Here is a 107246-nt window from a genome sequence, read left to right as displayed (position 1 = left end):
GTCCGCCGCTCGTCAGCGAATCAGCAAGCTGATCCCTGTTACCGCTCGACTTGCATGTGTTAGGCCTGCCGCCAGCGTTCAATCTGAGCCATGATCAAACTCTTCAATTAAAGTTTGATGCTCAATGTTTCTTTATTTCTAAAGAAAAGAACTTCGTAATGAATTACGTGTTCACTCGTTGAGACTTGGTATTCATTTTTCGTCTTGCGACGTTAAGAATCCAGTCCATCTGACGCGGCGTTCAGCCTGCTGTCGCGAGGTGGCGTATATTACGCTTTCCTCTTTCAGAGTCAACCCTTAATTTCAGGATTTTTCTCTTCCGACTCACCGTCGCTGTGTGATGTTGTTCACCAGCGCCGTGTCGATGGAGGCGCATTATAGGGAGCCGTCTGAGGATGGCAAGCGGAAATCTTAACTTTTTTACTGACCGCTTACCATTTAGCCATAACGCCGGTTTTTAACGCGATTTGATAGCCGCTGGCAGTTCTGCGAGGCTATTAATCACCCAGTCCGCCGCATTTTCCGCATCCGACGTGACTGGCTTGCCGCTGCGAACCAGAACCTTCGTTCCCACATCGGCCGCTTGCGCCGCCAGCATATCTTCCAGCTTGTCCCCTACCATATAAGAAGCAGCCATATCTATATGAAGGAAGTCGCGAGCGGAGATAAGCATACCTGGTTGTGGTTTACGACAGTCGCAGGCCTGACGAAACTCTTCCACTGCGCCTTCGGGATGATGCGGGCAATAATAGATGCCATCGAGATCGACGCCCCGGTCCGCCAGCGACCAGTCCATCCACTCAGTAAGCTGTTCGAATTGCGCTTCGGTGAAGATACCGCGCGCGATCCCCGACTGGTTCGTTACCAGCACCAGCGCAAAGCCCATCTCTTTAAGCTCGCGCATCGCATCAATTACGCCATCGATAAATTCAAAACGATCGATTTCATGCACGTAGCCGTGATCGACATTCAACGTGCCGTCGCGGTCAAGAAAAATAGCGGGTACAGATTTAGCCACCTGAAAAACTCCTGACATATATATTGCGCGTAGTATCGCATGTTTCCAGCAGGGAGAAAGCGCTCATCGCTCTATGCCCGATTGATTTAGACGTCTGGATGCCTTAACATCCATCCCGTCTACGGTCATCGCCCGTATCTGGCAGAACAAAATGCCACGGCTAACTCGTATAAGATAATAAATACCTAATGATCAAACTTTCGAATATCACCAAAGTGTTCCAGCAGGGAAACCGAACCATCCAGGCGCTGAATAATGTCAGCCTGCATGTGCCTGCCGGACAAATTTATGGCGTGATTGGCGCATCGGGCGCCGGTAAAAGCACGCTTATTCGCTGCGTTAACCTCCTTGAGCGGCCAACCCAGGGCTCCGTTCTGGTAGATGGACAGGATTTAACGGCGCTTTCTGAATCCGAACTCACCAAAGCGCGCCGCCAGATTGGCATGATCTTCCAGCACTTCAACCTGCTCTCTTCCCGCACCGTATTTGGCAACGTGGCGCTGCCGCTTGAGCTGAATAACACGCCGAAAGAAGAAGTTAAACGCCGCGTAAGCGAGCTGCTGGACCTGGTAGGATTGGGTGAAAAACATGACGCCTGGCCTGCAAACCTCTCCGGCGGGCAAAAGCAGCGTGTGGCGATTGCCCGTGCTCTGGCCAGCAACCCGAAAGTTTTACTGTGCGACGAAGCAACCAGCGCGCTCGATCCGGCCACGACGCGTTCCATCCTTGAATTGCTGAAAGACATTAACCGTCGCCTGGGTCTCACCATTCTCCTTATTACGCATGAGATGGACGTGGTGAAGCGCATCTGCGACTGCGTGGCGGTTATCAGCAACGGCGAACTGATTGAGCAGGACAGCGTAAGCGAAGTGTTTTCTCATCCGAAAACCCCGTTGGCGCAGCAGTTTATTCAGTCTACCCTGCATCTGGATATTCCGGACGATTACGCGCAGCGCCTGAACGCGCAGGCAAGCGGCAATACCGTTCCGCTGCTGCGCCTTGAATTTACCGGCCAGTCTGTCGATGCTCCGCTGCTTTCCGAAACCGCGCGCCGCTTTAATGTAAACAACAACATTATTAGCGCCCAGATGGATTACGCAGGCGGCGTGAAGTTCGGCATCATGCTGGCGGAAATGCACGGCACGGCGCAGGAAACGGAAGCGGCAATCGCTTATCTGCAAGAACATCATGTAAAAGTAGAGGTGCTGGGTTATGTCTGAAGCAATGATGTGGTTAATGCTGAAAGGCGTGTGGGAAACCCTGGCGATGACCTTTGTTTCCGGCTTCTTCGGTTTTGTGATCGGCCTGCCGGTTGGGGTGCTGCTGTATGTGACCCGCCCGGGCCAGATTATTGAAAACGGGAAGCTCTATCGCATTATCTCCGCGCTGGTGAATATCTTCCGCTCCATTCCTTTCATTATCTTGCTGGTATGGATGATTCCGTTCACCCGCGCCATTGTCGGCACCTCTATTGGTTTGCAGGCCGCTATCGTGCCGCTGACCGTAGGCGCGGCGCCGTTTATCGCCCGTATGGTGGAAAACGCGCTGCTGGAAATCCCTTCAGGCCTGATTGAAGCCTCCCGCGCAATGGGCGCCACGCCGATGCAGATAATCCGTAAGGTACTGCTGCCGGAAGCGCTTCCCGGACTGGTGAACGCAGCAACCATTACGCTGATTACGCTGGTCGGCTATTCCGCTATGGGCGGCGCGGTGGGCGCAGGCGGTCTGGGGCAGATTGGCTACCAGTATGGCTACATCGGTTATAACGCCACCGTGATGAACACAGTATTAGTATTGCTCGTGGTATTGGTGTATTTAATTCAATTCTCTGGCGATCGCATCGTCCGGGCTGTCACTCACAAGTAATGTCATACACAACATTAGATAAACTTTTCGAGTAAGGAATGGCTATGTCTTTCAAATTGAAAACCTTTGCAGCGGTCGGCGCCCTTATCGGCTCTCTGGCATTAGTGGGTTGCGGTCAGGAAGAAAAAGATCCGAATCATATTAAAGTCGGCGTGATTGTTGGCGCGGAACAGCAGGTTGCCGAAGTGGCGCAGAAAGTCGCTAAAGACAAATACGGTCTGGACGTTGAGCTGGTCACGTTTAACGACTACGTGCTGCCGAACGAAGCGCTGAGCAAAGGCGATATCGACGCTAACGCCTTCCAGCACAAGCCGTACCTGGATCAGCAGATTAAAGATCGCGGTTACAAGCTGGTTTCGGTTGGCAATACCTTCGTTTATCCAATCGCTGGCTATTCCAAAAAAATCAAATCGCTGGATGAACTGCAGCCGGGCTCGCAAATCGCGGTGCCTAACGATCCGACTAACCTTGGCCGCTCTCTGCTGCTGCTGCAGAAAGTGGGTCTTATCAAACTGAAAGACGGCGTAGGTCTGCTGCCGACCGTTCTGGACGTGACTGAAAACCCGAAAAACCTGAAGATTGTTGAACTGGAAGCACCGCAGCTGCCGCGCTCCCTGGACGATGCGCAGATCGCGCTGGCCGTGATTAACACCACCTACGCCAGCCAGATCAACCTGACCCCGGCGAAAGACGGTATCTTCGTTGAAGATAAAGATTCCCCGTATGTAAACATGATAGTGACCCGCGAAGACAACAAAGACGCGGAAAACGTGAAGAAGTTTGTTCAGGCTTATCAGTCTGACGAAGTTAACGAAGCGGCGAACAAAATCTTTAACGGCGGCGCTGTGAAAGGCTGGTAATGCTTCACACTTTGCCACATAAATAATGTAAGACGGGCCGCGGCCCGTCTTGTTATTTCTGCAAGCTCCTGATTCAATAAACTCTCATTGATGATTAATTGAGGAAATATTATGCGTGCTTTACCGATCTGTTTACTGGCCCTTATGCTCAGTGGCTGCTCTATGTTAAGCAGATCTCCCGTAGAACCCGTTAAAAGCACAGCAACCACCCCACCCGCTGAAGCGCCTCGCCAGAAAGTTTCTCATCCCGCTCCCGTAAGAATTTATAGCAATGCTGAAGATCTGGTGGGCAAGCCTTTCCGCGATCTCGGGGAAGTGAGCGGCGAATCCTGTCAGGCGACTAACCAGGACTCTCCGCCTAACATTCCGACCGCCCGCAAGCGCATGCAGATAAACGCCTCCAAAATGAAAGCAAACGCCGTACTGCTGCACAGCTGTGAGGTCACCAGCGGAACGCCGGGCTGCTACCGTCAGGCGATATGCGTGGGTTCTGCGCTGAACGTCTCGGCTAAATGAGTCAGTTCCATTTCGAACAGATAGGCGTTATCCGTTCACCCTATAAAGAAAAGTTCGCCGTCCCGCGCCAGCCAGGTCTTGTGAAAGCCGTTGGCGGCGAACTGCATCTCCTTGAGCCCTATAATCAGCCGGATGCGGTTCGTGGTCTGGAAGGGTTTAGCCATGTCTGGCTGCTGTTCGTTTTTCATCAGACAATGGAAGGCGGATGGCGGCCGACAGTGCGTCCGCCGCGCCTTGGCGGCAACGCCCGCATGGGGGTTTTCGCCACCCGCTCCACTTTTCGCCCTAACCCAATCGGTATGTCGCTGGTTGAGCTCAAGGAAATACGCTGCGAAAAAAATCAGGTTATTCTGCAGTTAGGTGGGCTTGATCTGGTAGACGGCACGCCTGTCGTGGATATTAAACCTTACCTGCCTTTCGCCGAAGCGTTGCCGCAAGCCCGGGCGGGTTATGCTCAGGAAGCGCCCGTCGCGGATATGCCGGTCTTTTTTACCGACGAGGTTCAGGCGAAGCTCGCGACGCTTGAGAAACATTACCCATCGCTTGGGCAATTTATTTGTGAAGTGCTGGCTCAGGATCCACGCCCGGCTTACCGTAAAGAGGAAGATCCGGGTAAAAGCTACGCCGTCTGGCTGCTCGATTTCAACGTGCGCTGGCGCGTGACCGAGCAAGGCTCTGAAGTGTTTGCCCTTGAGGCGCGCTAATTTGTTTTCCCTCTCTTTTGGCAATCCGGCCACGCTGGTAAACTAAACCACTTTTTTGCGCCAGGCCGTCCGGCCTGCTCCGATAGTTCAAATGGAACCGTAACAACATGCGTACTAGCCAATATCTGCTCTCCACTCTTAAGGAGACGCCTGCCGACGCCGAAGTGATCAGCCATCAGCTGATGCTGCGCGCCGGGATGATCCGCAAGCTGGCCTCCGGGTTATATACCTGGCTGCCGACCGGCCTGCGCGTCCTGAAAAAAGTCGAAAACATCGTGCGTGAAGAGATGAACAACGCCGGTGCCATTGAGGTGAGCATGCCGGTGGTGCAGCCAGCCGACCTGTGGCAGGAGAGCGGCCGCTGGGAACAGTACGGCCCGGAGTTGCTGCGTTTCGTCGATCGCGGCGACCGTCCGTTCGTGCTTGGCCCGACGCATGAAGAAGTCATTACCGATCTTATCCGTAACGAGCTGAGCTCCTACAAACAGCTGCCGCTCAACTTCTTCCAGATCCAGACTAAATTCCGCGACGAAGTGCGCCCGCGCTTTGGCGTAATGCGCTCGCGTGAATTCCTGATGAAGGACGCCTACTCTTTCCATACTTCTCAGGAATCCCTGCAGGAAACGTACGATGCCATGTACGCCGCCTACAGCAAAATCTTCAGCCGCATGGGGCTTGATTTCCGTGCGGTGCAGGCGGATACCGGCTCAATCGGCGGCAGCGCTTCCCATGAATTCCAGGTGCTGGCGCAGAGCGGCGAAGACGACGTTATCTTCTCCGACACTTCCGATTACGCTGCAAACATTGAGCTGGCCGAAGCCGTCGCGCCGAAAACCCCGCGCGCCGCCGCCACGCAGGAAATGCAGCTTATCGATACGCCGAATGCGAAAACCATCGCTGAGCTGGTTGAGCAGTTCAATCTGCCGGTAGAGAAGACCGTTAAGACGCTGCTGGTAAAAGCGGTAGAAGGGAGCGCTTATCCGCTGGTCGCGCTGCTGGTGCGCGGCGATCATGAACTCAACGAAGTGAAAGCCGAGAAGCTGCCGCAGGTGGCGAGCCCGCTGACTTTTGCAACCGAAGCGGAAATCCGCGCCGTTATTAATGCAGGCCCGGGTTCTCTCGGCCCGGTCAATATGCCAGTTCCGGTGGTTATCGACCGTTCTGTTGCGGTCATGAGCGATTTCGCGGCTGGCGCCAACATTGAAGGCAAACACTACTTCGGTATTAACTGGGATCGCGATGTGGCGACACCGGAAGTGGCCGATATCCGTAACGTTGTCGCAGGCGACCCAAGCCCGGACGGACAAGGCACGCTGCTTATCAAGCGCGGCATCGAAGTGGGCCACATTTTCCAGCTGGGCACCAAATACTCCGACGCGCTGAAGGCTTCCGTACAGGGCGAAGATGGCCGCAATCAGGTGCTGACTATGGGTTGCTACGGTATCGGCGTAACGCGTGTCGTGGCCGCGGCGATTGAACAGAACCATGACGATCGCGGTATCGTCTGGCCGGAGGCGATTGCGCCGTTCCAGGTCGCCATTCTGCCGATGAATATGCACAAATCTTTCCGCGTTCAGGAACTGGCGGAGAAACTCTACAATGAACTGCGCGCGCAGGGCATTGAGGTGCTGATGGACGATCGTAAAGAGCGCCCGGGCGTGATGTTTGCCGACATGGAGCTTATCGGCATTCCGCACACTGTTGTTATTGGCGATCGTAACCTCGACAACGACGATATCGAATACAAATACCGTCGCGATGGCGAGAAAAAGCTGATTAAAACAGGTGAAATTCTGGATTACCTGGTCAGCAACATCCGCAAGTAGTGCCGCTTTGTTATACTAACGCCCCGCTCTGTCGGGGCGTTTTTTTATCAACGACAAAGGATGGTCATATGCATTTCAGGCGCGGCGTATTGGGCGTTCTGGTTCTGTTAATCGTTGCGTTAACAGGTTGCGCTGTTGATATCGGCCAGGATCCTCTCGCTCCTTCCTCTACCAGAACAATTAGCGTACGGCAGTTCAGCTCCGCGCCCGGGCAGACGTTACGGGTTATCGACGAAACGCAACTGCGAACAGGCGATCTGCTTTTCTCATCTTCGATTGGGTTGACCTCGTTAGGGATTCGCTTTTTCAGCGCATCCGCAGTTAGTCATGTAGCGTTGTATACAGGAGAAGGCCATGTTGCTGAAGCCGTCGGCGCGGGCGTGCATATCATCACGTTAAAGGAGGCGATGGCGCATAGTGATAAACTCTTTGCGTTAAGAATGCCGGGGCTTACAGAGAAAGAAGCAAAACTTATCTCGCAATTTGCGACCGATAAAAGCGGTAGCCGCTATAACTTTTCCGGTATCGCTGGAATGGCGCCTTTTATGCTGACCAGCAAGCTTTGTTCACTCACACCTTTTTCATCCGACTTTCGCCATCAATGCCTGGCAACCCTGGCGAATGTGCAGCTCGCGCCGCCAGAGCGCCCTGCCAACAATCGCTACTTTTGTTCCGAATTTGTCACTGCCGCTTATGCTTATGCCGGTCATCCCTTGACCTCAGCCGCTTCCGGGTGGGTCAGTCCGGCGGATCTGCTCCATATGCGAGAAGGCGATGTAACGTCGCTAAAACCGCTACATCGCCTGCGCTATGTTGGTCATTTAAAAAAAGGAATTTATCTGTCCGCCCGCAGCTATTTTCAGTAAAGGCCTAATCCCGGCAATCTTTATCGCGTTCGAAACGGCTATGACTGTCCACCACCAGCGTCTTTTGCATCGTTCCGCTGTCGGGGTTGGGCTCAAGCGTAAAATGCGCCTGCGTTCTCAGCAATACGGCTTTCTGTTCGCCGTCCCGCGCCACGGCATAATCGCGCTCAAGCCGGGCGTTGCTGGACACGGCAAAGCGGCGTCCCGTCGCGCAGTCGGTAAAGGTTGCCGCATCCGCCATATAAAAATACATGCCCTTCATGGCGATGGGCGTCGTCGGCAGCGAGGCGTTTACTGGCGAAAGCGTGTAATTAAGCGTAGAGGAGATGCGTTTGCCTTCGCGGTCGAGCATTTCCAGCTGCTCGCCTTTCGCATGGAAGTAGCGCTTTTCACCGTCGCTGTCGGTCAGCACCAGCTTATCTGCGGTACGCGCCCAGGTCCCCCAGGAGGCGATAACCGTTGGCTCCCGCGCGCCCAGATAGCGCTCGTTCATAACCCACGTGCCGTCTTTTTCCAGAAAAAGCGACGTTTCGATGCCTTCGCAATCCGCACAGGGCAGAACGCCGCGCCAGCTTTGCTGCATGGGTTTAAGCTCTGCCGAAGAAGCAGGCTGAAGCGTCTGCACTTCAGCACGGTTATTACAGCCAAAAAGCGCCAGCATACTCAGCAGCGCCACGGCGGCGGGCACAATGCTCTTTTTCACCTGATTTCCTTATAGTCTGATGGTGAGTGGCTTCTACAGACCGCGAACTTTTCCACGCAGTGCCTTGGTCGCAGACCGCTGTGTTTTCGCCTCGCGGCGACGCACCTTTGACGCGCGCGTGGGTTTGGTAGCTTTTCGACTCTTTTGCGTAACGGTAAGTTCCCGAATTAACGCAATAAGCCGAGCGACCGCCTCTTCCCGATTCATCTCCTGGCTGCGGTGCGTTTGCGCTTTAATAATCACCACCCCTTCTTGCGTAATAAGATGGTGGCTCGCCGCCAGCAGTCGACGCTTATACTCTTCCGGTAAACTGGACGCGTTGATATCGAAGCGCAGATGAATCGCCGTTGAGGTTTTATTCACATGCTGCCCGCCCGCGCCCTGCGCCCGGATAGCGGTAATGGTTACCTCTTCATCAGGAATCGCGACGCTGCGGGAAATTTCAATCATGAAGCCTGCTGCCAGGGCGTTAGCTGGAGCTCCAGATTATGATGCTCGTCGGAAAGCCAGATAATCCCTTCCTGCAGCGTTGCCTGTAACGACATAGTCCGGTCCGCGAGTTTGCTCACCTTCGCCAGCTGTTCGTCATTGATGTACCAGATAGCGAGGTTTTTATACTGGCGCAGCTTGTCCTGGTTCTGTTGCCACCAGACCTGCGCCGCGCGGTCGTTATAAGTAAATAACACGACCTCGCTGGATTGATTGACCGCCTTACGCAGCTTGCGCTCATCGGGCAGTCCTAATTCCACCCAAAGCTCAATGCCCATGTGATCGTTACGCAGCCAGATTTCCGGCTCATCATCCGCGCACAATCCGCGGGTGAATTGGAGCCGCTCGTCGGCATGGATTATCCATGCCAGCAGACGCAGCATCATACGCTCCTGCGTTTCGGATGGATGACGCGCCAGCGTCAGGCTGGTTTCCAGAAATTGCTGACGGTCCAGATCCGCTACGTTAACCGCCGCTTTGTAAATCGTTGCTTTTAATGCCATCACGTCCCCCAGGTTATGCTGGACGCTATTGTAACGGAATAACGGCGGCCTGCCGTAGAATTCCCTGCCTGGGCCTCGTTATCCGTTAATATCGTTCAGATGACTATGGTATAGTCACCTTGCTAAACAGAGTTTATCTTCGTAGGCTTAGACTTGCATCCCACAACGAAGTCGGTAGTCAGGACTCTGACAGGAGGGCATGTGGATAGTTATTGTGCGTTAATACGCAAGCGCTATGCGGAAATCGCCAGCGGCGATCTGGGTTATATCCCCGATGCGCTGGGCTGCGTGTTAAAGGTTCTGAATGAAGTCGCCTCTAACGATGCGCTTTCAGAGTCGGTCAGGGAAAAGGCGGCTTATGCTGCCGCGAACTTACTGGTGAGCGATTATGTCAATGAATGATGCCTATCAACCCATCAACTGTGACGATTATGACAATCTCGAACTCGCCTGCCAGCATCACTTACTACTGACGCTGGAACTGAAGAGCGGAGAAATTTTTAAGGCGCAGGCCAACGACCTGGTTTCTCGTAAAAACGTCGAATATCTGATTGTCGATGAAGCCGGTGCCCCGCGCGAAGTTCGTCTCGATAAAATCGCCAGTTTCAGCCACCCAGAAATCGGCACCGTCGTGGTCAGCGAGTCCTGATCTCCTCAAAACAGCAAGGGCAGCCAGCGGGCTGCCCTTTTTTATGGTTTTTGACTGGCGTAATACGCTGCAAGATTGTCGATATCGCTGTCAGACAGGCCGCTGACGTAAGCCTTCATGATTTCCGCCTGTCCGCCGCTGCGCTCGCCTTTTTTATAAGCCTGCAGCGCATGAGCAAGGTACTCTGCATTCTGCCCGGCCAGGTTGGGGTAAAGCGGCACCGACACTTTTCCGGTCGCGCCGTGGCAGGCAACGCACATAACCGCTTTTTCTTCCCCTGCTTTCGCATCGCCCTTTGCCTGCGCCGACAGACTGCACAGCATTAACCCCGTCAGCATTGCCCATTTTTTCATTCGTCTTGCTCCTTTCGCCAGTCTATATGCCAGCCTGTTTGCGCCTGCGCCGCGCCCTCACGGGTGACAAAAATGCCAGGGGCGCAGATAAGTTGCTCACCATAAAAAATCAAAGGCGTAGTGTCGCGCCGCCAGGGGGGAACGCGCAACTCTTGCCAGAGTTTTTTCAGGCTACGTCCCCGTTCGCGACCGACAATATACAGAGTCCCACTGGCGCGAAAGCGCACCGTTACGCGTTCATCGGCCCCTGGTACGCGCACGCGCGTACCCGTGTCGCCCGTTGTCAGTTGGCCCAGCCCGTCCGGCAGCACAAGCGGTTGCCAGGGCTTTTCCCAACCAATGACGCGATCGCCCTGCCCTGGACGCATTGGCACCCACCAGAGCGCCTCCTGATAACGACGCACTTCATAGCGGCCAAACTGCAAACGCGGACAGGCATCTTCACGGCTTTGCGCCACCTCGTCCCACAGTCGTTGCAGCGCGGCGCGGGAAGGCATTTGAGCGCTGTGCGCGGCAAACCAGCGCCGCAGCAGGGCCCCGCGCCGGCTGTCGCTCACCGCGGCAAGCGGAGCAAGACGAAGCTCGCCCTGCTCTCCCGTTAAGGCGGCGAGCTCTTCGCCCAGCAGCTCATCCAGCAGTTGCTCCTGTTCGCCGCAAAGCTGCGCGCTGCGCGCTGCCGCTTCGGCAAAATGGGGCCAACGCGACGCCAGCAGCGGTAATACGCGCAACCGCAAAAAGTTACGGTCGTAGCTGTCGTCCTGATTACTCTCATCGTCAATCCACACCAGATGATGCGCCTGCGCATACCGCTCCAGCTGAGCGCGCGAGGTGTTAAGCAAAGGACGCAGAATAAACGTCCCGGCGAAAGCGAGTCTTTCCGGCATCGCCGCCAGCCCCGCCGGGCCGCTGCCGCGCTTGAGCGCCAGCAACAGCGTCTCGCACTGATCGTCCTGATGCTGCGCCGTTACCAGCGCCTCACCAGGCTGCAAAGCGTCAGCAAAAGCGGCGTAACGCGCCTTGCGCGCCTGCGCCTCCAGCCCGAGTCCTTCCTGCTCGAGCTGCACGCGACGAACCATAAGCGGTACGTTCAGGCCTTCGCAAACCCGCCTGCAATGCGCAACCCAGCTATCAGCATGCGGACTGATGCCGTGATGGATGTGAATGGCGCGCAGTGTCAGCGGCGACCCGGTTTCGCGCAAACGCACAAGCTCATGCAGCAGCACGGTGGAATCCAGGCCACCGCTGAACGCCACCAGCAAATGGCGAAAAGGATGCAAAGAAGTGAGTGAAAGAGTGGTCATAACGCAGCGAAAAATGAGGAGTATGCCCGGCACGTTACCGGGCATTGCAGGTTCGGGCAAGTCTTACTGCTGATAAAGCTCCAGCGGCAGACCGTCCGGGTCGTTGAAGAACGTAAAACGCTTGCCCGTCAGCTCATCAACGCGCACCGCTTCGCATTTCACGCCGCGGCTTTCCAGATGCGCGGCCGCCTGGTCGACATCCTCCACGCTAAATGCGAGATGGCGCAGGCCGCAGGCTTCGGGCCGGCTGGGGCGAGCGGGCGGGAACGGGAACGAGAAAAGCTCAATGACATACTGGCCGTTTAACGCCAGGTCGCCTTTCCAGGAATCCCGCGCTTCGCGGTACACTTCTGACAGCAGCGTAAAGCCGAGAATGTCGCAGTAAAAAGCCTTACTCTTTTCGTAATCCGTCGCGATGATGGCGATATGGTGAATCTGTTTTAAACCCAGCATGCTCTCTCCTTTTGCTTTTTCCGAACGTTAACCAGCCGTTAATAGCAAAACAAGGGGTTAGCTATTTTTTAGGACACGTACACGGTAAACGCCGTCGTCTCCCAGTTTCGCGCCGTGAATATCGGTCTCAAAACCAGGATAGTGTTTGCCGATGGAACAGAGCATGAGCAAGAAATCGAGCACGGCGCGGCTCTCCTGAGTGATCATCTCGCCTGGCATCACCAGCGGCACGCCGGGCGGGTACGGCAGGATCATATTAGCGGAAACCCGGTTGATGAGCTTTTCTATCTCCACCGTCTCCACGTTGCCTTTTACCTGCTGCTGGTACATTTCGTGAGGGGTGAGCTTCATTTCCGGCAATACGTCGAAAGCGCGCAGCATCAGGCTCGCCATATCATGCTGTTTAATAAGATCGTGAATGCCGCGCGCCAGCGTCTGGATACGCATGTTGCGATAAAAGTCCGGGTCCTCGGCGTAAAGGTCGGGCAGCATATTTTTCACCCGCAGGTTCAGGTCATAGGCGCGTTTAAACTCAGTCAGGCCGCGCAACAGGCTCATCGCCCGGGTTTTATCAATGCCGATGCTGAATAAAAAGAGCAGATTGTAAGGGCCGGTTTTCTCTACGACCACGCCGCGCTCGTCGAGAAATTTGGCCACCAGCGCAGCCGGGATCCCCTCTTCCGCCATGTTTCCCTGTTCGTCCATGCCCGGCGTAAGGATGGTGACTTTGACCGGGTCGAGATACATGTGGTCATCATCGGCATCGTTAAAACCGTGCCACGTCTCGCCCGGCGCGATGGGCCAGCAATCCGCTTCATTAATTTCTTCCGGCTGCCAGATATCGAAGAACCAGCTGTCTGATTCCTCCCGCAGCCGCTGCACCTCTTTACGGAAATGCAACGCACGCTCGACCGAACGGTTAATCAATCTTCTGCCCGGGTTGCCGCGCAGCATCGCCGCCGCGGTTTCGATGGATGCCACCAGCGGGTAGCTCGGCGACGTGGTGGTATGCATCATGTAGGCTTCGTTAAAGGTTTCTTCGTCGTAATCGCCTTTAATATGTATCAGCGAGGCCTGAGAAAACGCGGCCAACATTTTATGGGTGGACTGCGTTTCAAAGAAGACTTTGCCCGGAATACGCTCGCCGCTCATGCCGCTTTTGCCCTGATAAATAGGATGAAAGTGGGTATAGGGCACCCAGGCGGAATCGAAATGAATTGAGGGTACATCAAGCGTGCGCTTGATCCAGTTGGTGTTGTAAAGCAGCCCGTCGTAAGTGGAGTTAGTGATAACCGCATGCACCGGCCAGCTGGCATTTTTCGTCTGCCCGACTTTCTCTTCAATCGAAGCGCGGCTGAATTCATGTTTTGGAATACCGCCCAGAATGCCCAGCGCGTTGCGGGTCGGCTTCAGCCAGAGAGGCACGATGTCGCTCATCATCAACAGATGGGTTAACGACTTATGGCAGTTGCGATCAACCAGCATTGTGCTGCCGGCAGGCGCGGCATACATGCCGACAATTTTGTTCGACGTGGAGGTGCCGTTAGTCACCATATAGCTCTGCTCGGCGCCGAAGGTGCGGGCGATGTACTCCTCCGCCTCCAGATGCGGGCCGGTATGATCCAGCAGCGAGCCCAGTTCAGTGACGGAAATGGAGACATCCGCCTTCAGCGTATTGCCGCCGAAGAAATCATAAAACAGGCAACCTACCGGGCTTTTCTGATACGCCGTGCCCGCCATATGTCCGGGCGTACAGAAGGTGTATTTGCCTTCTTTTACATAGGTAAACAGCGCTTTGGTAAAAGGCGGCGTGATGTTGTCGAGATACTCATTGGTATATTGCCGGATGCGCGTGGCGATATCTTCCGCCGCGCCTAATGCGTATTCAAAAAACCACAGCGCCATGCGCATTTCGTTAACGCTGACATCGAGCGAGGAATGGGTGTTGATAAAGGCATAAAGCGGCAGGTATTCGTTGAGGCGATTGATTTCGCTACAGAGATCGAGACTGTATTCGTCCCAGTCAAAAATCACGCCGCAGATGCGCGGGTTATGCTCGATAAACTTCAGCAGATCGGTGCTGTTTTTCGGCCAGATAACCTGGAAACCCTGACGCTGAAGCGCATTCTGGAGCTCGTCAATCGGCTCGTCTTTATAAAATGCGCCGTGCGGCCCCATGATGGCGATGATGTTCACTGCTTACCTCCTGGCAAAAATGCATCTGGTAAGCATAGTTGTTAACGCCAGCGACGGGCGCTGGCGTTATGCGTTTACAGAGCAGTCCAGGCATCCTGCCACGCAAGACCTGCTCCCGGTTCGTAATAAGCCGGCGCGGTATTACACCAGCCGCCATACGGGAAAGGCTTACACTGATAGAGTTTGCCGTGGTTAATGACGATATCGCCGGAGTTCCATTTTTGTGAACTGCTCCATGCCGGATAATTTGTCGACCCACCGCCTGAAGGCGCTGAGGCTTTCGCCTTCACATTAAGCGTATAGGAGGCAGTGCTGCTTAACTGGCCATCATCCACCGTCAGGCTGATAACGTATTGTGCATCCTGCGCTTTTTCTGGCGCATCAAAAATAATTACGGATTTATCTTTGCCGCTGACCGTCTGCCCATCCTGCGACATCCATTTATAGGTGAGCGCATCGCCATTCTCATCGGTTGAGCTTTCCGCGCTAAGCGAAACTTTACTGCCCGCTTCCACTGCGCCAACAGGGCCTGCAATCATCGCCACAGGCGCGACGTTAAGCGAAGGCTCCGGTGAAGGTTGCGGCTCTGGCGAAGGTTGCGGCTCCGGTGAAGGCTGGGGTTCAGGAGAGGGTTGCGGCGTGGTATTTCCGCTGGCGTCGTCCACCACTTTAACGTTGAAGAAATGCTTCACGCAGTTTGCATAATCGCCCTCTTTAAAAGCGCTGAAAGGCGTCTGATAGCCCACCAGCTGGCAAGCGTAAGTTTGACCTGAAGGCGTTTGCGCGCTCCAGCCCCAATCCTGCTCCCAGTAAATGGGCAGCGCCCCGGCACCGCCGCTGTCGAACTGCTTCATCCCTTTACAGCCCAGCACTTCGTTAGCAGGGACGTTAACTTTCAGGTATTTAGCGAACTCTTTGTAATAGGCGATACGATTAAGCGACTGGGCGTTTTCCGTAGGGCCGCCGCACTCTACGCCGCCGTTAATAATCTGGATAGTGACGCCAAAACCCGGCACCAGACCGTTAGACTTGTCGTGATCGTTGGGCGTCCATGTGCCGTCAATAACGTGCATCATGCTGGGTTTGGGCGGCTGCGGGTAGACAAAGAAAAAGATAGCGCTGGCAAGGTTAAGCCACGTATCCGCCACCATTTCAGGCTTATCAAGCAATGTGCGCACCGTGCCGAACATCGCATCGGAAAAAGGACCGTAGTTGTAGTTATAAGAAAGCTGTTTAGCGCCTCGCCCAAAATAACTCACAAAGTCGCCATCTTTGTCCTTACCGCAGGGCCAGGTCTGCCCCTGCCAGACATCAGGATTGCACTCGCCGTTATAGCCCCCCTTTTGCCCCTCGGTCCAGCCCATTTCTCGCAGGTAAACCAGCGCCTGTCGCCACTCCTGTTCTGGACGCCAACTCTCATGTCCACCCGTTTCCTGAGCAAAGTGCGCAAACATTGTCGCTAACGATTTACGGCAAATCGCCTCGCTATTACGACCATCGCTATAGCTGCCGCAAACCGCCGGGAATTTACCGATTGCCTTCAAAAAATTGGTGTAGGTGTACTCCGGCGCACGAAGAGGGAAGAGATAGTCCCAGTCAGCGCTTTTGAGGATGCTTTCCACTCGCTTTACGTTGTTGGGATTACTGGCATTCCCTGGCGCGATGTTTTCCACGCTATCGTTATCCAGCGTCTGAATCGATGCTTTTACCGATTTCATTAGCGGGAAGCTGGTTAGCTCCTGTTCTTTCTTTTGTAAATCAGCGGAATTTACGGGGTAAGGTTCACTGCTGGCTTCCAGAAGCGCAGAAGAGGCGGGCGGGGTATGCAGAAAAAGGCCCGCCGCGACTGCGCCGAGTGCGGCTCGTTTCATGCTCATAGCGATTACTCCGAAAGGGTGAGGTGCTGAGAAAACAATTTCACCGTTCTGCGACAGACATCGCAGATAAATGGAGTCTAGTGAAGCGAAACGAGAACGCCTGCCGTCTCGTTGAGACCGATCACAAAATAAATAGATTAAAAAAGGCTGACAAAAGTCAGCCTTTAGAGAGAAATGGAAAAAGTCGGAGAATCAAGCGTAACCGTAGCTCATCAGACGCTGATAACGACGGTTAAGCAGGTCTTCTTTGCTCAGTACATCGAGATCCGCCAGATCTGCCAGCAATTGCGCCTTCAGCGATTGCGCCATCGCTTCCGGATTGCGGTGCGCGCCGCCGAGCGGTTCGCCAATCACGGAGTCAATGAGCTTCAGCTCTTTCAGACGCGGCGCGATAATGCCCATCGCTTCTGCAGCGAGCGGCGCTTTATCCGCGCTTTTCCACAGAATAGATGCACAGCCTTCCGGTGAAATAACGGAATAAGTGCTGTACTGCAGCATGTTGACTTTGTCACCCACGCCGATAGCCAGCGCGCCGCCGGAGCCGCCTTCGCCGATAACGGTGCAGATAACCGGCACTTTCAGGCGGGACATTTCACGCAGGTTGCGGGCGATGGCTTCAGACTGGCCACGCTCTTCCGCGCCCACGCCCGGATAGGCGCCCGGGGTATCGATGAAGGTAATAATCGGCATATTGAAACGCTCGGCCATCTCCATCAGGCGCAGCGCTTTACGGTAGCCTTCCGGCGCCGGCATACCAAAGTTGCGGCGAATTTTTTCTTTGGTTTCACGTCCTTTCTGGTGGCCGATTATCATCACCGGGCGGCCATCCAGACGCGCGATGCCGCCGACAATGGCTTTATCGTCGGCGTAAGCGCGGTCGCCCGCCAGTTCATCGAACTCATCAAACGCCAGACGAACATAATCAAGGGTATAAGGGCGCAGCGGATGACGCGCCAGTTGCGCAATCTGCCATGCGCCCAGATCGGCGAAAATCTTACGGGTGAGCTCTACGCTTTTTTCGCGCAGACGATGCACCTCTTCGTCGATGTTAATATCCAGTTTTTCATCCTGACGGCCTACAGCGGTCAGGGAATCGATTTTCGCTTCCAGCTCTGCAATCGGCTGTTCAAAATCAAGGAAATTCAGACTCATAATATTCCTGTATTAGTCAAACTCCAGTTCCACCTGCTCCGGGCCTGGCAGGCCTCGCGGCTACCGGCCCGGTGATTCAGAACCCGGGAAACGTGGATGCATACGCATCAGTCAAATTCCAGTTCCACCTGCTCCGAACCAATCAGGCCACGCAGATCGTTAAGTAAACGATCGCTTGGCGAGACACGCCACGTCGCGCCGAAACGCAACCGCGCACGGGCGTCCGCCCTCTGATAGTAGAGATGTACTGGAATTGTCCCCGAACGATGGGGTTCCAGAGACTGACGGAGACGGTTTAAAAGCTGGTCATCAATTTGCCTGTCCGTCAGCGAGATAGCAAGCCCGCGCGCATACTTTTCGCGGGCTTCGTCAATGTCCATGACTTCGCGGGCGGTCATTTTAAGCCCTCCGCTGAAGTCATCAAAGCTGACCTGTCCGCTAACGATCAGGATTCGGTCTTTCTCCAGCAACTGCTGGTATTTCTCCAGCGCGTCGGTGAATAACATCACCTCCAGACGCCCTGAACGGTCATCCAGCGTACAGATGCCGATACGATTGCCACGCTTGGTGACCATAACCCGCGCGGAAATCACAAGCCCCGCCGCCGTGGTCACTTTGCCACGTTCGGTCGGATGCATATCTTTAAGCCTCATGCCGCCGACATAACGCTCAATTTCTTTCAGATACTGGTTGATGGGGTGGCCGGTTAAGTACAGCCCCAGCGTTTCACGCTCGCCATCCAGCACCACCTGCTCCGGCCACGGCTGACAGCTGGCGTAGGATTGCTCTATCTGCTCCGGCTCTTCCGCCAGCACACCGAACATATCCGCCTGACCGATGGCTTCGGCTTTGGCATGCTGATCGGCGGCTTTCAGCGCGTCGCCCAGCGAATTCATTAGCGCCGCGCGGTGCGGCCCCAGACGATCGAACGCGCCGGACATAATCAGCTTCTCCAGCACGCGGCGGTTCAGCTTTTTGGTGTCCGTACGGGCGCAGAGGTCAAACAGCTCGCGGAAATAGCCGTCTTTGTTGCGCGCTTCAATAATCGCTTCAATCGGGCCTTCGCCTACGCCTTTAATGGCGCCGATGCCGTAAACGATTTCACCGTCGTCGTTCACGTGGAACTGGTAAAGCCCGGAGTTAATATCCGGCGGCAGGACTTTCAGCCCCATGCGCCAGCACTCGTCCACCAGACCGACAACCTTATCGGTGTTGTCCATGTCCGCAGTCATTACCGCCGCCATAAACTCTGCCGGATAGTGCGCCTTGAGCCACAGCGTCTGGTAAGAAACCAGCGCATAGGCTGCCGAGTGCGATTTGTTAAATCCGTAACCCGCGAATTTCTCAACGAGGTCAAAGATTTTCATCGCCAGCTCGCCGTCAACGCCGTTTTTCTTCGCGCCGTCTTCAAAGATAGAACGCTGCTTAGCCATCTCCTCAGGCTTTTTCTTACCCATCGCACGGCGCAGCATATCCGCGCCGCCCAGCGTATACCCCGAAAGCACCTGGGCTATCTGCATGACCTGTTCCTGATAAAGGATGATGCCGTAGGTCGGCTCCAGTACAGGTTTCAGGCTTTCATGCTGCCACTGAATATCAGGATAAGAGATAGCCTCACGCCCGTGCTTACGGTCGATAAAGTTATCCACCATGCCGGACTGCAGCGGGCCCGGACGGAAGAGCGCCACGAGCGCGATCATATCTTCGAAGCAGTCAGGCTGCAGGCGCTTAATCAGGTCTTTCATGCCGCGCGATTCAAGCTGGAACACCGCAGTGGTTTCCGAGCGCTGCAGCATGTCGAAGCTTTTTTTATCGTCCAGCGGAATGGCGGCGATATCGATGGGCTCAAGGCCCTGCTTCGCGCGGCGGGCGTTAATCATATCCAGCGCCCAGTTGATGATGGTAAGCGTACGCAGCCCGAGGAAGTCAAACTTCACCAGCCCCGCGTATTCCACATCGTTTTTATCAAACTGGGTAACCGGATGATGCCCCATTTCGTCGCAGTAAAGCGGCGCGAAATCGGTAATTTTAGTCGGCGCGATAACCACGCCGCCGGCGTGCTTACCAGCGTTACGCGTCACCCCTTCAAGCTTGCGCGCCATGTCGATGAGCGCTTTAACCTCTTCATCGGCATCATAAATCTCCTGCAGCTGCGGCTCCGCCTCGAACGCTTTGGCAAGCGTCATACCCGGATCGGGCGGAATAAGCTTGGAGATGCGGTCAACAAAGCCATACGGGTGGCCTAACACGCGGCCCACGTCGCGGATAACCGCTTTCGCCGCCATGGTGCCGAAGGTGATGATTTGCGATACCGCGTCGCGCCCGTACATATCCGCCACGTGTTCAATCACCTGGTCGCGCTTCTCCATGCAGAAGTCGACGTCAAAGTCAGGCATTGAGACACGTTCGGGGTTAAGGAAACGCTCAAACAGCAGGTCGAATTCCAGCGGATCGAGGTCGGTAATCTTTAGCGCGTAGGCCACAAGCGAGCCCGCACCGGAACCACGGCCTGGCCCTACCGGAATGCCGTTATCCTTCGACCACTGGATAAACTCCATAACGATAAGGAAGTAGCCCGGAAAGCCCATCTGGTTGATAACCTGAAGTTCAATGTCCAGGCGTTCATCATATTCCCGACGCTTCTCGGCGCGTACCGCCGGGTCGGGGAACAAAAATTCCAGTCGATCTTCCAAACCTTCCTTCGATTTCTTCACCAGAAAATCTTCGGTGGTCATATCACCGGTCGGGAACTGCGGCAGGAAGTATTCGCCAAGGCGCACGGTGACATTACAGCGACGGGCTATCTCTACGCTGTTTTCCAGTGCCTCCGGGATATCGGCGAAGAGCTCGCACATCTCCTCTTCTGTACGCATGTACTGCTGCGTGGAGTAGAAGCGCGGGCGTTTAGGGTCATCCAGCGTAAAGCCATCATGGATGGCGACGCGGATTTCATGCGCGTCGAAGTCAGAAGGGTCGATAAACCGTACGTCATTGGTAGCGACAACCGGCAATCCTTTCTCTTCCGCCAGCCGGACGGCGGCGTGCAGGTAGTTTTCTTCATCCGCACGCCCGGTGCGCACCAGCTCCAGGTAGTAACGATCGGCGAAATAGTGCTGATAGAACTCCACGCACTGATCCACCAGCGCGCCATTGCCGCGCAACAGGCTTTTGCCCACATCGCCCATTCTGCCGCCTGAGAGCAGGATCAAGCCCTCATTCAGCTCAGCCAGCCATCCGCGGTCGATCCACGGGCCAGCGGGGCCGTAACCACGCTGGTAGGCTCTTGAGATAAGCAGTGTCAGGTTCTGATAACCGGTATTGTTCGCGGCAAGGACAGTCAGGTGGGTGAATTCATCACCCAACAGCTCGCTCTGGACGTTAAAATCAGCGCCGATTATCGGTTTCATCCCTACGCCGTGCGCGCCGCCGTAAAACTTCACCAGCCCGCAAAGGTTAGTGAAGTCAGTTATGGCCAGCGCAGGCATGCCGAGCGCGGCCGCCTTTTTTACCAGCGGCCCCGTCTTTGCCAGTCCGTCGATCATGGAATAGTCACTGTGCACCCGCAGGTGCACAAAACGAGGTTCAGCCATCTCTGTTTCCGGTTCGTTGTATCAGTATGTCTTAAGACGCCAGACCCAGCGCGCGTTTAACCGGTGCGAAACTGCGCCGATGATGTATCGTCGCGCCATGCTCAGCCAGCCGTTCAAGATGGAAAGCGGTGGGATAGCCCTTATGTTGGGCGAAACCATATTGGGGAAAACTCAGATCCAGCTCGGCCATTTCGGCATCACGCGTAACCTTGGCAAGTATCGACGCGGCGCTGATTTCTGCAACCCGGCTGTCGCCTTTTACGACAGCCATCGCAGGAACGGGCAGTTTCGGGCAGCGGTTGCCGTCAATCAGCACATATTCTGGCGCAATAGCGAGCCCGGCCACAGCGCGCTGCATAGCGAGCATAGTGGCGTGCAGTATGTTCAGCTCGTCAATTTCATGCGGTTCGGCGCGGCCGATGCTCCAGGCCAACGCTTTTTCACGGATCTCATCAAAGAGCGCCAGGCGGCGCTTTTCAGACAGTTTTTTCGAATCGGCAAGGCCGATAATCGGGCGGGCAGGATCCAGGATCACCGCAGCGGTAACCACTGCGCCAACCAACGGGCCGCGCCCTACTTCATCCACACCCGCCACCAGTTGCGTATGCGGGTAGATAAATTCCATCATCGTGCAAGCTCCAGCACGGCCAGCGCTGCCTGCTCATCGGCATTACAGCGGATCTGCTCGTGCAGTTTTCGGAAAGTGTCGTGCATTTCGTGGCTCTGTTTGCCATCCGCCAGCAGCGGCTGCAGTGCGGCGGCAAGTTTCTGCGGCTCGCACTCTTCCTGCAGCAACTCTTTAACCAGCTCTCTTCCCGCCAGTAAGTTCGGCAGGGAGACAAATTCCGTTTTTACCAGCCGCTTAGCGAGCCAGAAAGTAAAGGGTTTCATGCGGTAGCCGACGACCATCGGGCATTTCGCCAGCATACACTCCAACGCCGCCGTACCGGAAGCCAGCAAAGCGGCGTCGCTGGCTATCATCGCTTCACGCGCATGACCGTCCAGCAGATGCGCAGGCAAGTCTGGCGCTACTTCCGCTTTAATACGCTCAAACTGCTCGCGACGTTTCGCGTTGACCAGCGGCACCACGACCTCAAGCTGCGGATAAACCTTACGCAACAGCTGGGCGGTTTTCAGGAAATCGGCGCTGAGCATTTCCACTTCCGCACTACGGCTGCCAGGCAGAAGCGCCAGACAGCGCGCGTCATGGGCGATGCCCAGCACGTCGCGCGCCGCGTTTTTATCCGGGTCGAGCGGCATAGCGTCCGCCATGGTATGACCGATAAAACGGCACGGTACGTCAAATTTATCGTAAAACGCTTTTTCGAAAGGCAGAAACGCCAGCACCAGATCGGTAGCTCTGCCGATTTTGAAAACGCGTTTTTGCCGCCAGGCCCAGACCGAGGGGCTGACGTAATGAATAGTGCGAATGCCCTGCTTTTTAAGATTGCCTTCGAGGGTGATATTAAAATCGGGCGCATCAATGCCGACAAAAACATCGGGCCTGAGCTCAGTAAAACGACGCGTCAGGTCAGCGCGAATATGCAGCAGACGACGTAGCCGCCCCAGCACTTCGACAACACCCATCACCGCCAGCTCTTCCATGTCGTACCAGGCTTCGCACCCTTCCGACTGCATGCGTGGGCCAGCCACGCCGACGAAACGGGCGTCTGGTATTTTTGCTTTCAAGGCGCGGATAAGACCCGCACCAAGAATATCGCCGGAGGTTTCTCCGGCGACCAGGGCAATCGTAAGTGGACGCGCTGCGCTCATTAACGAATTAAACCGCGAGTAGAACGCTCGAAGAAATCCGAAAAGGCTTTGACTTCGGGATGCTGCGCCGCCAGTTCGGCAATCTCCGGCTTCACTTCATCCAGCGTTTTACCGCTGCGATAAAGCAGCTTATAGGCGTTACGAATAGCGTGCAGCGCCTCTTTGCTAAAGCCACGGCGTTTCAGGCCTTCAAGGTTTACACCAAACGGCGTAGCATGGTTGCCCTGCGCGATAACATAAGGCGGTACGTCTTGCGCCACACCGGAGCAGCCGCCGACCATCACATGCGCACCAATGATGCAGAACTGATGAATCGCGGTCATGCCGCCGATAATAGCGAAGTCGTCCACCGATACGTGACCCGCTAACGTTGCGTTGTTAGCCAGGATACAGCGGTTACCCACTGTGCAATCGTGCGCTATATGCGCGTTGATCATCAGCAGGTTGTCGCTGCCCACCTTCGTCAAGCCACCGCCTTGTACGGTTCCTCGATGAATAGTTACGCTCTCGCGAATGCGGTTGCGATCGCCAATTTCCACGCGGGTAGGTTCGCCAGCATATTTCAGATCCTGGTTTACTTCCCCGATGGAGGCGAACTGATAGATCTCGTTATCACGACCAATTTTAGTGTGGCCGTTCACGACAACATGAGACTTCAGTACCGTTCCTTCACCGATCTCAACATCTGGACCGACAATACAAAACGGGCCAATGTGGGCGTTAGCGCCAATAACAGCGCCTTCCTCAACAATGGCGGTAGGATGAATAAAGGCGGATTTATCAATCACGTATCAGGCCTCCCGGCTGCGTGCACACATCATGGTAGCTTCGCAAACCACTTTGCCGTCGACCATCGCCACACCTTTAAAGCGGGTCAGGCCACGGCGGGTTTTCTCGAAAGTGACTTCCATCACCATCTGGTCACCTGGCACAACAGGACGCTTAAAGCGTGCTTCATCAATACCAGCGAAATAGTAAAGTTCACCCGGCTCCAGCTTACCTACGCTTTTAAAGGCCAGAATCCCGGTGGCTTGCGCCATCGCTTCTAAAATCAGAACACCCGGAAAAATCGGCTTACCAGGGAAATGGCCCTGGAAAAACGGCTCATTGACAGAGACATTTTTTACCGCGCGCAGGAAACGGCCTTCTTCGAAGTCCAGTACGCGATCTACCAGCAGAAACGGGTAGCGGTGCGGCAGCAGTTCTAAAATCTCTTCAATGTGCAGAGTATGAGTGTCAGTAGTCAAAATACTCTTCCTGTCTAAATATACTGAAAAGGCAATAATAACACGGCCTGCGGCGATCGTTTGATCGCTGGCAGGCCGCGAATCTGGTATGCGCGAAAGCGTAATGCAGATGATTTAGTCTTGTTGATTAACTTTACGCTCAACCGCTTTTAAGCGTTTGCTCATATCATCAATATTCATCACCAGCGCTGCGGTTTTACGCCACACTTTGTTCGGTTGCAGCGGAATGCCTGAGGAATACACCCCAGGTTCAGTGATGGGACGCATGACCATGCCCATTCCTGTCACTGTGACCTTATCGCAGATTTCCATATGCCCGTTGATAACGCTGGCACCGCCAATCATGCAGTAACGGCCAATTTTCAGGCTGCCCGCCATGATAACGCCACCTGCAACCGCCGTATTGTCGCCAATCACGACGTTATGTGCAATCTGGCACTGATTATCAATAATCACGCCATTGCCAATTATCGTATCGTCAAGCGCGCCGCGGTCGATGGTCGTACAGGCGCCGATCTCAACGCGATCGCCAATAATCACCCGGCCTAATTGCGGGATCTTAACCCAGTTTCCACGATCGTTAGCATAACCAAAACCATCTGCGCCGATCACGGTGCTTGATTGAATCAGGCACTGTTCGCCGATTTCAATTTCATGGTAAACGGTAACATTGGCCCAGAGGCGAGTGCCTGCGCCAATTTTAGTATTTTTACCAACAAAACAGCCTGCGCCGATAATCACGTTATCACCTAGCTCAACGCCAGACTCGATAACGGCATTAGCGCCAATTGCTACGTTTTGACCCAGGCGCGCGCTTGCATCGATTACCGCGCTGGGCGCGATATCCTGAGCGGGTTGCGGCGTGGTGTCTAAAATCTGAGCCATACGGGCATACGTCAGGTAGGGATTTTTTACTACCAGCGCCGCGCCTGTGGCAAAAGGGAGATCATCCTGCGTCATGACGACAGCAGAAGCCTGGCAAGCGGCCAAATGCTCACGGTATCGCGGGTTTACCATGAAAGTGATTTGTCCCGCTTTCGCGGACTGCATGGACGCCACGCCGGTGATGGCAATATCGCCATCACCGTGTAATTCCGCATCCAACTGCCGGGCTAAATCAGCCAGTCGAATTGAAGGCATTACTTATTTAACCTGTTTCAGTACATCAGCAGTGATGTCTTTAACATCGCTACCTGCGTAAGCAACGGTGTTGGCATCCAGAACCAGGTCGATATCCTGATCCGCAGCAACGCTTTTCACTGCGCTCTGGATACGGGTAACCAGTTTGCCGCGTTCTTCATTAGAGCGACGAGCACGATCCTGCTCGAACTGCTGCGCTTTGCCAGAGAATTCCTGACGGCCAGCCATCACGTCTTTTTCCAGCTTGCTGCGATCGCTGGCTTTCATCGTGGAGCCATCACGCTGCAGGCGCTGCATTTTGGATTGCAGGTCTGTTTCCATACGTTGCAGTTCGCTTGCACGGCCTTTGAACTCATTTTCCAGCGTCTTGGATACGCCAGTTTTCTGAGCGACCTGCTGAAACAGGCTTCCCATATTAACAACAGCAACTTTATCCGCAGCCTGGGCAGAAGCCGCCATTGTCAAACCGAGACCTGCAGCAATTAACCACTTTTTCACAATAAACTCCTTACCATCCCATATGTACCCGAAGGTACCGCTCTTTGCGTGGCTTCGGCGGGTCCATACCCGCCAGACGTCATCGCTACACTGCATAAGCATTCCCTTGCAGCGGACAGTTACCAGGTTTTACCGATGTTAAACTGGAACTGCTCTGCTTTGTCTCCATCGTATTTCTTAAACGGCTGGGCGTAGGAGAACACCAACGGCCCCAATGGCGACATCCATTGTAAAGCTAAGCCTGCGGACATGCGGATATTGCCTGGATCGCTGTAATCCGGTACGCCAGCGGCTCTCATCGCAGCGGTATTTTCCCAGTTGGTATCCCAGACCGAGCCTGCATCGACAAACAACGACGTGCGCACTGAGTTCGCGTACTTCTCGCTCAGGAACGGCGTTGGGGTAATAAACTCAAGGCTTGCTACGCCCATTGCGTTGCCGCCGACGGCGTCGTCGGAATCACATACTCTACTGGTGTCTGTGGTGTCGCAATTATCCAGTCCCGGACCGCCATAGTAGACCGCTTTCGGACCAATGTTATTGGACTGGAAGCCGCGTACCGTGCTGGAACCGCCCGCATAGAAGTTCTCGTAGAACGGCATCTCTTTGCCGCCCAGACCGTCGCCATAGCCCCAACGGGTGCGACCCAGCACGACCCACTTATGATCTTCGTCGATCGGGAAGTAGGAGGCGGTGTCGAGCGTCACTTTATAGAACTCGTTATCAGAGCCCGGAATCGTCACTTTACCGTTCAGGCTAACGCGGGAACCTTCCGTCGGGAAGAATCCGCGGTCAAGCTTGTTATAAGTCCAGCCGTAGTTCAGCGTAAAGTCATCCGCCGAGAAGCCGTTGTCATCTGAAGAGGTGGACGTGCTCTGACCGATAGAATCCAGGTAGCGCCACATGGATACCTGCGGCTGCATATTAGACAGGTCGTTATGCACATAACCTAATCCCAGACGCAGCGTATTGTATTCATTAATCGGGAAGCCCAGCGTGCCATCTAAACCATAGCTCTTATTGGTATAAGAGGAGAGGTCCGCGTCATCCGCCTGGAAATCATTATAGAAGATGCGCCCGCCAAGACTTACGCCATCGACCGTAAAGTATGGGTTGGTGACAGAAAGCTCAGAGTACGTCTGGTAGTCGTTCTTAGTGCCGTTAATACCGACAGAATAACCGGTGCCTAACCAGTTATCTTGCTGTACGCCGACCTGGAAGCTAACGCCGCTTTCGGTGCCGTAGCCAACACCGAAGTTGAAGCTGCCGGTATTGCGCTCTTTCACCTTATAAACCACATCGACCTGATCCGGACTGCCTGGTACGCGCTGGGTATCCACATCAACCGTTTCGAAGTAGCCGAGGCGGTTTAGACGCTCTTTCCCCTGGTCAACCAGGTTGCTGCCGAGCCACGCACCCTCCATCTGGCGCATTTCGCGACGCAGCACGGAATCTTTGGAAGTATCGTTGCCTTCAAAACGGATTTTACGCACATAGAAACGGTTGCCGGAATCCACATTCACATGCAGCTTCACGGTTTTATCCGCATCGTTGATTTCCGGCTGCGTCTGCACGCGCGGATAGGCGTAACCATAACGACCCAACAGCTTCTTGATGTCGTCTTCCATTTTGGTCACTTTCGTGCCGTTGTAGAGCTCGCCCGGCTCCATTTTGGTCAGGCTTTCAATTTCAGCAGAATGACCAGCAAGGTTGCCGTTCACCTCAACGCCGGCAATCTTATACTGATCGCCTTCGGTTACGTTGACAGTGATATAGATGCCTTTTTTATCTGGCGTCAGGCTCACCTGCGTTGAGTCGATGTTGAAACGCGCATAGCCGCGGTCAAGATAATAACTGCGCAGCGTCTCAAGATCGCCCTGCAGTTTCTGCTTCTGATATTTGCGATCGCCTACGACGTTCCACCACGGCACTTCGTCACGCAGTTGGAAGTGAGAGATAAGCTCTTCAGTGCTGAAAGCGTGGTTGCCGACGATGTTGATCTGCTGGATTTTGGCCGAAACCCCTTCCTGGAAGACCAGTTTGAGATCGACGCGGTTACGCGGCAGCGGCGTAACGACAGCTTTTACGCTGGCGCTATATTTACCAACGCTGTAGTAGAAATCTTCGAGTCCCTTTTCGATATCAGACAGGGTTGTGCGGTCAAGCGACTCCCCTACCCGCACGCCGGAAGCTTCGAGGTTCTGCTTAAGCATGTCATCCTTCACCGATTTGTTGCCGGAGAAGGTGATGCTGGCAATCGTCGGCCGTTCTTTAACCTGAACCAACAGGTTGTCGCCGTCGCGCAGCACTCTTACGTCCTCAAAGTTGCCAGTGGCAAAAAGAGCACGGATCGTATTACTGATATCCTCGTCGTTAACCGTATCGCCTGGACGTACTGGCATACTGAGGAGGGCCGCACCAACGGCGACTCGCTGCAGGCCTTCGAAATGAATGTCCTTCACCACGAACCCGTCTGCACCGTATACGGTGGCGCTGCTAAACAGCAGCGACGCTATGAGCAACTTTTTCATCGCCATCGTTGTTATGCGTTCTTCCTAACCTGGCTCTCTTTATAACCGAGAGAAATCATTGAAAAGTGCAAGCCCCATTAACAACACCAGCAAAATCGAGCCAATGCGATAACTAAAGTCTTGAACTCGCTCGGAAACCGGCCCGCCTTTAAGCTTCTCAATCGCCAGAAAAAGCAGGTGTCCCCCATCAAGCACGGGCAGCGGAAACAGGTTGATGATGCCCAGATTAACGCTTATCAGCGCCAGGAACATCAGATAGTAAACCAACCCGTACTCCGCCGACATTCCTGCCCCCTGGGCGATAGAGATAGGCCCACTGAGGTTATTCAGTTTAACGTCGCCGGTTATCAATTTCCCCAGCATGGTTACTGTCAGCTTCATCAGTTGCCACGTTTTATCCGTAGCTTCAGCGATGGCGGCGAACGGCCCATACTGGCGCACTGTTTTATATTCCTCAGGCAGCGGGATTACCTTCGGCACTACGCCTGCGAATCCCTCAGCCTTTTCATTACCGGGTTTTGTATCCGGTATCAGCGTTAAAGACAAGGGGCTCCCCTGTCTTTCTATCTCAATTGAGAGCGGCCGCGATGGGTTATCCCGCACCAGGGTGACAAAAGTCATCCACGTTGTCAGCGGCTGCCCTTCGACTTTAACGATCCTGTCTCCGGCTTGCAAACCTGCTTTGCTGGCTGCCGACTGTGGCTGTACCTCTGCAAGCACCGGTTCGATTTTCGGGCCGCGCGGCTGAATGCCAAGCGATGAAACCGGGTCTTCCTTATCCGGTTCAAACTGCCAGTTACGCAGGTCGAGCGTTTTGTCCGTACGCGCATCGCTGCCAAAAGGCGCGACGCTCAGCGTTGTTCGCTCGTCCCCAATTTTCGCTACCAACGCCAGGCGAACAGCATCCCAATCTGGCGTTTCGATACCATCGATGGCTTTTAGTTCCGTACCCGGTTCGATTTGTGCCTGCGCAGCGATGGAGTTGGGCGTTATTTCGCCAATGACGGGCTTAATGCTGGGAATACCGATGAGAAAGACCAGCCAGTAGGCAAAAACAGCGAAGAGAAAATTAGCTATCGGCCCTGCTGCGATTATCGCCGCGCGCTGGGCGACAGTTTTATTGTTGAAAGCCTCGTGGCGCATCTCCGGCGTAACCGGCTCTACACGCTCATCCAGCATTTTGACATAGCCGCCCAGCGGGATCAGGGCAATAACATATTCGGTGCCCTGACGGTCGGTGCGCCGCCAGAGCGCTTTGCCAAAGCCAATGGAAAACCGCTCAACCCGCACGCCAGCTTTTCGGGCTACCCAGAAATGGCCAAACTCGTGCACGGTGATAAGAACGCCCAGTGCAACGATAAACGCCGCCAGATTCCAGAGTATGCTTAACATAAAAATTTCCGTCAGAGGATCCTGAAGACTAACAGCAGCAAGCATGCAAAGACCGGTACCGCCGCCGTCAGGCTGTCAATGCGGTCCAGTACCCCGCCGTGGCCAGGGATCAAATGGCCGCTATCCTTAATTCCCGCTTCGCGCTTAAACATGCTTTCCGTTAAATCTCCCAGTACGGAAGCAAGCGCCGCGACAACCGAACACGCCAGCAGAACGACTGGCGTTACGTTCAGATCCGCCCAGATGCCAAAGAGCCAGGCGATAATCGCCGAGGTAAGCAGCCCGCCGATAAAACCCTGCCACGTTTTCCCCGGGGAGACTTTCGGCGCCAGCTTATGCTTACCAAACAGCTTACCAAAAATGTAAGCGCCGGAATCTGCGCCCCATACAAGAAACATCACATAGAGCAGCCAGAGAGAGCCGCTGTACTGGCTTGATTCATAGTGCCATGAGCGCAACGCCACCATGCCCCAGAAAAAGGGCACGATAGTCAAGACTCCAAAGATAAGACGCAGCACGCGCGAATGTCGCCAGAAATTCGCCGACGCCGGGTAAAACAGCACGAGCAATAATGCCCCGCACCACCAGGCAAGGGAGGCCCAAAGCGCTACCTGCACCATGGGCAATTCAATGGTGCGTTGATAATCAGGCAAAATGAACAGCATTAAAGCGAGCAGCAAGCCGCAAAGCACCGCCAGTCCAACCCGTTGCGCGCGTGAAGATAAACCGCATAGCTGGCCCCATTCCCAGGCTGCCAGCATGCAAACCACCAGGGTAACGACAGCGAAGCCCATTGGCGGCAGCCAGAAAAGCGCGGCGATAACAACAGGTATTAATACAAAAGCAGAAAGCAGGCGATACTTCAGCAAAAGCTACCCCCATCAGGCATCAATGCCACCCGGTGCAGTACCGCCAAAACGACGTTCGCGATTGGCAAAGGCATTTAATGCACCTTCAAAGTCTTGTTCATCGAAATCAGGCCAGAGAACATCGGTGAAATAAAGCTCCGCATAAGCGATTTGCCACAGCAGAAAATTACTGATTCGATGCTCTCCCCCTGTCCTAATTACTAAATCAACGGGAGCCAGTTCATGCATGCAGACCTGCTGGTTAAGCAACTCTTCATCAATCTGATCAGGGCGTAACTGCCCTTCCTGAACCTGTTCAGCCAGGCGTCTGACTCCCTGAATAATATCCCAGCGACCGCCGTAGTTCGCGGCGATATTCAGCGTCAGCCCGGTATTCTGGCTGGTTAACGCTTCAGCTTTATGGATGCGGTCCTGCAGGCGCGCGTTGAAACGGCTGATATCGCCGATAACCCGCAGACGCACGTTATGGCGGTGCAGGCTTTTCACTTCGCTATCCAGCGCCCAGACAAACAATTCCATCAGCGCGCTGACTTCCTGCGCGGGTCGATTCCAGTTTTCGCTGCTGAAAGCATAGAGCGTCAGAGCATCAATACCATTATTCGCCGCAAAAGAAACCGCGCGGCGAACTGATTTAGCCCCCGCTTTGTGACCAAAGGCTCGGATTTTCCCTTGTCTTTTCGCCCAGCGACCATTGCCATCCATAATAATGGCAACATGGCGTGCGCCATGCGCGGGCAAGCTCTCGCTTAAGGGTTGATTAGCAGACAACATAACGCGTATTTATTCCCTGATAAGGATTAAGCGGTACTCAGGAATCTTGAAGCCTCGTATACACAAAAAAGCCGTGACAAACACGGCTGACCCGACCGGAATGGCTCGTTCACCTGCGTTCAGGTGGCGCAGACTATATCACTGAAGCACAACGCTAACAAATAACGTCTCTGCCGCTGTGTAATTGATCATCAGCTTGCGAAGCGAGTCACGAGTTTGTTCGCCGTTTCCCGCGCCTTTGCATCAACCTGCAGCACCTGCTCCACGCTTTCCGGTTCGTGGAGATCCATCTCGTTAAGCACGGCCTGATTAAGCGCGGCGATATCGGTGAAACGGATCGCGTGCGCCAGAAAAGCCGCTACCGTCACTTCATTCGCCGCGTTCAGTGCCGTCGTCGCCGCCTGCCCTTGCTCAAAGGCGTCGATAGCCAGTTTCAGGCAGGGGTAACGCTGATAGTCTGGCTCGCAAAAACTCAACGTTCCAATGGTGCAAAAGTCGAGCGGGTTAACCCCGGAGCGGGCTCGCGAAGGCCAGGCCATCGTATGCGCGATGGGGGTGCGCATATCCGGTTCGCCTAACTGCGCCAGCACGCTGCCATCAGTGTAACGCACCATAGAGTGAATCACCGACTGCGGATGGATAAGCACTTCCATCTGATCGGCGCGAGCGTTGAACAGCCAACGGGCTTCAATATATTCCAGACCTTTATTCATCATGGTGGCGGAATCAACGGAGATTTTTCGCCCCATTGACCAGTTCGGGTGACGGCAGGCTTGATCGGGCGTCATGCCCGCCAGCGTATTCAATGCCGTTTCCCGAAACGGACCACCAGACCCTGTGAGGATAATTGACGAAACGCCATTATCTTCTAACTTAGCGTACCCCAGGTTATGTTGAATTGTTCCCGGTAAACTCTGAAAAATCGCGTTATGTTCGCTGTCGACCGGCAACAGTTGCGCGCCGTTTTGCTTCACGGCGTCCATAAACAGACGGCCGCAGGTCACCAGCGACTCTTTATTCGCCAGTAAAACGGCCTTACCTGAACCAATAGCCGCAAGCGTCGGCAACAGCCCCGCCGCGCCTACAATGGCCGCCATGACTTGATCCACCTCGTCCAGCGCCGCCATTTCGCAGGCCGCCTGACGCCCTGCCAACACCTCGGTACGACTTCCCTGCTCGCGAAGCGCAACACGTACCGCACTGGCGCTAGCCTCATCATCCATTACGGCGTAGCGAGGATGAAATTCCAGACAATCCTCAACCATGCGGGCTACGTTTTTACCGGCTACCAGGGCGGTTACGGCAAAGCGGTCTGGATTATGACGAACAACGTCAAGAGTGCTGCCACCAATCGATCCGGTGGAGCCGAGAATGGTCAAATGCTTCATGAGACGCTCAACAGAGGGAAAGAGAAAGATCCGCGTCGCCGGACGCGCGGCCCAATGCAAAACGCCGTCAGCCAAAACCACGAAATGCGGCCTGGCTGTACGGCGTTGTTTACCATCAGCGGAAAATCAGAACTGCATCAGTTCAGTTTCTTTGTCGGCCAGAGCCGCGTCCACTTTTTTGATAGCAGCGTCAGTCAGTTTCTGAACATCGTCCTGCGAACGACGATCGTCATCTTCACTGATTTCTTTGTCTTTCAGCAGCGCCTTCACTTTATCGTTAGCGTCGCGACGCACGTTGCGCACGGCGACACGAGCCTGCTCAGCTTCGCCACGCACGACTTTGATGAGGTCTTTACGACGCTCTTCAGTCAGCGGGGGCAGCGGAACGCGAATATCGCTGCCCGCAGAGCTCGGGTTCAGCCCCAGATCGGAAGCCATAATAGCTTTCTCAACGGCAGGCCCCATGGAGCGATCGAAAACGTTGATTTTCAGCGTACGGGTATCTTCTACCGTTACGTTAGCCAGCTGGCGCAGCGGAGTCGGCGTACCGTAGTACTCTACGACGATGCCATCCAGCAGGCTCGGCGAAGCGCGGCCGGTACGAATTTTGCTGATTTGGTTTTTGAAGGCCTCAACGCATTTTTCCATACGCACTTCGGCATCTTTTCTGATATCGCTAATCACGTTACGAATCCTTGAAAACTGGTTTTAGGCAGGCCATCTACGTTCGCGTCACGGCGTAATACGCGGTGAGGATAAGTATAGACCCGTTTAATTCATGGCAACCTGGCGTTACCCGTCATCGAAACCGACTTTTGAAGCGGAATCTTACCCGTATTTCGCGCTCACGGAAATTAATCTGTGATGAGAGTGCCTTCTTTTTCGCCCATGACGACGCGGCGCAGCGCGCCTGGCTTATTCATATTGAACACGCGAATCGGCAGGCTGTGGTCGCGCGCCAGGGTAAAGGCCGCAAGATCCATCACTTTTAACTCTTTTTCCAGCACTTCCTGGTAAGTAAGCTGCTCATAAAGCGTAGCGGTAGGATCTTTCATCGGGTCAGCGGAATAAACGCCGTCAACTTTGGTCGCCTTCAACACCACGTCAGCTTCGATTTCAATGCCGCGCAGGCAGGCTGCGGAGTCGGTGGTGAAGAACGGGTTGCCGGTACCGGCAGAGAGGATCACTACGCGGTTGTTGCGCAGCAGGCTAATCGCCTCAGCCCAGCTGTAGTTGTCGCACACGCCGTTGAGCGGAATGGCGGACATCAGTCGGGCGTTCACATAGGCGCGGTGAAGCGCATCGCGCATCGCCAGGCCGTTCATCACGGTGGCAAGCATGCCCATGTGGTCGCCCACAACGCGATTCATGCCCGCTTTAGCAAGGCCTGCGCCGCGGAACAAATTGCCGCCGCCGATGACCACCCCGACCTGGATACCCAGCTCAACCAGTTCTTTAATTTCCTGCGCCATGCGATCCAGTATGCTCGCATCAATACCGAAGCCTTCTGCACCTTGCAGCGCTTCGCCACTCAGCTTGAGCAGAATGCGTTTGTAAACGGGTTTTGCATTGGTAGCCATGTTTCTTTCCTGGAACTGTCAACGAATGGGATGATTACTGGCGACATCTTGCGTCGCATTAGCGCCTTTGCTGTATAAGAGCAGGCTGAATTTGTAAGGCAGATAAAAAGGAGCCGCCCTGAGGCGGCTCGCTTACAGCATTAAGACTGCTTGGACATAGCAGCAACTTCTGCTGCGAAGTCAGTCTCAACTTTCTCGATGCCTTCACCCACTTCGAAGCGGATGAAGTTGATAACGTCAGCGTTGTGCTCTTTCAGCAGCTGGCCAACGGTTTTGCTCGGATCAACAACGAAAGGCTGACCGGTCAGAGAAACTTCGCCGGTGAATTTCTTCATGCGGCCTTCAACCATTTTCTCTGCGATTTCTTTCGGCTTGCCAGACTGCATGGCGATGTCCAGCTGTACCTGGTACTCTTTCTCAACCACTTCAGCAGACACGTCTTCCGGCTTAACGAATTCCGGCTTGCTCGCCGCAACGTGCATAGCCAGCTGTTTGATAAGCTCTTCGTCAGCGCCTTTAGCGGAGATCAGAACGCCGATGCGTGCGCCGTGCAGGTAGCTGCCAAGCTCAGCGCCTTCGAGGGCGGCAACGCGGCGAATGTTGATGTTCTCACCAATTTTCGCTACCAGCGCTACGCGCTCTTCTTCAAACTGCGCTTTCAGCACTTCAACGTCAGTGATTTTGCCAGCAACTGCGGCATTCAGCACTTTGTCAGCAAACGCCTGGAAGCCGCCATCTTTAGCAACGAAGTCAGTCTGGCAGTTAACTTCCAGAATCACACCGTAGTCGCCTTCGATTTTGGTTTTGATCACGCCGTCAGCAGCCACGTTGCCTGCTTTTTTCGCTGCTTTGATAGCACCGGACTTACGCATGTTCTCGATTGCCAGCTCGATGTCGCCGTTGGCTTCAGTCAGCGCTTTTTTGCAATCCATCATGCCAGCGCCAGTACGTTCGCGCAGCTCTTTTACCAGGGAAGCGGTAATTTCAGCCATTCTATATTCCTCGGTTATCTCATTTGGGGAGATATACCCTACCGGCCTCAGGTTACAGTCTGTGACGTACCATAAAAGCGGGTGGGTATAGGCCTGGCGTGCCCGAAAGGTGTCTGACAAGCCAGACTCAAACAAAAAAGGGGCCTGAAGACAGGCCCCCTAACCAAACTTGTTACTACCTGGTTAATAAGGGCTCAATACGAGCGAACCTTATTATTCAGCTTCTACGAAGCTTTCTTCCGCCTGAGAAGCCAGGTCCTGAGAACGGCCTTCGCGTACGGTTGCAGCAACAGCGTTCAGGTACAGGCTAACAGCACGGATTGCGTCGTCGTTACCCGGGATAACGAAGTCAACGCCGTCCGGATCGGAGTTGGTATCAACGATAGCAAATACCGGGATGCCCAGGTTGTTCGCTTCTTTGATAGCGATGTGTTCGTGATCGGCGTCGATAACAAACAGTGCGTCCGGCAGGCCGCCCATGTCTTTGATACCGCCGAGGCTGTTTTCCAGCTTGTCCAGCTCACGAGTACGCATCAGCGCTTCTTTCTTGGTCAGCTTGTCGAAGGTGCCGTCCTGAGACTGAGTTTCCAGGTCTTTCAGACGCTTGATGGACTGACGAACGGTTTTCCAGTTGGTCAGCATGCCGCCCAGCCAGCGATGGTTCACGAAGAACTGATCGCAGCTCTGAGCCGCTTCTTTTACCGCTTCGCTAGCAGCGCGTTTGGTACCGACGAACAGGATCTTACCTTTACGGGAAGAAATTTTGCTCAGCTCAGCCAGGGCTTCGTTGAACATCGGTACGGTTTTCTCAAGGTTGATGATGTGAACTTTGTTACGCGCACCGAAGATGAACGGCTTCATTTTCGGGTTCCAGTAACGGGTCTGGTGACCGAAGTGAACACCAGCCTTGAGCATATCGCGCATGGAAACAGTTGCCATGTTTAAAACCTCTATATAAAAGTATGGGGTTATGCCTCCACGTATCCCATATTGCCGACCCCGAAGGGCACCCCGGAATATGTGCCGATACGTGTGTGTTATTACACAATGTGAGAGTAATCGCCTCTGCACCCGTTTTTGGTACAGAAGTCCGGCGCGCTTTATATCACAAAATCGGCCCGGACTCCAATAGTTGTTCACGCCCTTCCCGCTGAGTGAATCTCAATTTGGCACCCTATGCATGCCCTGATAACATTGATTTCACTTTCACTCTTATTTGTCGGGAATCCGGCAACAGCGGACCTGAATATGGCTATCTCAATTAAAACCCCAGAAGAAATCGAAAAAATGCGCGTCGCCGGCAGGCTTGCCGCCGAGGTGCTGGAGATGATCGAAGCGCACGTCAAACCCGGCGTCAGCACCGGCGAGCTGGATCGCATCTGCCACGACTACATCACAAATCATCAGCACGCGATCTCCGCAAGCCTGAACTACCACGGTTTTCCGAAATCGGTCTGTATTTCTGTCAACGAAGTGGTTTGCCACGGCATTCCGGATGACGAGAAGCTTTTAAAAGATGGCGACATCGTAAACATCGACGTGACCGTGATTAAAGATGAATATCATGGCGATACCTCAAAAATGTTTATCGTCGGCAAACCGACCATTCTTGGCGAGCGTCTGTGCCGCATTACGCAGGAAAGTCTCTACGTGGCGCTGCGCATGGTAAAACCAGGCATTCGCCTGCGCAGCCTCGGCGCCGCTATTCAGAAGTTTGTCGAAGCGGAAGGGTTCTCGGTCGTGCGTGAATATTGCGGTCACGGCATTGGCCGCGGCTTCCATGAAGAGCCGCAGGTGCTGCACTATGACGCGGATGACGGCGGCGTTATCCTGCAGCCGGGCATGACCTTCACCGTAGAACCGATGGTGAACGCGGGCGACTACCGCATCCGCACGATGAAAGACGGCTGGACGGTTAAAACTAAAGACCGCAGCTTGTCTGCTCAGTACGAGCATACTATTGTGGTGACGGAAAACGGCTGCGAAATTCTGACGTTGCGTAAGGACGACACGATCCCCAACATCATTTCGCATAACGATTAATAAGAAGCCGGCTTAAGCCGGCTTTTTTATGGGCGGCGCATGATGAGTAATAGTTTACCTGAGCAGTATGCGAACACGGCTCTCGCTTCTTTACCGGGCCTGCCAGCCCAACCCGCCACCTGGCCGCAAGACGCGCTACACTGCGCGGCGATAAAACAGCATCTGGATGATTTTCAACGCTGGCTTGGCGTCGCCTTCGACAGCGGCGTCAGCGCCGAAGATCTTGTCGAAGCGCGTACGGAATTTATCGACCAGCTTCTGCAGCGCCTCTGGCTGCACTACGGTTTTGGCGATACAGAGGAAACGGCGCTGGTGGCGGTCGGCGGTTATGGGCGCGGCGAACTGCACCCGCTTTCAGACATCGACCTGCTGATCTTAAGCCGTAAACGCCTGCCCGATGCGCAGGCGCAAAAAGTCGGCGAGCTGTTAACCCTGCTCTGGGACGTAAAGCTTGAAGTGGGCCATAGCGTGCGCACGCTTGAAGAGTGCCTGCTTGAGGGGCTGTCCGATTTAACCGTCGCCACCAACTTGATTGAGTCCCGCCTGCTGATTGGCGACGTCGCGCTGTTTCTTGAACTGCAAAAACACATTTTTAGCGACGGCTTCTGGCCTTCTGAAAAGTTTTTCCCGGCGAAAGTGGAAGAGCAAAATGAACGCCACCAGCGCTATCACGGCACCAGCTATAACCTTGAGCCCGATATCAAAAGCAGCCCCGGCGGCCTGCGCGATATCCATACTCTCCAGTGGGTCGCGCGTCGCCACTTCGGCGCCACGTCATTGCGTGAAATGGTAGGGTTCGGTTTTCTGACGGAAGCGGAGCGCAATGAGCTCGACGAATGTCAGCATCTGCTCTGGCGCATCCGCTTCGCCCTGCACCTGGAGCTGAACCGCTACGACAACCGTCTGCTGTTCGATCGCCAGCTGAGCGTCGCCCAGCGCCTGAACTACCAGGGCGAAGGCAACGAGCCGGTCGAGCAGATGATGAAAGATTTCTATCGTGTCACTCGCCGGGTGGGCGAACTTAATCAGATGCTGTTGCAGCTCTTCGATGAAGCGATACTTGCGCTCTCCACCGATGAAAAACCCCGCCCGCTGGATGATGATTTCCAGCTTCGCGGCACGCTTATCGATCTGCGCGACGAAACGCTTTTTATCCGCGAGCCGCAGGCGATACTGCGGATGTTTTACGCCATGGTGCGCAACCGGGACATTACCGGCATTTACTCCACCACGTTGCGTCATCTGCGCCACGCTCGTCGCCATCTTAAACAGCCGCTGTGCTATATCCCCGAAGCGCGTTCGCTGTTCTTGACCATGCTGCGCCATCCGGGCGCGGTCAGCCGCGGACTGGTGCCGATGCACCGCCACAGCGTGCTGTGGGCCTATATGCCGCAATGGTCGCACATTGTCGGCCAGATGCAGTTCGACCTCTTTCACGCTTACACCGTCGATGAGCACACTATCCGGGTGCTGCAAAAGCTTGAGAGTTTTTCTCTTGAAGAGACGCGGTCGAAGCATCCGCTGTGCGTTGATTTATGGCCGCGCCTGTCGCATCCGGAACTCATTCTGATCGCCGCGCTGTTCCACGATATCGCCAAAGGGCGCGGCGGCGACCACTCCGTTCTCGGCGCGCAGGATGTATTGAAATTCGCCGAACTGCATGGCCTCAACTCCCGTGAAACACAGCTGGTAGCCTGGCTGGTGCGCCAGCATCTATTAATGTCAGTTACCGCCCAGCGGCGCGATATTCAGGACCCGGAAGTGATCAAGCAGTTCGCCGAAGAGGTGCAGACGGAAAATCGCCTGCGTTTCCTGGTGTGCCTGACGGTCGCTGATATCTGCGCCACCAACGAAACGCTGTGGAACAGCTGGAAACAGAGCCTGTTGCGCGAGCTTTACTTCGCCACCGAAAAACAGCTGCGCCGGGGTATGCAGAATACGCCGGATATGCGCGAGCGGGTGCGCCACCATCAAGTGCAGGCGCTGGCGCTGCTGCGTATGGAAAATATCAACGAAGAGGCGCTGCACCATATCTGGGCGCGCTGCCGGGCGAACTATTTTGTACGCCACAGCCCAAACCAGCTCGCCTGGCACGCACGCCATTTGCTGAAGCACGACCTCAGCCAGCCGCTGATTTTATTAAGCCCGCAGGCGACGCGCGGCGGCACGGAGATTTTTATCTGGAGCCCGGACCGTCCTTATCTTTTCGCCGCCGTGTGCGCCGAACTGGATCGCCGCAACTTAAGCGTTCATGACGCGCAAATCTTCACCACCCGCGACGGCATGGCGATGGACACCTTTATCGTGCTGGAGCCGGACGGCAGCCCACTTTCCGCCGACCGCCATGAAGCTATCCGTCATGGGCTTGAGCAGGCCATTACCCAGCGAACCTGGCAGCCGCCGCAGCCGCGTCGTCAGCCAGCCAAATTGCGCCACTTTACGGTGGAAACCGAAGTGAATTTCCTGCCGACGCACACAGAGCGACGCTCATTCCTTGAGCTTATCGCGCTCGACCAGCCAGGGCTTCTGGCGCGTGTCGGCCAGGTGTTCGCCGACCTCGGCATTTCGCTGCATGGCGCAAGAATCACCACCATTGGGGAGCGAGTAGAAGATTTATTTATAATCGCGACAGCCGACCGGCGCGCCCTTAATAATGTGCTGCAACAAGAGGTGCAACAACGGTTGACAGCAGCCCTCAATCCAAACGATAAAGGGTAAACCCTTTTTTACATCGTTAAGTGAACCATCAGGAAAGAGCAAATAATGCATCAGCTACAAAATGTTATTGAAACCGCCTTTGAACGTCGCGCAGAGATCACCCCGGCTAACGTGGATACCGTTACCCGCGAAGCGGTGAACCAGGTTATCGCCCTGCTGGACAGCGGCGAACTGCGCGTGGCAGAGAAAATCGACGGCCAGTGGGTCACCCACCAGTGGTTGAAGAAAGCGGTTCTGCTCTCCTTCCGCATTAACGACAACCAGGTTATCGAAGGCGCGGAAAGCCGTTACTTCGATAAAGTGCCGATGAAGTTCGCCAATTACGACGAAGCGCGTTTCCAGAAAGAAGGTTTTCGCGTAGTTCCGCCGGCCGCCGTTCGCCAGGGCGCGTTTATCGCCCGCAACACCGTGCTGATGCCTTCTTATGTGAACATTGGCGCGTTCGTTGATGAAGGCACCATGGTAGATACCTGGGCGACCGTAGGCTCCTGTGCGCAGATTGGTAAAAACGTGCATCTCTCCGGCGGCGTGGGCATCGGCGGCGTGCTGGAGCCGCTGCAGGCGAACCCGACCATTATCGAAGATAACTGCTTCATCGGCGCGCGTTCTGAAATTGTGGAAGGCGTTATCGTCGAAGAAGGCGCGGTTATTTCGATGGGCGTGTACATCGGCCAGAGCACCAAAATCTATGACCGTGAAACGGGCGAAGTCCACTACGGCCGCGTGCCGGCAGGCTCTGTTGTCGTGTCCGGCAACCTGCCGTCGAAAGATGGTTCTTACAGCCTCTACTGCGCCGTTATCGTGAAAAAAGTGGATGCGAAAACCCGCAGTAAGGTTGGCATCAACGAATTGCTGCGCACTATCGACTAACAGCAGTAAAAAAGGCGGGCCTGGCCCGCCTTTTTGCTCTCTGATGGTGGCGTAAAAGGATATTTTCGTGAATTATCTATAGGTTAATGATTCCCCAGGGGGCCCGCTTATGTACGATAATCTGAAGAGTCTTGGCATAACCAATCCTGATGAAATCGACCGTTACAGTCTTCGCCAGGAAGCGAACAACGATATTCTGAAAATCTACTTTCAGAAGGATAAAGGCGAGTTTTTCGCCAAGAGCGTGAAGTTTAAATATCCTCGCCAGCGCAAAACGGTTGTCGCCGACGGCGTTGGACAAGGGTTCAAAGAAGTGCAGGAGATAAGCCCGAACCTGCGCTACGTGATTGATGAACTCGATCAGATCTGCCAGCGCGATCGCAGCGAAGTGGATCTTAAGCGTAAAATTCTGGATGACCTGCGCCATCTGGAAAGCGTGGTCGCCAACAAGATCAGCGAAATCGAATCCGATCTCGAAAAGCTTACCCGCAACAAATAACGCCTTCAGGGCTGGCTTGCCAGCCCCTTTTGTTTTACCGCGTCCCTGTTATCCCAACGTGTGCCTACTCTTGCTCATCACCCCTACGATAAAAGCGGCGTAATAAAAAAGGCCGCACGGGGCGGCCTTTTTTAGCGCAATGCCTTTTACTGCATCAACAGATAGATAGAGCTGTCGCCGCGCTGAATATTCAGCGCCAGCACTGACGGCTTGCTCTCGAGAATTTTACGCAGCTCGGCAATGTTATTCACTGGCTGCTGGTTTGCCCCGACGATGATGTCGCCTTTCTTAAGCCCGATGCGCGCCGCCTGGGAGTTCGCCTTCACGTTGTTGACGATAACGCCCTGGTCTTTGCCCGTACGGTTGCTCATCTCCGCGCCTTCAATGCCGTTGAAGACGGTGGAAGACTCAACCTGAGTCTGGCTGCTCTGCTGCAGCTCCAGATTAACGTTAACTTCCTTGCCTTCGCGCAGCAGGCCAAGCGTCAGCTTGCTGCCGACAGGCATCGAACCCACCTGGGCGCGCAGCGCCGCAAAGCTGTTGATAGGCTTGCCGTTCAGGGAGGTAATCACATCGCCCGCCTTCACACCCGCTTTCGCGGCGGAGGAGTTCGGCATCACTTGACTTACAAACGCGCCGCGCTGGGCGTCAACTTTCATCGCTTTCGCCAGCTCAGAGTTCAGCTCGGTGCCAAGGATGCCCAGCTCGCCACGGCGCACCTGGCCATACTGCACCATCTGCGCAGTCAGGTTTTTCACCATGTTGCTCGGAATGGCGAAGCCGATGCCGATGTTGCCGCCGTCCGGCGCCAGAATAGCGGTGTTGATGCCGATAAGCTCGCCGTTCAGGTTCACCAACGCGCCGCCGGAGTTGCCGCGGTTAATGGCGGCGTCGGTCTGGATAAAGTTTTCGTAGTTTTCCGCATTCAGGCCGCTGCGGCCCAGCGCTGAAACGATACCGGAAGTCACGGTTTCGCCAAGACCAAACGGGTTGCCGATAGCGACGGTGTAATCGCCCACGCGCAGCTGATCGGAGTCGGCGATTTGAATTGCCGTCAGGTTTTTCGGATCCTGAATCTGGATCAGCGCGATATCCGATCGCGGATCTTTACCTACCATTTTGGCATCGAGCTTACGCCCGTCGCTCAACTGCACTTTAATTGAGGTTGCGTTATCCACCACGTGGTTGTTAGTTACCACATAGCCTTTCGCGGCATCAATAATGACCCCGGAACCCAGCGCCATAAATTTCTGCTGCTGGCCACCGTCGCCGCCTTCACCGCCGCCCTGACAGAAAGGCGAGCTCTGGAAAGGCGAACCTTCCTGGCAGAACGGCGAGTTATCGCCAAAGAATTGCTGGAAATTACGCGGCAGACGCGGCGTGTTCACCGTCGTGCTCCCTTCAACGTTAATGCTCACCACTGATGGCATCACTTTCTCCAGCATCGGCGCCAGGCTCGGCATCTGTTGCGAGGTGGCGGAAGAAGATGCAGTCTCAGCGGCGAAAGCGGACACCGGCCCCAGCGCCAAACCCAGACTCAGAGCCAGCGCACTCATTGCTAACGTGGTTTTTTTCATCTTTTCAATCTCAGCTAAAAGTTACGTCAATTACCTGCTGTGTACGTGACAGTAAGAGTGACTTTATAGCGCGAAGTTCCAGCGTTAAGTTTCTGAATAAGTAAAAATTTATTGAGCGTCTTTACAAAACTCGCACTATTTATTCCACCGCCATCAGGCGCCGATATTCATCCCATGCATATAAATCGGTCATGCCGCTGATATAATCCTGAATCAAACGGCAGCGATAATAATATTCCCATAAGGGATAATCCGCCGCCTCAGGATGCAGATTATTCACCGCTTCAATATAAGCCAGCCGGTGACGACCAGAAAGCTTGTGAAATAAGCGCGTCTCAATCGGTAAACGTCGCACGCCTTCGGTTTCCACCAGCTCGCGGAAATCCGTCAACGGCAGTTTTAACAGCGGCTGGTAAATATCCAGCAGGCCGCTTATCACCCGGTAACCTTGTAATTCTAGCTGTTCAACGTCGGGGTGATTAAATACGCGACGCACCGCCACGCGCTTATAGAGCTCAAGCAGGCGGCTCGACGGGCTCTCATCCTCAAGCAACGCCTGGTTAAACGAGCCGTCAAAAACAGCGGGCAGGTTTTCAATAAACCGCTGCGCGGCATAGGGCACCAGCTTATTTAGCGTATTGACGCGCAAATACATAAAGAACTGGTCTTCGGCAATGCGCCGAAGCGGATTGGTCTTCGCTTTTTCATAAGCGTTTTCCACTACCTGTGCGAAAAGATCTTCAGGCTCGTGCTCGCCCCAGGATTCATAAAGATGCTGATAAAGCTGCTCGACGGTAAATATGCGTTTCTCTACCGCATCTTCAAGATCGGCCACGCAATAAGAGATGTCATCCGCCGCTTCCATAATCCAGGTCAGCGGGAAACGGCTATATTCGCCAAGCGAAAGCTCTTTACGTAGGCGGGAAATATAGCCCTCTTCCGCCAGGTAAAAACCGGGCTTTTTCATCAAATAGCTGTGGCTTTTCGGCACCGGGCCGGCATGCCACGCCGGGCGCGTATATTTTAAAATGCAGCCCACCTGCGCCCAGGTCAGGTTCATGCGCAGCAAAGTATGGACAAGGCGAATGCCCTGCGCGTTTCCTTCGAAATGGCACAAATCCTGACGTATTTTGCGACGCAGCGCGTTGAGTTCTTCTTCGCCTTCCTGCAGCTTTAGCACGGCGACAGCGCAACGGTCATGGCTCAGCGGCTGGCTGGCGGCGTCGACAGGAAAAAGACGCTGGCTGAACCAGTCGTTGATCGCCGCTTCGCCAAAATGGCCGAACGGCGGGTTGCCGATGTCATGCATCAGGCAGGCCATCTCGACAATGCTTTCAAACGGCCCGGTTAGCTCCGCCAGCCCGTATTGTTCAAGCTTGCCCTGCTCTTTCAGTCGGCTTAATACCTCTTTGGCGATATAACGCCCGACCTGTTGCACTTCCAGCGAATGGGTCAGTCGCGTACGTACTGCGGCGTTGCGCTCCAGCGGAAAGACCTGCGTTTTTTGCTGCAGGCGGCGAATGGCTGGCGAATTGATTACGCGCCCCCGGTCGCTTTCAAAAATGCGCAGGATCTCATGTTCACTTTTCGCTCCCTGCGGCGAGCGATACCGGCGACGCCAGTTTATTTTGTTGCGAAAATCGATCTCAGCCATAGGCTCTCCCGGTTCGCGCGCTTACGCGAATTAAATCCTTGTTGTCTGCCATGATAGACTATCCCCGTTAATCCATCATTTAGCGAGTATCTCTATGAAAGCAGGCATTATTGGTGCAATGGAAGAAGAAGTTACGCTGCTGCGCGACAAAATTGAAAATCGTCAGACGCTGAAACTGGCGGGCTGCGAGATCTATACCGGCACGCTTAACGGCGTCGAGGTGGCTCTGCTGAAGTCGGGCATCGGTAAAGTCTCCGCCGCGATGGGCGCGACGCTGCTTCTTGAACACTGCAAGCCTGATCTCATCATTAACACCGGCTCGGCGGGCGGCCTTGCGCCTACGCTCAAAGTAGGCGATATCGTGGTTTCCGACGAAGTTCGCTATCACGACGCTGACGTAACCGCCTTCGGCTACGAATATGGCCAGATGGCGGGTTGCCCGGCCGCCTTCAAAGCGGATGAAACGCTTATCGCCGCCGCTGAAGCCTGCATCGGCGAGCTCAACCTGCATGCGGTGCGCGGCCTGGTGGTGAGCGGCGACGCCTTTATCAACGGCGCCGACGCGCTTACCCGCATCCGCACCCGTTTTCCGCAGGCGATCGCTGTGGAAATGGAAGCGACGGCTATTGGTCACGTCTGCCATAACTTCGGCGTGCCGTTCGTGGTGGTGCGCGCCATTTCCGACGTAGCAGACCAGCAGTCGCACCTGAGCTTCGAGGAGTTCCTCGCTGTCGCGGCAAAGCAGTCCAGCCTGATGGTAGAAACGCTGCTCGCCGCCGTAAACCGTGGCTAAGCGGCCGCTTAACAGGGCGCTCGCCGCCCTGCTTCTTCTCTTCCCGGCGTGGCTGATAGCCGCGCCGCGCGTCATTTCGCTCTCCCCTGCCAATACCGAACTCGCTTTCGCTGCCGGCATTACGCCCGTTGCCGCCAGCGCTTATTCTGACTATCCCGAAGCGGCGAAAAAGCTGGAGCAGGTGGCGAACTGGCAGGGCATGAACCTTGAGCGCATCGTGGCGCTTAAGCCCGATCTGGTGCTCGCCTGGCGCGGCGGCAACGCCGAACGCCAGGTCAATCAACTTAAATCGCTTGGCATTCAGGTGATGTGGCTTGATCCGGCAAGCGTGGAGCAGGTCGCCGCGGCGCTTCGCCAGCTCGCGGCCTTCAGCCCTGCCCCTGAAAAGGCGCAAGCGGCGGCAGCCTCGCTGCTTGAGGAATTTACGGCCCTGAAAAACCACTACGCCGGAAAAGCGAAAAAGCGGGTCTTTTTGCAATTTGGCGGCCAGCCGCTTTTCACGACCAATAAAAGCTCCATTCAGAACCAGCTTGTCGAGGTCTGCGGCGGTGAGAATATCTTCGCCGACAGCCCCGCGCCCTGGCCGCAGGTAAGCCGCGAGCAGGTGTTGATGCGCAAGCCGGAAGCCATCATTACTGCGGGCGATGAAAAGGAAATTCCACAGATAACGCGGTTCTGGCATGAGCAGCTAAAAGTTCCGGTTATTACCGTAAAAGACGACTGGTTTGAGCGCGCCGGGCCGCGTATTATCCTCGCCGCGAAACAGCTCTGCCAGGCGCTGGCAGCTACGAAATAACGAGTCGAGGAAAGGAAATGCTGGTTTATTGGCTGGATATCATAGGCACAGCCGTGTTTGCCATCTCTGGCGTTTTGCTGGCCGGAAAGCTGCGGATGGATCCGTTCGGCGTTCTGGTACTGGGTGTGGTGACGGCGGTGGGCGGCGGCACGATCCGCGATATGGCGCTCGATCACGGCCCGGTGTTCTGGGTCAAAGATCCCACCGATCTGGTGGTGGCGATGGTGACCTGCCTGCTGACCATTGCGCTGGTGCGCCAGCCGCGGCGCTTGCCGAAGTGGATCCTGCCGGTGCTGGACGCCGTAGGCCTGGCGGTGTTTGTCGGCATCGGCGTGAACAAGGCGTTTCTGGCAGGCACCGGCCCGCTGGTAGCCATCTGCATGGGCGTGGTGACGGGCGTGGGCGGCGGTATTATTCGCGATGTGCTGGCTCGCGAAATTCCTATGATCCTGCGAACTGAAATCTACGCCACCGCTTGCATTGCGGGCGGCATCGTTCACGCCACCGCGTTTTACACCTTCAGCGTGCCGCTTGAGCAGGCCAGTATGACAGGCATGGCGGTGACGCTTGCCATCCGGCTCGCCGCTATTCGCTGGCACCTGAAGCTGCCCACCTTCGCGCTCGACGACCACGCATAAACAAAAAAGCCGTGTTTCACAACACGGCTTTTCTTTTATCCGGCTTACCCGGCGGGATTAGATGCTGAAGGAGGAGCCACAGCCGCAGGTGCTGGTGGCGTTCGGGTTGCTCACCACGAAACGAGAACCTTCCAGCCCTTCGGTGTAATCCACCGAGCCGCCCACCAGATACTGCAGGCTCATTGGGTCAACCACCAGCGCGACGCCCTGTTTTTCGATGGTCATGTCGCCGTCGTTGATCTGGTCATCAAAGGTAAAACCATACTGGAAGCCGCTGCAACCGCCACCGGTGATGTAGACGCGCAGTTTAAGGTTCGGATTCTCTTCATCCGCGATCAGGCTTTTTACTTTATTGGCTGCTGCATCGGTAAATTGCAGAGGCAGCGCTACGTCATCACTCATTTTATGCTCCCAACGAAGACCGCAATCGGGCAAAGAATAACCCGATCTTTAAGGCCATTATCTATTACCCTGGTAAATCGTTCAAGTATTCTGCCCGGCCTGCGCCTGCTGTTCCGCCTGCTGTTTTGCCAGCGTACGGGCAAGAATAGAGGAATAGAGCGGCTTGCCGCCAAGAAACTGCGCCAGCAGCGTAGCGCCAAGGCAGGTAATGATCATTGGCAGAATGAGCTGGTAATTATCGGTCATCTCCAGCACCAGCACGATACCGGTCAACGGCGCCCGCACGGAGGCGGCGAACAGCGCACCCATGCCGGCGATGGCGAACGTCCCCGCCTCCAGATAATACGCCGGGAACCAGGCCGCGCAGGCCATGCCGAACGCGGTGCCAAGCAGCGTGCCGAGCGCCAGCATCGGGGCGAAAATCCCGCCTGGCGCGCCGGAAGAGAAGCAGAGCAGCGTGGTTATCACCCGGGCGACAAAGATAAACAGCAGCATGCCCACGCTGAAGTTACCCGCCGCGGCGATGGGGATAAGGTTAAAGCCGCCGCCCGCCGCCGCAGGCTCAATCAGCGCCAGCACGCCGCACAAGCCGCCAAGCGCGCCGCCCACCAGCACCCACTTCGTTATATTGCCGCCGTGAATACGTTGAAACATATCCTGGGCGCGAAAAATGAGATGGTTGAAAAGCGGGCCTACCGCGCCAAAAATAATGCCGAGCATCAGGTAGAGCCAGAGCGTATTGACCGGCGCGTTAGTCAGCCTGCCGACTTCAATCACTGCGCCTTCGCCATTAAAGAGGCGAAAAACGATGCTCGACATAATGACGCCGGTAAAGACCGCCTTGATGGAGATAAGGTTGTAGCGAAACTGCGGGCGCATCTCCTCAATGATAAACAGAATGCCTGCCAGCGGCGCGTTGAAAGCGGCCGAAAGCCCCGCCGCCGCGCCGGTGGCAAGCAGCGTATGGCGCGCCTCCGCGCCGCGCTGGCGAAACATGTCCAGCACCATGCGGCCGATATTGCCGCCAATCTGCACTGTCGGCCCCTCGCGGCCCAGCACCATGCCCGCGCCGAGCGTCCCCATACCGCCGATAAACTTCACGGGCAACACCCGCCACCAGCGCACCGGGCGCAGCTCTTCAAGCGCCCCTTCAATTTCAGGAATGCCGGAGCCGCCCGCCTCCGGCGCGAAGCGGCGCACCAGCCAATACCCCACCATCGCCAGCAGCGCGGAGGCGATAAACGCCAGCGGCCAGACCAGCCAGGCGCGGTCGGCGACCTGCGCCAGCATACCGATGCGGTTTTGCTGCACCCAGCCGACGGCCCGTTCAAACGCCACACCCGCCAGCCCCGCAAGCGTACCCACTACGGCCGCCATCAGCAAAATGGCCAGCGGCGTTTTATCGCGGCGGATCAGGTGGCGAATCATCATCATGCGGCGTAAGCGGAGCCGCTGTTGTGCCCTGAAAGGGGAAGCGTGTGGTTTCATGCTGTCATCATTTGTAGGTAAAACAGAATGGAGCGCTATTTTACCTGCCGCCCGCCGCCGCGTCGCATGAAAAATCCCCTGCTATTCGGGCGCTTCAATCGGGCAAAACTTTCATAACCTTTATCGGATGCCTTAGAATAGCCCGTTACCCTTTTTCCCGAATCAGGAGCCGATTCATGAGTAAGTCTGAAAACCTCTACGCCACCGCCCGCGAACTTATCCCCGGCGGCGTTAACTCGCCGGTGCGCGCCTTTACCGGCGTGGGCGGCGTCCCGCTGTTTATCGAGCGTGCGGACGGGGCTTATCTGTATGACGCCGACGGTAAAGCCTATATCGATTACGTGGGCTCCTGGGGGCCGATGGTGTTGGGCCATAACCACCCCGCCATCCGCAACGCGGTCATTGAGGCAGCGCAGCGCGGCCTGAGCTTTGGCGCGCCGACGGAGATGGAAGTGAAAATGGCGCAGCTCGTCACCGAACTGGTGCCGACAATGGACATGGTGCGCATGGTGAACTCCGGCACCGAGGCGACGATGAGCGCCATTCGCCTGGCGCGCGGCTATACCCACCGCGACAAAATTATCAAATTTGAAGGCTGCTACCACGGCCACGCCGACCACCTGCTGGTAAAAGCCGGTTCCGGCGCGCTCACGCTCGGTCAGCCTAATTCGCCGGGCGTGCCGGCGGATTTCGCGAAGCACACCCTGACCTGCACCTATAACGATCTCGCCTCTGTGCGCGAGGCATTCGAACTGTATCCGCAGGATATCGCCTGCATCATCGTCGAGCCGGTCGCGGGCAACATGAACTGCATCCCGCCGCAGCCCGATTTCCTGCCAGGCCTGCGCGCGCTGTGCGATGAATTTGGCGCACTGCTGATTATCGATGAAGTGATGACCGGTTTCCGCGTGGCGCTGGCGGGCGCTCAGGCCTACTACAACGTTGAGCCGGATCTCACCTGCCTTGGCAAAATCATCGGCGGCGGCATGCCGGTGGGGGCGTTTGGCGGCCGCCGTGAAATCATGGAAGCGCTGGCGCCGACCGGGCCGGTTTACCAGGCGGGCACCCTCTCCGGCAACCCGATTGCCATGGCGGCGGGCTACGCCTGTCTGAGCGAAGTGGCGCAGCCTGGCGTGCATGAAACGCTGGACGACCTCACCACACGCCTGGCCGAAGGGCTGCGCGAAGCGGCGAAAGAGGCGGGCATTCCGCTGGTGGTTAACCACGTCGGCGGCATGTTCGGCCTCTTCTTCACCGCGGCCGGGAGCGTAACCTGCTATAAAGATGTGGTCGCCTGCGACGTGGAGCGCTTCAAGCGCTTCTTCCATCTGATGCTGGAGGAAGGCGTCTACTTCGCGCCCTCCGCGTTTGAAGCGGGCTTTATGTCCGTCGCCCACAGCGAAGAAGATATCAACAACACGGTCGACGCCGCCCGCCGCGTGTTTGCAAAGCTGTAATTCGTCTGGCGATAAAAAAAGGCGGGGACTTCCCCGCCTTTTTTATTGGCCTTCACGCCCGCGCTTACCGGCTCTGCTTTCTCAACAGATAGACAAAATAAGGCGCGCCGATAAAGGTCGCCAGCAGCCCCGCCGGGATCTGATAAGGGAAGATAACCATACGCCCGCACCAGTCGGCGAAGAGCATCAGCATGCCGCCCAGCAGCGCCGAGATAACCAGCTGCGGCAGCGCCCGGCGAAAGCCCATCAGCCGGGTGATATGCGGCGCCATCAGGCCGACAAAGCTGAGCGGCCCGATAGTCAGCGTGGCCGCGGCGGTCAGCGCGGCAGCGAGCAGCAGCAGCGCGATACGGGCAGGCGTCAGCGCCATGCCGACCGCGCGGGCGGTATCGCCGCCAAGCGGCAGGATAGTCAGCCAGCGGCGGCAGAACGGCGTCGCCGCCAGCAAGATCGCCATTACGCCAAGCGTGCGCAGCGCATGCTGCGGGGTCACGCTGTAGGTCGAGCCGGAAAGCCAGGTGATAACCTGCGCCATACGCGGGTCGCCGCTTGCCTGCAGCATCACCAGCATCATGCTGAAGGCGGTGCTCAGCGCCATCCCCGCCAGCAGCATGCGGTGCGGCGAGAAGCCTCCGCGCCCGGCGGCGATAAGGATAACGAGCAGCGTGCCTGCCGCCCCCAGGCTACCGGCGGGCAGCAGCCAGGCGAAAGCGTCCACGGGCACGAAAAAGAGCATCAGCACCACGCCGAAGGCGGCGCCCGCGCTGATGCCGAGCACTTCGGGACTGGCCATTGGGTTGCCGGTCAGACGCTGAATAATACAGCCCGCCACCGCCAGCATGGCGCCGGCGCTGAGCGCCGCCAGCACCCGCGGCCAGCGCCACGGCATCATCTCATTGAGCAACGAACCGCTCGCCCACTGCCAGCCCTGCGCGTCGCGTCCCAGACAAAGCGCCGCTGCCAGCATCGCAAGCAGTACCACCAGGCCCGCTATCGCCCAGCGCAGAAGATGCTGGCGCTCAGCGGGCACGCTGTCGCCTGCGCTCATGTCCGGCGCGCTCATGGTGCGAAGACGCGGCAGCAGCCAAAGCAGCAGCGGCGCGCCAATCAACGCCGTCACCATGCCGGTGGAGATCTCCATCCAGACGCGGGTCAGCCAGACGATGAACTGATCGGAAATCCACAGGATCAGCGCGCCGATAAGCGGCGCCAGCAGCAGGCGCGCAAGCAGCCGTCTCGCGCCTAACATTTTGGCAAGCAAGGGCGCGAAAAGACCAATAAAGCCGATAATTCCCACCGCGTTCACCAGCAAGGCGCTGATGACTATTGCAAGCGAAAGCGCCGCCAGCCTCGCCAGCGAAAGCGCAAGCCCCAGGTTGCGCGCCACGCCGTCATCAAGACCCATCAGGGTTAACGGACGCAGCAGCAACAGCGTCAGCAGCACGCCGCCCAGCAGCTGCGGCCACAGGCGATTCACGATGCTCCAGTCGGTCTGGTTAAGCGCGCCGCTGCTCCAGAGGAACATGCTCTGCAACTGCTCGTGATGAAAAATCACCAGCAGCTGATTTACCGCGCCGCAGTACAGGCTGACGACCAGGCCCGCAAGAATGAGCGTGACCGGCGAAAGGCGTTTGCCCCACGCCACGCCGAATACCAGCAGGCCAACGAGACAGGCGCCTGCCAGCGCGGCGAATTGCATCGTGAAAACGCCGCCCGGCAGCGACCAGAGCGTGACGACGGTAATGCCGAGCTGCGCCCCGGTGGCGACGCCAAGCGTCGTCGGCTCCGCCAGCGGATTGCGCAGCACTTGCTGGAACAGCACGCCCACAAGCCCCAACCCTGCCCCCACCAGCAGCGAAACCGCCAGGCGCGGCAGCGCGCTGTAGTGGAACAGCATCTGGTTGATGGCGTTAACATCCGGCTGCCATAGCGCCTGGCGCCATTCACCGCGCGGCAGTTGCGCGTTAAGGTTGAACCACGTCAGCGCAAGCGCGGCGATAAAGAGCGCGGCGAGCAAAAGCGTCGGGAAAAGCGCATGGCGCGTTCTCATGCCCGGCCTCCCAGCGCGTTGTCCAGCACGCGACAAAAGCGCATGGTGGAGAGCGTCGCGCCATAAAACCAGACCGCTGGCACCCGCTGAAAACGTTGGTTGCGGATAAAGGGCATCGCCTGCCACAGCGGCGTGGCGGCTATCTGTCCCATCAATGGCTCATCACCGTGTTCGAAGCAAAGCACATCGGCATCCTTGATAGCGGCAAGCTGCTCCATCCCTACGATCGCGCTGCCCCAGAAATTGGTCTCGCCCGCCCAGCCGTTGCGTACGCCCAGCACGTCCATCGCCTGCTGAAACAGGCTGTTTTGCCCAATCAGCAGCACGTGGCGGGCATCTATCAGCGTCATCAGCACCACCGGCCTTTCGCCTCGCGCGGCGAAACGCGGCTTCATCTGCTGGAGAAAGTTATCAAACTGCGCCAGATGATGGCGGGCCGCCTGCTCGCGGTCGATACGGCTTGCCAGCTGCATCAGCGATTTGCGCGCCATGTCCAGCGGCGCTTTGCCGTCGGTAAAGGCGATGCCAACGCCCGGCGCGATGCGCGACAGCTGCTCCTGTGAAGGACCATAGCCTGACGACCAGATAAGCAGCGTGGGTTTAATGGCGGTCAGCAGTTCCATATTCGGTTCGGTGCGCAGGCCGACATCAATAACGGAAGCGGGTAGTTTCGGGTCATTAACCCACAGGTTGTAGTTCGGAATATCCGCGACGGCGTAAGGCGTAACGCCCAGCGCCAGCAGCTGTTCCACAGGCAGCCACTCCAGCGCCACGACGCGTTCGGTAACCGGTTCTGCCGCCCGGGCTTTTTGCATCTGCCAGAGCAGCGGCGAAAGCGCCATCGCCGCCAGCAACCGGCGGCGGCTGAAAGAGAAAGTGAAATCGCGCATCAGTAAACGAAGCTCACCGGCGCAAGGCCCGCCGGATGAGGCAGGATCCCCATCGGAATACCGTAGATCTGTGCCAGATTTTCGCTGGTCATCAGCGCATCGGGGCAGCCTTCGGCAATCATTTCGCCGCCGCGCAGCGCCACTAAGTGGTCGCAGTAACGCGCCGCCATGTTGATATCATGCAGCACGGCGATCACCGTGAGCCCGCGCTGCTGGCTTAAGCGATGGATGAGCGCCAGCACCTCCACCTGGTGGGCGATATCGAGCGCCGAGGTCGGTTCGTCAAGCAGGAGACAGCGGCTGTTTTGCGCCACCAGCATCGCTATCCATGCCCGCTGCCGCTCGCCGCCGGAAAGACTATCCACCAGCCGGTGCGCCAGCGGCTTCAGGCCCACCAGCGTTATCGCCTCCTCCACCAGTTCGCGATCTTTCACGCCGAAGCGCCCAAGCGCGCCGTGCCACGGGTAGCGGCCAATCGCCACCAGCTCGCGCACGGTCATCCCTTCTGCGGCGGGCAGTTGCTGCGGCAGATAAGCCACTTCACGGGCAAACGCTTTGCTGCCCCAGTTTTCAAGCGGCTGGCCGCCCAGCAAAATCTCCCCTTCCGAAGGTGGCTGATGACGGCCCAGCATTTTTAACAGCGTGGATTTGCCGGAACCGTTATGGCCGATTAAGCCAGTAACCTTTCCTGCGGGAAACGTCAGGGAGAGCGGGTGAAGCAGCGTGCGGCCTGGCACACGAAAAGCGACTTGCTTGAGGGAAAAGGTGGTGTCGGGATACGTCTGTTTATCCTGCATAGTAGCCAACTTGTAAAAGGGCACGGCGAACCGTGCCCGAAAACGGATCAGAAGCGGAATGTCGCGGTGGCGGTGACCTGACGCTCCGCGCCCCAGAAGCAGCCGTAAGTCTGGAAGCAGCTGGAGACGTAGTCGCGGTCGAGCAGATTATTCACGTTCACCGCAACGCTTGAGCCGGCAAGGCCGAAGCGCGCAAGGTCATATTTCACCACAGCATCCATGACTGCGGCACTACCAACTTTAAAGGTGTTCGCCGGGTCGCCATAGCTGGAGCCGATAAAGCGGCCGCCGGTGCCGAGAGTCAGGCCGGAGAGCGGGCCGTCGTTAAAGGTGTAATCGCCCCACAGGGAAGCCATATGCTTCGGCACCTGCACCGGTGTATTGCCTTTGTAGTTGGTGTCGGTGGTGTATTCAGCGTCGGTATAGGTATAAGAAGCCAGTACGTTGATATTGGCGTTTACCGCCGCTTTCGCTTCCAGCTCTACGCCGCGAGAACGGATTTCGCCGCCCTGAACAGAGAAGAAAGAACCTGCCGGATCGCCCATCAGGTTATTGGTTTTCGTCAGCTGGTAGACCGCACCGGTAACCACAACCGGCATATCTTTCGGAACATATTTCACGCCAGCTTCGTACTGTTTACCTTTCGAAGGCGCAAAAATATCTCCGCCCGCACCTGTTGTTGAGGCAGGCTCAAACGACTCGCTATAGCTGAAATAAGGCGATACGCCGTTATCGAACAGATAGTTAATACCGCCGCGCCAGGTAAACTGGTTATCGTTACGGCTATCTTCCGTACCCGTTGAGCGGTTCAGAGATTTTTGTTCAGCCCAGTCGTAGCGGCCGCCCAGCGTTAGCACCCAGTTATTCCACTGCGCCTGATCCTGCGCATAAATACCGGTCTGCTTTTGCGTGTTTACAATGCTATAGGCCCCTGAAACAACGGGCTCTCTTGATCCAAAATCAAAATTATCATAGCTCGGGTTATAGACATCCAGAGCAGCGACAGAGCCTGCATAGCCAAACCAGGAGTCGATATCATTACGCATGCGCATAAAATCCACGCCGGTCAGCAAAACATGATCAACATCGCCAGTGGCGAACGTGCTTTGCAATTGCGTATCCACGGAGAAGTTTTGCAGTTTTTCGTTATCCGCAACGTACTGCCGCGTCAGGTAGTGCCCTCTTTCAGAGGCTGGAATGCCTGTACACGCCGCATTGGCTGAATTAATCGGATCAGAACACATGCCATAGCCATAGACGCTGTTCTGAGACGTTTTATTCTCTGCGAAGCGCAAATTCTGACGTACCGTGAAAGTATCATCAAAAGCGTGGTCAAAACTGTAACCCACCATTTTCTGGTTACGGGAATAGGTATTGTTTTGCGCGCCTTCATTAAAGTCCGTGGATAAACGCTCACCGTTCGGCAGCGGATCGACTGTCCCCTCTTTTGGCAGCCAGCCGTAATACCCCGTATCCGGCTCGTTCTGGAAATAGGAGAGGAAAGTAAAATTGGTTTTATCGTCCGGGCGCCAGGAGAACGACGGCGCGATGGTGTAGCGCTGCTCCTCAGCCCTTTCCTGCTGCGCGTCTGCGGAACGCGCAAGACCGGTCAGACGATAAGAGAACTCACCGTTGTCATCCAGCGAATCGTTGAAGTCGAAGCCGGTCTGGTAAAGGTTATCTGTACCGACCTGGAACTGAATTTCGTGCAGCGGCTCGGTTGTCGGACGCTTGCTGACCATATTCACCAGCCCGCCTGGGTTGCTTTTGCCGTACAACACAGACGTTGGCCCACGCAGCAGCTCTACCCGCTCAAGGAAATAAGGGTCGATAACGGCGTCGTTATAGAAGTTGCCCTGCATCTTCAGGCCATCAAGATAGTTGTTCTGGCTCTGCCCTTCTGCGGAGAACCCGCGAATGATCAAAAAGTCGTAGGTATTCGAAGCGCCACGGGTAGAAACATTAACACCCGGCGTGTAGCCCAGCGCCTCTTTCACCGACGCGGGCTGGCGAATTTCCATCTCTTCATTGGTAACCACCGAGATAGACTGCGGGGTCTTTTCAATCGGCGTGTCGGTTTTGGTGGCAGTCGCCGTGCGTTTGGCGGCGATAGTCGGCGCCGGACCCCAGGCGCTTTCCTGCGGCGCGGCGGCGCTAACGGTAATGGTATCTTCTTTTTTCGCCGTCTCGGCGGCGGTAGCGGTAACGGCAATGCTGCCGGTTGCCGCGGCAATCAGCACGGCAAGCTTGCGCAGCCGGGTATGAGTAGGCTGAAAGGTGTTGGAACGCGCCATTTTATTTTCTCTGAGTGAAAGTAACGAACGATAACGTAAACGAGAATTATTATTATGAACGCAAGATAATATGCGAAACGCTGTTTATATGGCAAGCGTCAGACGGCCCTGAGAGGACTAAAGGCAGCGTAATTAACCATTGTAATAGCAGGGAGTTACGAGGTCGCTAAACAGCGGTTACCGGGCGGTAATAGAGAAGATAAAAAAACGCGGCGTAACAGGTTTCCCCATTACGCCGCGTTACCCGTGCGTTCATCGCTAAGCGAGGCGCGAACCGTTAATTACTGCCGAACATATCCTTAATCCAGCCCGCTACGCCGTCGCTCTTCTCCTGCTGCTGCGGCGCCTGCTGTTGTTGAGGCTGCTGCTGCGGCTGCGCCGGAGCAGACTGCTCAAACGGGTTTTCCGCCGGCGGCGGCGCGCTCTGCTGGCAAAGCGCATCCGGATTGGTGGTCCACACCGGCAGCGTGCGGAAACCGCCGCCGCACTGGAAGTAGCCCATATCATCCACGCCCATCTCGACGATATCTTCCGGCGGCGTCAGCTCCAGCGGCACCGGCGACTGGTTGCTCAGATAGCGCTGGTAAATCGCCATCGCGCCGCTGGCCCCGTAGAGTTTAGTCGGCTGGTTGTTATCGCGACCCACCCAGGTTATCACCACTTCACGCCCGTCGATGCCGGCAAACCAGGTATCGACATTGTTGTTGGTGGTCCCCGTTTTCCCCGCCAGATGCAGTTTCGGGAACTTCGCGGCAAGGGCCCGGCCCGTACCGCGCTGCACCACCTGCTGCATCGTGTAGAGGGTCAGATAGGCCGCCTGCGGCGGCACGGCCTGCTCCGCCTGCGGGAAGCTCTGGAACAGCACCGAGCCATCTTCAGCGATAACCGAACGCAGCACGGAGAGCGAAGCGCGGTTACCGCCGCTGGCGATGGTCTGGAACGCCTGCGCCACTTCCACCGGCGTCAGGTTAAGCGCGCCAAGCAGCATCGCCGGAACCGGGTGCAGCTGCTCTTTCGGCACGCCAAGCTTCGTCCAGGTCTCGGTAACGGCTGGCAGGCCCAGCGCCATGCCGAGATTCACTGTCGGCACGTTCATAGAGCGGGCAAGCGCATCCACCAGCATCACCTGGCCGCTGTAGCGATGGTCATCGTTCTGCGGCGACCAGACCTGGCCGTTCGGCTGACGCAGCGAAATCGGCGCGTCGGCAATCCAGGTATTCAGGCGATACTGGTTCGGCTGGCTTAACGCGGTCAGGTAAGTGGCCGGTTTCGCCAGCGAGCCGATGGAGCGGCGCGCCTGCATGGCGCGGTTGTAGCCCGCAAACTGCGGGTTCGCTCCACCGACCATGGCGCGCACTTCACCCGTCGTCTTGTCGACGACCACCATTGCGGTTTCCAGGTCTTTCAGCTTGCGCTGTTTAATCAGCGCCGGAATGCCTTCCGTCACCGCTTTTTCCGCGGCGTCCTGCGCGACGGAATCAAAGGTGGTGAAGATCTTCACGCCGGAGAGATCTTTAACCTTGTCGCCCAGCTTGCTTTGCAGCTCCTGGCGCACCATCTGCATAAACGCAGGCTGCGGTGAGATCACCCCGCCGCGCGGCTGCACGCCCAGCGGCCGGGCGCTCAGCATGTCATACAGCTCCTGGTCTATTACCTGCTGCTCCTGCAGCAGACGCAGCACCAGGTTGCGGCGCTCCAGCGCAAGCTTCGGATTACGCCATGGGTTGTAGAGCGAAGCCCCTTTCACCATCCCCACCAGCAGCGCCTGCTGGTCGAGGCTCAGCTCTTCCACCGGACGGCCAAAATAGTAAAGGCTCGCCAGCGGGAAGCCGCGGATCTGGTCGTCGCCGCTCTGGCCGAGGTAAACCTCGTTCAGATACAGCTCCAGAATGCGGTCCTTGCTGTAGCGCGCGTCCATGATGAGCGCCATGTAGGCCTCGTTGGCTTTACGCCACAGGGTGCGCTTGTTGGTCAGGAAGAGGTTTTTCACCAGCTGCTGGGTCAGCGTACTGCCGCCCTGCACCGCCCGGCCCGCCGTCAGGTTCGCCAAAACGGCGCGACCGATAGAGTAGACGCTGATGCCGTCGTGCTCATAGAAATGGCGGTCCTCGGTGGCGATAAGCGTATCCACCAGCAAATCCGGGAAGCCGGTGCGCGGCACAAACAGGCGCTGCTCGCCGTTCGGCGAAGAGAGCATGGTGATAAGCCGCGGGTCGAGACGGAAGAAGCCGAACTGGCGGCCGCTGTCCATGTTCTCAATAGACTCAAGGCGATCGCCGCTGAAGCTCAGGCGCGCGCGCACCTGCCCCTCTTTGCTGTCCGGGAAGTCGAACGGGCGACGGATCATCTCAATGCTGTTGGCCTGCACGGTAAACTCGCCAGGACGGGTCATTTTCGTCACCTGACGGTACTGCGTGGCCTCCAGCAGCTTGATCATCTCCTGCTTGCTGTAGAGCGAATCCGGCTCAAGGTTGACCATGCGGCCATAGACAGCCGCCGGCAGTTGCCAGACTTTGCCGTCGATGCGGCTGCGGATCTTCTGGTCGAGATAGACGCCGTAGGCGACCATCACCACCACGAGGATCAGAAACAGCTTTAGCAAAAACCAGAGCCAGCGGCGCTTTTTGGCAGGCTTGCGCCCTTTGCCGCCACCGCCGTTACCCCTGCCCTTCGCCGTTCTCGGCGCGGGTTCTTCATCTTCATACTCATCGTCATACTCCTCTTCCCTGAGCCGACGACGGCTAACTTTCTCTTTTACCGGACGCGCTGGTCTGCCCTTGCGTCCGATAGGTTCGCGGTCATTCCCCGCCATGCTTTTTCTCCGCAGATAATTCAGGCGCAAGGGCCTGATTCTTGTTTCTTCCGCACCCGCGCGAAAGAAGAAAGCTCTCAAATTAAAAGGCTAACGCTCCCGCTGCGTTACGAATATTTCTTCGTGCGGCGCGTGGGTTGCGCATTGGCCGGGTCGTCCGGCCAGACGTGTTTCGGGTAGCGTCCCTTCATCTCTTTTTGCACTTCCCGGTAAGCGCCGCGCCAGAAGGCGGCCAGGTCGCGGGTTATCTGCAACGGCCGCTGGGCGGGCGAAAGCAGCTCCAGCGTCAGGGGCACCCGCCCCTGTGCAATAACCGGTGTTGCAGCTTCGCCAAACATCTCCTGCATCCGCACCGCCAGCGCAGGCGGGTTATCGGCGTCATAACGAATGGCTATCCGGCTTCCGGTCGGCACAGTGTAATGAGTTGGCAATGCACTATCCAGCCGTTGACGTAATGACCACTCCAGCAGATGGTTAAGCGCCACCGTAAGGTTCAGGTTTTTTAGCGCCCGCAGCGAATGCACGCCGTTCATCTCCGGCAGCAGCCATTTCTCAAGCGAGGCCAGCAGCGCCTCGTCATCCACCGCAGGCCATGGATGCTCTGGTAGCCATCGGGCAGCGCAGGCCAGACGCAAACGCAGCTGTTCTGCTTCCGGCGTCCAGTTAAGCACCGAAAGCCCTTTTTCGCGAATGCCGTTAAGCATCGCCTGGTGTAGCTCTTCTTCTGAGGGTTTCGACAGCGGCTGCGTCTTGACCACCAGTTGCCCAAGCCGCCAGCGGCGAAACGCCTTCAGCGTCCCCTGTGCTTCGTCCCATTCCACCGAATCGCTCTGCTGCAACAGGTGAGGATAGTCAGCGATAAGCGCGTCGAGGTCGAACGGCAGCGCCAGCAAAATACGCGCGTCTGGCGTGTTGCCGCCCTGCAACAGCAGCGGCGCGATAAGCCACTCGTAGCGGGAGAGCGCATCGTCCTGATCGAGCATCGCCCCCATGCCGTTGGCGAGCTGATAACGGCCATCCAGCCCACGGCGGCGGGCGATGCGATCGCTAAACGCCTGCGCCAGCAGCCCGGCGGCCAGCGAAATGTCGCCTCTACCGCCGGACGATTTTAATCGCTTAAGCAGCTGGTTGCTGCGCGCCTGCCAGTTGCTCTGGTTGCGGGCAAAGGCGCCGCGCAGATCGCTTTCCCTGCCGCGCGGCGGCTCTTCCAGCAGCGCGGCGAGACGGGCGGCGGTGGCCTGCTCGTCCGCATCGCCTGCGCCGACCAGCATCGCGGCCAGACGCGGGTCGTTGCCAAGCTGCGCCATCTGACGTCCGCGCGCCGTAAGCGCGTTGTTCTCCAGCGCGCCCAGTTGGCTTAGCAGCGCCCGCGCCGCCTGAAGGTTAGCCGCAGGCGGCGTATCGAGCCAGCTAAGCTCGCTGACATCCCGGCATCCCCACTGCAACAGCTCCAGCAGCAGACCGGCGAGATCGCTTTGCAGGATCTCCGGTTCGCCCTGCGCCGCCGCGCGCTCCGCCTGCTCTTTGCCGATAAGATGCAGGCAGATGCCCTCTTCCAGACGCCCGGCGCGGCCTGCGCGCTGGGTCATGGAAGCCTGGCTTACCCGCTGCGTCACCAGCCGCGTTAAGCCGGTACGGGCATCGAAGCGCGCCACCCGCTCCTGGGCGCTGTCCACCACCAGACGAATGCCCTCAATGGTAAGACTGGTCTCGGCGATATTGGTCGCCAGCACCACTTTGCGAAAGCCCGGCGGCGCGGGCAGAATCGCTTTGCGCTGTTCGCTCAGCGGCAGCGCGCCGTAGAGCGGACAGAGGAGCACATCGGAGGCGACGCGTTCGGCCAGTTGCTCCTGCACGCGCTGGATCTCGCCCACGCCTGGCAAAAAGAGCAGCAGCGAGCCGCGTTCTTCTCGCAGCAGCCCGCTCACCGCCTGCGCCACCGCGTCGTCGAAGCGCTGGTGGGCGCCGAGCGCCTGGTAACGGCGCTCGACGGCAAACGCCCGGCCCTCGGACACGATCACCGGCGCCTGGGGGAGCAGCTGTTGCAGCCGCGCGTTGTCCAGCGTCGCCGACATAATCAGCAGCCTGAGATCGTCGCGCAGCCCCTGCTGCACGTCCAGCAGCAGCGCAAGCGCGAGGTCCGCCTGCAGGCTTCGCTCATGGAATTCATCAAGGATCACCAGCGAAACGCCGTTAAGCTCCGGGTCGCGCTGGATAAGCCGGGTAAGAATGCCTTCCGTCACCACCTCAAGGCGCGTATTCGGCCCGACGCACGTTTCAGCGCGCATGCGGTAGCCTACCGTTTCGCCGCACGCCTCGCCCAGCAGTTCGGCAAGCCGCTGCGCCACGTTGCGCGCCGCCAGCCTGCGCGGCTCCAGCAGCAGAATGCGCCCGCTCAACTCGCCCTTTTGTAAAATTTGCAGCGGCAGCCAGGTCGATTTCCCGGCGCCGGTGGGGGCGATAAGCAGGGTCTGCGGGGCGTGTTGCAGGGCGGTGAGAAGTTCAGGCAGTACGGCGGCGACCGGCAATGACGACACAAAAGGCTCCAGCGGGTTAACATAATAAGGAGAGCATTGTAGCATCTCGCCTCTTCATTCACCGAGTCACGCTATGTCAGAGTCTAAACGCCTGTTTTTCGCGCTTGAAATCCCCGGGGATATTCAGCAGCACATCGTGCGCTGGCGCGCCGAACAGTTTCCCGTTGAAGCGGGGCGCCCGATAGCGGCGGCCAACCTGCACATTACGCTCGCTTTCCTGGGCGACGTGAGCGAGGAGAAGCAGCGGGTACTCGCCGCCCAGGCGAGCCGCATCGCTCAGCCCGGGTTCCAGCTTCGCCTGGACGACGCGGGCCACTGGCCGCGCTCGCGCGTCGTCTGGCTTGGGCCGCGCCAAGCGCCGAGAGGGTTGCTGCAGTTGGCGAATCTGCTGCGCGCCCAGGCCGCACGCAGCGGCTGCGCGCAGTCGCCGCAGCCCTTTCATCCGCATGTCACATTACTGCGCAACGCTCAGCACCGGGTTGCGCTGCCGCCGCCTGGCTTTGGCTGGACGTTCCCTGTTGATGCTTTCGTGCTCTATGAGTCGCTGTTCGAACAGGGACGCACGCGTTACAAGCCAGTCGATCGCTGGTTGCTTAAATAAAGGAAGCGAAATGGAATTTACCCCTCCCCTGCAATCCGCCACGCTGATTAAGCGCTATAAGCGTTTTCTCGCCGATGTGATCACGCCGCAAGGCGAGACGCTGACGCTGCATTGTCCCAATACGGGCGCGATGACCGGCTGCGCCACGCCCGGCGACACCGTGTGGTACTCCACCTCGCCGAACCTGACGAGAAAATATCCGCATACCTGGGAATTAACCGAAACCCAAACCGGTTCGCTTATCTGCGTTAATACTTTACGGGCCAACGCGCTCGTGAAGGAGGCGCTGCTGGAAAACCGCCTGCCGGAACTGGCCGGTTATACCTCCATTCAGAGCGAAGTAAAGTATGGGGCGGAGCGCAGCCGCATCGACTTTATGTTGCAGGCGGATTACAGGGTTAACTGCTATATTGAGGTGAAATCCGTAACGCTATCGGAACAGGGATCGGGCTACTTTCCCGATGCGGTAACGGTACGGGGTCAGAAGCATTTACGGGAGCTAATGAGCGTGGCGGCCAGTGGCGAACGCGCCGTTTTGTTATTTGCGGTGCTGCACTCCGCTATCGACCAGGTTGCTCCCGCTCGCCATATCGATCCCCGGTACGCCGGGCTTCTGGAAGAAGCGCAGCGCAGTGGGGTGGAAGTGATGGCGTGGAAAGCTTCGCTTTCGGCTACCGCAATGACGTTAACGTCGCCGTTAGCGGTCAACTTATAAACTTTTGATAAGAATTGTTGTTTAACCGTTCTGGTCGCGTATGCGAATACGCTTTTCCTCACAGGGTTGTCAAGTGTAACGTTTAGATAATTGCTATCCGGAAAAGCTTCTGCTATTTATAGCGGCCTGATTTTTCCCCCGACAAGGGGATCGATAGTGCGTGTTAAGGAGAAGCAACATGCAAGAAGGGCAAAACCGTAAAACATCGTCCCTGAGTATTCTCGCCATCGCTGGGGTGGAGCCGTATCAAGAGAAACCGGGCGAAGAGTATATGAACGAAGCCCAGCTGGCGCACTTCAAGCGAATTCTTGAAGCGTGGCGTAATCAACTCAGGGATGAAGTCGATCGCACCGTTACGCACATGCAGGACGAAGCTGCCAACTTCCCTGATCCGGTGGACAGAGCCGCTCAGGAAGAGGAATTCAGCCTCGAACTGCGCAACCGTGACCGCGAACGCAAGCTGATCAAAAAGATCGAAAAAACCCTGAAAAAAGTGGAAGACGAAGATTTCGGCTACTGCGAATCCTGCGGTGTGGAAATCGGTATTCGTCGCCTGGAAGCGCGTCCGACAGCCGATCTGTGCATCGACTGCAAAACGCTGGCGGAAATCCGCGAAAAACAGATGGCTGGCTAACGGCTTACGGTTATCTGACCTTATCACTGGCGGGAGCTTCTCCCGCCTTGTTTTTTTCTGCCTTATGTAAACCATGTCCTCGCAACCCTATATCGGCCGTTTCGCCCCCTCGCCTTCCGGCGAACTGCACTTCGGCTCGCTTATCGCCGCGCTTGGCAGCTATCTTCAGGCCCGCTCACAGCAGGGTCGCTGGCTGGTGCGCATCGAAGATATCGATCCGCCGCGGGAAGTGCCCGGCGCCGCCGAAACAATTTTACGCCAGCTTGAGCATTACGGCCTGCACTGGGATGGCGAAGTGCTGTACCAGTCCGCCCGCCATGAAGCCTACCGCGAAGCGCTCGCCTTCCTGCGCGAACAGGGTCTGAGCTACTACTGCACCTGTCCCCGCAGCCGCATTCAGCAAATCGGCGGGATTTATGACGGCCACTGCCGAAACCTGCATCACGGCCCGGAAAACGCTGCCACGCGCCTTGTTCAGCAGCATCCGGTGCTGGCGTTTGACGACCGTCTGCGAGGACATCTTGTCGCCAACGAGGCGCTGGCGCGGGAGGATTTTATCATCCACCGCCGCGACGGCCTTTTTGCTTATAACCTGGCGGTCGTGGTGGACGATCACTTCCAGGGCGTGACGGAAATCGTGCGCGGCGCGGACTTGATCGAACCCACGGTGCGGCAAATTTCGCTTTACCGGCAGTTTGGCTGGCCTGTTCCAGCCTACGTGCATCTGCCGCTGGCGCTTAACGCGCAGGGCAATAAGCTGTCGAAGCAGAACCATGCGCCAGCCCTGAGCCACGGCGACCCGCGCCCGGTGCTGCTGGCGGCGTTACGCTTCTTAAACCAGCCGGTCACGCAAGCCATGCGGGAGCTAAGTCTCGCCGCTTTGCTTAACGAAGCGGTGCGAAACTGGGCGTTGTCAAGGGTGCCTGCGGCAACTGCGGTGAATCCGGCATTCTCAAACGCGCCGCACTGAGCTATATTAGCCGCTGTTTTTTGTCCAGAGTCTCACTACCGAGGTGTACTATTTTTACCCGAGTCGCTAATTTTTGCCGTAAGGTGTTAAACCGCGAGGAGAGCGTGGTTGAAGAGGCCACCGTGCAACCAGCCATGACGATTATCCCGCGTGAACAGCACGCTATTTCCCGCAAAGATATCAGTGAAAATGCCCTCAAGGTGCTCTACCGTCTGAATAAAGCAGGCTATGAAGCCTACCTCGTCGGCGGTGGCGTGCGCGATCTGCTGCTTGGCAAAAAACCGAAAGATTTTGACGTCACGACTAACGCCACGCCCGATCAGGTTCGCAAACTGTTTCGCAACTGTCGGCTGGTGGGGCGCCGTTTCCGTCTCGCTCACGTGATGTTCGGGCCGGAAATCATTGAGGTCGCCACCTTCCGTGGTCATCACGAAGAGAGCCAGAGCGACCGCGCTATTTCGCAGCGCGGCCAGAATGGCATGCTGCTGCGCGATAATATCTTCGGCTCGATTGAAGAAGATGCCCAGCGTCGCGATTTCACCATTAACAGCCTTTACTATAGCGTGGCCGATTTCACGGTCCGCGATTACGTCGGCGGCCTGCGCGACTTGCAGGAAGGCGTAATTCGCCTGATTGGCGACCCGGAAACGCGCTACCGCGAAGACCCGGTGCGCATGCTGCGCGCGGTGCGTTTCGCCGCCAAGCTCGATATGCGCATCAGCGCAGAAACCGCTGAGCCTATCCCACGTCTCGCCACGCTGTTAAACGACGTGCCGCCTGCGCGCCTGTTTGAAGAGTCGCTGAAGCTGCTGCAGGCGGGCTATGGCTTCGCCACGTATAAGCTGCTTTGCGAATACAACCTGTTCCAGCCGCTGTTCCCCGTCATCAACCGCTACTTTACCGAGCAGGGCGACAGTCCGATGGAGCGGATTATCGCTCAGGTGCTGAAGAACACCGATACGCGCATTCATAACGATATGCGCGTGAACCCGGCGTTCTTGTTCGCTGCGATGTTCTGGTATCCGCAGCTGGAGACGGCGCAGAAAATCGCCCAGGAGAGCGGGCTTGCCTATTATGACGCTTTCGCGCTGGCGATGAACGACGTGCTGGACGAAGCGTGCCGCTCGCTCGCCATTCCAAAGCGCATCACCACGCTTATCCGTGATATCTGGCAGTTGCAACTGCGCCTGTCGCGCCGCCAGGGCAAACGCGCGTGGAAGCTGATGGAGCATCCGAAATTCCGCGCCGCTTACGATCTGCTGGCGCTGCGCGCCGAGGCGGAAAGCAACGCCGAACTGCAGCGCCTCGCCCGCTGGTGGGGCGAGTTCCAGTCCGCCGCGCCGCCGCTGCAAAAAGACATGCTGAACGACCTTGGCGATGAACCGGAAGCGCGTCGCCGCAACCGTCGTCCCCGCCGTCGCGCGCCGCGCCGCGAAGGCAATGCATGACCATCGCCTATATTGCGATAGGCAGCAACCTGGCTTCGCCGCTCGATCAGGTCAACGCGGCGATTGCCGCGCTCGCGGCGATAGCCCAAAGCCGGTTGCTGGCGCAGTCCAGCTTCTACCGCACTCCGCCGCTCGGCCCGCAGGATCAGCCTGATTACCTGAATGCCGCCGTGGCGCTGGAAACCGCCCTCGCCCCGCAAGTGCTGCTCGACCACACCCAGCGCATTGAACGGGAGCAGGGTCGGGTGCGCAAAGCGGAACGCTGGGGCCCGCGCACCCTCGATCTCGATATCATGCTGTTCGGCGACGAGGTGATTAACACGCCGCGTCTGACGGTGCCCCACTACGACATGAAAAACCGCGCTTTCATGCTGCTTCCGCTGAGCGAGATTGCGCCCACGCTGCGCTTCCCCGACGGCGCGCCGCTGGCGGACGTGCTTGCCACGCTTGACCAGACCGGCATTTCCCGCTGGTAAAACCCCCGAAAAAGCCATGCTAAAAGTGTGGCTATCCACGCTTCTGGCAATCGATTACACTACGTTTCATTTTCAAATTTCGGGATTGTTATGAAACCGACAACCATCTCCCAGCTGCGCCGCTGGAAACAGGAAAAGACCCGCTTCGCCACCATTACCGCCTACGACTACAGCTTCGCGAAGCTGTTTGCCGAAGAAGGCATTAGCGTAATGCTGGTGGGCGATTCGCTGGGCATGACCGTACAGGGCCATGACTCCACGCTGCCGGTCACCGTTGACGAGATTGCCTACCACACCCGTGCGGTACGCCGCGGCGCGCCGCAGTGTCTGCTGCTCGCCGATCTGCCGTTTATGGCGTACGCCACGCCGGAACAGGCGTTTGAAAATGCCGCGACCGTTATGCGCGCGGGCGCCAACATGGTGAAGATTGAGGGCGGCCGCTGGCTCGCCGAGACCGTGCGCATGCTGACCGAGCGCGCCGTGCCGGTTTGCGGCCATCTGGGGCTGACGCCGCAGTCGGTCAACATCTTCGGCGGCTATAAAGTGCAGGGCCGCGACGAAGCCGCCGCGCAAACGCTGCTGGATGACGCGCTGGCGCTGGAGGCGGCAGGCGCGCAGCTGCTGGTGCTGGAGTGCGTGCCGGTGGAGCTTGCTAAACGCGTCACCGACGCGCTCTCCATTCCGGTTATTGGCATCGGCGCGGGCAACGTTACCGACGGCCAAATTCTGGTGATGCACGACGCTTTCGGCATCACTGGCGGCCACATTCCTAAATTTGCAAAAAACTTTCTCGCGCAAGCGGGCGATATGCGCGCCGCGGTGCGCCAGTATATTGCTGAAGTGACGTCCGGCGCCTATCCGGGCGAAGAACACAGTTTCCACTGACAGGAGTACGGTTGTGCTGATTATTGAAACCTTACCGCTGCTGCGCCAGCATATTCGCCGCTTTCGCATGGAAGGCAAACGCGTGGCGCTGGTGCCGACCATGGGTAACCTGCACGACGGTCATATGAAGCTGGTGGACGAAGCGAAAGCCCGCGCCGATGTGGTGGTGGTGAGCATCTTCGTCAACCCGATGCAGTTTGACCGCGCCGACGACCTGGCGCGTTACCCGCGTACGCTGCAGGAAGATTGCGAGAAGCTGAACCGCCGCGGCGCGGACATGGTGTTCGCGCCGACGCCGGAAGAGATTTACCCGAAAGGCATGGGCGAGCAGACCTTTGTTGAAGTGCCCGGCATCTCCTCCATCCTGGAAGGCGCCAGCCGTCCGGGCCATTTTCGCGGCGTCTCCACGGTAGTGAGCAAGCTCTTTAACCTGGTGCAGCCGGATATCGCCTGCTTTGGCGAGAAGGATTACCAACAGCTGGCGCTGATTCGCAAGATGGTCGCGGACATGGGCTACGACATCGACATCGTCGGCGTGCCGACCGTGCGCGCAAAAGATGGCCTGGCGCTGAGTTCGCGCAACGGCTATCTCACCAGCGATCAGCGGAAAATCGCCCCTACCCTTAGCAAAGTGATGAACGCCATCGCGCAGAAGCTGCGGGCGGGCGAGCGCAACCAGGACGAGATGCTGGCGGTGGCGGCGCAGGAGCTGAGCGAGAAAGGCTTCCGTCCGGACGACCTGCAAATTCGCGATGCCGACACCCTGCTGGAGCTGAATGACAAGAGTTCGCGCGCGGTTATTTTGATGGCGGCGTGGCTCGGTCAGGCACGGCTGATAGACAATCAGACCGTGGAATTAACCCAGTAGACAGAGGGTATAAAACGGGCAATACTGCCCGGGATAAATTCCTGGTGCGGCGGTAAACGCCGCGCTGATATCGTTCTGGTAAACAAGGTTCTATTTATGATTCGCACAATGCTGCAGGGCAAGCTGCATCGCGTCAAAGTGACTCAGGCGGACTTGCATTACGAAGGCTCCTGCGCCATTGACCAGGATTTCCTTGAGGCGGCGGGTATTCTGGAATATGAAGCCATTGATATCTACAACGTGACCAATGGCAAACGCTTCTCAACGTACGCCATCGCCGGCGAGCGCGGTTCAAAAATCATCTCCGTTAACGGCGCTGCGGCGCACTGCGCGGATGTGGGCGATATTCTTATCATCGCGAGTTATGTCACGATGCCGGATGCCGAAGCGCGCGCCTGGCAGCCGAAAGTCGCGTATTTCGAAGGTGATAACGAAATGAAGCGCAAGGCGAAAGCCGTACCGGTTCAGGTTGCCTGAACCCCTTCCAGGCCCTCTTCACGAGGGCCTTGTTGTATCTGAGCGTTATCCCTGCGGCTGGTTCGTAATGATTTTCGCCATGGTCTCCAGCGAGTCCGTTTTCAAAATATAGAGCCGCTTAAGCAGGAACGGGTTGTCTCCCGGCTTTACTTTTCCCTTCACCGTCGTAACCGCCAGATGAAAACCGGCGTCGTTGGCCGCCTTCACCGCTTTCTCGTCATAGCCGCCGAATGGATAAGAAAGATAGAGCACGTGCGGATTGAACTGCGCCAGCGCGCGGCGCGAACGTTCAAAGTCAAACAGCACATTGTGATAGCTGCGACTTAACAGTATGGGGTGATGCAGCGCATCGACGCGATGAAGGAAATGGGTGTGGGACTGAATATCGAACACATCGGCTATCTCCCGCAGCTCAGAAACGCTCATAAACTGCAGCGACTTCGGGTCCCAGCGTTGCGGGCGGCCTTTAATGCGGGAAGAGATAATAAAGGCGGTGGCTTTAAAGCCATACTGCTTCAGTACCGGGTACGCGTAGCGGCTTACCGATTTCAGCCCATCGTCAAAAGTGATAACCACCGCGCGAGCAGGCAGATTCATGCGGTTTCGCACGTAGCTCTCCAGCTGATACATCGACAGCGTCGCATAGCCCCTGTCGCGCAGCCAGGTCATCTGGTTGTTGAACGCGCGCACGGAAGTGGTGGTGGAGGTGTGCCGAAAACGGGTGTTCTCTTCATCGCGCAGGATATGGTGGTACGTTAGCACCGGAATGCCGTTATCCTCCTGCGCGTCAAGGCTACTGATATAGCCCAGGCGGTTGCCGATGCGAACCTCATACCAGGTCTGGTTCAAACGGTCTTTAAGCTTGCCGATAATCGGGTAGCGCAGGTTTTCTGCAAGCGTGCCGAACGGCGCGCTGCGGCTGTCCGGAGCGTTATAGACGGTGACATCCTGCCAGGTAAGCAAATTCTGGTTGCTGAGCGGCTTATTCAGATCGCCCAGCCTGTCCTGCACCCGCTGTTTGCCCTGCACCGGCTCCAGATGCTGTTTATCGATAAACCCGGTGCCGAAGCCGAAACGGAACTCGTAATAGTCCGCCGCCATCGGCGAAACGGCGATTATTTGCCCCTCTTCTATCGTGCCCACCGAGATAACCTGGTCCCCAACCTGCGCCCAGATATCGGCATCCTGCGTGGTTTGCATATATTGCGGCGGCACAGGCTGGCCGACAAACGGGCCTGCATAAGCGGCGCCTGCGCATAACAGCAACAGGCTAAACAGAAGACGAGTCAACATGATGAAGCACAGAACCAGAGTGAAGCGAGTGGCAGTCAGTTTAACAAACCTACCGGCAATTACAGCGCGTGTTTGAGCACAAAGGGCGGGTTTTTCTGTTGCTGGTGCCAGAGGCTGCTAACGTTTTCGCCGCCCTGCTCTACAATTTTCAAGCGAAAAGATTCGCTGGTCAGCGTTTCTCGCCATGCAACCGCGGTGCCCAGCAACGCAACCGTCACGCCCGAGATGACTTCGCAGTGGGGATGCTTATGGCTTAACAGCGCGGCGGTGCGATAAGGCGTGCCGCCATTCTCTTCGGTGAAGAAAATGACGCCGTCGCCGCTGTCGGTTTCGTGCAGCGCGTCGCAGAGCATGCGGCTCAGCATGTTGGCGCTTAGCCCTTCCTGCACATTCACCGCCCGGCACTGCGCCAGCGCGCCCGCTTTTTCTTCCAGCGCCGCCTGCATCTCCTGCGCCGCGTAGCCGCGACAGACGATAACCCACCCTAACATAGCGTATCTCCTTGTTTCAGGCGGGCAGTTTACCTCAGGGAGAAATCGCAGGGCTGACATGCATCAACAGAAAGAAAAAGCCCTCCGCGACGGGAGGGCTTTTTTTCAGGTGCGCAGACCGCGTCCGCGGCTAATCAAATACCAGCACAGCAGGTAAAAGACGATGATAAACGCCGCCAGTACCGCAACGGTAAAGAGCAGCGGAACATCGCTGATGCCGAGAAAACCGAAGCGGAAACCGCTAATCATGTAGACTATCGGGTTTAAGTGCGACAGCGCCTGCCAGAACGGCGGCAGCAGCGTCAGCGAATAGAACACCCCGCCGAGGTAAGTCAGCGGCGTCAGCACGAAGGTCGGGATCAGGCTGATGTCATCAAAGGTTTTCGCGAACACCGCGTTCAGCAAGCCGGCCAGCGAGAAAAGCACGGCGGTGAGCAACAGCGTCAGGCCAACAAAAAGCCAGGAGTGAACCTGGAACGGCACGAAGAAGAGTGAAACCGCCGTAACCAGAATGCCGACGCAGAGGCCACGCGCCACGCCGCCGCCCACATAGCCTGCAATAATCACGTGCGTTGGCACCGGCGCAACCAGCAGTTCTTCAATGTTGCGCTGGAATTTGGCGCTGAAGAACGACGAGGCGACGTTGGCATACGCGTTGGTGATCACCGCCATCATAATCAGCCCCGGCACGATGAACTGCATGTAGGTAAAGCCATGCATTTCGCCGATACGCGAGCCAATCAGGTTGCCAAAAATGATGAAATAAAGCGTCATGGTGATGACCGGCGGCACCAGCGTCTGCACCCAGATTCGGGTAAAGCGGTGGATCTCTTTGGCCCAGATGCTTTTTAGCGCCACCCAGTAAAGCTGCATCATGCGTGGTCTCCTTGTTTTTCGTTCACCAGCGTGACAAACAGCTCTTCAAGACGGTTGGCTTTGTTACGCATGCTTAATACCTGAATTCCCTGCGCCGTCAGCTGGTTAAAGACGCTATTGATCCCCTGCTCGCGCAGCACTTCCACTTCCAGCGTAGAAGTATCCACCAGCCGGTACTGGTACCCATCAAGCTTCGGCAGCGGGCTTTTCGGCGCCAGATCGAGGATAAAGGTTTCTGATTTCAGCTTGGAAAGCAGCGACTTCATTGAGGTGTTTTCCACCAGCTCGCCGCGCTGGATGATGCCGATGTTGCGGCACAACATCTCCGCCTCTTCCAGATAGTGGGTGGTGAGGATGATGGTGGTGCCTTTGTCATTGAGATCTTTAAGAAAGCCCCACATGGAGCGGCGCAGTTCAATGTCCACGCCCGCTGTCGGTTCATCAAGGATCAGTAGCTTCGGCTCGTGCATTAACGCGCGGGCTATCATCAAACGGCGCTTCATCCCGCCGGAGAGCATACGCGCACGTTCGTTGCGTTTTTCCCACAGATCGAGCTGGTTAAGGTATTTTTCGCTGCGCGCGACGGCTTCGCGGCGATCCACGCCGTAGTAGCCCGCCTGGTTGACCACAATCTGCTGCACCGTCTCGAAGGGGTTGAAGTTAAACTCCTGCGGCACGAGGCCGAGCTGACGTTTAGCGTTCACCACGTCACGCTCAAGATCATAGCCAAACACCCGAACGCGTCCGGACGTTTTATTCACCAGCGAGCTGATGATGCCGATGGTCGTGGATTTGCCCGCGCCGTTTGGGCCAAGCAGCGCGTAAAAATCTCCCGCCTCCACTTTTAAATCAATCCCACGCAGCGCTTGTACCCCGCCTGCGTAGGTTTTCTTTAATTGCTCCAGTTCCAGTGCTATTGTCATGGATATTCGGTTACCTTATTTCGCACAAAAGTTGTGTGGTTTAAAAAATTTTTGAGTTGTCCTATATTACCCCAACGCAATTCTTCGGTTACAGGCCGTTAACCTTTATGAAAGATATCGACACACTAATTAGCAACAACGTCCAGTGGTCCAAAATGCTGGTGGAAGAGGACCCGGGCTTTTTCGAACGACTGGCGAAAGCACAGAAGCCGCGCTTTCTGTGGATTGGCTGCTCAGACAGCCGCGTGCCCGCCGAGCGCCTTACTGGCCTCGAACCGGGTGAGATTTTCGTTCACCGCAACGTTGCCAACCTGGTCATCCATACCGATCTTAACTGCCTTTCGGTCATTCAGTATGCGGTTGACGTGCTTGAAGTGGAACACATTATTATCTGTGGACACTACGGCTGCGGCGGCGTGCAGGCAGCGGTAGAAAACCCTGAGCTTGGGCTTATCAACAACTGGCTGCTGCACATCCGCGACATCTGGCTTAAACATAGCTCACTGCTTGGTGAAATCCCGCAGGAGAAGCGCCTCGACGCGCTGTGCGAGCTGAACGTGATGGAGCAGGTTTATAACCTGGGCCACTCCACCATCATGCAGTCGGCGTGGAAACGCGGCCAGAAAGTGACCATTCACGGCTGGGCCTACGGCATCCACGATGGCCTGCTGCGCGACCTGCAGGTAGCCGCAGCTGACCGCGAAACGCTGGAACAGCGCTATCGCAGCGGCATCGGCAACCTTCAGCAAACGCACAATATTCATAAGTAATAGCGAAAAAAAGGGGCCGCGGCCCCTTTTTTATACCCGTCAGTTACCCGGCAAGCGGAACCACTTTGCCGATGTACGGCAGATGACGATAGCGCTGAGCGTAATCGATGCCGTAACCCACCACAAACTCATCCGGAATGGAAAAACCGATAAACTCGACGTTCACTTCCACTTCACGACGGGAAGGTTTATCCAGTAACGTGCAGATAGCCAGCGATTTCGGTCCGCGCAGGCTCAGGATCTCGCGCACTTTCGACAGCGTATTGCCAGAATCAATAATATCTTCGACGAGCAGCACATCTTTGCCGCGGATGTCTTCATCCAGATCTTTCAGGATTTTCACATCGCGCGTTGTCGACATGCCGCTGCCGTAGCTCGAAGCGGTCATAAAATCGACCTCATGGGAAACCTGCACTTCGCGGCAGAGGTCCGCCATGAACATAAACGAGCCGCGCAACAGGCCGACCAGCACCATATCGCTGCCGCTGTCTTTATAACGCTCGGTTATTTCACGTCCCAGTTCTGCAACGCGCGCTTTGATGTCCGCTTCGGGGATCATTACTTCTACAGTATGTTTCATATCTATAACCATCTGATTTTAAATTTGAATCATCAAACGGCAGCGTTTCGTTCGCCAGCGCTTATTGATAAGGCAGGCAGTATACCAGCAAAAAGCATTTACGGCAGAAATGCACAAAAAAGCCCTTATTGTGATTCAGATCACACATGTTAATAACTATAATTAGTTGCTACTAAAAATTTACGAGTGTCATTATGGCGGAAACAAAAGTAAAACAGTCACGTTTGCTCGTGACTCTGACAGCCCTGTTCGCAGCATTGTGCGGACTTTATTTATTAATTGGAGGGGTATGGCTGGTCGCCATTGGCGGCTCCTGGTACTACCCTATCGCCGGGGTGGCGATGCTGGCGACAGCCTGGCTGCTGTGGCGTCGTAACGCGGCGGCGCTCTGGCTTTATGCCGCTATCCTGCTTTGCACTATGATTTGGGGCGTCTGGGAAGTCGGTTTCGATTTCTGGGCCCTGACGCCGCGCTGCGACGTGCTGGTGTTCTTTGGCATCTGGCTGATTCTGCCGTTTGTCTGGCGCCGTCTCGCCACGCCTGCGCGCCCGGGCGTTACCGCACTGGTGGTTTCGCTTATCATTACCGGCGGCATGCTGGTATGGGCGGCCTTCAACGACCCGCAAGAGATTCACGGCACCCTTTCCGCCGACGCCACGGCGGCAGCGGCAAGCGGCGCGGCTGCTATTCCGGAAGGCGACTGGCCGGCTTATGGCCGCAACCAGGAAGGCCAGCGTTATTCTCCTCTTAAGCAGATCAACGCCGATAACGTCCACCAGCTTAAAGAAGCCTGGACTTTCCGTACCGGCGACCTGAAGCTGCCGAACGATCCGGGTGAAATCACCAACGAAGTGACGCCGATTAAAGTGCGCGACACCCTTTACCTCTGCACCGCGCATCAGCGTCTTTTCGCGCTGGATGCCGCGACCGGTAAAGAAAAGTGGCACCTCGATCCGCAGCTGAATACCAACCCGACCTTCCAGCACGTGACCTGCCGCGGCGTCTCTTACCATGAGGCTACCCCGGCTAACGCGACGCCGGAAGTGCTGGCCGACTGTCCGCGCCGCATTATCCTGCCGGTAAACGACGGCCGTCTGTTTGCGGTGAACGCCGATAACGGCAAGCTGTGCCAGACCTTTGCTAACAAAGGCATCCTGAACCTGCAGACCAACATGCCGGTCACCACGCCGGGCATGTACGAGCCGACGTCGCCGCCGATCGTCACTGATAAAGTGATTGTGATTGCCGGTGCGGTAACCGATAACTTCTCCACCCGTGAGCCTTCCGGCGTTATTCGTGGTTTTGATATCAACACCGGCGCGCTGCTGTGGGCCTTCGATCCGGGCGCGAAAGATCCGAACGCTATTCCGGCGGACGAACATCACTTCACCCCGAACTCGCCGAACTCCTGGGCGCCAGCCGCCTATGACGCGAAGCTGGATCTGGTTTATCTGCCGATGGGCGTGACCACGCCGGATATCTGGGGCGGCAACCGCACGCCGGAGCAGGAACGCTATGCCAGCTCCATTGTGGCGCTGAACGCCTCTACCGGTAAGCTCGCCTGGTCTTATCAGACCGTTCACCACGACCTGTGGGATATGGACCTGCCGGCCCAGCCGACGCTTGCCGACATTACCGTGAACGGCCAGACCGTACCGGTTATCTATGCGCCGGCGAAAACAGGCAACATCTTTGTGCTCGACCGTCGCAACGGCCAGCTCGTGGTCCCGGCGCCGGAAAAACCGGTTCCGCAGGGCGCGGCGAAAGGCGACTACGTGACGCCGACCCAGCCCTTCTCTGATCTCTCCTTCCGTCCGAAGCAAGATCTGAGCGGCGCGAACATGTGGGGCGCCACCATGTTCGACCAGCTGGTTTGCCGCGTGATGTTCCACAGCATGCGTTATGAAGGTATCTTCACGCCGCCTTCTGAGCAGGGCACGCTGGTCTTCCCGGGCAACCTGGGGATGTTTGAATGGGGCGGTCTCTCTGTTGACCAGAACCGTCAGGTCGCGATTGCCAACCCGATTGCACTGCCGTTCGTCTCTAAACTGATCCCGCGCGGCCCGGGCAACCCGATGGAGCAGCCGAAAGACGCGCAGGGCACCGGCTCTGAATCCGGCATTCAGCCGCAGTACGGCGTGCCGTATGGCGTAACGCTGAACCCGTTCCTGTCGCCGTTTGGTCTGCCGTGTAAACAGCCTGCCTGGGGTTATATCTCCGCGCTGGATCTTAAGACCAACAAAATTGTCTGGCAGAAACGCATCGGTACCCCGCGCGACAGCTTCGGCTTCCCGATGCCGGTTCCGGTTCCGTTCACGCTGGGCATGCCGATGCTGGGCGGTCCGATTTCAACCGCGGGCAACGTGCTGTTCATCGCCGCGACGGCGGATAACTACCTGCGCGCTTACAACGTAACCAACGGCGACAAGCTGTGGGAAGGACGCCTGCCGGCAGGCGGCCAGGCCACGCCGATGACGTATGAAGTTAACGGTAAGCAGTATGTGGTGGTTTCCGCAGGCGGCCACGGGTCGTTTGGCACGAAGATGGGCGATTACATCGTTGCCTATGCGCTGCCGGATGACGCGAAATAATCTGCGATAAGCAAAACAAAAGCCCCTCACTGAGGGGCTTTTTTATGGGTATAGCGGCGAGGCGCATTGCTTATTCGCCCGGCATCGCTTTCCCGCCGGAAAGACGATGAACCTTTCGTCGGACGGGTTAGCGCAGCGCCGCGTCTTGCTTTTTTGGTGCGGCTTCAGCTCACCGTAAACCCTAGCATCATGCCCGTATCTTCATGCTCAAGCAGGTGACAGTGAGCCATATAGGCATGTTCAGCGGGCGCAACGTGGTCGAAACGCACCAGCACTTCGCTGCGCGCGCCCTCCACCCAGACCGTGTCTTTCCAGCCTGCGCGGTGCGCCGCAGGCGGCTTGCCGTTTTCGGTAAGGATGCGAAACTGCGTGCCGTGGATATGGAACGGGTGCAGCATCATGTCGCCTTCGCCCGAGAGGGTCCAGCGCTCATACTGGCCTTTCGCCACGTTGAACGCCGGGGCATTCATATCAAACGCTTTGCCGTTAATCTTGTTGGCGTTGTGGAAATCCATGCCGTGGCCGTGACCATGACTCATCTGCCCCATCATCTGCATGTGCTGCTGATAGCCCGCCAGCGCCTGCTCGCCATATTTCTCCTGCAGCGCCTGCATACCCATCATGTCGAGCATCGGGTCCATCATCAGCTGTAGCCAGCGCGCCTGTAGCCCGTCGAGCGAAGGCAGCGCGGGCACCTTAACTAAGGTATCCGGCAGGCTGCCGGAGGCGGGAATGACCAGCGGCTGAATGCGCACCACCGGCTGCGGCTTATCGAACGGCGCTATCGCCATCCCCATCTGGTTGACCGGCAGGGTGATGATGTCGAACGGCTTGCTGTCGCTGGTATCCACCAGCACCTCGAAGCGCTCGCCGGTCAGCACGGGCAGTTCGCTCACCTTAACCGGCTCCGGCAACAATCCGCCATCGCTCGCCACCACATAAAGCGGGCGGTTGTCGCTGGCGGCAATCTTCAGCGTGCGGGCATTGCAGCCGTTTAACAGGCGCAACCGCAGCCAGCCTTTCGGCGCGTTATGCTGCGGATACGCCACGCCGTTGCAGAGCAGCGTATCGCCGAACCAGCCCACCGCCGCGCTCATTACATCCAGCTGATAATCGACGTTGCCGTTGGCGGTGAATTTTTTGTCCTGAATAATGAGCGGCACATCGTCGATGCCCCACTGCTTTGGCAACATCAGTTGCAGGCTTTCGACATCCTCAATCAACACCAGGCCCGCCAGCCCCATCGCCACCTGATGGCCGGTTTTGCCATGCTGATGCGGGTGGAACCAGCAGGTCGCGGCACGCTGTTGCGGCGTAAAACTCACCGTTCGGGTCGCGCCTGGCGCAATCACCCCCTGCGGCCCGCCATCCACTTCGCCCGGTACTTCCACGCCGTGCCAGTGCACTGTGGTTTCCTCGGGAAGCGCATTGCGGATCTCCACCGTCACCGGTTTGCCGGACGTGAGCTTTACCGCCGGGCCGAGGAGGTTGCCGTTATAGCCCCACGTCGCCACCTTCTGGCCGTTGAACTGGCTGGCGCCCGCCTGGGCAGTCAGGCGAATTTTGCTTTGCGCGTCGGGCGTTAAGAGTTCGGGAATGGGTAAAGTCGGGCGTTTTGCCGCAGGTATCACGCGCCCCCAGGCAGGCAGCATGCTGAACGCGCCCAGTGCGGCGCTGTATTTTAAGAAATCACGGCGATGCATCTTATTTCCTTATCGACGACAGGCATGCCATGAGCTTAAACCTTTCCCCAACGGGAAGGTCAAGTTTCAACGGGAAAAAGCGACGAGGAGCGCCCGGGCGGCGGTGAACCGGGCGTTGAGTGAGCATGGCGGCGCGGCATTTCTAAGCTGCCTGTACTGCAGTGAACCAGACAACACCTCCATCTGGCTGGTGGTGTGGTTTCTAAGCTGCCTGTACGGCAGTGAACAAGAGCGGATTTTAGCTAATTCGCTGTATTAACACCAAATACCTTTAATTTGCTGTTGCAGACCCTTTTTTCCGGCGCTTTTATAGCGCCTTTAAAATCAATCGCTTAAAAAACGGTGTTAAAAAAGGGTTTGGGCATGAGAGCCAAAGTCAATTTTCCCGTGCGCCGTTTCGTTCACTTTCGCTTTTTGGCGAGGCCGCTTTTTGCTTTCGAAACGCGGCGTTTGCCGCTTACTTTTTCACCTCTCCTTAAATCATCTTGTTTTCATTTTGAAAAGCGCGCCAGGCCCCGTCATACGGGCATTTATCCGCCATAAAAGGGATCAAATATCCTCGTCGCGTCTGAACGAAATGTGCTATCGTTTGGTATCTTTTGGCGAGTGGTAGACGTAATGAACAAGTGGGTCAGGGTGATGTTGCTGGGCTGTCTGATGGGCTTTTCCGCCAGTAGCTTTGCGTTAAGTGAATCAGAAGCGGAAGACATGGCCGATCTCACTGCCGTTTTCGTGTTTCTGAAAAATGACTGCGGCTACCAGAACTTGCCAAACGGGCAGATTCGCCGCGCGCTGGTCTTTTTCGCCCAGCAAAACCAGTGGGATTTAAGCAATTACGAAAGCTTTAATATGAAGGCGCTTGGCGAAGACAGCTATCGCGATTTGAGCGGTATCGCCATTCCCACCGCCCGGAAATGTAAGGCGCTGGCGCGCGATTCTCTAAGCCTGCTTGCCTACGTAAAGTAACCCCCTTCCCCGCCCCTTCGTCGAAATAATGACCGTGCATCCACGGTTATTGTTAGCTATTATGTTGCGCCCATTTTCCGAGGGTGTTAACGAAGGAGGTATCAGCCAATGACCGGGAATACGCTGTGGCACGAGACGCTGCACGACAAATTTGGTCAATACTTTGCCGTTGATAATGTGCTTTACCACGAGAAAACCGATCATCAGGATTTGATCATTTTCGAAAATGCGGCTTTTGGCCGGGTAATGGCGCTGGACGGCGTGGTGCAAACCACCGAACGTGACGAGTTTATCTATCACGAAATGATGACCCACGTGCCGCTGCTGGCGCACGGTCTCGCAAAGCATGTGCTGATCATCGGCGGCGGCGACGGCGCTATGCTGCGTGAAGTCTCCCGCCATAAGAGCGTGGAATCCATCACCATGGTGGAGATAGACGCAGGCGTCGTTTCATTCTGTCGTCAGTATCTGCCTAACCATAATGCCGGCAGCTATGACGACCCGCGCTTTAAGCTGGTGATTGACGACGGCGTCAATTTTGTTAACCAGACGACGCAAACGTTTGATGTGATTATCTCTGACTGTACCGACCCTATCGGTCCCGGCGAGAGCCTGTTCACTTCCGCATTCTACGAAGGGTGCAAACGCTGCCTGAACCCTGGCGGAATTTTTGTCGCGCAAAACGGCGTCTGTTTTCTGCAGCAGGATGAAGCCATCGACAGCCACCGCAAGCTCAGCCACTATTTTAGTGATGTCAGCTTTTATCAGGCGGCTATCCCGACCTATTACGGCGGCATCATGACCTTCGCCTGGGCGACGGACAACGACGCGCTGCGCAACCTGCCCACTGAAACCCTGCAAGCGCGCTTTCACGCCGCGGGAATTCAGTGCCGCTATTACAATCCGGCTATTCATACGGCAGCTTTCGCTCTGCCGCAATATTTGCAAGATGCCCTGTCCGATCAGGCATCCTAAGGAGGTGATCAAAATTGAAAAAGCTGAAACTGCATGGCTTTAACAACCTGACCAAAAGCCTGAGTTTTTGTATTTACGATATTTGCTACGCCAAAACGGCGGAAGAGCGCGATGGTTATATCGCTTATATCGATGAACTCTACAACGCCAACCGTCTGACTGAGATCCTGACAGAGACCTGCTCCATCATCGGAGCCAATATCCTGAACATCGCGCGTCAGGATTATGAACCGCAGGGCGCCAGCGTCACCATTCTGGTGAGCGAAGAGCCGGTCGACCCGAAGCTGATTGATAAGTCCGAACACCCGGGTCCGTTGCCGGAAGCCGTGGTGGCCCACCTGGATAAAAGCCACATCTGCGTGCACACCTATCCGGAAAGCCATCCGGAAGGCGGGCTTTGCACTTTCCGCGCCGACATTGAGGTTTCGACCTGCGGCGTGATTTCGCCACTGAAGGCGCTGAATTACCTCATCCACCAGCTCGAGTCCGATATCGTGACCGTCGACTACCGCGTTCGCGGCTTTACGCGCGACGTGAACGGCATGAAGCACTTTATCGATCACGAGATCAATTCCATTCAGAACTTTATGTCAGAGGATATGAAGTCGCTGTATGACATGGTGGACGTGAACGTTTATCAGGAAAATATCTTCCACACCAAAATGCTGCTTAAAGAGTTCGACCTTAAGCACTATATGTTCCACACCAAACCGGAAGATTTAACCGAAGAAGAGCGCAAGACCATTACGGATCTGCTCTGGAAAGAGATGCGCGAAATTTACTACGGCCGCAACATTCCCGCCGTGTAAACGCCAGTGGAGCAGGGACGCTCCACGCCGCCGCGCTTAACGCTGATTAAGAAAGGCGCGATAAGCCGCCGCTACCTGCAGGAAATCTTCAAGACCACAGAGCGACAGGCTCTCTTCGTCGTAATAACTCATCCCCTCTTCCATCTCGTCGCCTGAAAACTCCAGCTGATTGGCGCGCACCATCACCTCTTCGCCATCAAGCCACAGCGTGTATTCGTGACCGGTTTTCTGCCACTGACGCTCGCTGCCTTTTACTTCACGCGCCGCCTGCTCCACTTCGTCGAGCAGAGACAGGTTGTCCTTTACCTCTTCGTTAAACCAGTGGCCGACCGCTTCATGCCCCATCGACATGCGCACTTTCACCGAGCCGGTAATATCGCGCAAGAATTCGTAATCCATGGTGTTTTCCTCTGCAAAAGGCAATGCGTGACCGCTGCATTGTACCTGTATAGTTATTATCGCAGCATGAAAGCGAAAAAAAAGCGGACCGGGCGGCGTCTGGCGAAAAAAGCGCTGACGCCCGCCCTCTGGTCTGGCTGTGCTATGCTGTGACCTTTCTTAACGCCTTAATTCATAAAGACCTATGCAAAAATTGAAAATGACGCTCGCCCGGGCCCTGCTGCTGTGCGCCGTCGCGCTGCCCCTTTCCGCCGCTTATGCGGGCGATGCGGTGCGGCTTGACTGCCTGACGCGGCAAAACGTGCTGATCTCCTTTTTTAAGTATCACCTCACCACCATGAAGTGGGGCGATCATTTTCAAATCGCCTCCGGCATTCATAAAGCCAGAACGAAAACGGGTACCCCTTATGAGATCATCTCCTTTCGCAACGGCGATGACTTAATCTACTTCCCGGCCAAAGAGAGCTATTTCCTGATTTATGCCAACCAGCAAAAACCGGAGCGCTGCCGGACGGAAGAGAGTTTTACTTATCCCGTGGTCAGCCTGCCGCGCTACGACGGCAAAGCAAACTCCTGAGGCGATAATGCATAAAAAAAGGGAAGCGCTAAGGCTTCCCTTTTTTCGTGCGGCCCGGCGAACCGGGCACGCGTTGCATCAAACTGCGGTCTGGAAAATCACGCCGTCCGCTTTCTCGGTGTACTGGGAAAGCTGGTCGAAGTTCAGGTAGCGATAAGTATCCACCGCGGTCTTATCCACCTGCGCGACAAAGGTCTGATACTCTTCCGGCGTCGGCAGCTTGCCGATAAGCGCCGCAACGGCCGCCAGCTCCGCAGACGCCAGATAGACATTCGCACCGGTGCCTAAGCGGTTCGGGAAGTTACGGGTCGAGGTGGAAACCACCGTCGAGCCGTCCGCCACGCGCGCCTGGTTACCCATGCACAGCGAGCAGCCCGGGATCTCAATACGCGCGCCGCTCTTACCAAACACGCTGTAGTACCCCTCTTCGGTCAGCTGCGCGGCGTCCATACGGGTCGGCGGCGCCACCCACAGGCGGGTCGGCAGCTGGCCTTTATGGCTGTCCAGCAGTTTACCGGCAGCACGGAAGTGGCCGATGTTGGTCATGCAGGAGCCGATAAACACTTCGTCGATCTTGTCGCCCTGAACGTCAGAGAGCAGGCGCGCGTCGTCCGGATCGTTCGGCGCGCACAGAATCGGCTCTTTGATATCGTTCAGATCGATGTCGATCACCGCCGCGTATTCCGCGTCGGCATCCGCTTCCATCAACTGCGGATCCGCAAGCCATTTCTCCATGCCCTGGATACGGCGCTCCAGCGTACGGCGGTCGCCGTAGCCTTCGGCAATCATCCATTTCAGCAGCACGATATTGGAGTTCAGGTACTCGATGATCGGCTCTTTGTTGAGCTTGATGGTGCAACCTGCCGCAGAACGCTCGGCGGAAGCATCGGTCAGCTCAAACGCCTGCTCGACTTTCAGATCCGGCAGACCTTCGATTTCCAGAATGCGGCCGGAGAAGATGTTCTTCTTGCCCTTCTTCTCAACGGTCAGCAGACCTTGCTGGATGGCATAGTAAGGGATGGCGTGAACCAGGTCGCGCAGCGTAATGCCCGGCTGCATCTTCCCTTTAAAGCGCACCAGCACCGATTCCGGCATATCCAGCGGCATCACGCCGGTCGCGGCGGCGAACGCCACGAGGCCGGAACCCGCCGGGAACGAAATACCGATCGGGAAACGGGTGTGGGAGTCGCCGCCGGTGCCAACGGTATCCGGCAGCAGCATGCGGTTCAGCCACGAGTGGATAACGCCGTCGCCCGGGCGCAGCGACACGCCGCCGCGGTTCATGATGAAGTCCGGCAGCGTGTGGTGCGTGGTAACGTCAACCGGCTTCGGATACGCCGCCGTGTGGCAGAAGGACTGCATCACCAGATCGGCGGAGAAGCCCAGGCACGCCAGGTCTTTCAGCTCGTCGCGGGTCATCGGGCCGGTGGTATCCTGGGAACCTACGGAGGTCATCTTCGGTTCGCAGTACTGGCCCGGGCGAATACCCGCTACGCCGCAAGCGCGGCCGACCATTTTCTGCGCCAGCGAGAAGCCGCGGTCGCTCTCGGCGACATCTTTCGCCTGACGGAACACGTCGCTGTGCGGCAGACCCAGCGCTTCGCGCGCTTTGGTCGTCAGCCCACGGCCGATGATAAGCGGAATACGGCCGCCCGCACGCACTTCGTCAATCAGCACGTCGGTTTTCAGTTCAAAGGAGGCCAGCAGCTCATCAGTGTAGTGATTACGCACTTCGCCTTTGTACGGGTAGATATCGATAGCGTCGCCCATATTGAGGTTCGACACATCGACTTCGATCGGCAGCGCGCCCGCATCTTCCATGGTATTGAAGAAGATTGGCGCGATTTTGCCGCCCAGCACCACGCCGCCGCCGCGCTTGTTCGGCACGAACGGGATATCTTCGCCCATGAACCACAGCACGGAGTTGGTCGCGGATTTACGGGATGAACCGGTGCCCACGACGTCGCCAACATACGCCAGCGGGAAGCCTTTTTGCGCCAGCGCTTCAATTTGCTTGATAGGGCCGACTGCGCCTGGCTGATCCGGCTCAATGCCGTCACGGGCGTTTTTCAGCATCGCCAGCGCGTGCAGCGGGATGTCCGGGCGCGACCAGGCGTCCGGCGCCGGAGAAAGGTCGTCGGTGTTGGTTTCGCCCGTCACTTTAAAGACGGTAACGGTAATTTTCTCAGGCAGCGATGGGCGAGACAGGAACCACTCGGCATTCGCCCAGGAGTGCATAACCTGCTGCGCGTGGGCGTTGCCCGCTTTCGCTTTCTCTTCCACGTCGTAGAAGTTATCGAACATCAGCAGCGTATGAGACAGCGCTTTGGCGGCAATCGGCGCCAGCTTTTCATCATCCAGCGCGTCAATCAGCGGGTGAATGTTATAACCACCCTGCATGGTGCCCAGCAGTTCAATCGCTTTTTCCGGGGTGACCAGCGGAGAGGAGGCTTCGCCTTTGGCGATAGCGGCAAGGAATCCGGCTTTTACGTAGGCGGCTTCGTCAACGCCTGGGGGTACACGGTTGGTAAGCAGATCTAACAGAAACTCTTCTTCACCCGCTGGCGGGGTTTTCAGCAGCTCGACGAGCGCGGCCATTTGGGTTGCATCTAAGGGTTTGGCTACAATCCCCTCGGCGGCACGCTCAGCTACGTGCTTACGGTATTCTTCTAGCACGACGGTTCTCCTCGCTCTCATTGTCATATGGGGAGCCAGGCTATTCTCTTCACGCTCCTGTGAGACAGCAGTTTGTAGGGTAAATGCCCGGTTCCGCGTCGGGCAGAATAGCAGGAATTGGGGTCTCTGTTAATCTGTTTACAAAAAAGCAACATTAAATATTTGCTGAATCGTTAAGCAACGCATAACGCGTTTCAGAAGTGAGATTTCAGGCACAAAAAAACCGCCTGACGGCGGTCTTCTTGTTGTGCGCGGGTGGTAGCAGGCACCTTCACACAGGTTATGTGGCAAGTACAACACGAAATGAATCATGCCATCGGTTAAAAAAAGGGGCAAGTCGAACTGTACGATTTGCGCACCGCTTTCGGAATTTACATGTAAGCCAATGCAACGCTTTAAAACGGCTTTCAGCCCTGGAAAAAACGGTTTACCTTGCCCGCTGGCCTGCTTCGCTGGCGTAGCAGCCAGTCACCGGGCCCGGAAGCAGTTCTCTGACCCTACGTGGCAAGTACAACACCCTTGCCTGGTTCTGCCTTTCCCGATGAAGAAGGAATCGAGGTAGCCCGCAAGGGATTACGCGCAATGGAAATGCGTTTGCTCTATACGCTTCTCATTGTATTAAGCGCAGCGATGGCGCTGATGCAGGGCGGCTGGAACATTTCAGACATCCACATTCGGTTCATCCTGAACTTAGGCAATTACGCTCCTGACCGCCCGCAAGGGCGGTCTTTCAGGCGACATCACAGCGGCAAATTTATTGTCGCTTATAATTGTGCAATAAATACTCACAGTTTTATTTGGACGGATGCGGTTCATCGCCAGTTAAAGCTAAAACCGCAAAAAAACGAAGGATATACTCGCGGCACCCCAAACGCCCTATGGCATCGCTCTCGTCGGAGTTTCCTATGAAGTTGCCTTTCAAGCCACATCTGTTTGCCCTGCTATGCAGCGCCGGGCTCCTGGCGGCCTCAGGCGCGCTATTCGTAAAAAGCCAGACGCCTGCGGCTGTGAACGAAACCGCGCCTGTCGCACCAGCGCAAACTCAGCCTGCCGCCACCGCGTCGGCACCGAACCAGCCCACTCCCGTAACGCCTGTCTCGCCCACTTATACGGCCGCGCAAATTGACCAATGGGTTGCGCCCGTCGCGCTCTACCCTGACGCGCTGCTGTCGCAAATTTTGATGGCGGCGACTTACCCGGCGAATGTGCTTCAGGCGGTGCAGTGGTCGCGGGATAACCCCAGACTGCAGGGCGATGCGGCGATAGAGGCGGCTAAGAACCAGCCCTGGGACGCGAGCGTAAAATCGCTGGTCGCCTTCCCGCAGCTCATGTCATTGCTGGGTGAAAACCCGCAGTGGGTGCAAAATCTCGGCGACGCATTCCTGGCGCAGCCCAACGATGTGATGGACTCGGTGCAAAGGCTGCGCGCACTGGCTCAGCAAACCGGCGCGCTGACCTCCACTGCGCAGCAGAAAGTCACCACGACGACAAAAGCGGCAACGCCTGCCCCGACAAAACAAGCTAACGGGGCAGCACCGCAACCCGCCAGCAGCCCGACGATTATTAAAATCGAACCCGCCGATCCGCAGGTTGTTTATGTGCCGACCTATAACCCGGCGACGGTCTACGGCACGTGGCCGAACGCCACTTACCCGCCGGTTTACCTGCCGCCGACGCCTGGCGAGCAATTCGGCGAGAGCTTCGTTAAAGGATTGGGTTACAGCCTCGGCGTCGCGACGACCTATGCGCTGTTCAGCAGTATCGACTGGGACGACGATGACCATGACGACCATCATCACGGTGACGGCTATTACCACGATGGCGACAACATCAACATCAATGTAAATAATTTCAACAAGATAACCGGAGAGCATCGCGTCGATAACGCGTTGCGCTGGCAGCATAATCCCGCCTATCGCAACGGCGTTCCCTACTCTGACAACCGTGTCGCCACGCAGTATCGCGCCAACGCCGCAGCAAGCGTAAACGCCGTTTCGCCGAAACCGGTTAACCGGGATAGCCAGCGACAGGCAGCCATGGCGCAGCTCCAGCAAGCCGCCGGTAAAAACCGGACGTCAACGCCACGCCCGGCCACAAAAGATGCGCAGCGGCAGGCGGCGAATCAGCAGCTAAAACAGATAGCGCAACGCAATAACTACCGGGGCTACGACACCGATAAACCCCGCGCGCAGCAACAGGCCAACCGCCCGCAGAAAACGCAGCGGGCGAATAAACCCCAGCGTGAAGCCATCTCTGCGGCGCGTCCGTCACCGACTCGCTATAACACGGCGCGCGCGAATGCGTTAAGCGGTAACGACAGCCGCTCAGCCAGCTGGCAGGCGCAACAACAGCGCGGAATGCTGAGCCGTCAATATGCGTCGACAAATCGGGAGCGCGCGCCCGCCAGAGAGCGACGCGCTGAAAACCGCGACTTTAACCGCCATCGCTAAGGGACAGAAAATGAAGCTAAAACGACTCACTGCGCTGGCGTTGTTCATGGTCTCCGTTCACGCCTTCGCCAATCAGCCATTCACTACCCCGGAACAGGCTGCCGATGCGCTGACGCAGGCGATTGAACAACAAAACGAAACCGCGCTGAATCAACTTCTCGGCGAAGACTGGCGACAATTTTTACCTCCTGAAGGGGTTGATCCCGAGGCCGTTGCGCGTTTTCTGCGCGACTGGAAAACCGGCCATCGTATCGTTCAGCAAGGCAATACCGCGCACCTGGTGGTTGGCGATAACGGCTGGCAGCTGCCGATTCCGCTGATAAAAGCGGCAGAAGGCTGGCGATTTGATATGCAGGCGGCGGAGGATGAAATATTGACTCGCGCCATTGGCCGCAACGAGTTGGCCGCTATCGAGGCGCTGCACGCCTATGTGGATGCGCAACAACGTTATTACGCGATGCATCAACGCTATGCGGAAAAAATCGTTAGCACTTCCGGGAAAAAAGATGGCCTTTACTGGCCAGTCAAACCCGGGGAATCCCCCAGCCCGCTTGGCCCCGCTTTTAGCCCAAAAGAACCGGGCGTGGGATATCACGGCTACCATTTTCGCATTCTGCCTGATAACCGTAACGGCTTTGCGATGATTGCCTGGCCGGTCAGTTATGGGGAAAGCGGCATAATGAGCTTTATGATTAACGGCGACGACGACGTCTGGCAGGCGGACCTTGGCCCCGACACGACGGAAAAAGCACAAGCGGTATCGGTCTATAAGCCAGATGGGCAGTGGCAGCTTGTGGCGCCGTAGGCGCGTTACCCGCCGGGTTTGTTTGCGGCGTCAGCCGTAGCTGCGGCGACAGAAGCGTAACACAGCGGCGATAGCCTACGGCTTAACGGACCGCCCTGGTCAGCGGTCCGTTATCGCTACGGTTACAGAATATTGGCGACCGATTTCGCCAGCTGCGCTTCGAGCTGTGGTTTCGCTTCTTCAAACTTCAGATTAACTTTGTTAGCGGTGGAAACGACACGGGTCTGGTATTTCGCACGGTTACCCTGCTCGCTGCTGGTTTGCAGTTTGATGCCGGAGGTTCCCTGACGCAGGGCTGCGATGTTGTCGGTGGTTACCGCCGCTTTGCTGCGCTCTGAAATCTGCAGGTCAGTGACCATGGTGTAGTTAACATCTTCCACCATCGCGTCAGCCGCCAGGCCAATCAGACCCGCCGCCAGGCCTACGCCCAGCGCCGCACCCGACGAGTTGCTGTTATAAGCGGTGATGCCCGCCCCCAGCGCCGCGCCCATAGCCGCCCCTTCGTAACCGCTCTTCAGGTAATTCTGCGATTCGCGCAGATCCATTTTGTCGGCCTTCAGCACGTTAGCCTGCACCCAGTAGTAAGCGGTATCCGGCGAACTGGTCACCTTGTAACCTTTCGCGGAAAGATCGTTTGCAATCAGCGTCTGCAGGTTGCTCATATCTTTATCAGAGGTGTTTTTCACCTGAATATAGACCGTTTTCTCAGAGGAAGGCTCCAGCCAGACGGTTTCGCTCATCTGGGTTTTCACTTCCAGGTTACGCTTTTTCACAGCGGTCGTCATCGCGCCGCAACCAGAGAGAGCAAAGGCGGTCAACACCACGCTAACAGCAGCCAACTTTTTAAAAGACATAGTTTTTCCTTTTTTGTCGATGAAATCGTCTGAGAGACGAAAAAGAGAAAGCCGGACGCCTGGCGCGCCAGCCAAATGCAGTGAGATTGTGTGTAGAGACCGCACAACTGCGGCACAATTTGAGAGAAGGTCAAAACTCAACGGCATTCCTTGTCCTGCGCATACCTGTCCGTGCGCCGCTAACGGCAACAGCAATAAATGAACAGCTCACTCGGTAAGCTTGTTTAACCTTATATCGGCAGCGAGAAATGAAGGTTGAGCGAAAATTGCCTACCAGATTAGGTAGTTACGGAAGAATGACGCAGCGGGAGGAGTAAGGCGGGAATAAAAAACGCCTCCGAAGAGGCGTTTATCACTAAAGCGAAGAGGCTTATTTTTTCTTCGCTTTCGGGTTCGGCAGGTCAGTAATGCTGCCTTCGAACATTTCAGCAGCCAGACCCACAGACTCGTGCAGAGTCGGGTGAGCGTGGATGGTGAGTGCGATATCTTCAGCATCACAGCCCATCTCGATAGCCAGACCGATTTCACCCAGCAGCTCGCCGCCGTTGGTGCCGACAATCGCGCCGCCGATAACACGGTGGGTCTCTTTGTCGAAAATCAGCTTGGTCATACCGTCTGCGCAGTCGGAAGCGATAGCACGGCCCGACGCTGCCCACGGGAAGGTGGCGGTCTCGTAGCTGATGCCTTTCTCTTTCGCTTCTTTCTCGGTCAGACCGACCCATGCCACTTCCGGCTCGGTGTAAGCGATGGACGGGATCACTTTCGGGTCGAAGTAGTGCTTCATGCCCGCGATAACTTCAGCGGCAACGTGGCCTTCGTGAACGCCTTTGTGCGCCAGCATCGGCTGACCGACGATATCGCCGATAGCGTAGATGTGCGGCACGTTGGTGCGCATCTGCTTGTCAACGCGGATGAAGCCGCGGTCGTCCACTTCCACGCCCGCTTTGCCCGCATCCAGGTTTTTACCGTTCGGCACGCGGCCGATAGCCACCAGCACGGCGTCGTAACGCTGCGCTTCAGCCGGCGCTTTTTTGCCTTCCATGGAAACGTAGATACCGTCTTCTTTCGCTTCAACGGCAGTCACTTTGGTTTCCAGCATCAGGTTGAATTTCTTGCTGATGCGTTTGGTGAAGACTTTCACGACATCTTTATCGGCAGCCGGGATAACCTGGTCGAACATTTCAACCACGTCGATCTCTGAACCCAGCGCGTGGTAAACGGTACCCATCTCCAGACCGATAATGCCGCCGCCCATGACCAGCATGCGCTTCGGCACTTCTTTCAGCTCCAGCGCATCAGTGGAATCCCATACGCGCGGATCTTCGTGCGGAATAAACGGCAGCTGAATCGGACGGGAACCCGCCGCGATGATGGCGTTGTCAAAGTTGATAACGGTTTTGCCGTTTTCGCCTTCAACTTCCAGGGTGTTGGCGCCGGTGAATTTACCCAGGCCGTTAACCACTTTCACTTTACGGCCTTTGGCCATACCAGCCAGACCACCGGTCAGCTGATTGATAACTTTTTCTTTCCAGGTGCGAATTTTGTCGATATCGGTTTTCGGCTCGCCAAAAACGATACCGTGCTCCGCCAGCGCTTTCGCTTCTTCGATGACTTTGGCTACGTGCAGCAGCGCTTTAGAAGGGATACAACCCACGTTCAGGCAAACACCGCCGAGGGTGCTGTAACGTTCTACGATGACGGTTTCCAGACCTAAATCCGCGCAACGGAAGGCCGCAGAGTAGCCTGCCGGGCCTGCCCCAAGTACCACGACCTGAGTTTTGATTTCAGTACTCATCATGACCTCTTAATTTATATCCGGCGGGTCTGACGCTTTTGTTATTACGCCCATCATCCACCGGGACGTTCTATCCGCTCGCATTTTACAAAATTGTTAACAATTTTGAAACAACAAACGGCAAACGAATCCTGTTTAGCAGCCGATAATCTTACGCAACTCCCGAGATTATCAGAAAAAAGCCGGCCGTCAGGCCGGCTTCTTCGCTTACATCACCAGACGGCGAATGTCAGACAGCGTGTTGTTGATGATGGTGATAAAGCGCGCACCATCAGCCCCGTCGATCACGCGGTGGTCGAAGGAAAGCGAGATCGGCAGCATCAGGCGCGGCGCGAACTCTTTACCATTCCAGACCGGTTCCATGGACGATTTGGAGACGCCCAGGATAGCCACTTCCGGCGCGTTGACGATCGGCGCGAAGTGGGTGGTGCCCAGGCCGCCGATGCTGGAGATGGTGAAGCAGCCGCCCTGCATTTCGCCAGCGGTCAGCTTACCATCACGCGCTTTTTTGGAAATGGTCATCAGCTCGCGAGACAGCTCGATGATGCCTTTCTTGTTCACGTCTTTGAACACCGGAACCACCAGGCCGTTCGGGGTATCCACCGCCACGCCGATGTTGATGTATTTCTTCAGCGTCAGACGCTGGCCATCTTCGGACAGGGAGCTGTTGAAGCGCGGCATCTGCTCAAGCGCTGCGGCGACAGCTTTCATGATGAAGACCACCGGGGTTATCTTCACATCCAGCTTACGCTTCTCCGCTTCGGCGTTCTGCTGTTTACGGAACGCTTCCAGGTCGGTGATGTCGGTTTTGTCGAAGTGCGTAACGTGCGGGATCATCACCCAGTTACGGCTCAGGTTCGCGCCAGAGATTTTCTGGATGCGGCCCAGTTCCACTTCTTCCACTTCACCAAACTTGCTGAAGTCCACTTTCGGCCACGGCAGCAGGCCCGGCAGAGAACCGCCAGAGGCAGCGGCGGCAGGCGCCGCTTCAGCGCGTTTAACCGCCTCTTTCACATAAGCCTGAACGTCTTCGCGCAGGATGCGGCCTTTACGACCGGTGCCCTTCACTTTCGCCAGGTTAACGCCGAATTCGCGCGCCAGGCGACGAATCAGCGGGGTGGCGTGTACGTAAGCGTCGTTCTCAGCGAACTCAGACTTGCCTTCCGCTTTTGCCGCCGGAGCAGCAGCCGGTTTAGAAGGCTGTGCAGCCGGAGCGGGCGCCGCCGCTTCCTGTTTCGCCGCCGGAGCAGCAGGTGCAGCGCCTTCCACTTCAAAGACCATAATCAGCGAGCCGGTGGAGACTTTGTCGCCCACATTCACTTTCAGCTCTTTCACAGTGCCCGCGAACGGCGCCGGAACTTCCATGGAAGCTTTGTCGCCTTCGACGGTGATAAGAGACTGTTCAGCGGAGACTTTGTCGCCCACTTTCACCAGCACTTCGGTGACTTCAACTTCGTCGCCGCCGATATCCGGTACGTTAACCTCTTTCGCGCCCGCCGCAGCCGCCGGCGCGGTTGCCGCCTGCTCGGTAACGGTCGGTTTAGCCTGCGCAGCCGGCGCTTCGCCCGCCACCTCGAAGACCATAATCAGAGAACCGGTGGAAACTTTGTCGCCCGTGTTGATTTTGATCTCTTTAACCGTACCGGCGAACGGCGCCGGCACTTCCATAGAGGCTTTGTCGCCTTCAACGGTGATAAGAGACTGCTCAGCGGTAACCTGGTCGCCCACTTTAACCAGGATTTCGGTGACTTCAACTTCGTCGCCGCCGATATCCGGTACGTTAACCTCTTTTGCAGCCGCAGCAGCCGGGGCAGCAGACTGCGCCGGAGCCGCTTCTTTTTTCTCTTCCTGCGCAGGTGCAGCGGCGGCTGCACCCTCGGCGGAATCGAAAATCATGATCAGTTTGCCGGTCTCGACTTTGTCGCCAACGGAGACTTTGATCTCCTTAACAACGCCCGCCTGCGGAGACGGCACTTCCATAGAGGCTTTGTCGCCTTCTACGGTGATCAGCGACTGTTCAGCTTCAACTTTGTCGCCCACTTTGACCAGGATCTCGGTGACTTCAACTTCGTCCGCCCCGATGTCCGGTACATTGATTTCGATAGCCATTCTTCTTTTACCTCTTATGCCAGACGCGGGTTGACTTTATCTGCATCGATGTTGAATTTGGTGATTGCTTCCGCCACCACTTTCTTGTCGATTTCGCCACGTTTAGCCAGTTCGCCCAGCGCTGCTACAACCACGTAAGAAGCGTCAACTTCGAAGTGGTGACGCAGGTTTTCACGGCTGTCAGAGCGACCGAAACCGTCGGTACCCAGTACGCGGTAATCATCAGCCGGTACATAAGTACGAACCTGCTCGGCGAACAGTTTCATATAGTCAGTGGACGCCACGGCCGGCGCATCGTTCATCACCTGAGCGATGTACGGAACGCGCGGGGTTTCCATCGGGTGCAGCATGTTCCAGCGCTCGCAATCCTGACCGTCACGAGCCAGCTCAGTGAAGGAGGTAACGCTGTAAACATCGGAACCGATGCCGTAGTCTTTCGCCAGGATCTGCGCTGCTTCACGTACGTGACGCAGGATAGAGCCGGAGCCCAGCAGCTGAACTTTACCTTTCGCGCCGTCAACGGTTTCGAGTTTGTAGATACCTTTACGGATACCTTCCTCGGCGCCCTGCGGCATCGCCGGCATGTGGTAGTTTTCGTTCAGCGTGGTGATGTAGTAGTAAACGTTCTCTTGTTTCTCACCGTACATACGCTCCAGACCGTCGTGCATGATCACAGCGACTTCGTAAGCGTAAGCCGGGTCGTAAGAGATACAGTTCGGGATAGTCAGAGACTGAATGTGGCTGTGACCATCTTCGTGCTGCAGACCTTCGCCGTTCAGGGTGGTACGACCGGAGGTGCCGCCGATCAGGAAGCCGCGCGCCTGCTGGTCGCCCGCCGCCCAGCACAGGTCGCCGATACGCTGGAACCCGAACATGGAGTAGTAGATGTAGAACGGGATCATCGGCAGGTTGTTGGTGCTGTAAGAGGTCGCCGCCGCCAGCCAGGAAGAACCTGCGCCCAGCTCGTTGATCCCTTCCTGCAGAATCTGGCCTTTCTCGTCTTCTTTATAGTAAGCAACCTGCTCACGGTCCTGCGGGGTGTACTGCTGGCCGTTCGGGCTGTAGATACCAATCTGACGGAACAGACCTTCCATACCGAAGGTACGCGCTTCGTCGGCGATGATCGGAACCAGACGATCTTTGATCGAGTTGTTCTTCAGCATCACGTTCAGGGCGCGAACGAAAGCGATGGTGGTGGAGATCTCTTTGTTCTGCTCTTCCAGCAGAGAACGGAAGTCTTCCAGCGTCGGCAGCTCAAGCTTCTCGGTGAAGTTCGGCTGACGGGACGGCAGATAACCGTGCAGCGCCTGACGGCGTTCATGCAGGTATTTGTACTCTTCAGAGCCTTCCGGGAAGGTGATGTACGGCAGTTTTTCCAGGTCAGCATCGGCTACCGGAACGCTGAAACGGTCGCGAACGTAACGCACGCCGTCCATGTTCATTTTCTTAACCTGGTGCGCGATGTTTTTACCTTCAGCGGTGTCGCCCATGCCGTAACCTTTAACGGTGTGAGCAAGGATGACGGTCGCTTTGCCTTTGGTTTCCTGCGCTTTTTTGAATGCAGCGTAGATTTTCTTCGGATCGTGGCCGCCGCGGTTCAGCGCCCAAATCTCATCGTCAGACCAGTCAGCGACCAGCGCGGCGGTCTCCGGGTATTTACCGAAGAAGTGCTCGCGAACGTAGGCGCCGTTTTTGGATTTGAAGGTCTGATAGTCGCCGTCAACGGTTTCGTTCATCAGCTGAATCAGCTTGCCGCTGGTGTCTTTACGCAGCAGCTCATCCCAACGGGAGCCCCACATCACTTTGATGACGTTCCAGCCAGCGCCGCTGAAGATGCCTTCCAGTTCGTTGATGATCTTGCCGTTGCCGGTTACCGGACCATCCAGACGCTGCAGGTTGCAGTTGATAACGAAGACCAGGTTGTCCAGCTTCTCACGGGTCGCGATGGTGATGGCGCCTTTGGATTCCGGCTCGTCCATCTCACCGTCGCCGAGGAACGCGTAAACGGTCTGCTCAGAGGTATCTTTCAGGCCGCGATGTTCCAGATATTTCAGGAATTTTGCCTGGTAGATAGCGCCGATCGGGCCCAGCCCCATGGAAACGGTCGGGAACTGCCAGAATTCCGGCATCAGTTTCGGGTGCGGATAAGAAGAGAGGCCGTTGCCGTGCACTTCCTGACGGAAGTTATTCATCTGCTCTTCGGTCAGGCGGCCTTCAACGAAAGCACGCGCGTAAACGCCCGGAGAGATGTGACCCTGGAAGTAAACCAGATCGCCGCCGTCTTTGTCGTTGCGAGCGCGGAAGAAGTGGTTAAAGCACACTTCATAAATGGTCGCTGAAGACTGGAAGGAAGCCATGTGGCCGCCGAGTTCCAGATCTTTTTTGGACGCGCGCAGAACGGTCATAATGGCGTTCCAGCGGATGGCAGAACGAATACGACGCTCAAGGTCCAGATTGCCCGGGTATTCCGGTTCATCTTCAACGGCAATAGTGTTGACGTAGTTGCTAGCCCCTGTACCAGCCGCTACTTTCACGCCGCCTTTGCGGGCTTCGGAGAGTAACTGGTCGATCAGATACTGAGCGCGCTCAACACCTTCTTCACGGATGACCGATTCGATCGCCTGTAGCCAGTCGCGAGTTTCGATCGGATCCACGTCATTTTGGAAACGTTCTGACATGGGGGTATTCCTTATCTCTCTAATACGTTGATTTGTCTGGAACCTGTCCCATTGCGCTCTTTGTTCTTCATATTTTAGGTTTCTCTTTGTTGGCTGCGCTTCCTCACCCCGGCCACATAGTTCGCTATGCTCCCGGGGATTCGCGCGCTTGCCGCCGCGATATAACCCAAATTATTTGAACAACTAAAAGCACAATAAGACAGGTTCTGCGTTTAGTTGCCGCGCTCTAAAACACTGGCGCTTAGTCCTTACGTTGCTGTAGGCGGCGCAGTGAGCGTTCACGACGACTTTGCTCACGGCTGCGGTCCAGCAAGATTTCCTCAATGAAGGCCAGGTGACGGTGAGACGCTTCGCGCGCCTGCTCCGGCTCCCTCGCCATAATCGCCTCATAAATACTGGTGCGATGGCTGCTGACCAGCGGAAGCATCTCCCGCCGGGCATACAGTAATTCGAAATTCTGGCGAACATTCTGAGCGAGCATCGGCTCCATGCAGCGCAACAAGTGTAGCAACACTACGTTGTGCGCGGCTTCTGTCACCGCAATTTGGTACTTCATCACTGCATCGGATTCCGCATCCAGATCGCCGGACTGCTGCGCCAGCTCAATGGCGTGATGCAACTCGCGAATGCGCACCCGATCCTCGTCCGTGCTGCGCAGCGCAGCGTAATACGCGGCGATGCCCTCCAGCGCGTGGCGGGTTTCAAGCAGGTCAAACTGGGATTCGGGATGATCGGAGAGCAGTTCTACTAGCGGGTCGCTGAAGCTCTGCCACAGACTGTTCTGGACAAACGTGCCGCCACCCTGGCGACGAAGCAGCAGGCCCTTCGCCTCGAGACGCTGGATAGCCTCTCGCAGGGAGGGACGAGAAACGTCGAACTGTTTGGCCAGCTCACGTTCAGGAGGAAGTTTTTCGCCGGGACGCAGCGTCCCTTCGAGGATGAGAAACTCCAGTTGCTGCTCAATCACATCAGAAAGTTTAGGTTGGCGGATTTTGCTGTAGGCCATGTTCCCTGTCTCTGCCATTCGCCCGGAGTCAATTGGTATGACCAATTGCATGTTCGTGACGCTAAAGTAACAAAGTATTCACCTTCTGTCCATATTGGTTTTGATTGAAATCAGGAAAGCAGGCACATTTTAACAACCCTACAGAAATGATGTTTCAGAAATGTAACTTTGAACAAATTAACCATTTACCTCGCAAGGAGTAGTTTTAACTTTATCGAAACGCACAACTTTTCATCCTGAACCGATTCACCACAAAGTTATATGAATAACCAGGCGTATTTTTAGCTTAATCTTCCTCATCGACCCGTAGCGTCTCCGCACCGCGCCATTTACAAATGGTTTCTTTTTATTCACTCCGACAGTGCCCCTCGCGAAAGCAGGTGCATTCGCGGGCGCTTATCACTATTCTTGGCCCTACGGAAGCATTTATATAAAAATTCCGGTTTTTGCTCCGTAAAGAAAAAACTACAAACGACGGAATTAATAAATTACAGCGGCCACGCTGAAGAGAAACAACCACACACGAGGTTCACTTATGGAAGGTCAACAGCACGGCGAAACGCTGAAGCGCGGCCTTAAAAACCGCCATATCCAGCTTATCGCGCTGGGTGGAGCAATCGGAACGGGGCTCTTTCTGGGCAGCGCATCCGTTATCCAGTCTGCGGGTCCCGGCATTATCCTTGGCTACGCGATTGCCGGCTTTATCGCATTTTTAATCATGCGCCAGCTTGGCGAAATGGTGGTTGATGAGCCGGTAGCCGGCTCCTTCAGCCATTTTGCCTATAAATACTGGGGCGGTTTCGCCGGTTTCGCTTCCGGCTGGAACTACTGGGTGCTTTACGTTCTGGTGGCAATGGCGGAACTCACCGCTGTCGGCAAGTATATTCAGTTCTGGTGGCCGGAGATCCCAACATGGGTTTCTGCGGCGGCCTTCTTCGTGCTTATCAACGCCATTAACCTGACCAACGTAAAAGTGTACGGTGAGATGGAGTTCTGGTTTGCGATTATCAAAGTGGTCGCTGTTATCGCCATGATCCTCTTTGGCGGCTGGCTGTTGTTCAGCGGCGGCGCAGGCCCGCAGGCGACCGTGCGCAACCTCTGGGAGCAAGGCGGTTTCCTGCCGCACGGCACCATGGGGCTGGTGATGATGATGGCTATCATCATGTTCTCTTTCGGCGGCCTTGAACTGGTGGGCATTACCGCGGCAGAAGCGGATAACCCGGAAGTCAGCATCCCGAAAGCAACGAATCAGGTTATCTATCGCATCCTCATCTTCTATGTAGGCTCGCTGGCGGTATTGCTTTCGCTGATGCCGTGGACGCGCGTAACCGCGGATACCAGCCCGTTTGTGCTTATCTTCCACGAGCTGGGCGACTCGCTGGTAGCGAATGCGCTGAATATCGTTATCCTCACGGCGGCGCTGTCGGTCTATAACAGCTGCGTATACTGCAACAGCCGTATGCTGTTCGGCCTGGCGCAGCAGGGCAACGCGCCGAAATCGCTGCTGAAAGTAGACAGACGCGGCGTGCCGGTCAATACCATCCTGGTGTCTGCGGTTACCACCGCGCTGTGCGTGGTGATTAACTACCTGATGCCTGGCGAAGCCTTTGGCCTGCTGATGGCGCTGGTCGTCTCAGCGCTGGTGATTAACTGGGCCATGATTAGCCTTGCCCATATCAAATTCCGCCGTAAGAAAGATAGTCAGGGCGTGAAAACCCGCTTCCCGGCGCTCTTCTATCCGCTGGGCAACTGGGTCTGCCTGCTCTTTATGGCGGCGATTTTGGTGATTATGGCAGTAACGCCGGGGATGGCGATTTCTGTCTGGCTGATCCCGGTCTGGATTGCCATTCTGGGCATCGGTTACTGGATTAAAACGCAGCGCAGCGCGAAAACCGTAAAAGCGCATTAATCCATTTTTTGCATCAAAATGCCCCGGTCGGCTTGCTGCCCGGGGCGTTTTCTTTACAAATATTATTTTCAAACGCCGCAACATTCGCTTCCCGCCAATCCCCTGTTTACGTTCACGAATAAAGCCACAGATAGCGTAACTCTTCGCCGCGACTGCTTTTTCAGCGCAGAATCGTCTACTGGAGCCGCGCAGAGCCAGTGATTTAGCGCACACTTATACAACTTGAATACAGAAAGAGGAGGCCGCATGAATGATTCTCCCTGGCCGAACCCGCTTGTTCGTTATCGCTCGGATCCTTCCGTACTGCTGCATGGCGGCCAGTACTACTTTGCTTCGTCAGTCATGGAATATGACCGGCTTGAGCTGCGCCGCGCCTCCTCGCTTGAGGGGCTTAATACGGCGAAACCAGTGGTGGTCTGGCGTAAACCCGATAGCGGCCCGATGAGCCTGCTTATCTGGGCACCAGAGCTGCATAATATTCAGGACAAGTGGTATCTCTACTTCTCAGCCACCTCAACACATGAAATGAAGGGCAACACGCGGCAGCACCGCATGTTTGTGCTGGAGTGCAGCGACCCGGACCCGCTCACCGGTAAATGGACAGACAAAGGGCAGATTAAAACGGCGCTGGATACGTTTTCGCTGGACGCTACCGTTTTCGTGCTTAAAGGCAAGCTGTGGTACACATGGTCGCAAAAGACGCCCAATATTGAGAGCAACTCCAATATCTACCTGAGTGAAATGGCAAACCCGTGGACGCTGATAGGCAAGGCGGTGCTGCTGAGCAAGCCTGATTATGAGTGGGAAAAACAGGGCTATCCGGTTAACGAAGCGCCAGCCGCAGTGACGCATGGCAACCGCATTTTTATCAGCTATTCCGCCAGCGCCACAGACAAGCACTACTGCTTAGGCCTGCTCTGGGCGGATATCACTGACGATCTGCTTAACGCCGAAAGCTGGCATAAATCGCCCGACCCGGTCTTTATGACCCACCTTGAAAACCAGCAGTACGGTCCTGGCCATAATAGCTTTACTAAAACGCCGGATGGCCAGGATGTGCTGGTTTATCATGCGCGCATGAGTACGGAAGGCGAAGGCGACCCTGCATATTGCCCGTGCCGCCATACCCGGGCGAAGATCTTCCACTGGGATGACAACGGCATGCCGCAATTTGGCGTTCCGCCGCCCGACCACCCCTGATGAATCTCTTATCGCGCCCTGCCCTGTTTCAACTGCCGAAGCGCTTTGTTATCTGCTTCACATTTTGGCTTCGATAGCCCGATTATCCATCTCTGCGCCCTGTTACTGCTGCGCACTTTTCTCTCATCGGACCAATACTCCTGTCCATAATGATTCAATGGAGTCGCGTCGATGAATAACAACAAGCTGTCGGTAAAAGAAAAAATCGGCTATGGAATGGGCGATGCCGGATGCAATATCATCTTTGGCGCCATCATGCTGTTTGTTAACTATTTTTATACGGACATTTTTGGCCTGGCGCCGGCGCTGGTGGGCGTATTATTGCTCTCTATCCGCGTGGTAGACGCGGTAACGGACCCAATAATGGGCGCGATTGCGGACCGAACCCGCAGCCGGTTTGGCCGGTTTCGTCCATGGCTGCTGTGGATTGCCGTCCCTTATGCCCTCTTCAGCGTGCTGATGTTTACTACCCCGGAGTGGAGCTATAGCAGCAAGGTTGTCTATGCCTTTGTCACCTACTTCCTGCTTTCGCTGACCTACACGGCGATCAACATCCCCTATTGCTCGCTCGGCAGCGTCATCACCAACGACCCGCAGGAGCGCGTCGCCTGCCAGTCTTATCGCTTTGTTATGGTAGGCATCGCCACGCTGCTGCTTTCGCTGACGCTGCTGCCGATGGCCGACTGGTTCGGCGGCGATAATAAAGCGAAGGGCTACCAGATGGCGATGACCGTGCTGGCCCTGATTGGCATGTGCATGTTCCTGTTCAGTTTCGCCACGGTGCGCGAGCGTATTCAGCCGGCGGTGCCGAGCAATGACGACCTCAAAGCGGACATGAAAGATATCTGGAAAAACGACCAGTGGGTGCGCATTCTGCTGCTGACCCTCTGCAACGTCTGCCCGGGCTTTATCCGCATGGCCGCCACCATGTATTACGTGACCTGGGTGATGGGCCAGAGCACCAGCTTCGCCACGCTGTTTATCAGCCTCGGCGTGGTGGGCATGATGATTGGCAGCATGCTGGCGAAAGTGCTCACCGACCGCTGGTGCAAGCTTAAGGTCTTCTTCTGGATTAACGTCGCGCTCGCTATTTTCTCGGTGGGCTTTTACTTCCTGAATCCGCATGCCACCGCGCTCATCGTGACGATGTATTTCCTGCTGAACGTGCTGCATCAAATCCCTTCCCCGCTGCACTGGTCGCTGATGGCGGATGTGGATGACTATGGCGAGTGGAAAACCGGCAAGCGCATCACCGGCATTAGCTTTTCCGGCAATATCTTTTTCCTGAAGGTTGGGCTGGCGATAGCGGGCGCGATGGTCGGCTTTCTGCTCTCCTGGTATGGCTACGACGCCGGTGCGAAGCAGCAAAGCGCGACGGCTATCAACGGCATTATGCTGCTCTTCACCGTGATCCCGGGCGTGGGTTACCTCATTACCGCCGGCGTGGTTCGCCTGCTGAAAGTGGATCGCGACCTGATGAAAACGATTCAGGCCGATCTTGAGAAACGTCGCGTTAACTACCATGAGCTGCGCGACTATCAGGATATCAAGACCGCCGACACAGTAAGGAAAGCATTATGACCATTTCTGCCTGGCCGAACCCTTTTATTGAGCAGCGCGCCGACCCGTTTATTCTGCGCCACAGCGGCGTTTATTACTTCATCGCCTCGGTGCCGGAATATGACCGTCTGGAAATTCGCCGCTCCGCCACGCTTGCAGGGCTGCGCCACGCAGAGCCGGTCGTGGTCTGGCGCAAGCCGGAGCGCGGCCCGATGAGCGAACTCATCTGGGCGCCGGAGCTGCACTTTATTCAGGGCAAGTGGTACATCTATTACGCCGCCGCGCCTACCAAAGCGCTCGATCATCTCAATATGTTCCAGCACCGCATGTTCGCGCTGGAATGCGCCGACGCCGATCCGCTCACCGGCACCTGGGAGGAGAAAGGCCAGATAAAAACGCAGTTTGATACTTTCGCGCTGGACGCCACCACCTTCGAGCATCAGGGCAAGCGCTGGTATTTATGGGCGCAGAAAGCGCCCGACATCCCTGGCAACTCGAACATTTATCTTTGCGAGATGGCCAACCCGTGGACGCTCAAGGGCGAGCCGGTGATGTTAAGCAAGCCGGAGTTCGACTGGGAGTGCCGGGGCTTTATGGTCAACGAGGGGCCTGCGGTGCTCAGACAAGGCGAGCGGCTGTTTATTAGCTACTCCGCGAGCGCGACCGATGAGAACTACTGCATGGGGCTGCTGTGGATAGACCTGGCGGCGGAGATAACCAACCCGCATAACTGGCGTAAATCGCCGCAGCCGGTTTTTACCACCAGCTACGAAAACCGGCAGTACGGGCCAGGGCACAACAGCTTTACCACGACGGAGGACGGGCAGGATGTGCTGGTCTATCACGCCCGCAACTACACAGAAATAGAAGGCGACCCGCTTTATGACCCGAACCGCCATACCCGGCTGAAGCTCATCGGCTGGAATGAAGAAGGGATGCCGCAATTTGGCATCCCTCCCGCCGATCATTCCTGACAGCGCGGCACGCTACACCAGCGTGCCGTAAATCGTCAGCAGCGCCACGATAACCACTATCACCAGCGACGCTTTCTTCGCCATCGAGACGGCCGCTTTAGGCGTCTCGATTTTATCGAGATGTGGTTCGCGGGCGAGAGAATACTGCGCCAGCTGCGTCAACACCTGATACTGCGAAGAGTGGCGATCGCCAAGCGAGGCGAACCAGGCGGGCAACGCCTTCTCGCCGTGCCCCAGCAGAGCGTAAACCACCCCGACAAGCCTTACCGGCACCCAGTCAAGCACATGCAGGATCGCGTCGATGCCGGAGTGAAGGCGCTGGCGCGGCGAATGGTGGCGCGCAAGCCAGGTCTGCCAGGCGCGCAGGAAGGCATAGCCCATCAGCGTAACCGGCCCCCATGGGCCGCCCACGACAAACCAGAACAACGGCGCCAGATAAAAACGGTAGTTAATCCACAGCAGCGCGTTTTGCAGCTCGCGCAAGTACTCGCGCTCGTCGCAATCCGGCGGCACTCCGTGAATAAGCGTTAACTCATAGGCCATGTTCTCGCGGGCATGAGCATCATCCCGACTGGCGGCCTTCAGGTACGCATGATAATGCAGGCGCACCTGGCCTGCGCCGATGCAGAGCAGCCCCAGCAGGATCCAGAACACCAGCAGCGGCACATTAAAAAAGATCCCCTGCAGCGCGCGAACGCAAAGAAAGACGATCAACATCACCAGGATCGTCATACCAAGCGTGCGGACCAGTGAAAAGTGGCGCAGGCGACGAAACAGCGCTTCGAGACGGTGGTCAAGCTGCCAGTGCTCGCCAAGCTTAAACAGGCGTTCAGCAAACAGCACCAGCAGCAGCGTAAATAACGTCATCTCATCTCCTTTTCCACCTGACCGGCCAACGCCTCGCGAAAACGCGTCCAGTCAAACGCCGGGCCGGGGTCGGTTTTACGCGCCGGGGCAATATCGCTATGGCCTGTAATATTAGCGGCAATCTGCGGATAAAGCGGGATAAGCGCGCGGGTAACGGCAACCAGTTGCCGATACTGTTCATCGGTATAAGGCAGCGTATCGGTGCCTTCCAGTTCAATGCCGATGGAGAAATCGTTGCAGCGTTCGCGGCCCTGATAGGTAGAAACGCCCGCATGCCATGCGCGTTTATCAAAAGGAACATACTGCACGATCTCACCGTCGCGACGAATCAGACAGTGGGCGGAAACGCGCAGATGGGCGATGCCGGCAAAGTAAGGGTGCGCATCAGGATCGAGCGTGCCGGCGAACAGCGCGTCTATCCACGGGCCGCCAAACTCCCCGGGCGGCAGGCTGATATTGTGCACCACCAGCAATGAAGGGGTCTCATCCTCAGGTCGGCAGTCATAATGCGGCGAAGGCTCCCGCCTTGCCCCCTCCAGCCAGCCATCTCTCAGCTGCATGTAAGATTCTCCTTAATATGGTACTGAAAGTCGCTTCAGAGTAGCATGTTTCACTCTGATGATTAGCCACCAATCTGGAGTTTTATCATGCCGCCTCGCCGCTACAACCCCGACCACCGACGTGACGCGCTACTGGAACGAATCAACCTTGATATCCCGCAAACAGTGGCCCTGGCGCTACGAGAAGACCTGGGCGGCGACATTAACGCCGACAACGATATTACCGCGCAATTGTTGCCGTCAGAGAGTCGCTCTCATGCAGTAGTCATCACACGCGAAGAGGGTGTGTTTTGCGGTAAACGTTGGGTGGAAGAGGTTTTTATCCAGCTCGGCGGCAATGTAAAGGTAACCTGGCATGTGGAAGATGGCGACCAGGTGAAAGCGGATCAGCCGCTGTTTGAACTCGAAGGCCCGGCCCGCGTGCTGCTTACCGGCGAGCGCACCGCGCTTAACTTCGTCCAGACGCTTTCCGGTGTTGCAAGCCAGGTGCGCGAGTATGTCGCTTTGCTTGCCGGGACAAAAACCCAGCTGCTGGATACCCGCAAAACCATACCCGGCCTGCGTACCGCACTGAAATATGCCGTGCTATGCGGCGGCGGCAACAATCATCGTCTGGGCCTCTCTGATGCGTTCCTGATAAAAGAGAACCATATAATCGCCTCCGGCTCGATACGTCAGGCTGTCGAAAAAGCGTTCTGGCTGCACCCGGATGTGCCGGTTGAAGTGGAAGTGGAGACGCTGGAGGAGCTGGACGAAGCGTTGAAAGCGGGCGCCGATATCATCATGCTGGATAACTTCACGGTCGCCCAGATGCGTGAGGCGGTAAGCCGTACCGCAGGCCAGGCGCGGCTGGAAGTTTCCGGTAACGTCACCTCGCAAACGCTGCGCGAATTTGCTGAAACCGGCGTTGACTATATCTCGGTCGGCGCGCTGACGAAGCACATCCGCGCGCTCGATCTCTCTATGCGTTTTCGCTAACCGCCCCGCTTCAGGATGGGCTATCCGCCCATCCTTCTCTCAACTTTGCGAGCCTGCTCGTAAACCCGTTTCGTTTCATTGCAAGCGATGAAAACAGGCTGGAATCATCCTTCCTGAAACCACTTTTGCCACTCGTCTATTACCGCCTCTCTTGTCACAGTGTCGCCACTGACAACAAGGAGGAACCATGGAAAAACAACGAGGTTTTACGCTCATCGAACTGATGGTGGTTATCGGCATCATCGCTATTCTTAGCGCCATCGGCGTGCCCGCTTACCAGAACTACCTGCGTAAAGCGGCGCTGACGGATGTACTGCAAACCATCACGCCTTACCGCACGGCCGTGGAGCTTTGCGCCATCGATCGTGGCGGCGTCAGCAGCTGCGACGCGGGCAGCAACGCCATTCCGGCGGTCAAAACCACACGGTACATTTCAGAGATGAGCGTGGCGGCGGGGGTCATCGCTATTACAGGCCAGGAAAGCCTGAACGGCTTAACGCTGACATTGACGCCTAAATGGAACAATAACAATGGTATGGAGTCATGGCAGAGAAATTGCTCCGTGACCGGCGGCGGCGCCCTGCAGCAGGCCTGCGAAGATGTGTTCCGCTTTGACGGGAAATAAGGCAGGTCAGTATGAATCAGGATGCATTGAACCGCTTGTGCCAGCGCTACAACGCGCTGGTGCTGGCGGTAGACGAAACGGCGATTCACATCGCCGTAGTCGGCAGCCCGGCGCAGGAGTTAATGGAAGCGTTACGCTTCGCCACGCAAAAGCATATCGATATTGAATGCTGGTCTGCCGAACGGTTTGAAAAGCAGCAACGGCTCGAAACGCCTTCCGGCTCAAGCCTGCTTGCGGAGGAAAACGGCAACGCGACGGAGCGGGTCAATCATATTCTGCAACAGGCGCTTTCACGACGCGCCTCCGACATTCATATCGAGCCTGGCGAAACCGCCTGTCGTATACGGCTGCGTATTGATGGCGTGTTGCAATCCCTTACGCCGCTGCCTGTGGAAACGGGCCTGACGTTAACGGCGCGCCTTAAGGTGCTCGGCAAGCTGGATATCGCCGAGCGTCGTCTGCCGCAGGATGGCCAGTTCACCATTGAGCTTGAAGGTAAGAATGTCTCGTTTCGCCTTTCCACCCTGCCCTCCCGATATGGTGAAAAAGTGGTGCTTCGCGTACTGCAACAGACGGAGCAGGCGCTGGAGGTGGAAGCGCTGGGGATGTCGGCGCAGCAGCAGGCCTGCTTTTCACAGGCGCTAAACTGCCCGCAAGGTTTGATACTGGTCACCGGCCCCACGGGAAGCGGAAAAACCGTTACGCTTTACAGCGCCCTTGGCGCGTTGAATAACCCGCAGGTCAATCTTTGCAGCGTGGAAGATCCGGTAGAGATCCCTTTGCCGGGCCTCAACCAGACGCAAATCAATCCCAAAGCCGGGCTGACTTTTCAGCGTGTGTTGCGTGCGCTGCTGCGCCAGGACCCTGACATCATCATGATTGGTGAAATTCGTGACGGCGAAACGGCGGAAATCGCTATTAAAGCGGCGCAGACGGGCCATCTGGTGCTTTCGACGCTACACACTAACTCCACGTCGGATACGCTCGTCAGGCTGGAGCAGATGGGCGTGCCGCGCTGGATGTTAACCTCCGCGCTTCAACTGGTTATCGCCCAGCGGCTGGTAAGAAAGCTATGTTCTTGCTGTCGCAGCGCTCTGCCGGAGCCGCTACGTTTACCAGCCGGTCTTTTTCCTCGTCCACTGCCTCAATGGCAAGCTAACGGTTGCGAACGCTGCTACAGCGGTTTTTACGGGCGGCTCGCGCTGTTTGAACTGCTGCCGGTAAACGCTGCGCTTCGTCAGGCAATGCTGGAGGGTTTACCTGCGCGGGAAATCGAAGCGCTGGCCCGCCAACAGGGGATGGTTTCACTGTTCGAAAGCGGATGTCTGGCTGTTGAAGAGGGGCTGACAACCATCGAAGAGATTTACCGGGTGCTGGGCTTCCCGGATGGCTAATCAACTCTGGCGCTGGCAAGGGCTAAACAACCAGGGAGAGCGCCTGAGCGGCCAGCTCTGGGCAAGCGACCGCCCTCAGGCCTTGCTGCATCTCAGCGAGGCCGGGTTGCATCCGCTTTCGTTACGCAAGGCCCCGGTGAATAAACGTCTCTGGCGGGGTATGCACAGCCTGCCGGTTATTCGCCAACTGGCAACGCTGCTACAGGCGGGCGTTTCTCTTACCGATGGATTAGCGTTGCTTGCCCAACAGCAAAGTTCCGCTCAATGGCGCGCGCTGCTGGAGCAAATTGCCGGTGAAGTCCAGCGCGGTGTAACGCTTTCTCAGGCGATGAAGGCATGGCCGGACGTGTTCACGCCACTGGCGGTCTCTTTAGTTAACACCGGCGAGATGACGGGTAAGCTGGATATTTGCTGTGAGAAGCTGGCAAACCAACAGGAAGAGCAGCAGCGTCTTCGCCAGTTAGTCGGCAAAGCGCTGCGTTATCCGGTGATTATCCTTATTATGGCGCTGGCGATGACTCTGGGCATGGCGGGGTTTGTGCTGCCGCAATTCGCGGCGATTTACGCCTCTTTTTCAACGCCATTGCCTTGGATAACGCGTGCGGTTATCGCGTTTTCGCAGGGGCTTACACGCTATGGTCCGGTATGGATAAGCGCGGGAACGCTTTGCGTCGCCGCTATTATATTTTTCCGCAAACGTCCCGCCTGGCGGCTGGCTGAAGAAAAAATGGGGCTTAAGCTGCCGCTGTTCGGTCTGTTGTTGCGTGGCCAGAAACTCAGCCAGATTTATACCGTGCTGACGATGACGCAGCAGTCGGGCATCCCCCTGCTGCAGGGGTTAACCTCAGTAGAAATGACGCTCTCCTCTCCCTTCTGGCAAGCAACGATTGCGCGGATCCGCACGAAGATAGCGCAAGGGTTGCCTTTCTGTCAGGCGATAGAAGACGAAGCCGGGTTCAGTACGTTGTGTATGCAGATGATACGGACAGGCGAAGAGACCGGCGCGCTGGACATCATGCTGGCGCGTCTTGCGCAATGGCATACTCAACAAACGCAGCAGCGAGCGGAAACGCTGGCGACTTCGCTTGAACCCATCATGATGATTGTGATTGGGCTGATTATAGGTACGCTGGTGATTGCGATGTACCTGCCGCTGTTTAACCTGGGCGATGCCATGAGCGGCCTGCGATAAACCGGCGCAGAGGCTGCGCCGGTTTGGGAACATCACAGTGTGTTGAAAATGCGGTTTTCCTGTTCCTGAACGCGGATAAAAGTGGTGCGTTTGGTCAGCTCTTTCAGACGAGAAGCGCCGACGTAAGTGCAGGCGGAACGCAGCCCGCCCATAATATCGCGAGCGGTAT

General features: G+C 56.5%; 95 protein-coding genes and 1 rRNA gene (1 of these 96 running past the window's edge). 43 read left to right on the top strand and 53 right to left on the bottom strand.

The genetic code is table 11. From position 1 onward, the window contains the following. Positions 1–110 (bottom strand): 16S ribosomal RNA (locus IEX01_RS14025); the annotation flags it as partial. Between the two features lie 347 nt (positions 111–457). Further along, entirely contained in the window at positions 458–1018 is a 561-nt protein-coding gene (gene gmhB / locus IEX01_RS14020; protein ID WP_048887679.1) for a D-glycero-beta-D-manno-heptose 1,7-bisphosphate 7-phosphatase, read from the bottom strand. A gap of 188 nt (positions 1019–1206) precedes the next feature. On the opposite strand from gmhB, the gene metN reads away from it, so the two are divergent. From metN to IEX01_RS13985, 7 genes are all read left to right on the top strand, one after another. Further along, complete coding sequence (metN, locus tag IEX01_RS14015; RefSeq protein ID WP_188724055.1) at positions 1207–2238, top strand: methionine ABC transporter ATP-binding protein MetN; 1032 nt, start codon at positions 1207–1209, stop codon at positions 2236–2238. Beyond that, positions 2231–2884 (top strand): methionine ABC transporter permease MetI, encoded by a 654-nt coding sequence (locus IEX01_RS14010; protein ID WP_024559210.1) that lies wholly within the window; start codon positions 2231–2233, stop codon positions 2882–2884. Before metN ends, IEX01_RS14010 begins: the two co-directional genes overlap by 8 nt. 44 nt (positions 2885–2928) lie before the next feature. Next, the gene (gene metQ, locus IEX01_RS14005) at positions 2929–3744 is read left to right on the top strand and encodes a methionine ABC transporter substrate-binding lipoprotein MetQ (RefSeq protein WP_024559211.1); all 816 of its coding nucleotides are present in this window, start codon (positions 2929–2931) and stop codon (positions 3742–3744) included. Positions 3745–3855: 111 nt separating this feature from the next. Next, complete coding sequence (gene rcsF, locus IEX01_RS14000; RefSeq protein ID WP_024559212.1) at positions 3856–4260, top strand: envelope stress sensor lipoprotein RcsF; 405 nt, start codon at positions 3856–3858, stop codon at positions 4258–4260. Further along, a complete protein-coding gene (gene tsaA, locus IEX01_RS13995) occupies positions 4257–4964 on the top strand; it encodes a tRNA (N6-threonylcarbamoyladenosine(37)-N6)-methyltransferase TrmO (protein WP_188724054.1) in 708 nt (235 codons plus the stop codon). Before rcsF ends, tsaA begins: the two co-directional genes overlap by 4 nt. 107 nt (positions 4965–5071) lie before the next feature. Then, on the top strand, positions 5072–6790 hold the full coding sequence (gene proS / locus IEX01_RS13990; protein WP_024559214.1) for a proline--tRNA ligase: 1719 nt from the start codon (positions 5072–5074) through the stop codon (positions 6788–6790). Positions 6791–6858: 68 nt separating this feature from the next. After that, the gene (locus tag IEX01_RS13985; RefSeq protein ID WP_188724053.1) at positions 6859–7656 is read left to right on the top strand and encodes a YaeF family permuted papain-like enzyme; all 798 of its coding nucleotides are present in this window, start codon (positions 6859–6861) and stop codon (positions 7654–7656) included. Between the two features lie 4 nt (positions 7657–7660). Here IEX01_RS13985 and nlpE read toward each other — a convergent pair whose 3' ends face one another. The 3 genes from nlpE to IEX01_RS13970 form a co-directional block, all read right to left on the bottom strand. Next, positions 7661–8317: an envelope stress response activation lipoprotein NlpE gene (gene nlpE / locus IEX01_RS13980; RefSeq protein WP_229701855.1), complete on the bottom strand. Its 657-nt coding sequence runs from the start codon at positions 8315–8317 to the stop codon at positions 7661–7663. Positions 8318–8392: 75 nt separating this feature from the next. Then, positions 8393–8809: an alternative ribosome rescue aminoacyl-tRNA hydrolase ArfB gene (gene arfB / locus IEX01_RS13975; protein ID WP_024559217.1), complete on the bottom strand. Its 417-nt coding sequence runs from the start codon at positions 8807–8809 to the stop codon at positions 8393–8395. Further along, positions 8806–9351 (bottom strand): YaeQ family protein, encoded by a 546-nt coding sequence (locus tag IEX01_RS13970; RefSeq protein WP_188724051.1) that lies wholly within the window; start codon positions 9349–9351, stop codon positions 8806–8808. Before IEX01_RS13970 ends, arfB begins: the two co-directional genes overlap by 4 nt. A 201-nt stretch (positions 9352–9552) precedes the next feature. On the opposite strand from IEX01_RS13970, the gene IEX01_RS13965 reads away from it, so the two are divergent. Both IEX01_RS13965 and rof read left to right on the top strand, forming a co-directional pair. Then, complete coding sequence (locus IEX01_RS13965; protein WP_024559219.1) at positions 9553–9753, top strand: YaeP family protein; 201 nt, start codon at positions 9553–9555, stop codon at positions 9751–9753. Beyond that, positions 9740–10000: a Rho-binding antiterminator gene (gene rof / locus IEX01_RS13960; protein WP_024559220.1), complete on the top strand. Its 261-nt coding sequence runs from the start codon at positions 9740–9742 to the stop codon at positions 9998–10000. The genes IEX01_RS13965 and rof overlap by 14 nt, the downstream gene beginning before the upstream one ends. A 41-nt stretch (positions 10001–10041) precedes the next feature. Here the strand turns inward: rof and IEX01_RS13955 are convergent, their stop codons facing one another. The 22 genes from IEX01_RS13955 to rpsB all read right to left on the bottom strand — a co-directional run bounded on the left by IEX01_RS13955 (position 10042) and on the right by rpsB (position 36042). Beyond that, entirely contained in the window at positions 10042–10353 is a 312-nt protein-coding gene (locus IEX01_RS13955) for a c-type cytochrome (protein ID WP_024559221.1), read from the bottom strand. Beyond that, positions 10350–11654, bottom strand: a complete 1305-nt coding sequence (gene tilS / locus IEX01_RS13950; protein ID WP_188724050.1) for a tRNA lysidine(34) synthetase TilS — start codon at positions 11652–11654, stop codon at positions 10350–10352. The genes IEX01_RS13955 and tilS overlap by 4 nt, the downstream gene beginning before the upstream one ends. Positions 11655–11717: 63 nt before the next feature. Beyond that, complete coding sequence (locus IEX01_RS13945) at positions 11718–12107, bottom strand: VOC family protein (RefSeq protein ID WP_024559223.1); 390 nt, start codon at positions 12105–12107, stop codon at positions 11718–11720. Between the two features lie 57 nt (positions 12108–12164). Beyond that, on the bottom strand, positions 12165–14303 hold the full coding sequence (locus IEX01_RS13940) for a lysine decarboxylase LdcC (RefSeq protein ID WP_024561076.1): 2139 nt from the start codon (positions 14301–14303) through the stop codon (positions 12165–12167). Between the two features lie 74 nt (positions 14304–14377). Further along, complete coding sequence (locus tag IEX01_RS13935) at positions 14378–16180, bottom strand: chitinase (protein WP_188724049.1); 1803 nt, start codon at positions 16178–16180, stop codon at positions 14378–14380. Positions 16181–16372: 192 nt separating this feature from the next. After that, the gene (gene accA, locus IEX01_RS13930) at positions 16373–17332 is read right to left on the bottom strand and encodes an acetyl-CoA carboxylase carboxyl transferase subunit alpha (RefSeq protein ID WP_024559226.1); all 960 of its coding nucleotides are present in this window, start codon (positions 17330–17332) and stop codon (positions 16373–16375) included. Between the two features lie 107 nt (positions 17333–17439). Continuing rightward, on the bottom strand, positions 17440–20922 hold the full coding sequence (gene dnaE, locus IEX01_RS13925) for a DNA polymerase III subunit alpha (RefSeq protein ID WP_024561074.1): 3483 nt from the start codon (positions 20920–20922) through the stop codon (positions 17440–17442). A gap of 31 nt (positions 20923–20953) precedes the next feature. Then, positions 20954–21550, bottom strand: a complete 597-nt coding sequence (rnhB, locus tag IEX01_RS13920) for a ribonuclease HII (protein ID WP_024559228.1) — start codon at positions 21548–21550, stop codon at positions 20954–20956. Beyond that, entirely contained in the window at positions 21547–22695 is a 1149-nt protein-coding gene (lpxB, locus tag IEX01_RS13915; RefSeq protein ID WP_024561073.1) for a lipid-A-disaccharide synthase, read from the bottom strand. Before lpxB ends, rnhB begins: the two co-directional genes overlap by 4 nt. Continuing rightward, positions 22695–23483, bottom strand: coding sequence for an acyl-ACP--UDP-N-acetylglucosamine O-acyltransferase (gene lpxA / locus IEX01_RS13910; RefSeq protein ID WP_024561072.1), 789 nt, complete (start codon positions 23481–23483; stop codon positions 22695–22697). Before lpxA ends, lpxB begins: the two co-directional genes overlap by 1 nt. A 3-nt stretch (positions 23484–23486) precedes the next feature. Then, entirely contained in the window at positions 23487–23942 is a 456-nt protein-coding gene (fabZ, locus tag IEX01_RS13905; protein WP_024552956.1) for a 3-hydroxyacyl-ACP dehydratase FabZ, read from the bottom strand. Between the two features lie 114 nt (positions 23943–24056). Next, entirely contained in the window at positions 24057–25082 is a 1026-nt protein-coding gene (gene lpxD, locus IEX01_RS13900) for a UDP-3-O-(3-hydroxymyristoyl)glucosamine N-acyltransferase (protein WP_024559231.1), read from the bottom strand. Positions 25083–25085: 3 nt separating this feature from the next. Next, entirely contained in the window at positions 25086–25580 is a 495-nt protein-coding gene (gene skp, locus IEX01_RS13895) for a molecular chaperone Skp (protein WP_024559232.1), read from the bottom strand. 119 nt (positions 25581–25699) lie between these two features. Continuing rightward, positions 25700–28117, bottom strand: coding sequence for an outer membrane protein assembly factor BamA (gene bamA, locus IEX01_RS13890; RefSeq protein WP_188724048.1), 2418 nt, complete (start codon positions 28115–28117; stop codon positions 25700–25702). A gap of 33 nt (positions 28118–28150) precedes the next feature. Next, positions 28151–29503 carry a sigma E protease regulator RseP gene (gene rseP, locus IEX01_RS13885; RefSeq protein ID WP_024560458.1) on the bottom strand — a complete coding sequence of 451 codons (1353 nt, stop codon included), beginning with the start codon at positions 29501–29503 and terminating at the stop codon, positions 28151–28153. An 11-nt stretch (positions 29504–29514) separates the two neighbouring features. Beyond that, entirely contained in the window at positions 29515–30372 is an 858-nt protein-coding gene (gene cdsA / locus IEX01_RS13880; protein ID WP_188724047.1) for a phosphatidate cytidylyltransferase, read from the bottom strand. A 12-nt stretch (positions 30373–30384) separates the two neighbouring features. After that, entirely contained in the window at positions 30385–31143 is a 759-nt protein-coding gene (gene ispU, locus IEX01_RS13875; RefSeq protein ID WP_024559236.1) for a (2E,6E)-farnesyl-diphosphate-specific ditrans,polycis-undecaprenyl-diphosphate synthase, read from the bottom strand. Between the two features lie 191 nt (positions 31144–31334). Continuing rightward, positions 31335–32531 carry a 1-deoxy-D-xylulose-5-phosphate reductoisomerase gene (gene ispC, locus IEX01_RS13870; RefSeq protein WP_024559237.1) on the bottom strand — a complete coding sequence of 399 codons (1197 nt, stop codon included), beginning with the start codon at positions 32529–32531 and terminating at the stop codon, positions 31335–31337. 126 nt (positions 32532–32657) lie between these two features. Beyond that, on the bottom strand, positions 32658–33215 hold the full coding sequence (gene frr / locus IEX01_RS13865) for a ribosome recycling factor (RefSeq protein ID WP_029591157.1): 558 nt from the start codon (positions 33213–33215) through the stop codon (positions 32658–32660). 170 nt (positions 33216–33385) lie between these two features. Next, complete coding sequence (gene pyrH, locus IEX01_RS13860) at positions 33386–34111, bottom strand: UMP kinase (RefSeq protein WP_024560455.1); 726 nt, start codon at positions 34109–34111, stop codon at positions 33386–33388. Positions 34112–34251: 140 nt separating this feature from the next. Beyond that, positions 34252–35103, bottom strand: a complete 852-nt coding sequence (gene tsf, locus IEX01_RS13855; protein ID WP_024552946.1) for a translation elongation factor Ts — start codon at positions 35101–35103, stop codon at positions 34252–34254. 213 nt (positions 35104–35316) lie between these two features. Next, the gene (rpsB, locus tag IEX01_RS13850; protein ID WP_024559241.1) at positions 35317–36042 is read right to left on the bottom strand and encodes a 30S ribosomal protein S2; all 726 of its coding nucleotides are present in this window, start codon (positions 36040–36042) and stop codon (positions 35317–35319) included. 309 nt (positions 36043–36351) lie between these two features. On the opposite strand from rpsB, the gene map reads away from it, so the two are divergent. From map to IEX01_RS13830, 4 genes are all read left to right on the top strand, one after another. Further along, complete coding sequence (gene map / locus IEX01_RS13845) at positions 36352–37146, top strand: type I methionyl aminopeptidase (RefSeq protein ID WP_024559242.1); 795 nt, start codon at positions 36352–36354, stop codon at positions 37144–37146. A 42-nt stretch (positions 37147–37188) separates the two neighbouring features. After that, positions 37189–39864, top strand: a complete 2676-nt coding sequence (gene glnD, locus IEX01_RS13840) for a bifunctional uridylyltransferase/uridylyl-removing protein GlnD (RefSeq protein WP_024559243.1) — start codon at positions 37189–37191, stop codon at positions 39862–39864. A gap of 45 nt (positions 39865–39909) precedes the next feature. Continuing rightward, positions 39910–40734, top strand: a complete 825-nt coding sequence (dapD, locus tag IEX01_RS13835) for a 2,3,4,5-tetrahydropyridine-2,6-dicarboxylate N-succinyltransferase (protein ID WP_024560452.1) — start codon at positions 39910–39912, stop codon at positions 40732–40734. 109 nt (positions 40735–40843) lie between these two features. Then, a complete protein-coding gene (locus IEX01_RS13830) occupies positions 40844–41233 on the top strand; it encodes a DUF3461 family protein (protein WP_024559245.1) in 390 nt (129 codons plus the stop codon). A 146-nt stretch (positions 41234–41379) separates the two neighbouring features. On the opposite strand, the gene degP is transcribed toward IEX01_RS13830, so the two are convergent. Together degP and dgt are read right to left on the bottom strand one after the other, a co-directional pair. Continuing rightward, positions 41380–42810, bottom strand: a complete 1431-nt coding sequence (gene degP, locus IEX01_RS13825) for a serine endoprotease DegP (RefSeq protein WP_028019956.1) — start codon at positions 42808–42810, stop codon at positions 41380–41382. Between the two features lie 139 nt (positions 42811–42949). Beyond that, entirely contained in the window at positions 42950–44464 is a 1515-nt protein-coding gene (dgt, locus tag IEX01_RS13820) for a dGTPase (protein WP_024558133.1), read from the bottom strand. A gap of 94 nt (positions 44465–44558) precedes the next feature. Here dgt and mtnN point away from each other — a divergent pair, with 94 nt between their 5' ends. The 3 genes from mtnN to IEX01_RS13805 are packed head-to-tail and all read left to right on the top strand — an operon-like array spanning position 44559 to position 46691. Further along, complete coding sequence (gene mtnN, locus IEX01_RS13815; RefSeq protein ID WP_024558134.1) at positions 44559–45257, top strand: 5'-methylthioadenosine/S-adenosylhomocysteine nucleosidase; 699 nt, start codon at positions 44559–44561, stop codon at positions 45255–45257. Further along, a complete protein-coding gene (gene btuF / locus IEX01_RS13810) occupies positions 45250–46053 on the top strand; it encodes a vitamin B12 ABC transporter substrate-binding protein BtuF (protein WP_188724046.1) in 804 nt (267 codons plus the stop codon). Before mtnN ends, btuF begins: the two co-directional genes overlap by 8 nt. 17 nt (positions 46054–46070) lie before the next feature. After that, positions 46071–46691, top strand: a complete 621-nt coding sequence (locus tag IEX01_RS13805) for a TRIC cation channel family protein (RefSeq protein WP_024558136.1) — start codon at positions 46071–46073, stop codon at positions 46689–46691. Between the two features lie 57 nt (positions 46692–46748). Here the strand turns inward: IEX01_RS13805 and erpA are convergent, their stop codons facing one another. Together erpA and clcA are read right to left on the bottom strand one after the other, a co-directional pair. Continuing rightward, positions 46749–47093, bottom strand: coding sequence for an iron-sulfur cluster insertion protein ErpA (gene erpA / locus IEX01_RS13800; protein WP_024558137.1), 345 nt, complete (start codon positions 47091–47093; stop codon positions 46749–46751). 81 nt (positions 47094–47174) lie between these two features. Further along, complete coding sequence (clcA, locus tag IEX01_RS13795) at positions 47175–48581, bottom strand: H(+)/Cl(-) exchange transporter ClcA (RefSeq protein ID WP_188724045.1); 1407 nt, start codon at positions 48579–48581, stop codon at positions 47175–47177. Between the two features lie 176 nt (positions 48582–48757). Between clcA and hemL the strand changes: the two genes are divergently transcribed. Then, positions 48758–50038, top strand: a complete 1281-nt coding sequence (gene hemL / locus IEX01_RS13790) for a glutamate-1-semialdehyde 2,1-aminomutase (protein WP_188724044.1) — start codon at positions 48758–48760, stop codon at positions 50036–50038. 64 nt (positions 50039–50102) lie between these two features. Here hemL and fhuB read toward each other — a convergent pair whose 3' ends face one another. The 6 genes from fhuB to hrpB all read right to left on the bottom strand — a co-directional run bounded on the left by fhuB (position 50103) and on the right by hrpB (position 61418). After that, positions 50103–52088 carry a Fe(3+)-hydroxamate ABC transporter permease FhuB gene (gene fhuB / locus IEX01_RS13785; protein WP_048887688.1) on the bottom strand — a complete coding sequence of 662 codons (1986 nt, stop codon included), beginning with the start codon at positions 52086–52088 and terminating at the stop codon, positions 50103–50105. Next, positions 52085–52978 carry a Fe(3+)-hydroxamate ABC transporter substrate-binding protein FhuD gene (fhuD, locus tag IEX01_RS13780; protein ID WP_188724043.1) on the bottom strand — a complete coding sequence of 298 codons (894 nt, stop codon included), beginning with the start codon at positions 52976–52978 and terminating at the stop codon, positions 52085–52087. Before fhuD ends, fhuB begins: the two co-directional genes overlap by 4 nt. After that, entirely contained in the window at positions 52978–53775 is a 798-nt protein-coding gene (fhuC, locus tag IEX01_RS13775; RefSeq protein ID WP_024558142.1) for a Fe3+-hydroxamate ABC transporter ATP-binding protein FhuC, read from the bottom strand. Before fhuC ends, fhuD begins: the two co-directional genes overlap by 1 nt. A 47-nt stretch (positions 53776–53822) precedes the next feature. Beyond that, positions 53823–56069 carry a ferrichrome porin FhuA gene (gene fhuA, locus IEX01_RS13770; RefSeq protein ID WP_188724042.1) on the bottom strand — a complete coding sequence of 749 codons (2247 nt, stop codon included), beginning with the start codon at positions 56067–56069 and terminating at the stop codon, positions 53823–53825. 277 nt (positions 56070–56346) lie between these two features. Beyond that, complete coding sequence (gene mrcB, locus IEX01_RS13765) at positions 56347–58881, bottom strand: bifunctional glycosyl transferase/transpeptidase (RefSeq protein ID WP_024561640.1); 2535 nt, start codon at positions 58879–58881, stop codon at positions 56347–56349. Positions 58882–58988: 107 nt separating this feature from the next. Then, positions 58989–61418 (bottom strand): ATP-dependent helicase HrpB, encoded by a 2430-nt coding sequence (hrpB, locus tag IEX01_RS13760; RefSeq protein WP_188724041.1) that lies wholly within the window; start codon positions 61416–61418, stop codon positions 58989–58991. A gap of 73 nt (positions 61419–61491) precedes the next feature. Between hrpB and thpR the strand changes: the two genes are divergently transcribed. The 9 genes from thpR to panD all read left to right on the top strand — a co-directional run bounded on the left by thpR (position 61492) and on the right by panD (position 68492). Continuing rightward, positions 61492–62019: an RNA 2',3'-cyclic phosphodiesterase gene (gene thpR / locus IEX01_RS13755; protein ID WP_188724040.1), complete on the top strand. Its 528-nt coding sequence runs from the start codon at positions 61492–61494 to the stop codon at positions 62017–62019. 10 nt (positions 62020–62029) lie between these two features. Further along, complete coding sequence (gene sfsA / locus IEX01_RS13750; RefSeq protein WP_024560652.1) at positions 62030–62734, top strand: DNA/RNA nuclease SfsA; 705 nt, start codon at positions 62030–62032, stop codon at positions 62732–62734. Between the two features lie 178 nt (positions 62735–62912). Beyond that, positions 62913–63368: an RNA polymerase-binding protein DksA gene (dksA, locus tag IEX01_RS13745; protein ID WP_007749299.1), complete on the top strand. Its 456-nt coding sequence runs from the start codon at positions 62913–62915 to the stop codon at positions 63366–63368. A gap of 73 nt (positions 63369–63441) precedes the next feature. Next, positions 63442–64338: a tRNA glutamyl-Q(34) synthetase GluQRS gene (gene gluQRS, locus IEX01_RS13740; protein WP_048887692.1), complete on the top strand. Its 897-nt coding sequence runs from the start codon at positions 63442–63444 to the stop codon at positions 64336–64338. 50 nt (positions 64339–64388) lie between these two features. After that, positions 64389–65786: a polynucleotide adenylyltransferase PcnB gene (gene pcnB, locus IEX01_RS13735; RefSeq protein WP_208855877.1), complete on the top strand. Its 1398-nt coding sequence runs from the start codon at positions 64389–64391 to the stop codon at positions 65784–65786. Next, entirely contained in the window at positions 65783–66262 is a 480-nt protein-coding gene (gene folK, locus IEX01_RS13730) for a 2-amino-4-hydroxy-6-hydroxymethyldihydropteridine diphosphokinase (RefSeq protein ID WP_024558150.1), read from the top strand. Before pcnB ends, folK begins: the two co-directional genes overlap by 4 nt. A gap of 90 nt (positions 66263–66352) precedes the next feature. Further along, positions 66353–67147 carry a 3-methyl-2-oxobutanoate hydroxymethyltransferase gene (panB, locus tag IEX01_RS13725; protein WP_188724039.1) on the top strand — a complete coding sequence of 265 codons (795 nt, stop codon included), beginning with the start codon at positions 66353–66355 and terminating at the stop codon, positions 67145–67147. 13 nt (positions 67148–67160) lie between these two features. Then, complete coding sequence (gene panC, locus IEX01_RS13720; protein WP_024558152.1) at positions 67161–68015, top strand: pantoate--beta-alanine ligase; 855 nt, start codon at positions 67161–67163, stop codon at positions 68013–68015. Between the two features lie 96 nt (positions 68016–68111). Then, on the top strand, positions 68112–68492 hold the full coding sequence (panD, locus tag IEX01_RS13715; RefSeq protein WP_024558153.1) for an aspartate 1-decarboxylase: 381 nt from the start codon (positions 68112–68114) through the stop codon (positions 68490–68492). 45 nt (positions 68493–68537) lie between these two features. Here panD and IEX01_RS13710 read toward each other — a convergent pair whose 3' ends face one another. The 4 genes from IEX01_RS13710 to IEX01_RS13695 all read right to left on the bottom strand — a co-directional run bounded on the left by IEX01_RS13710 (position 68538) and on the right by IEX01_RS13695 (position 72075). Then, positions 68538–69785: a polysaccharide deacetylase family protein gene (locus IEX01_RS13710; protein ID WP_188724038.1), complete on the bottom strand. Its 1248-nt coding sequence runs from the start codon at positions 69783–69785 to the stop codon at positions 68538–68540. A 59-nt stretch (positions 69786–69844) separates the two neighbouring features. Beyond that, entirely contained in the window at positions 69845–70276 is a 432-nt protein-coding gene (locus tag IEX01_RS13705) for a PTS sugar transporter subunit IIA (protein WP_024558155.1), read from the bottom strand. Between the two features lie 105 nt (positions 70277–70381). Further along, entirely contained in the window at positions 70382–71152 is a 771-nt protein-coding gene (locus IEX01_RS13700; RefSeq protein WP_024558156.1) for an ABC transporter permease, read from the bottom strand. Beyond that, a complete protein-coding gene (locus IEX01_RS13695; protein ID WP_024560658.1) occupies positions 71149–72075 on the bottom strand; it encodes an ABC transporter ATP-binding protein in 927 nt (308 codons plus the stop codon). The genes IEX01_RS13700 and IEX01_RS13695 overlap by 4 nt, the downstream gene beginning before the upstream one ends. Positions 72076–72182: 107 nt before the next feature. Here IEX01_RS13695 and can point away from each other — a divergent pair, with 107 nt between their 5' ends. Next, complete coding sequence (can, locus tag IEX01_RS13690; RefSeq protein WP_024558158.1) at positions 72183–72845, top strand: carbonate dehydratase; 663 nt, start codon at positions 72183–72185, stop codon at positions 72843–72845. A gap of 43 nt (positions 72846–72888) precedes the next feature. On the opposite strand, the gene hpt is transcribed toward can, so the two are convergent. Then, positions 72889–73425 (bottom strand): hypoxanthine phosphoribosyltransferase, encoded by a 537-nt coding sequence (gene hpt / locus IEX01_RS13685; protein ID WP_188724037.1) that lies wholly within the window; start codon positions 73423–73425, stop codon positions 72889–72891. Between the two features lie 194 nt (positions 73426–73619). Between hpt and IEX01_RS13680 the strand changes: the two genes are divergently transcribed. Beyond that, positions 73620–76016: a glucose/quinate/shikimate family membrane-bound PQQ-dependent dehydrogenase gene (locus IEX01_RS13680; protein WP_048887696.1), complete on the top strand. Its 2397-nt coding sequence runs from the start codon at positions 73620–73622 to the stop codon at positions 76014–76016. A gap of 164 nt (positions 76017–76180) precedes the next feature. On the opposite strand, the gene cueO is transcribed toward IEX01_RS13680, so the two are convergent. Further along, a complete protein-coding gene (gene cueO, locus IEX01_RS13675; protein ID WP_188724036.1) occupies positions 76181–77719 on the bottom strand; it encodes a multicopper oxidase CueO in 1539 nt (512 codons plus the stop codon). A 618-nt stretch (positions 77720–78337) separates the two neighbouring features. On the opposite strand from cueO, the gene IEX01_RS13670 reads away from it, so the two are divergent. From IEX01_RS13670 to speD, 3 genes are all read left to right on the top strand, one after another. Beyond that, the gene (locus IEX01_RS13670) at positions 78338–78685 is read left to right on the top strand and encodes a YacC family pilotin-like protein (protein ID WP_024558295.1); all 348 of its coding nucleotides are present in this window, start codon (positions 78338–78340) and stop codon (positions 78683–78685) included. A gap of 108 nt (positions 78686–78793) precedes the next feature. After that, positions 78794–79660, top strand: coding sequence for a polyamine aminopropyltransferase (speE, locus tag IEX01_RS13665; RefSeq protein WP_188724035.1), 867 nt, complete (start codon positions 78794–78796; stop codon positions 79658–79660). 14 nt (positions 79661–79674) lie between these two features. Continuing rightward, entirely contained in the window at positions 79675–80469 is a 795-nt protein-coding gene (speD, locus tag IEX01_RS13660) for an adenosylmethionine decarboxylase (protein ID WP_024558293.1), read from the top strand. Between the two features lie 36 nt (positions 80470–80505). Here speD and yacL read toward each other — a convergent pair whose 3' ends face one another. Then, positions 80506–80868: a protein YacL gene (gene yacL / locus IEX01_RS13655; protein WP_024558292.1), complete on the bottom strand. Its 363-nt coding sequence runs from the start codon at positions 80866–80868 to the stop codon at positions 80506–80508. Positions 80869–81061: 193 nt separating this feature from the next. Between yacL and IEX01_RS13650 the strand changes: the two genes are divergently transcribed. Beyond that, positions 81062–81445, top strand: coding sequence for a hypothetical protein (locus IEX01_RS13650; RefSeq protein WP_188724058.1), 384 nt, complete (start codon positions 81062–81064; stop codon positions 81443–81445). A 78-nt stretch (positions 81446–81523) separates the two neighbouring features. Here the strand turns inward: IEX01_RS13650 and acnB are convergent, their stop codons facing one another. Next, the gene (acnB, locus tag IEX01_RS13645) at positions 81524–84121 is read right to left on the bottom strand and encodes a bifunctional aconitate hydratase 2/2-methylisocitrate dehydratase (protein WP_125454218.1); all 2598 of its coding nucleotides are present in this window, start codon (positions 84119–84121) and stop codon (positions 81524–81526) included. A 582-nt stretch (positions 84122–84703) separates the two neighbouring features. Here acnB and IEX01_RS13640 point away from each other — a divergent pair. The 3 genes from IEX01_RS13640 to IEX01_RS13630 are packed head-to-tail and all read left to right on the top strand — an operon-like array spanning position 84704 to position 87376. Then, positions 84704–85030 carry a hypothetical protein gene (locus tag IEX01_RS13640; RefSeq protein ID WP_048887705.1) on the top strand — a complete coding sequence of 109 codons (327 nt, stop codon included), beginning with the start codon at positions 84704–84706 and terminating at the stop codon, positions 85028–85030. Next, positions 85027–86571 carry a DUF3300 domain-containing protein gene (locus IEX01_RS13635; RefSeq protein ID WP_188724034.1) on the top strand — a complete coding sequence of 515 codons (1545 nt, stop codon included), beginning with the start codon at positions 85027–85029 and terminating at the stop codon, positions 86569–86571. The genes IEX01_RS13640 and IEX01_RS13635 overlap by 4 nt, the downstream gene beginning before the upstream one ends. 10 nt (positions 86572–86581) lie before the next feature. Then, on the top strand, positions 86582–87376 hold the full coding sequence (locus IEX01_RS13630) for a DUF2950 family protein (RefSeq protein WP_188724033.1): 795 nt from the start codon (positions 86582–86584) through the stop codon (positions 87374–87376). Positions 87377–87498: 122 nt separating this feature from the next. Here IEX01_RS13630 and traT read toward each other — a convergent pair whose 3' ends face one another. From traT to pdhR, 5 genes are all read right to left on the bottom strand, one after another. Next, complete coding sequence (traT, locus tag IEX01_RS13625) at positions 87499–88230, bottom strand: conjugal transfer complement resistance protein TraT (protein WP_024558286.1); 732 nt, start codon at positions 88228–88230, stop codon at positions 87499–87501. Positions 88231–88600: 370 nt separating this feature from the next. Further along, positions 88601–90025 (bottom strand): dihydrolipoyl dehydrogenase, encoded by a 1425-nt coding sequence (gene lpdA, locus IEX01_RS13620; protein WP_188724032.1) that lies wholly within the window; start codon positions 90023–90025, stop codon positions 88601–88603. 207 nt (positions 90026–90232) lie between these two features. Further along, on the bottom strand, positions 90233–92134 hold the full coding sequence (aceF, locus tag IEX01_RS13615; RefSeq protein ID WP_188724031.1) for a pyruvate dehydrogenase complex dihydrolipoyllysine-residue acetyltransferase: 1902 nt from the start codon (positions 92132–92134) through the stop codon (positions 90233–90235). 14 nt (positions 92135–92148) lie between these two features. Then, positions 92149–94812, bottom strand: coding sequence for a pyruvate dehydrogenase (acetyl-transferring), homodimeric type (gene aceE, locus IEX01_RS13610; protein WP_024558284.1), 2664 nt, complete (start codon positions 94810–94812; stop codon positions 92149–92151). Positions 94813–95053: 241 nt separating this feature from the next. After that, a complete protein-coding gene (pdhR, locus tag IEX01_RS13605; protein ID WP_024558283.1) occupies positions 95054–95818 on the bottom strand; it encodes a pyruvate dehydrogenase complex transcriptional repressor PdhR in 765 nt (254 codons plus the stop codon). A 535-nt stretch (positions 95819–96353) separates the two neighbouring features. Between pdhR and aroP the strand changes: the two genes are divergently transcribed. The 4 genes from aroP (at position 96354) to IEX01_RS13585 (ending at position 101461) form a co-directional block, all read left to right on the top strand. After that, positions 96354–97727 (top strand): aromatic amino acid transporter AroP, encoded by a 1374-nt coding sequence (gene aroP / locus IEX01_RS13600; protein ID WP_024558282.1) that lies wholly within the window; start codon positions 96354–96356, stop codon positions 97725–97727. 246 nt (positions 97728–97973) lie between these two features. Further along, positions 97974–98927, top strand: coding sequence for a glycoside hydrolase family 43 protein (locus tag IEX01_RS13595; protein WP_188724030.1), 954 nt, complete (start codon positions 97974–97976; stop codon positions 98925–98927). Positions 98928–99098: 171 nt separating this feature from the next. Further along, positions 99099–100508 carry a glycoside-pentoside-hexuronide (GPH):cation symporter gene (locus tag IEX01_RS13590; RefSeq protein ID WP_024558280.1) on the top strand — a complete coding sequence of 470 codons (1410 nt, stop codon included), beginning with the start codon at positions 99099–99101 and terminating at the stop codon, positions 100506–100508. Beyond that, the gene (locus IEX01_RS13585; RefSeq protein ID WP_188724029.1) at positions 100505–101461 is read left to right on the top strand and encodes a glycoside hydrolase family 43 protein; all 957 of its coding nucleotides are present in this window, start codon (positions 100505–100507) and stop codon (positions 101459–101461) included. The genes IEX01_RS13590 and IEX01_RS13585 overlap by 4 nt, the downstream gene beginning before the upstream one ends. Before the next feature lie 12 nt (positions 101462–101473). On the opposite strand, the gene ampE is transcribed toward IEX01_RS13585, so the two are convergent. Both ampE and ampD read right to left on the bottom strand, forming a co-directional pair. After that, positions 101474–102328: a beta-lactamase regulator AmpE gene (gene ampE / locus IEX01_RS13580; protein WP_024558278.1), complete on the bottom strand. Its 855-nt coding sequence runs from the start codon at positions 102326–102328 to the stop codon at positions 101474–101476. Beyond that, the gene (gene ampD, locus IEX01_RS13575; protein ID WP_048887712.1) at positions 102325–102888 is read right to left on the bottom strand and encodes a 1,6-anhydro-N-acetylmuramyl-L-alanine amidase AmpD; all 564 of its coding nucleotides are present in this window, start codon (positions 102886–102888) and stop codon (positions 102325–102327) included. The genes ampE and ampD overlap by 4 nt, the downstream gene beginning before the upstream one ends. Positions 102889–102975: 87 nt before the next feature. Here ampD and nadC point away from each other — a divergent pair, with 87 nt between their 5' ends. From nadC to hofC, 4 genes are all read left to right on the top strand, one after another. Further along, entirely contained in the window at positions 102976–103866 is an 891-nt protein-coding gene (gene nadC / locus IEX01_RS13570; protein ID WP_188724028.1) for a carboxylating nicotinate-nucleotide diphosphorylase, read from the top strand. A gap of 187 nt (positions 103867–104053) precedes the next feature. After that, positions 104054–104491 carry a prepilin peptidase-dependent pilin gene (gene ppdD, locus IEX01_RS13565; RefSeq protein WP_024558275.1) on the top strand — a complete coding sequence of 146 codons (438 nt, stop codon included), beginning with the start codon at positions 104054–104056 and terminating at the stop codon, positions 104489–104491. 11 nt (positions 104492–104502) lie between these two features. After that, positions 104503–105885, top strand: a complete 1383-nt coding sequence (gene gspE / locus IEX01_RS13560) for a type II secretion system protein GspE (RefSeq protein ID WP_024558274.1) — start codon at positions 104503–104505, stop codon at positions 105883–105885. After that, entirely contained in the window at positions 105878–107077 is a 1200-nt protein-coding gene (hofC, locus tag IEX01_RS13555; RefSeq protein ID WP_188724027.1) for a protein transport protein HofC, read from the top strand. The genes gspE and hofC overlap by 8 nt, the downstream gene beginning before the upstream one ends. 32 nt (positions 107078–107109) lie before the next feature. Here the strand turns inward: hofC and IEX01_RS13550 are convergent, their stop codons facing one another. After that, positions 107110–107246, bottom strand: partial view of a GMP reductase gene (locus tag IEX01_RS13550; protein ID WP_188724026.1) — the 3' end only. Its footprint extends 907 nt past the window's final position; the window shows 137 of its 1044 coding nt (coding positions 908–1044); its start codon lies off the right edge, out of view — the gene reads right to left on this strand; the stop codon is at positions 107110–107112.

Origin of the sequence: Franconibacter daqui, assembly GCF_014644275.1 — a bacterium.
GTDB classification, from domain to species: domain Bacteria; phylum Pseudomonadota; class Gammaproteobacteria; order Enterobacterales; family Enterobacteriaceae; genus Franconibacter; species Franconibacter pulveris.
The sequence above is the reverse complement of the archived record's forward strand: the minus strand, read 5'-3'. Positions and strand labels throughout refer to the sequence as shown.

What these genes read in the sequence shown, in the direction of transcription:
- IEX01_RS13670 (WP_024558295.1), top strand. Translation starts at nt 78,338, where the DNA reads ATGAACAAGTGGGTCAGGGTGATGTTGCTGGGCTGTCTGATGGGCTTT.
- IEX01_RS13700 (WP_024558156.1), bottom strand. Translation starts at nt 71,152, where the DNA reads ATGATGCAGCTTTACTGGGTGGCGCTAAAAAGCATCTGGGCCAAAGAG.
- IEX01_RS13710 (WP_188724038.1), bottom strand. Translation starts at nt 69,785, where the DNA reads ATGTTGACTCGTCTTCTGTTTAGCCTGTTGCTGTTATGCGCAGGCGCC.
- fhuB (WP_048887688.1), bottom strand. Translation starts at nt 52,088, where the DNA reads ATGAGAACGCGCCATGCGCTTTTCCCGACGCTTTTGCTCGCCGCGCTC.
- rseP (WP_024560458.1), bottom strand. Translation starts at nt 29,503, where the DNA reads ATGTTAAGCATACTCTGGAATCTGGCGGCGTTTATCGTTGCACTGGGC.
- hpt (WP_188724037.1), bottom strand. Translation starts at nt 73,425, where the DNA reads ATGAAACATACTGTAGAAGTAATGATCCCCGAAGCGGACATCAAAGCG.
- hemL (WP_188724044.1), top strand. Translation starts at nt 48,758, where the DNA reads ATGAGTAAGTCTGAAAACCTCTACGCCACCGCCCGCGAACTTATCCCC.
- IEX01_RS13635 (WP_188724034.1), top strand. Translation starts at nt 85,027, where the DNA reads ATGAAGTTGCCTTTCAAGCCACATCTGTTTGCCCTGCTATGCAGCGCC.
- IEX01_RS13595 (WP_188724030.1), top strand. Translation starts at nt 97,974, where the DNA reads ATGAATGATTCTCCCTGGCCGAACCCGCTTGTTCGTTATCGCTCGGAT.
- proS (WP_024559214.1), top strand. Translation starts at nt 5,072, where the DNA reads ATGCGTACTAGCCAATATCTGCTCTCCACTCTTAAGGAGACGCCTGCC.
- IEX01_RS13695 (WP_024560658.1), bottom strand. Translation starts at nt 72,075, where the DNA reads ATGACAATAGCACTGGAACTGGAGCAATTAAAGAAAACCTACGCAGGC.
- ispU (WP_024559236.1), bottom strand. Translation starts at nt 31,143, where the DNA reads ATGTTGTCTGCTAATCAACCCTTAAGCGAGAGCTTGCCCGCGCATGGC.
- IEX01_RS13945 (WP_024559223.1), bottom strand. Translation starts at nt 12,107, where the DNA reads ATGCTGGGTTTAAAACAGATTCACCATATCGCCATCATCGCGACGGAT.
- lpxD (WP_024559231.1), bottom strand. Translation starts at nt 25,082, where the DNA reads ATGCCTTCAATTCGACTGGCTGATTTAGCCCGGCAGTTGGATGCGGAA.
- mtnN (WP_024558134.1), top strand. Translation starts at nt 44,559, where the DNA reads ATGAAAGCAGGCATTATTGGTGCAATGGAAGAAGAAGTTACGCTGCTG.
- clcA (WP_188724045.1), bottom strand. Translation starts at nt 48,581, where the DNA reads ATGAAACCACACGCTTCCCCTTTCAGGGCACAACAGCGGCTCCGCTTA.
- accA (WP_024559226.1), bottom strand. Translation starts at nt 17,332, where the DNA reads ATGAGTCTGAATTTCCTTGATTTTGAACAGCCGATTGCAGAGCTGGAA.
- aroP (WP_024558282.1), top strand. Translation starts at nt 96,354, where the DNA reads ATGGAAGGTCAACAGCACGGCGAAACGCTGAAGCGCGGCCTTAAAAAC.
- lpxB (WP_024561073.1), bottom strand. Translation starts at nt 22,695, where the DNA reads ATGAGCGCAGCGCGTCCACTTACGATTGCCCTGGTCGCCGGAGAAACC.
- gluQRS (WP_048887692.1), top strand. Translation starts at nt 63,442, where the DNA reads ATGTCCTCGCAACCCTATATCGGCCGTTTCGCCCCCTCGCCTTCCGGC.
- dapD (WP_024560452.1), top strand. Translation starts at nt 39,910, where the DNA reads ATGCATCAGCTACAAAATGTTATTGAAACCGCCTTTGAACGTCGCGCA.
- folK (WP_024558150.1), top strand. Translation starts at nt 65,783, where the DNA reads ATGACCATCGCCTATATTGCGATAGGCAGCAACCTGGCTTCGCCGCTC.
- metQ (WP_024559211.1), top strand. Translation starts at nt 2,929, where the DNA reads ATGTCTTTCAAATTGAAAACCTTTGCAGCGGTCGGCGCCCTTATCGGC.
- ppdD (WP_024558275.1), top strand. Translation starts at nt 104,054, where the DNA reads ATGGAAAAACAACGAGGTTTTACGCTCATCGAACTGATGGTGGTTATC.
- ispC (WP_024559237.1), bottom strand. Translation starts at nt 32,531, where the DNA reads ATGAAGCATTTGACCATTCTCGGCTCCACCGGATCGATTGGTGGCAGC.
- lpdA (WP_188724032.1), bottom strand. Translation starts at nt 90,025, where the DNA reads ATGAGTACTGAAATCAAAACTCAGGTCGTGGTACTTGGGGCAGGCCCG.
- IEX01_RS13830 (WP_024559245.1), top strand. Translation starts at nt 40,844, where the DNA reads ATGTACGATAATCTGAAGAGTCTTGGCATAACCAATCCTGATGAAATC.
- rnhB (WP_024559228.1), bottom strand. Translation starts at nt 21,550, where the DNA reads ATGATGGAATTTATCTACCCGCATACGCAACTGGTGGCGGGTGTGGAT.
- aceF (WP_188724031.1), bottom strand. Translation starts at nt 92,134, where the DNA reads ATGGCTATCGAAATCAATGTACCGGACATCGGGGCGGACGAAGTTGAA.
- map (WP_024559242.1), top strand. Translation starts at nt 36,352, where the DNA reads ATGGCTATCTCAATTAAAACCCCAGAAGAAATCGAAAAAATGCGCGTC.
- tsaA (WP_188724054.1), top strand. Translation starts at nt 4,257, where the DNA reads ATGAGTCAGTTCCATTTCGAACAGATAGGCGTTATCCGTTCACCCTAT.
- fhuC (WP_024558142.1), bottom strand. Translation starts at nt 53,775, where the DNA reads ATGCAGGATAAACAGACGTATCCCGACACCACCTTTTCCCTCAAGCAA.
- IEX01_RS13630 (WP_188724033.1), top strand. Translation starts at nt 86,582, where the DNA reads ATGAAGCTAAAACGACTCACTGCGCTGGCGTTGTTCATGGTCTCCGTT.
- sfsA (WP_024560652.1), top strand. Translation starts at nt 62,030, where the DNA reads ATGGAATTTACCCCTCCCCTGCAATCCGCCACGCTGATTAAGCGCTAT.
- pdhR (WP_024558283.1), bottom strand. Translation starts at nt 95,818, where the DNA reads ATGGCCTACAGCAAAATCCGCCAACCTAAACTTTCTGATGTGATTGAG.
- aceE (WP_024558284.1), bottom strand. Translation starts at nt 94,812, where the DNA reads ATGTCAGAACGTTTCCAAAATGACGTGGATCCGATCGAAACTCGCGAC.
- gspE (WP_024558274.1), top strand. Translation starts at nt 104,503, where the DNA reads ATGAATCAGGATGCATTGAACCGCTTGTGCCAGCGCTACAACGCGCTG.
- rcsF (WP_024559212.1), top strand. Translation starts at nt 3,856, where the DNA reads ATGCGTGCTTTACCGATCTGTTTACTGGCCCTTATGCTCAGTGGCTGC.
- hofC (WP_188724027.1), top strand. Translation starts at nt 105,878, where the DNA reads ATGGCTAATCAACTCTGGCGCTGGCAAGGGCTAAACAACCAGGGAGAG.
- IEX01_RS13970 (WP_188724051.1), bottom strand. Translation starts at nt 9,351, where the DNA reads ATGGCATTAAAAGCAACGATTTACAAAGCGGCGGTTAACGTAGCGGAT.
- thpR (WP_188724040.1), top strand. Translation starts at nt 61,492, where the DNA reads ATGTCAGAGTCTAAACGCCTGTTTTTCGCGCTTGAAATCCCCGGGGAT.
- ampD (WP_048887712.1), bottom strand. Translation starts at nt 102,888, where the DNA reads ATGCAGCTGAGAGATGGCTGGCTGGAGGGGGCAAGGCGGGAGCCTTCG.
- mrcB (WP_024561640.1), bottom strand. Translation starts at nt 58,881, where the DNA reads ATGGCGGGGAATGACCGCGAACCTATCGGACGCAAGGGCAGACCAGCG.
- fhuD (WP_188724043.1), bottom strand. Translation starts at nt 52,978, where the DNA reads ATGCGCGATTTCACTTTCTCTTTCAGCCGCCGCCGGTTGCTGGCGGCG.
- IEX01_RS13705 (WP_024558155.1), bottom strand. Translation starts at nt 70,276, where the DNA reads ATGTTAGGGTGGGTTATCGTCTGTCGCGGCTACGCGGCGCAGGAGATG.
- dksA (WP_007749299.1), top strand. Translation starts at nt 62,913, where the DNA reads ATGCAAGAAGGGCAAAACCGTAAAACATCGTCCCTGAGTATTCTCGCC.
- tsf (WP_024552946.1), bottom strand. Translation starts at nt 35,103, where the DNA reads ATGGCTGAAATTACCGCTTCCCTGGTAAAAGAGCTGCGCGAACGTACT.
- panB (WP_188724039.1), top strand. Translation starts at nt 66,353, where the DNA reads ATGAAACCGACAACCATCTCCCAGCTGCGCCGCTGGAAACAGGAAAAG.
- metN (WP_188724055.1), top strand. Translation starts at nt 1,207, where the DNA reads ATGATCAAACTTTCGAATATCACCAAAGTGTTCCAGCAGGGAAACCGA.
- tilS (WP_188724050.1), bottom strand. Translation starts at nt 11,654, where the DNA reads ATGACCACTCTTTCACTCACTTCTTTGCATCCTTTTCGCCATTTGCTG.
- bamA (WP_188724048.1), bottom strand. Translation starts at nt 28,117, where the DNA reads ATGGCGATGAAAAAGTTGCTCATAGCGTCGCTGCTGTTTAGCAGCGCC.
- speE (WP_188724035.1), top strand. Translation starts at nt 78,794, where the DNA reads ATGACCGGGAATACGCTGTGGCACGAGACGCTGCACGACAAATTTGGT.
- IEX01_RS13935 (WP_188724049.1), bottom strand. Translation starts at nt 16,180, where the DNA reads ATGAGCATGAAACGAGCCGCACTCGGCGCAGTCGCGGCGGGCCTTTTT.
- IEX01_RS13680 (WP_048887696.1), top strand. Translation starts at nt 73,620, where the DNA reads ATGGCGGAAACAAAAGTAAAACAGTCACGTTTGCTCGTGACTCTGACA.
- fhuA (WP_188724042.1), bottom strand. Translation starts at nt 56,069, where the DNA reads ATGGCGCGTTCCAACACCTTTCAGCCTACTCATACCCGGCTGCGCAAG.
- nlpE (WP_229701855.1), bottom strand. Translation starts at nt 8,317, where the DNA reads ATGCTGGCGCTTTTTGGCTGTAATAACCGTGCTGAAGTGCAGACGCTT.
- IEX01_RS13955 (WP_024559221.1), bottom strand. Translation starts at nt 10,353, where the DNA reads ATGAAAAAATGGGCAATGCTGACGGGGTTAATGCTGTGCAGTCTGTCG.
- ampE (WP_024558278.1), bottom strand. Translation starts at nt 102,328, where the DNA reads ATGACGTTATTTACGCTGCTGCTGGTGCTGTTTGCTGAACGCCTGTTT.
- pyrH (WP_024560455.1), bottom strand. Translation starts at nt 34,111, where the DNA reads ATGGCTACCAATGCAAAACCCGTTTACAAACGCATTCTGCTCAAGCTG.
- nadC (WP_188724028.1), top strand. Translation starts at nt 102,976, where the DNA reads ATGCCGCCTCGCCGCTACAACCCCGACCACCGACGTGACGCGCTACTG.
- IEX01_RS13590 (WP_024558280.1), top strand. Translation starts at nt 99,099, where the DNA reads ATGAATAACAACAAGCTGTCGGTAAAAGAAAAAATCGGCTATGGAATG.
- IEX01_RS13585 (WP_188724029.1), top strand. Translation starts at nt 100,505, where the DNA reads ATGACCATTTCTGCCTGGCCGAACCCTTTTATTGAGCAGCGCGCCGAC.
- IEX01_RS13985 (WP_188724053.1), top strand. Translation starts at nt 6,859, where the DNA reads ATGCATTTCAGGCGCGGCGTATTGGGCGTTCTGGTTCTGTTAATCGTT.
- erpA (WP_024558137.1), bottom strand. Translation starts at nt 47,093, where the DNA reads ATGAGTGATGACGTAGCGCTGCCTCTGCAATTTACCGATGCAGCAGCC.
- cueO (WP_188724036.1), bottom strand. Translation starts at nt 77,719, where the DNA reads ATGCATCGCCGTGATTTCTTAAAATACAGCGCCGCACTGGGCGCGTTC.
- can (WP_024558158.1), top strand. Translation starts at nt 72,183, where the DNA reads ATGAAAGATATCGACACACTAATTAGCAACAACGTCCAGTGGTCCAAA.
- IEX01_RS13640 (WP_048887705.1), top strand. Translation starts at nt 84,704, where the DNA reads ATGGAAATGCGTTTGCTCTATACGCTTCTCATTGTATTAAGCGCAGCG.
- panD (WP_024558153.1), top strand. Translation starts at nt 68,112, where the DNA reads ATGATTCGCACAATGCTGCAGGGCAAGCTGCATCGCGTCAAAGTGACT.
- IEX01_RS14010 (WP_024559210.1), top strand. Translation starts at nt 2,231, where the DNA reads ATGTCTGAAGCAATGATGTGGTTAATGCTGAAAGGCGTGTGGGAAACC.
- glnD (WP_024559243.1), top strand. Translation starts at nt 37,189, where the DNA reads ATGAGTAATAGTTTACCTGAGCAGTATGCGAACACGGCTCTCGCTTCT.
- arfB (WP_024559217.1), bottom strand. Translation starts at nt 8,809, where the DNA reads ATGATTGAAATTTCCCGCAGCGTCGCGATTCCTGATGAAGAGGTAACC.
- rpsB (WP_024559241.1), bottom strand. Translation starts at nt 36,042, where the DNA reads ATGGCAACTGTTTCCATGCGCGATATGCTCAAGGCTGGTGTTCACTTC.
- traT (WP_024558286.1), bottom strand. Translation starts at nt 88,230, where the DNA reads ATGTCTTTTAAAAAGTTGGCTGCTGTTAGCGTGGTGTTGACCGCCTTT.
- IEX01_RS13805 (WP_024558136.1), top strand. Translation starts at nt 46,071, where the DNA reads ATGCTGGTTTATTGGCTGGATATCATAGGCACAGCCGTGTTTGCCATC.
- yacL (WP_024558292.1), bottom strand. Translation starts at nt 80,868, where the DNA reads ATGGATTACGAATTCTTGCGCGATATTACCGGCTCGGTGAAAGTGCGC.
- rof (WP_024559220.1), top strand. Translation starts at nt 9,740, where the DNA reads ATGTCAATGAATGATGCCTATCAACCCATCAACTGTGACGATTATGAC.
- degP (WP_028019956.1), bottom strand. Translation starts at nt 42,810, where the DNA reads ATGAAAAAAACCACGTTAGCAATGAGTGCGCTGGCTCTGAGTCTGGGT.
- dnaE (WP_024561074.1), bottom strand. Translation starts at nt 20,922, where the DNA reads ATGGCTGAACCTCGTTTTGTGCACCTGCGGGTGCACAGTGACTATTCC.
- dgt (WP_024558133.1), bottom strand. Translation starts at nt 44,464, where the DNA reads ATGGCTGAGATCGATTTTCGCAACAAAATAAACTGGCGTCGCCGGTAT.